The sequence below is a fragment of the Desulfocastanea catecholica genome, from assembly GCF_054657295.1.
In genome coordinates this window covers 1-115,343 of record NZ_BAAHYZ010000001.1, presented here as the reverse complement: position 1 = coordinate 115,343, position 115,343 = coordinate 1, and the positions used below count along the sequence as shown (strand labels likewise).

The 115,343-nt window shown below is 51.2% G+C and carries 101 protein-coding genes and 1 pseudogene (1 of these 102 running past the window's edge); 61 read left to right on the top strand and 41 right to left on the bottom strand.

Translation table 11 applies throughout. The features are described from left to right. The 3 genes in view from gcvPB to lipA are tightly spaced (at most 5 nt apart) and all read left to right on the top strand, a layout consistent with a single transcriptional unit that may run on beyond the window. Positions 1-323, top strand: partial view of an aminomethyl-transferring glycine dehydrogenase subunit GcvPB gene (gcvPB, locus tag ACYQ8U_RS00510; protein WP_459943542.1) — the final stretch only. It extends 1,135 nt beyond the left edge of the window; only the last 323 of its 1,458 coding nucleotides appear in the window; its start codon lies off the left edge, out of view; it ends in the stop codon at positions 321-323. A gap of 5 nt (positions 324-328) precedes the next feature. After that, the gene (gene lipB / locus ACYQ8U_RS00505; RefSeq protein WP_459943541.1) at positions 329-1,084 is read left to right on the top strand and encodes a lipoyl(octanoyl) transferase LipB; all 756 of its coding nucleotides are present in this window, start codon (positions 329-331) and stop codon (positions 1,082-1,084) included. Beyond that, complete coding sequence (gene lipA, locus ACYQ8U_RS00500) at positions 1,005-1,898, top strand: lipoyl synthase (protein WP_459943540.1); 894 nt, start codon at positions 1,005-1,007, stop codon at positions 1,896-1,898. Before lipB ends, lipA begins: the two co-directional genes overlap by 80 nt. A gap of 48 nt (positions 1,899-1,946) precedes the next feature. On the opposite strand, the gene ACYQ8U_RS00495 is transcribed toward lipA, so the two are convergent. The 6 genes from ACYQ8U_RS00495 to bamA form a co-directional block, all read right to left on the bottom strand. Further along, complete coding sequence (locus ACYQ8U_RS00495; protein WP_459943539.1) at positions 1,947-2,516, bottom strand: YajG family lipoprotein; 570 nt, start codon at positions 2,514-2,516, stop codon at positions 1,947-1,949. Positions 2,517-2,839: 323 nt separating this feature from the next. Then, positions 2,840-3,532, bottom strand: coding sequence for a Fic family protein (locus ACYQ8U_RS00490; RefSeq protein ID WP_459943538.1), 693 nt, complete (start codon positions 3,530-3,532; stop codon positions 2,840-2,842). Between the two features lie 367 nt (positions 3,533-3,899). After that, on the bottom strand, positions 3,900-4,352 hold the full coding sequence (locus tag ACYQ8U_RS00485) for an RT0821/Lpp0805 family surface protein (RefSeq protein WP_459943537.1): 453 nt from the start codon (positions 4,350-4,352) through the stop codon (positions 3,900-3,902). A gap of 139 nt (positions 4,353-4,491) precedes the next feature. Next, entirely contained in the window at positions 4,492-5,199 is a 708-nt protein-coding gene (gene yrfG / locus ACYQ8U_RS00480; RefSeq protein WP_459943536.1) for a GMP/IMP nucleotidase, read from the bottom strand. Then, positions 5,165-8,719, bottom strand: coding sequence for a transcription-repair coupling factor (gene mfd / locus ACYQ8U_RS00475; protein ID WP_459943535.1), 3,555 nt, complete (start codon positions 8,717-8,719; stop codon positions 5,165-5,167). The genes yrfG and mfd overlap by 35 nt, the downstream gene beginning before the upstream one ends. A 223-nt stretch (positions 8,720-8,942) precedes the next feature. Beyond that, entirely contained in the window at positions 8,943-11,633 is a 2,691-nt protein-coding gene (gene bamA, locus ACYQ8U_RS00470; protein WP_459943534.1) for an outer membrane protein assembly factor BamA, read from the bottom strand. A 286-nt stretch (positions 11,634-11,919) separates the two neighbouring features. Here bamA and ACYQ8U_RS00465 point away from each other — a divergent pair, with 286 nt between their 5' ends. Continuing rightward, complete coding sequence (locus tag ACYQ8U_RS00465) at positions 11,920-12,672, top strand: ComFC family protein (RefSeq protein ID WP_459943533.1); 753 nt, start codon at positions 11,920-11,922, stop codon at positions 12,670-12,672. Between the two features lie 552 nt (positions 12,673-13,224). Continuing rightward, entirely contained in the window at positions 13,225-14,562 is a 1,338-nt protein-coding gene (dnaA, locus tag ACYQ8U_RS00460; RefSeq protein ID WP_459943532.1) for a chromosomal replication initiator protein DnaA, read from the top strand. A gap of 5 nt (positions 14,563-14,567) precedes the next feature. Here dnaA and hemG read toward each other — a convergent pair whose 3' ends face one another. Both hemG and ACYQ8U_RS00450 read right to left on the bottom strand, forming a co-directional pair. Beyond that, on the bottom strand, positions 14,568-15,971 hold the full coding sequence (hemG, locus tag ACYQ8U_RS00455) for a protoporphyrinogen oxidase (protein ID WP_459943531.1): 1,404 nt from the start codon (positions 15,969-15,971) through the stop codon (positions 14,568-14,570). After that, positions 15,968-16,651 (bottom strand): metallophosphoesterase family protein, encoded by a 684-nt coding sequence (locus tag ACYQ8U_RS00450; RefSeq protein ID WP_459943530.1) that lies wholly within the window; start codon positions 16,649-16,651, stop codon positions 15,968-15,970. Before ACYQ8U_RS00450 ends, hemG begins: the two co-directional genes overlap by 4 nt. Before the next feature lie 235 nt (positions 16,652-16,886). On the opposite strand from ACYQ8U_RS00450, the gene htpG reads away from it, so the two are divergent. The 4 genes from htpG to ACYQ8U_RS00430 all read left to right on the top strand — a co-directional run bounded on the left by htpG (position 16,887) and on the right by ACYQ8U_RS00430 (position 20,592). After that, a complete protein-coding gene (gene htpG / locus ACYQ8U_RS00445) occupies positions 16,887-18,767 on the top strand; it encodes a molecular chaperone HtpG (RefSeq protein ID WP_459943529.1) in 1,881 nt (626 codons plus the stop codon). A gap of 193 nt (positions 18,768-18,960) precedes the next feature. Then, a complete protein-coding gene (locus tag ACYQ8U_RS00440; RefSeq protein ID WP_459943528.1) occupies positions 18,961-19,347 on the top strand; it encodes a hypothetical protein in 387 nt (128 codons plus the stop codon). Beyond that, a complete protein-coding gene (locus ACYQ8U_RS00435) occupies positions 19,347-19,991 on the top strand; it encodes a protein-L-isoaspartate(D-aspartate) O-methyltransferase (protein WP_459943769.1) in 645 nt (214 codons plus the stop codon). The genes ACYQ8U_RS00440 and ACYQ8U_RS00435 overlap by 1 nt, the downstream gene beginning before the upstream one ends. Continuing rightward, a complete protein-coding gene (locus ACYQ8U_RS00430) occupies positions 19,975-20,592 on the top strand; it encodes a YqaA family protein (RefSeq protein ID WP_459943527.1) in 618 nt (205 codons plus the stop codon). The genes ACYQ8U_RS00435 and ACYQ8U_RS00430 overlap by 17 nt, the downstream gene beginning before the upstream one ends. Positions 20,593-20,628: 36 nt before the next feature. Here the strand turns inward: ACYQ8U_RS00430 and yaaA are convergent, their stop codons facing one another. After that, positions 20,629-21,396, bottom strand: a complete 768-nt coding sequence (gene yaaA, locus ACYQ8U_RS00425; RefSeq protein ID WP_459943526.1) for a peroxide stress protein YaaA — start codon at positions 21,394-21,396, stop codon at positions 20,629-20,631. 132 nt (positions 21,397-21,528) lie between these two features. On the opposite strand from yaaA, the gene ACYQ8U_RS00420 reads away from it, so the two are divergent. After that, positions 21,529-21,957, top strand: a complete 429-nt coding sequence (locus tag ACYQ8U_RS00420; RefSeq protein ID WP_459943525.1) for a hypothetical protein — start codon at positions 21,529-21,531, stop codon at positions 21,955-21,957. 75 nt (positions 21,958-22,032) lie between these two features. On the opposite strand, the gene ACYQ8U_RS00415 is transcribed toward ACYQ8U_RS00420, so the two are convergent. Both ACYQ8U_RS00415 and ACYQ8U_RS00410 read right to left on the bottom strand, forming a co-directional pair. Continuing rightward, positions 22,033-23,415, bottom strand: coding sequence for a PFL family protein (locus ACYQ8U_RS00415; RefSeq protein WP_459943524.1), 1,383 nt, complete (start codon positions 23,413-23,415; stop codon positions 22,033-22,035). 61 nt (positions 23,416-23,476) lie between these two features. Beyond that, positions 23,477-24,037 carry a glycine cleavage system transcriptional repressor gene (locus ACYQ8U_RS00410; RefSeq protein WP_459943523.1) on the bottom strand — a complete coding sequence of 187 codons (561 nt, stop codon included), beginning with the start codon at positions 24,035-24,037 and terminating at the stop codon, positions 23,477-23,479. Between the two features lie 398 nt (positions 24,038-24,435). On the opposite strand from ACYQ8U_RS00410, the gene ACYQ8U_RS00405 reads away from it, so the two are divergent. From ACYQ8U_RS00405 to ACYQ8U_RS00370, 8 genes are all read left to right on the top strand, one after another. After that, the gene (locus ACYQ8U_RS00405) at positions 24,436-25,455 is read left to right on the top strand and encodes a 3'-5' exoribonuclease YhaM family protein (RefSeq protein WP_459943522.1); all 1,020 of its coding nucleotides are present in this window, start codon (positions 24,436-24,438) and stop codon (positions 25,453-25,455) included. Positions 25,456-25,464: 9 nt separating this feature from the next. After that, on the top strand, positions 25,465-26,463 hold the full coding sequence (holB, locus tag ACYQ8U_RS00400; protein WP_459943521.1) for a DNA polymerase III subunit delta': 999 nt from the start codon (positions 25,465-25,467) through the stop codon (positions 26,461-26,463). Between the two features lie 14 nt (positions 26,464-26,477). After that, positions 26,478-27,392 carry a PSP1 domain-containing protein gene (locus ACYQ8U_RS00395; RefSeq protein WP_459943520.1) on the top strand — a complete coding sequence of 305 codons (915 nt, stop codon included), beginning with the start codon at positions 26,478-26,480 and terminating at the stop codon, positions 27,390-27,392. Positions 27,393-27,397: 5 nt separating this feature from the next. Then, on the top strand, positions 27,398-29,362 hold the full coding sequence (gene metG / locus ACYQ8U_RS00390) for a methionine--tRNA ligase (RefSeq protein WP_459943519.1): 1,965 nt from the start codon (positions 27,398-27,400) through the stop codon (positions 29,360-29,362). A gap of 33 nt (positions 29,363-29,395) precedes the next feature. Continuing rightward, the gene (locus ACYQ8U_RS00385; protein WP_459943518.1) at positions 29,396-29,692 is read left to right on the top strand and encodes a YggT family protein; all 297 of its coding nucleotides are present in this window, start codon (positions 29,396-29,398) and stop codon (positions 29,690-29,692) included. Between the two features lie 53 nt (positions 29,693-29,745). Continuing rightward, entirely contained in the window at positions 29,746-30,618 is an 873-nt protein-coding gene (locus tag ACYQ8U_RS00380; RefSeq protein ID WP_459943517.1) for a DivIVA domain-containing protein, read from the top strand. A 38-nt stretch (positions 30,619-30,656) separates the two neighbouring features. Then, positions 30,657-30,968, top strand: coding sequence for a DUF167 domain-containing protein (locus ACYQ8U_RS00375; RefSeq protein WP_459943516.1), 312 nt, complete (start codon positions 30,657-30,659; stop codon positions 30,966-30,968). A 65-nt stretch (positions 30,969-31,033) separates the two neighbouring features. Then, positions 31,034-31,729: a triose-phosphate isomerase gene (locus tag ACYQ8U_RS00370; RefSeq protein WP_459943515.1), complete on the top strand. Its 696-nt coding sequence runs from the start codon at positions 31,034-31,036 to the stop codon at positions 31,727-31,729. Positions 31,730-31,765: 36 nt separating this feature from the next. On the opposite strand, the gene ACYQ8U_RS00365 is transcribed toward ACYQ8U_RS00370, so the two are convergent. From ACYQ8U_RS00365 to ACYQ8U_RS00355, 3 genes are all read right to left on the bottom strand, one after another. Then, positions 31,766-32,653 carry an HDOD domain-containing protein gene (locus ACYQ8U_RS00365; RefSeq protein WP_459943514.1) on the bottom strand — a complete coding sequence of 296 codons (888 nt, stop codon included), beginning with the start codon at positions 32,651-32,653 and terminating at the stop codon, positions 31,766-31,768. Continuing rightward, the gene (locus tag ACYQ8U_RS00360; protein WP_459943513.1) at positions 32,650-34,272 is read right to left on the bottom strand and encodes a bifunctional diguanylate cyclase/phosphohydrolase; all 1,623 of its coding nucleotides are present in this window, start codon (positions 34,270-34,272) and stop codon (positions 32,650-32,652) included. The genes ACYQ8U_RS00365 and ACYQ8U_RS00360 overlap by 4 nt, the downstream gene beginning before the upstream one ends. 250 nt (positions 34,273-34,522) lie before the next feature. Beyond that, the gene (locus tag ACYQ8U_RS00355) at positions 34,523-35,272 is read right to left on the bottom strand and encodes a hypothetical protein (RefSeq protein WP_459943512.1); all 750 of its coding nucleotides are present in this window, start codon (positions 35,270-35,272) and stop codon (positions 34,523-34,525) included. A 215-nt stretch (positions 35,273-35,487) separates the two neighbouring features. Between ACYQ8U_RS00355 and dnaG the strand changes: the two genes are divergently transcribed. The 8 genes from dnaG (at position 35,488) to ACYQ8U_RS00315 (ending at position 45,997) form a co-directional block, all read left to right on the top strand. Continuing rightward, positions 35,488-37,299, top strand: coding sequence for a DNA primase (dnaG, locus tag ACYQ8U_RS00350; protein WP_459943511.1), 1,812 nt, complete (start codon positions 35,488-35,490; stop codon positions 37,297-37,299). Positions 37,300-37,539: 240 nt separating this feature from the next. Beyond that, positions 37,540-39,171, top strand: a complete 1,632-nt coding sequence (locus ACYQ8U_RS00345) for a sigma-70 family RNA polymerase sigma factor (RefSeq protein WP_459943510.1) — start codon at positions 37,540-37,542, stop codon at positions 39,169-39,171. A gap of 194 nt (positions 39,172-39,365) precedes the next feature. After that, positions 39,366-40,472: a DNA-processing protein DprA gene (gene dprA, locus ACYQ8U_RS00340; protein WP_459943509.1), complete on the top strand. Its 1,107-nt coding sequence runs from the start codon at positions 39,366-39,368 to the stop codon at positions 40,470-40,472. 67 nt (positions 40,473-40,539) lie between these two features. Then, entirely contained in the window at positions 40,540-41,223 is a 684-nt protein-coding gene (gene rpe / locus ACYQ8U_RS00335) for a ribulose-phosphate 3-epimerase (RefSeq protein WP_459943508.1), read from the top strand. A 23-nt stretch (positions 41,224-41,246) separates the two neighbouring features. Beyond that, entirely contained in the window at positions 41,247-42,839 is a 1,593-nt protein-coding gene (locus ACYQ8U_RS00330) for a glucose-6-phosphate isomerase (protein WP_459943507.1), read from the top strand. 361 nt (positions 42,840-43,200) lie between these two features. Further along, entirely contained in the window at positions 43,201-44,481 is a 1,281-nt protein-coding gene (dsrA, locus tag ACYQ8U_RS00325; protein ID WP_459943506.1) for a dissimilatory-type sulfite reductase subunit alpha, read from the top strand. A gap of 57 nt (positions 44,482-44,538) precedes the next feature. Beyond that, positions 44,539-45,666: a dissimilatory-type sulfite reductase subunit beta gene (gene dsrB / locus ACYQ8U_RS00320; RefSeq protein WP_459943505.1), complete on the top strand. Its 1,128-nt coding sequence runs from the start codon at positions 44,539-44,541 to the stop codon at positions 45,664-45,666. A gap of 91 nt (positions 45,667-45,757) precedes the next feature. After that, positions 45,758-45,997 carry a dissimilatory sulfite reductase D family protein gene (locus tag ACYQ8U_RS00315; protein WP_459943504.1) on the top strand — a complete coding sequence of 80 codons (240 nt, stop codon included), beginning with the start codon at positions 45,758-45,760 and terminating at the stop codon, positions 45,995-45,997. 84 nt (positions 45,998-46,081) lie between these two features. Here ACYQ8U_RS00315 and ahcY read toward each other — a convergent pair whose 3' ends face one another. Next, entirely contained in the window at positions 46,082-47,380 is a 1,299-nt protein-coding gene (gene ahcY / locus ACYQ8U_RS00310; RefSeq protein ID WP_459943503.1) for an adenosylhomocysteinase, read from the bottom strand. Positions 47,381-47,438: 58 nt separating this feature from the next. Beyond that, a complete protein-coding gene (gene metK / locus ACYQ8U_RS00305; protein WP_459943502.1) occupies positions 47,439-48,605 on the bottom strand; it encodes a methionine adenosyltransferase in 1,167 nt (388 codons plus the stop codon). A gap of 367 nt (positions 48,606-48,972) precedes the next feature. On the opposite strand from metK, the gene ACYQ8U_RS00300 reads away from it, so the two are divergent. Continuing rightward, positions 48,973-49,944, top strand: a complete 972-nt coding sequence (locus tag ACYQ8U_RS00300; protein WP_459943501.1) for a KpsF/GutQ family sugar-phosphate isomerase — start codon at positions 48,973-48,975, stop codon at positions 49,942-49,944. A gap of 40 nt (positions 49,945-49,984) precedes the next feature. On the opposite strand, the gene ACYQ8U_RS00295 is transcribed toward ACYQ8U_RS00300, so the two are convergent. The 4 genes from ACYQ8U_RS00295 to secD all read right to left on the bottom strand — a co-directional run bounded on the left by ACYQ8U_RS00295 (position 49,985) and on the right by secD (position 56,794). Next, positions 49,985-52,498, bottom strand: a complete 2,514-nt coding sequence (locus ACYQ8U_RS00295; protein WP_459943500.1) for a ubiquitin-conjugating enzyme E2 — start codon at positions 52,496-52,498, stop codon at positions 49,985-49,987. A gap of 303 nt (positions 52,499-52,801) precedes the next feature. Continuing rightward, positions 52,802-53,434 (bottom strand): HAD family hydrolase, encoded by a 633-nt coding sequence (locus ACYQ8U_RS00290; protein ID WP_459943499.1) that lies wholly within the window; start codon positions 53,432-53,434, stop codon positions 52,802-52,804. A gap of 39 nt (positions 53,435-53,473) precedes the next feature. After that, complete coding sequence (locus ACYQ8U_RS00285) at positions 53,474-54,211, bottom strand: YkgJ family cysteine cluster protein (RefSeq protein ID WP_459943498.1); 738 nt, start codon at positions 54,209-54,211, stop codon at positions 53,474-53,476. A gap of 15 nt (positions 54,212-54,226) precedes the next feature. Further along, entirely contained in the window at positions 54,227-56,794 is a 2,568-nt protein-coding gene (gene secD / locus ACYQ8U_RS00280; protein ID WP_459943497.1) for a protein translocase subunit SecD, read from the bottom strand. A 383-nt stretch (positions 56,795-57,177) separates the two neighbouring features. Here secD and ACYQ8U_RS00275 point away from each other — a divergent pair, with 383 nt between their 5' ends. After that, complete coding sequence (locus ACYQ8U_RS00275; protein WP_459943496.1) at positions 57,178-57,624, top strand: NIL domain-containing protein; 447 nt, start codon at positions 57,178-57,180, stop codon at positions 57,622-57,624. A 61-nt stretch (positions 57,625-57,685) separates the two neighbouring features. Here ACYQ8U_RS00275 and ACYQ8U_RS00270 read toward each other — a convergent pair whose 3' ends face one another. The 3 genes from ACYQ8U_RS00270 to trxA all read right to left on the bottom strand — a co-directional run bounded on the left by ACYQ8U_RS00270 (position 57,686) and on the right by trxA (position 60,003). Further along, positions 57,686-58,516 (bottom strand): outer membrane protein assembly factor BamD, encoded by an 831-nt coding sequence (locus ACYQ8U_RS00270; RefSeq protein WP_459943495.1) that lies wholly within the window; start codon positions 58,514-58,516, stop codon positions 57,686-57,688. Further along, positions 58,513-59,463 carry a thioredoxin-disulfide reductase gene (trxB, locus tag ACYQ8U_RS00265; protein WP_459943494.1) on the bottom strand — a complete coding sequence of 317 codons (951 nt, stop codon included), beginning with the start codon at positions 59,461-59,463 and terminating at the stop codon, positions 58,513-58,515. The genes ACYQ8U_RS00270 and trxB overlap by 4 nt, the downstream gene beginning before the upstream one ends. A gap of 213 nt (positions 59,464-59,676) precedes the next feature. Then, positions 59,677-60,003: a thioredoxin gene (trxA, locus tag ACYQ8U_RS00260; protein WP_459943493.1), complete on the bottom strand. Its 327-nt coding sequence runs from the start codon at positions 60,001-60,003 to the stop codon at positions 59,677-59,679. A 322-nt stretch (positions 60,004-60,325) separates the two neighbouring features. Between trxA and hemL the strand changes: the two genes are divergently transcribed. The 7 genes from hemL (at position 60,326) to rimO (ending at position 65,709) form a co-directional block, all read left to right on the top strand. Next, on the top strand, positions 60,326-61,618 hold the full coding sequence (gene hemL / locus ACYQ8U_RS00255; protein ID WP_459943492.1) for a glutamate-1-semialdehyde 2,1-aminomutase: 1,293 nt from the start codon (positions 60,326-60,328) through the stop codon (positions 61,616-61,618). Between the two features lie 58 nt (positions 61,619-61,676). Then, complete coding sequence (locus tag ACYQ8U_RS00250) at positions 61,677-61,988, top strand: AtpZ/AtpI family protein (RefSeq protein ID WP_459943491.1); 312 nt, start codon at positions 61,677-61,679, stop codon at positions 61,986-61,988. 8 nt (positions 61,989-61,996) lie between these two features. Next, positions 61,997-62,419 carry an ATP synthase subunit I gene (locus tag ACYQ8U_RS00245; RefSeq protein WP_459943490.1) on the top strand — a complete coding sequence of 141 codons (423 nt, stop codon included), beginning with the start codon at positions 61,997-61,999 and terminating at the stop codon, positions 62,417-62,419. Positions 62,420-62,427: 8 nt separating this feature from the next. Continuing rightward, a complete protein-coding gene (gene atpB / locus ACYQ8U_RS00240; protein WP_459943489.1) occupies positions 62,428-63,150 on the top strand; it encodes a F0F1 ATP synthase subunit A in 723 nt (240 codons plus the stop codon). A 118-nt stretch (positions 63,151-63,268) separates the two neighbouring features. Continuing rightward, positions 63,269-63,520, top strand: a complete 252-nt coding sequence (gene atpE, locus ACYQ8U_RS00235) for an ATP synthase F0 subunit C (RefSeq protein WP_459943488.1) — start codon at positions 63,269-63,271, stop codon at positions 63,518-63,520. A 111-nt stretch (positions 63,521-63,631) separates the two neighbouring features. Beyond that, entirely contained in the window at positions 63,632-64,375 is a 744-nt protein-coding gene (locus ACYQ8U_RS00230; protein ID WP_459943487.1) for a nucleoside phosphorylase, read from the top strand. Further along, entirely contained in the window at positions 64,375-65,709 is a 1,335-nt protein-coding gene (gene rimO, locus ACYQ8U_RS00225) for a 30S ribosomal protein S12 methylthiotransferase RimO (RefSeq protein WP_459943486.1), read from the top strand. The genes ACYQ8U_RS00230 and rimO overlap by 1 nt, the downstream gene beginning before the upstream one ends. A gap of 117 nt (positions 65,710-65,826) precedes the next feature. On the opposite strand, the gene ACYQ8U_RS00220 is transcribed toward rimO, so the two are convergent. The 5 genes from ACYQ8U_RS00220 to ACYQ8U_RS00200 form a co-directional block, all read right to left on the bottom strand. Further along, positions 65,827-66,108, bottom strand: a complete 282-nt coding sequence (locus tag ACYQ8U_RS00220) for an HU family DNA-binding protein (protein ID WP_459943485.1) — start codon at positions 66,106-66,108, stop codon at positions 65,827-65,829. Between the two features lie 225 nt (positions 66,109-66,333). Continuing rightward, positions 66,334-67,050, bottom strand: a complete 717-nt coding sequence (locus tag ACYQ8U_RS00215; protein ID WP_459943484.1) for a pseudouridine synthase — start codon at positions 67,048-67,050, stop codon at positions 66,334-66,336. Further along, positions 67,047-68,825, bottom strand: coding sequence for a UbiD family decarboxylase (locus ACYQ8U_RS00210; protein WP_459943483.1), 1,779 nt, complete (start codon positions 68,823-68,825; stop codon positions 67,047-67,049). The genes ACYQ8U_RS00215 and ACYQ8U_RS00210 overlap by 4 nt, the downstream gene beginning before the upstream one ends. A gap of 3 nt (positions 68,826-68,828) precedes the next feature. Further along, positions 68,829-69,077, bottom strand: coding sequence for a hypothetical protein (locus tag ACYQ8U_RS00205; protein ID WP_459943482.1), 249 nt, complete (start codon positions 69,075-69,077; stop codon positions 68,829-68,831). A 31-nt stretch (positions 69,078-69,108) separates the two neighbouring features. Next, positions 69,109-69,516, bottom strand: coding sequence for a secondary thiamine-phosphate synthase enzyme YjbQ (locus ACYQ8U_RS00200; RefSeq protein WP_459943481.1), 408 nt, complete (start codon positions 69,514-69,516; stop codon positions 69,109-69,111). A 246-nt stretch (positions 69,517-69,762) separates the two neighbouring features. On the opposite strand from ACYQ8U_RS00200, the gene ACYQ8U_RS00195 reads away from it, so the two are divergent. From ACYQ8U_RS00195 to ACYQ8U_RS00180, 4 genes are all read left to right on the top strand, one after another. After that, positions 69,763-71,388, top strand: coding sequence for a glycogen synthase (locus tag ACYQ8U_RS00195; RefSeq protein ID WP_459943480.1), 1,626 nt, complete (start codon positions 69,763-69,765; stop codon positions 71,386-71,388). Between the two features lie 24 nt (positions 71,389-71,412). Then, a complete protein-coding gene (gene gap / locus ACYQ8U_RS00190; RefSeq protein ID WP_459943479.1) occupies positions 71,413-72,417 on the top strand; it encodes a type I glyceraldehyde-3-phosphate dehydrogenase in 1,005 nt (334 codons plus the stop codon). 264 nt (positions 72,418-72,681) lie between these two features. After that, complete coding sequence (locus ACYQ8U_RS00185) at positions 72,682-76,959, top strand: PEP/pyruvate-binding domain-containing protein (protein WP_459943478.1); 4,278 nt, start codon at positions 72,682-72,684, stop codon at positions 76,957-76,959. Between the two features lie 221 nt (positions 76,960-77,180). After that, entirely contained in the window at positions 77,181-77,414 is a 234-nt protein-coding gene (locus ACYQ8U_RS00180; RefSeq protein ID WP_459943477.1) for a hypothetical protein, read from the top strand. Positions 77,415-77,429: 15 nt separating this feature from the next. Here the strand turns inward: ACYQ8U_RS00180 and ACYQ8U_RS00175 are convergent, their stop codons facing one another. Both ACYQ8U_RS00175 and ACYQ8U_RS00170 read right to left on the bottom strand, forming a co-directional pair. After that, a complete protein-coding gene (locus ACYQ8U_RS00175; RefSeq protein WP_459943476.1) occupies positions 77,430-77,642 on the bottom strand; it encodes a YgaP family membrane protein in 213 nt (70 codons plus the stop codon). A 52-nt stretch (positions 77,643-77,694) separates the two neighbouring features. Continuing rightward, positions 77,695-77,982: an ArsR/SmtB family transcription factor gene (locus tag ACYQ8U_RS00170; RefSeq protein WP_459943475.1), complete on the bottom strand. Its 288-nt coding sequence runs from the start codon at positions 77,980-77,982 to the stop codon at positions 77,695-77,697. Between the two features lie 280 nt (positions 77,983-78,262). Here ACYQ8U_RS00170 and ACYQ8U_RS00165 point away from each other — a divergent pair, with 280 nt between their 5' ends. From ACYQ8U_RS00165 to ACYQ8U_RS00125, 9 genes are all read left to right on the top strand, one after another. Then, positions 78,263-78,832: an isochorismatase family protein gene (locus ACYQ8U_RS00165; protein WP_459943474.1), complete on the top strand. Its 570-nt coding sequence runs from the start codon at positions 78,263-78,265 to the stop codon at positions 78,830-78,832. Positions 78,833-78,912: 80 nt separating this feature from the next. Continuing rightward, a complete protein-coding gene (alaS, locus tag ACYQ8U_RS00160; protein ID WP_459943473.1) occupies positions 78,913-81,561 on the top strand; it encodes an alanine--tRNA ligase in 2,649 nt (882 codons plus the stop codon). Positions 81,562-81,912: 351 nt separating this feature from the next. Then, the gene (locus ACYQ8U_RS00155) at positions 81,913-82,338 is read left to right on the top strand and encodes a F0F1 ATP synthase subunit B (RefSeq protein ID WP_459943472.1); all 426 of its coding nucleotides are present in this window, start codon (positions 81,913-81,915) and stop codon (positions 82,336-82,338) included. Between the two features lie 2 nt (positions 82,339-82,340). Next, the gene (locus ACYQ8U_RS00150; protein ID WP_459943471.1) at positions 82,341-83,012 is read left to right on the top strand and encodes a F0F1 ATP synthase subunit B; all 672 of its coding nucleotides are present in this window, start codon (positions 82,341-82,343) and stop codon (positions 83,010-83,012) included. Next, on the top strand, positions 83,009-83,554 hold the full coding sequence (locus ACYQ8U_RS00145) for a F0F1 ATP synthase subunit delta (RefSeq protein ID WP_459943470.1): 546 nt from the start codon (positions 83,009-83,011) through the stop codon (positions 83,552-83,554). The genes ACYQ8U_RS00150 and ACYQ8U_RS00145 overlap by 4 nt, the downstream gene beginning before the upstream one ends. Beyond that, positions 83,555-85,078, top strand: coding sequence for a F0F1 ATP synthase subunit alpha (gene atpA / locus ACYQ8U_RS00140; protein WP_459943469.1), 1,524 nt, complete (start codon positions 83,555-83,557; stop codon positions 85,076-85,078). It begins immediately after the preceding gene. Positions 85,079-85,096: 18 nt separating this feature from the next. After that, positions 85,097-85,966 (top strand): ATP synthase F1 subunit gamma, encoded by an 870-nt coding sequence (gene atpG / locus ACYQ8U_RS00135; protein ID WP_459943468.1) that lies wholly within the window; start codon positions 85,097-85,099, stop codon positions 85,964-85,966. A 49-nt stretch (positions 85,967-86,015) separates the two neighbouring features. After that, positions 86,016-87,431, top strand: a complete 1,416-nt coding sequence (atpD, locus tag ACYQ8U_RS00130; protein WP_459943467.1) for a F0F1 ATP synthase subunit beta — start codon at positions 86,016-86,018, stop codon at positions 87,429-87,431. A 53-nt stretch (positions 87,432-87,484) separates the two neighbouring features. Then, positions 87,485-87,895, top strand: coding sequence for a F0F1 ATP synthase subunit epsilon (locus ACYQ8U_RS00125; RefSeq protein WP_459943466.1), 411 nt, complete (start codon positions 87,485-87,487; stop codon positions 87,893-87,895). 56 nt (positions 87,896-87,951) lie between these two features. Here the strand turns inward: ACYQ8U_RS00125 and ACYQ8U_RS00120 are convergent, their stop codons facing one another. The 4 genes from ACYQ8U_RS00120 to ACYQ8U_RS00105 form a co-directional block, all read right to left on the bottom strand. Next, on the bottom strand, positions 87,952-89,805 hold the full coding sequence (locus ACYQ8U_RS00120) for an N-acetylmuramoyl-L-alanine amidase (protein ID WP_459943465.1): 1,854 nt from the start codon (positions 89,803-89,805) through the stop codon (positions 87,952-87,954). A gap of 164 nt (positions 89,806-89,969) precedes the next feature. Continuing rightward, a complete protein-coding gene (gene mutS, locus ACYQ8U_RS00115; RefSeq protein ID WP_459943464.1) occupies positions 89,970-92,621 on the bottom strand; it encodes a DNA mismatch repair protein MutS in 2,652 nt (883 codons plus the stop codon). 5 nt (positions 92,622-92,626) lie between these two features. Continuing rightward, on the bottom strand, positions 92,627-93,130 hold the full coding sequence (locus ACYQ8U_RS00110) for an HIT family protein (RefSeq protein WP_459943463.1): 504 nt from the start codon (positions 93,128-93,130) through the stop codon (positions 92,627-92,629). After that, positions 93,127-93,624, bottom strand: coding sequence for a metallophosphoesterase family protein (locus ACYQ8U_RS00105; RefSeq protein WP_459943462.1), 498 nt, complete (start codon positions 93,622-93,624; stop codon positions 93,127-93,129). The genes ACYQ8U_RS00110 and ACYQ8U_RS00105 overlap by 4 nt, the downstream gene beginning before the upstream one ends. A 247-nt stretch (positions 93,625-93,871) precedes the next feature. On the opposite strand from ACYQ8U_RS00105, the gene efp reads away from it, so the two are divergent. From efp to ACYQ8U_RS00080, 5 genes and pseudogenes are all read left to right on the top strand, one after another. After that, positions 93,872-94,435 (top strand): elongation factor P, encoded by a 564-nt coding sequence (gene efp, locus ACYQ8U_RS00100; RefSeq protein WP_459943461.1) that lies wholly within the window; start codon positions 93,872-93,874, stop codon positions 94,433-94,435. A gap of 6 nt (positions 94,436-94,441) precedes the next feature. Further along, positions 94,442-95,362, top strand: a complete 921-nt coding sequence (gene epmA, locus ACYQ8U_RS00095; RefSeq protein WP_459943460.1) for an EF-P lysine aminoacylase EpmA — start codon at positions 94,442-94,444, stop codon at positions 95,360-95,362. Positions 95,363-95,518: 156 nt separating this feature from the next. Next, positions 95,519-95,791 (top strand): annotated as a pseudogene (locus ACYQ8U_RS00090) (Wzz/FepE/Etk N-terminal domain-containing protein); the annotation flags it as partial. Positions 95,792-95,947: 156 nt separating this feature from the next. After that, the gene (locus tag ACYQ8U_RS00085; protein ID WP_459943779.1) at positions 95,948-97,129 is read left to right on the top strand and encodes a hypothetical protein; all 1,182 of its coding nucleotides are present in this window, start codon (positions 95,948-95,950) and stop codon (positions 97,127-97,129) included. A 52-nt stretch (positions 97,130-97,181) separates the two neighbouring features. Then, positions 97,182-98,087, top strand: coding sequence for a polysaccharide biosynthesis tyrosine autokinase (locus tag ACYQ8U_RS00080; RefSeq protein ID WP_459943459.1), 906 nt, complete (start codon positions 97,182-97,184; stop codon positions 98,085-98,087). Positions 98,088-98,124: 37 nt separating this feature from the next. Here ACYQ8U_RS00080 and ACYQ8U_RS00075 read toward each other — a convergent pair whose 3' ends face one another. The 3 genes from ACYQ8U_RS00075 to ACYQ8U_RS00065 all read right to left on the bottom strand — a co-directional run bounded on the left by ACYQ8U_RS00075 (position 98,125) and on the right by ACYQ8U_RS00065 (position 103,758). Then, the gene (locus ACYQ8U_RS00075; RefSeq protein ID WP_459943458.1) at positions 98,125-99,942 is read right to left on the bottom strand and encodes a YgiQ family radical SAM protein; all 1,818 of its coding nucleotides are present in this window, start codon (positions 99,940-99,942) and stop codon (positions 98,125-98,127) included. Positions 99,943-99,963: 21 nt separating this feature from the next. After that, on the bottom strand, positions 99,964-101,388 hold the full coding sequence (gene nhaD, locus ACYQ8U_RS00070; RefSeq protein ID WP_459943457.1) for a sodium:proton antiporter NhaD: 1,425 nt from the start codon (positions 101,386-101,388) through the stop codon (positions 99,964-99,966). Positions 101,389-101,601: 213 nt separating this feature from the next. Next, positions 101,602-103,758, bottom strand: a complete 2,157-nt coding sequence (locus tag ACYQ8U_RS00065; protein ID WP_459943456.1) for a SulP family inorganic anion transporter — start codon at positions 103,756-103,758, stop codon at positions 101,602-101,604. 326 nt (positions 103,759-104,084) lie between these two features. Between ACYQ8U_RS00065 and ACYQ8U_RS00060 the strand changes: the two genes are divergently transcribed. Further along, entirely contained in the window at positions 104,085-104,750 is a 666-nt protein-coding gene (locus tag ACYQ8U_RS00060) for a response regulator (RefSeq protein WP_459943455.1), read from the top strand. Between the two features lie 165 nt (positions 104,751-104,915). Further along, a complete protein-coding gene (locus tag ACYQ8U_RS00055; protein WP_459943454.1) occupies positions 104,916-105,239 on the top strand; it encodes an HU family DNA-binding protein in 324 nt (107 codons plus the stop codon). Positions 105,240-105,256: 17 nt separating this feature from the next. Here ACYQ8U_RS00055 and lgt read toward each other — a convergent pair whose 3' ends face one another. The 4 genes from lgt to ACYQ8U_RS00035 form a co-directional block, all read right to left on the bottom strand. Next, positions 105,257-106,060: a prolipoprotein diacylglyceryl transferase gene (gene lgt / locus ACYQ8U_RS00050; protein ID WP_459943453.1), complete on the bottom strand. Its 804-nt coding sequence runs from the start codon at positions 106,058-106,060 to the stop codon at positions 105,257-105,259. Positions 106,061-106,217: 157 nt separating this feature from the next. Further along, positions 106,218-108,113: a tRNA uridine-5-carboxymethylaminomethyl(34) synthesis enzyme MnmG gene (gene mnmG, locus ACYQ8U_RS00045; RefSeq protein WP_459943452.1), complete on the bottom strand. Its 1,896-nt coding sequence runs from the start codon at positions 108,111-108,113 to the stop codon at positions 106,218-106,220. A 241-nt stretch (positions 108,114-108,354) separates the two neighbouring features. Then, positions 108,355-108,885, bottom strand: coding sequence for an REP-associated tyrosine transposase (locus ACYQ8U_RS00040; RefSeq protein ID WP_459943451.1), 531 nt, complete (start codon positions 108,883-108,885; stop codon positions 108,355-108,357). A 312-nt stretch (positions 108,886-109,197) separates the two neighbouring features. After that, positions 109,198-110,028: a class I SAM-dependent methyltransferase gene (locus tag ACYQ8U_RS00035; RefSeq protein WP_459943450.1), complete on the bottom strand. Its 831-nt coding sequence runs from the start codon at positions 110,026-110,028 to the stop codon at positions 109,198-109,200. Between the two features lie 338 nt (positions 110,029-110,366). Between ACYQ8U_RS00035 and rpmH the strand changes: the two genes are divergently transcribed. The 6 genes from rpmH to mnmE all read left to right on the top strand — a co-directional run bounded on the left by rpmH (position 110,367) and on the right by mnmE (position 115,237). After that, positions 110,367-110,504 (top strand): 50S ribosomal protein L34, encoded by a 138-nt coding sequence (rpmH, locus tag ACYQ8U_RS00030; protein WP_459943449.1) that lies wholly within the window; start codon positions 110,367-110,369, stop codon positions 110,502-110,504. A 20-nt stretch (positions 110,505-110,524) separates the two neighbouring features. After that, positions 110,525-110,863, top strand: coding sequence for a ribonuclease P protein component (gene rnpA / locus ACYQ8U_RS00025; protein WP_459943448.1), 339 nt, complete (start codon positions 110,525-110,527; stop codon positions 110,861-110,863). Between the two features lies 1 nt (position 110,864). Beyond that, positions 110,865-111,092, top strand: a complete 228-nt coding sequence (gene yidD, locus ACYQ8U_RS00020; protein ID WP_459943447.1) for a membrane protein insertion efficiency factor YidD — start codon at positions 110,865-110,867, stop codon at positions 111,090-111,092. Positions 111,093-111,163: 71 nt separating this feature from the next. Further along, positions 111,164-112,852 carry a membrane protein insertase YidC gene (gene yidC / locus ACYQ8U_RS00015; RefSeq protein WP_459943446.1) on the top strand — a complete coding sequence of 563 codons (1,689 nt, stop codon included), beginning with the start codon at positions 111,164-111,166 and terminating at the stop codon, positions 112,850-112,852. Between the two features lie 65 nt (positions 112,853-112,917). Beyond that, a complete protein-coding gene (locus ACYQ8U_RS00010; RefSeq protein ID WP_459943445.1) occupies positions 112,918-113,832 on the top strand; it encodes a Jag family protein in 915 nt (304 codons plus the stop codon). A gap of 7 nt (positions 113,833-113,839) precedes the next feature. Beyond that, positions 113,840-115,237 (top strand): tRNA uridine-5-carboxymethylaminomethyl(34) synthesis GTPase MnmE, encoded by a 1,398-nt coding sequence (gene mnmE, locus ACYQ8U_RS00005; RefSeq protein ID WP_459943444.1) that lies wholly within the window; start codon positions 113,840-113,842, stop codon positions 115,235-115,237. Positions 115,238-115,343 lie beyond the last annotated feature (106 nt).

Sequence of the window (115,343 nt, the reverse complement as noted above, 5' to 3'; positions counted from 1 at the left end):
GGCCGTGTATGCACGAATGTGTCTTCTCCGACGCCCTGCAGCAGGAAGATAAAATAACCACGCTGGATATGGCCAAGCGGCTTATCGATCACGGTTATCATCCGCCGACCATCTATTTCCCTCTGGTGGTGCACGGAGCGATCATGATCGAGCCCACCGAGACCGAATGCAAGGAGGATATCGATCAGTTTATCGACACGGTGAAGCTGGTGGTGCAGGAAGCGAAAGAAAACCCGGAACTGCTGCGACAGGCGCCGGTGATAGCCAAGATGCGCCGACTGGATGAAACCCAGGCGGCCCGCAACCCTTGTCTCTGCGGCTAATGGTCATGCCTGTACCAACGGCGGCGCGCATGGTCGATCTCGGTCTGGTCGACTATGCAGCGGCCTATGGTCTGCAGCTTGATCTGGTTGAAAGGCGCAGGCGTGGTACGGTTGCCGACGATGTCTTTCTGGTGATCGAACATCCCGGCACCTTTACCCTCGGCAGGCGCGGCGGACGCGAAAATCTCATGGTCTCCGAACAGTTTCTCCAGGAAAAAAACATCCCCCTGGTGCATATTGAGCGCGGCGGCGATATTACCTATCATGGCTGGGGACAGCTGGTTATCTATCCCATTGTGCATCTGCGCCAGGCCGGGCTGACGGTTTCCGACTATGTCTTTTGTCTCGAAGAGATCATGATCGGTCTGGCCGCCGCCTGTGGGGTGGCGGCAGGGCGTGACTCGCGTAACCACGGCGTCTGGGCGGGTGACAAAAAGCTCGGCAGCGTCGGTATCGCCGTACGGCATGGGGTGGCCTTTCATGGGCTGGCGCTGAATGTCAATATCTCCCTTGAACCGTTCACCTGGGTCAATCCCTGCGGGCTGACCGGGGTGCGGATGACCAGTCTCAGTTGTGAAAGCGGCCGGGAGATTAGTCTTGGCGAAGTCAAAAACCACCTGCCTGGTTTGCTCAAGCAGGTCTTTGCCCGTGAATTTGTAGCAATAAAAAGGAATCATGGTGATGTCAGCATCGATAAACAAGATAACGATGGCCAAACCGAAGTGGCTCAGGCGTCGTTTACCGACCGGCCCGGAATATGAAAAAATCCGTCAGCTGCTGAAAAGCCACGATCTGACCACCGTCTGTCAAGAAGCCAAGTGTCCGAATCAGTTTGAATGTTACGGCAAAGGGACGGCGACCTTCATGATCCTTGGCGAGCGCTGTACCCGTAACTGCCGCTTCTGTGCCGTCGGCCACCAGCCGGACAGCCTGCCCGATCCCGAGGAACCGGAACGCGTCGCCGAGGCGGTGGTCCTTCTCAGCCTGCGTTATGCGGTGGTCACCTCGGTGACCCGGGACGATCTCGCCGACGGCGGGGCGTCTCTTTTTGCCGCAACCATTCAGGCCATTCGCCGGCGCAGCCCAAAAACCCTGGTGGAAGTACTCATCCCCGACCTGCAGGGTGATCGGCCGGCCTTACAGGTCCTTCTTCATGCCGCACCGGATGTCCTCAACCATAATATCGAGACGGTTGCCGCCCTCTACCCTAAGGTGCGCCCTCAGGCCGTATACCGACGTTCCCTGGAACTTTTGCATCGGGCCAAAGAAATGCATCCCGAGATTCCGACCAAGTCGGGCATCATGCTCGGCTTTGGCGAAAGCCATGCCGAGCTCCTGCAGACCTGGCAGGATTTATTGGCCGCGGGTGTCGATATTCTCACCATGGGCCAGTACCTGCAGCCAAGCGTCGAGCATCTGCCGGTACAGCGCTTTGTGCCGCCGGAGGAATTTACCGAGCTGGAGACGGAGGCGCTGGCGCTGGGCTTTGCCGGCGTGGCTTCCGGCCCCTTTGTCCGGTCCAGCTATCAGGCGGAAAAACTCTATCGCCAGGCGCTCAGGCGGATGCAGCGTTGAGCGGTCCCCCCACTAGCCCCTGTTTATCGGCGGCAGGCTTTCCCTGTGTTATATTTTACGGATGGCGTTGCGTATTTCCGTATCTTGCAGAATCTGATTGACGATATCGATCAGCTGGCCGTTCAACAGTTTCTCCAGGTCTTTGACAGGAGGGCGGGTGGCTGAATCACGGTTGGCTTGCCTGGAATAAGTCTTGGTGAGGGTTATTTCACTGTTTCTTATAGTCAGGGCAAGACGGCTCTTGGCTGTACTGGTGTACAGGACATTGGGTCGGGTTACCGTGGCGACAAGCTCATTAATATCGAGCTGTATGTAGACCGGGGCATCGCTCTGAAACGATAGGCCCTGTTGCTGAAGGCCATCGGCCAGCCTCTCGGCGACCAGGACATGCGGTGCCACTTTGTTTGGTATCTTTATCTGAGGTTTGCCCTTAATTTGGTAAATGACCACGGCACTGTCTTTACGGGCATCATGTCCCTTGAGTGCGGCAGAGTGAGAATCGCCGTAAATCCCCATCGGTTGACTTCTCGGCGGCACCTTGAGGTTGGTGGTAAGCGGGTATTGCGCAGCGCATCCGGTGAGGAGGATGGTCAGGGCGAGAAGAAAGATGTTTTTCACTGTAAACTCCTGTTTGATTGAAAGGGTGATGAGGGACAGTAAGTAGCAATATGACCGGTATTTTCATCGGTGTCCGGTCTGGGTCAAATATACTCCCCCGACGATAAAGACTCCAGCAAAGAGCTGCCGGGCGGTAAAAGATTCTCCCAGAGAATGACTGCCAGAAGCAGGGCAAAACCCGCCATGCTCACGTTCCTGCTACGGAATAATGAGACCATATTGATTGTCGAAAAAAAATGGCAAGGGGTTAAGGAAAGTTACTGCGGATTAAAAAACGATGATGACGTTTGGGTTTGGCGGTGGCCTGTCGTGGCCCGCCAACCTTATTCTTCTTTCATGATTTTAATAATTCGTTCATCCAGGCATGAGCGTAAAAAAGTATTCATTGGTTGTTGTATACCTGTCTGATAAAAAGTGAGCATCAGTTGATTAAATTCCAACTGTCTCTTTGCGGACAGATTAATGGCTGGATATCCGTGATTGAGCAAAATTCCATTCATAATAAAACGACCCATACGTTTATTGACGTCATAAAAAAATTGGCATCTGGCCATTGTCAGAAAGTAATGGATCGCCCGATCATAAATATCAATTATTTTTGCAGCATCATCGACCATTTTTTCGAAAAATTCCGGCAATACATCTGCCGATGGCGGCATATAATCCGTGCCGACGATGGTAACTCCACCGGTTCTGAATTTTCCCCATTCCAACGCCTCTTCTTTAGCGGCGATTCGATGAAGGCTACAGACTTGTTCCATGGAAATATCAAATTGATTGTTTTCTACCAATTTAAAGATACTTTTCCATGTATTAGCTTGGTTCAAGACTATTTGTTGATCTGAGATTTTATGTCCGCCAACAGTAATTCCTTCTAATAGGGTTTGCACCTCGGGCAGAGTAAAGTGAATGCCTTCTAAATTTACAGCATCGCATACCAATTCTGCCAATTGACGTTTGGCAAGCATCATGGCTTTAGGTTTATTGGGGGGCATATTCCACAAAGTGTCTGTCATGATTTTCCTGGTTTTAAAAGTACATTTCGAACGGGAAGTCTTAGAGAAATCTGCTGGACCTACAGTTAACACTTTTCAAGCCGATGCCTGCTGCGCTTTACCTTAGAGGAATTTACCGACTAAATTTGCCATGATAACCAGGAAACCAAAAAAACAGCCGATTTTCAGAATTTTAACATGCCTGTCACTTAAATCGTGCCATCTTTTTGGTTTGTATAAGCCGGATGACAAAGCGAGAAATATAAGTGCCAATAGGGTGTAGGCGACTATAATGCCCATTTTTCTGTTATCTCCTGCATATCCCGTCCCCGCTGGATGATCAACATTGCCCAACCGGTGCCGGTTAGGAGGTCGTCATGCCGTGAAGTTAATTTTGTAATTCCCATTGACCGGCACTGTTGCGACAGGCGGTGGTATAGGTTTTTTCCGTTCTGCCGTCGATGGTCGCCAGAATTTCCGCTTGGCGGCAGTAGGTTTGCGGCTGCTGCGGCGGGGTGTACGCCGGCTGTGGCACGACCTGGTAATAGTTGCCGTTGTCGGGGTTTTGCCATGTGGTTGCCTGGCCGGATGGTCCATATTCGTAGGCCTGATTCAGTTGTTGCCGGTCAAATTTATCCATCTCGTTACCGACTATATAGCCAAGCAGCGTGCCCACCGCCGCGCCGATCAGAGTTGCTTCGGTATTGCTGCCGATGGCCTGGCCGATGAGCGCCCCGCTTGCGCCACCTACCGCCATACCCTGTTGGCCCTTGCTGTAATTGGCACAGGAGCTGAGGCTGATGGTGATGAGCGGCAGCAAAAATAAAATGAAATTTTTCATGTTTCGTTCTCCCTTGTGGTGTGATTTTGACTGCCTACCAGGCAGCCGATCGTTGTTTTATCCGCCATGTGTAATGGTATGCATCTTCAGGAATCATTGCAATTTGCCGAGCAGCTCGGTTGCGGTCTCTTTCTCTCTTTTAAAACAGCAGTTCAGCAAAGGTGGCTATTGACTGATACCGGCTGGAAAATTTCACCGGAAGCCGGGAACTGGGCTTGGCGATATGGACCAGATGGCGTATGCCGGAGATTCTGGCCGAATGCAGCACCTTTTCGGTATCGTCGACAAAAAGCGTCCGCTCTTTCTCATAGGGTAACAGTTGCTGCAGTCTGTCCCAGAATTCCGGCTGTTCTTTGGCGAGTCCAACCTCCTGGGAGCAGATCATCCGTGCAAACCACTGTTCGAGACCTACCTCGGCCATTTTTATCTGCAGCGTCTTGGGGTGGGCGTTGGTGATCAGATAGATTTTTTTGCCGATTCTCTGCATGTATTCGAAATAATCGATAATATGCGGGTGAAGTTGGATCAGGTGGCTGATCTCCTTCTTTAAGGAGACAATGTCCAGACCCAGACGGTCCGACCAGTAATCCAGATCGGTCCACTGCAGGGTGTTTTCCACGCTTTGATAGGTGGTCAGCAGCAGCTGCCTGGCTGCGGCGATATCGACCTGGTTTTTCTCGGCGTAGTTCTCCGGGACAAAATGCTCCCAGAAATAGTCGTCGTAATATTTATCGAGGAGCGTGCCGTCCATATCAAGAAAGACGCAGTCGATCCGCTGCCAGGAAAAGTCGATGGGAATCTGTTGCGGTACTTCAGGCGGTTGTTTGAACCAGTGCGGTGAGTTCATGAAGAGTCGCGGTGATTGTGTCGAAGACATGTTCCATGGAAGACAGGCGGCCGCCGATAACCAGGCGACTGTCCGGAGTCAGTTTCGGGGCAATGTGGTTTTTTCTGCCGCTGTTTTTCTGCAGATAGTGCAGCAGCATGTTCGGAGTCAGCGGGGTATCGCCCTGAAAGGTAAAAACGAGACTGTCCCGGCCCTGTTCCAGTTTACTGATGCGCAGGGCGGCGAGGTCTTTTTTCAGACGAATGATGCGCAACAGAGTGACCGTCTCCACCGGCAGCGGTCCGTAACGGTCGACGAGCTCATCCTCCAGATCGAGCTGCATTTCCGCCGGGGCGGTGTTCAGGGCGGCCATTCTTTTATAGGTGATATAGCGCTGGCTGATATCGGGTATATACCTTTCCGGGATATAGGCGGACAGCTGCAGGTTGACCTCCGGGTCAACATCATCGGTGCTGCTGTCCTGCTCCGTCCTTATCGCCTGGGCCTTCAGGTCGGCCACCGTTTTCTGCAGCAGATCAAGATAGAGCTCGTAACCGATGGCGGCGATATTACCGCTCTGGGAGACCCCGAGAAGATTGCCGCCGCCGCGTATCTGCAGATCACTCATCGCCAGCTTGAAGCCGCCGCCCAATTCGTTGCAGTCCATGAGGGCGCGGAGTCTATCCCGCGAATCCTTGCTGAGGCTGTCCAGCGAGGGGACCAGCAGGTAGGCGAACGATTGCGTGCTGGAGCGGCCGACCCGGCCGCGCAGCTGATAGATTTCCGCCAGACCGAGCATGTCGGCCCGGTTGATGACAATGGTATTGGCCGAGGGGATGTCCAGCCCGGACTCAATGATGGTCGTGCTGACCAGGACGTTGATCTTTTTCTGGACGAAGGAGACCATGATCTCTTCGAGTTCCTTGCCGGCCATCTGGCCATGGGCCACGGCTATCTTCGCCTCGGGGACCAGCTTTTGAATGAGGGCGGCCATCTGGTGGATTGATTTGACCCGGTTGTGCACGAAAAAGATCTGTCCGCCCCGCCGCAGTTCCTTGTTGATGGCCTCCTTGATGACCAGCTCATCGTAGCGGGCGACAAAGGTCTTCACCGGTTGGCGATGTTCCGGCGGGGTGGAAATGACCGACAGATCGCGAATGGACAACAGCGACATCTGCAGGGTGCGCGGGATCGGCGTGGCGGTGAGGGTGAGGATATCCACCTCGGCGCGCATTTTTTTCAGCTTTTCCTTGTGGGCGACCCCGAAGCGGTGTTCTTCGTCAATGACCAGCAGACCGAGATTGTGAAAGGTGACATCCTTGGAGAGCAGGCGGTGCGTGCCGATAACGATATCCACCCGGCCGCTGTGCAGATCTTTCAGAATGGCCCGCTGCTCGGCAGTGCTGCGGAACCGGTTCAGGCAGCCGATGGTGACTGGAAAACCCTGCAGCCGCTCGGCAAAGGTCTTGGCGTGCTGTTCGGCGAGCACGGTGGTCGGTACTAAGATGGCCACCTGGTAGCCGTCCTCGACCACCTTGAAGGCCGCCCGTACGGCCACCTCCGTCTTGCCGTAGCCGACATCGCCGCAGACCAGTCGGTCCATGGGCCGGTCACTGGTCAGATCCTGGATGACATCGTTGATCGATTTTTCCTGTCCGGGCGTCTCGTCAAAGGCAAAGGATTCTTCCAGCTCATGGAACATCTGTCCGGGCGGGGAAAAGCGCCTCCCTTCTCTGATTTCTCTTTTCGCGTAGATATCAAGCAGTTCCTGGGCGACCTTCCATACCTCTTCCTTCACCTTGGCCTTGGTCGTCTTCCAATTCTGCGTGCCGAGTTTATCGATTTTCGGTTGGCGGTCGGACAGCCCCTGGTATTTGCTGATCAGGTTGAGCCGGTCAACCGGCAGATAGAGCTTGTCGCCGTCGCGATACTCGATGAGCACGAAGTCGTTGATCACTGATTGAAATTCGATGGTGCTCAGCCCCCGATACGCACCCAGGCCATGATCGCGGTGGACGACAATGTCGCCGTCACTCAGCTCGCTGAAACGAAGCGGTTCGCCCTGCTGTTTCTTTTTCGCCTTTCCGCCCAGTCGCATCTCGCCGAACAGTTCACTCTCGGACAAGAGATGCATCTTGTCTTCCACGAGGGAAAACCCGGCTGATAAAGGGTGGTCGCAGAGGTAGAGTGTCTCGGCATCGAGTGTGCTGTGCAGCTGCTCGAGGTCAAGCGGCGACGGTAGAAATTCGATCTGATGATTATGTTTGCCGAGGAGCTCGGCCAGGTTTTTGGTATGACGCGAGGAGCGGCAGCAGGCGATCACCGTTTCACCGGTTTTCCGCCACTGAAAAATCTGTTCGGACAGGGGCGAGAGGAGGCCCGTTTTCGTCCTTTTCAGGGAAATATCCTGTTTCAGGAGCTGATGATTGCTGGAAGAAACGCTGAGCAGACGTTCATTGCCGCGGGGAAAATCGCTGACCAGCAGTTGCCTGAAGCCGTCAAGCTGGCGTTCCAGTTCTTCTCTGCCGACAAAAAGTTGCTCGGGCGGCAGGGCAGGAGCGGCCGTGTCCGTGGCGGTCTGGTAATTGGAAAAAATACGCTCGTAGGTGAGGTCCCTGCTCTGCCGGATGCTTTCCGGGTCGAGGAGCAGCACCACGGTGTCGCTGGGCAGGAAATCAAGCACCGAGGAGCTGGGCGGGCTCTGGTCGTGGAAAAACAGCGGCAGGAAAAATTCCATGCCGGCAAATCGCCGTCCGCTGTTCGTCAGTTCCATGAGGCGAGCGGTTTCTTCGCTGTTCCAATTGTATGTCTCACCCTGCTGGGCAAAAAGTTTTGTCAGTTTTTTACGGCTCGCATCCGAGCTGTAGTCAAAGAGCAGATCGGTGACCGGCAGCAGTGTCGCCTCGCTGATGTCTCCGGTGGAACGTTGGGTAAACGGATCAAAGGAGCGCAGGGATTCGATGGTGTCGCCGAAAAAATCGAGTCGGATCGGACCTTCATGCAGCAGGCCGGCTTCTATGGTGAACGGCGGCGGATAAATATCAATGATGCCGCCCCTGACTGAAAAATCCCCGACCGACTGGACCAGGGCAACCTTGTCATAGCCGAGGTAGGCGAGCTTTTGCAGGAGGTCGTCCTGGTCGCAATCCTCTCCGGCCATGAGGTACTCGGCAACACTGGTGAGCAGTTTCGCCGGCATGATGCGGCGCAGCAGTGCCTCGATCGAGGTGACCATGATGCCGCCTGCGCCCTGTTTTAAGCGATAGAGTGTTGAGAGCCTGGCGGCAGTAGTCCGCTGGTCCGGCGACAGCGGGGTATAGGGCGGAATTTCGTGACCGGGGTAGGGGAGAACCTGCTGGTCGGTAAAAAGGTGCAGATCCTGGTCAAAAATTGACAGTAAATGCTCGTCCGGAACAATGCAGCAACAGCTGTGCTGCTTGGCCACGGCTGCCGCAAGCCATGCCGGGCTTGCTCCGCGGAGTCCGGATACGGTAATGCTCCCCGGGTCGTGCAAGAGCGATGTAAGGGTATCGTGTATCATGAAAAAAAGGTAATCGTGCACCGGTATACATCAAGAGACTGCATAACCCGGATCTGGAACCGTTTATCCAGTGCTCCAGGTTCGTTCAGGCAGGCCGCCGAGCTATAGTATGCTCTGTGAGGTGGCCTGATCGGGCGAAAATGGGGTGCTGGTGAACGGTTACCAAAAAAGTGCCGGTTATGGTGACATAACCGGCAGAAAAAAAAGTATTGGCGGCAAAAAATCAGAAAGTGCCGCCTACGCTGAAATCCCACACCGCGTCGTCTTCATCGTCGAGCGGATCAAGATTGAATCCCCAGACAACGCTGAGCGGGCCCATCGGTGAGAGCCATTGTATGCCGAGGCCGACGGCATTTTTGATATTGTCGTTGACCTCGCCCCAGTTCTCGTCATCGTCCATTACCTGGCCGGCATCATAGAAGACCAGACCGTGCAGACCCTGGGTTTCCATCAGGGGGAAAATAAGCTCGACATTGGTATACCACATCTTGTCGCCACCGATCCGCTCGCCGGTGATCGGATCAATCGGGCTGATCTTGCCGTACTCAAAGCCACGCACGGAGTTGAGGCCACCGAGATAAAAACGTTCATAAACCGGCAGCTTATCGTCTTCGTTTTCAAAGACTTGGCCGGCTGATCCCTCGACATGAAACACGGTTTTCAAGGGCATGGGGAAATACCAGCCGGAAGAGCCTTCCACCTTGGTAAACTGGGCGTCACCGCCTAGTGGGCCGCCGGCATATTTGACACTGAGCACATTCCTGGAACCCTTCGATGCGCCGTAGAGTCTGTTCCGGGTGTCGCGGACGAGGGACATCTTGACGGCGCTGGTAATATGCAGATCCACGGACTCCTGGATAATATACGAGGCATTCTCCGACACATCGGTCAGATCGGTGTCGGTATAGCTGTAGTTGCCGAAGACCTTCCATTTGCCGAATATCGGATAGCCGATACGGATACCACCGCCCACGGACTCCTTGGTGTAGTCATCGTATTCACGTTCGGTACTGAACAGGTCCAGTCCCCAGGAAAGGGCGGAATCATAGAGATGGGGATTGGTGTATCCCAGATTGTATCTCGAGCTTGAGCTGCTGATATTGGCGCTGAGCGACAGGGTGTCACCCCGGCCGAGGAAGTTGTTCTCGGAAATCTGTCCCATCAGAATGAGATTGTCCGCTGAACTGAAACCGGCACCGATACTGAAGTTTCCGGTACTCTTCTCCTTGACCTCGACAATGACGTTCATGCGGTCGGGGTTGAGCGACGGTTCAGGGATGATGTTCACCTCTTCAAAATAGGTCAGCCGCTGCAGGGCCTGAGTGGACTCGCGCAAGGCCTTCGAGTCGAAGACCCCGCCCTCGGCGATAAGCAGTTCCCGCCGGATGACGTTGTCACGGGTACGGCTGTTCCCCCTGATGCTTATCCGTTCGATATAGACCAGATTGTTCTTGCGGATATCAAAGGTAACATCCATGTGATCCCCGGCCGGGGTCTTTTTGACAATCGGCCTGATGTCGGCAAAAGCAAAACCGGCCTCGGAGTAGTAGTCGGTCAATTTGAGGATATCGTCTCGAATGGCCTGTCTGCTGAGATATTCTTCATCCTGGATGGTCAGCAGCTTCATCATCTCGTCTTTTCCTTGCAGCAGATCGCCGGTAAAATCGACTGTTCCGAGTTTAAACCGGGTGCCTTCTTCGACGATGAATTTGACGTAGAGCCATTCTTCTTCCTGTTTTATTTCCGGTTCGCCGATTTTCGCTTCAAGAAAACCCTGGTCATTATAGTAGGTGACAATCCGCGCGGCGTCCTGCTGGACCATATTCATATCGAGCAGACCGCCTTCTGTCAGCCATGACAAAAACCATTTTTCACTTGTTTCGATCTGATCAAGGAGTTCATCGTCATCAAAGGTGGTGTTCCCCTCAACGCTTATCTCCTTAATGTACATCTTTACCCCTTCATCGATGTTGAACTCAACAACGGCTCCCTGATCGTTGGGGTAAGAGATTTTCGAGATAACCTTGCTGTTATAAAATCCTTTCGTCTTATAAAGCTGACGGATGGCTTCTTCGGCGACAGTGATCTTGGCCGGGTTGAGAATAAAATGTTCCTTGATGTTTGCCGCCCCTTTGACATCCTCTTCTTTTACTTCATCCATTCCGGTAAAAATAACCGATTTTATCACCGGTTTCTCAACGACCCGGAAGATGACTTTTTTTCCTTTTGGCGTATCACTGACGTCAATCTGCACATCGTTGAAATAGCCCATGGAATAAATTTCTTTCAGATCCTTTCTGAGGGTCGCCTGGTCGTACGCATCCCCTACTTTCGTGGTTATCTTTCGCAGGATTGCCCCGGAATCTATCCGCTTGTTGCCCTCTGGAGCTAGAGAAGCGATGCGGAATTCCTTCTCGGTATATCGCGTTATTTCAAAGACAATAGTGTCGAAGGCTGCCCGCAGGCCATCAGGGGAGTCGACTGTTTGATAATAGTAGGTTGGATTGCCGGGCGAGAGAAGATCAAAAAGTTTAATATCCACGCTGATCTGGCTGCCGATCTGGGTAAGCGTACCGGTGACGAGATTATAGGAATCGGTCTTTGCCGCTATCTCCTGCATTACCTTGACCGGCGGCGGCCAGCTCCCCTGGTAGTTGGCCAGTTTCTCCGCCTCACTGCGCGAAAGAAAGAAAATGTCCGTTTGGCCGAGGGCTCCTTGCAGGTCGCGGTCCGCTTTTTCCTGCAGACTGCGCATTTCGCCGGGACTTTTAATGCTCAAAGGGAGAAAACTGGTCTTGGCATTTCCTGCCTGGACAGGAGAGGCGGCAAGCAGGAGAAAAAACGACAATGCCAGACAGAAAATCGGTGCAAGCTTTGCCTCTGTGTGAAAAAAAATCTTGCTGAATATCGTCATACAAACCTTCCTGTTAATGAAATCACAGACAGACGGAGGGGCAAAACCTGCCTTCTCCATTATGCGCTGTTACCCTTTGATGAGCCGACATGATGAAAAGCGACAGCATTATGCCATGTTTCCTCTTAATTGCAAAGGATCCAAACGAGTAGAGGGGAAAAATATGGGAATTGCCGGGTAAAGTACACTGTCAATGCGTGCCGAAGTCTCTTGTTGGTACTCGAGGCGGAATTCTTTCTGGGGGGATGTGCAGAATGGCAAAAGTAATACAGGCAGAGGAGGTAATATGGTGCTGTCCCGTATAATAAAAAGCTGCATGGATATCGTATTTCCACGAGGTTGCACGGTCTGCGGCGCGCGGCTGTCCCATGATGAACAGGGAAGTTTTTGTCCTGGATGTTATCCAGGACTTCGGCGGCTGGTACCTCCTTTATGCCGAATCTGTGGCATTGAGGTAGGTGGCGCAGATGGCTGCAGTCCCCTTTGCGGTGAATGTTTGAAAAGTCCTCCGCCCTACTCGAGCGCCAGGTCGGTGGTGCGCTACGAAAGGGAAGTGCAACAGCTGGTGCATAAATTAAAGTATAGCAGCGACCTGTCGGTTCTGCCGGGTATATCCGAGCTGATCGGCCGCTACGATATGGCGGAATTTGCCGATGTCGATTGGATCGTTGTCGTGCCGCTGCATCTTAAGCGGCTGCGCCGGAGGGGGTTCAATCAGGCGGCTGTTCTGGCCGGGCTGTTTTTTGCAGACAGGCGGAATCTTATCAAGGCGGACTGGCTGGTAAGAACCAGAAATACCGTGCCGCAGACTAAACTTGGCCGGACTGCCCGCCGGAGAAATTTACGAGGTGCGTTTGACGCACGGGCGACGAGCTATTTTCATGGTGCAGTGGTGTGTCTGGTCGACGATGTTTTCACCACCGGTACAACGGTGCAGGAGTGCAGCCAGGTGATCCTGCAAGAGGGCGCAGTCGAAGTCAAGGTGCTTACCTTTGCAAGGGTCAATGTTCCACACCGTGGCAGACCCTGGTCGTGGTAAAAAAAATTAAACTCTTCGAAAAAAAAGTGTCTCAGCTGAAACCCGCGATATGACTAAGCTGCAACACGGTGACATTTGAAAAATAGAGATATTGTGAGTAATATATAAAAAAATTGAGATATATCGAGTTAACTATTTTTGTGTAACTGTTGATAACTTTGTGGATAAGCATCTAAGGGTGCTAGATGTCGCAAAAAAAGAGGACCGGAATGGAAGGCTCGCAAACCGTGGACCTTGCGCTCTTTGAAATAGTAAATTCTTATGAAATCAATATTTTGTTGGTAGTGTGGAGAACTCGGGAAAGTCGTCTGAAAATATCTGAAAATCGTCTTTGACGGAAAAAAAGAAGTAGAGTTTATTCCGTGCCATAAACTTCACATCGGGTGATTCGCATTCGATGTTTCTACTAAATGCTTTGTAAAAGCTGAAAGTTGCTTGATTTTAGGTATGCTAATTGCCACAGAGTGATTGTCTGGGGCATTGTTCCGGCTGGGTGAACGAAGTTTTGTTCGTCAATAATTTATTGTGTCACGAAGGGTGAAGGATTCTTTTATGGTCTGGTCGAAAATTAAAGAAAGTCTAAAAGAGACTCTTGCGGATAATGTTTTTCAACTCTGGATAGAGCCACTCCAGTTTGAGCGATTGCAGGGAGATAAATTCTACCTGTCGGGACCGGATAGATATTTCAGCGCCTATGTTAAACAGAACTTTTCATCGGTGATTGAAGACAAATTACAGGAAAATGGTCTCCTCGCAACGCAGATTGTTTTTTGTGAAAAAAAACGAAATGATGCACCCGTTTTTTCGACAAAAAAAAGTGCGCCGGCAACCCAGATGCGGCTGCCGAGTGTTCCTGTCAACACTTCAAAATTCCGCGCCCTGCATCCGCGTTATACCTTTGATGAGTTTCTGGTCGGCGACTGCAATATTCTTGCCGAGTCCGCCTGCCGGTCAATGGTCGCCGAGGATGGGCTGGTTGGCCCTTGCCTCTATATCAATAGTGGCACCGGCCTGGGCAAAAGTCATCTGACCCATGCCGTGGCCCATAAGGTATATAGCGAATCGCCGATGACCAGGCTGTACTACCTGACCGCCAAACAGTTCGCGGCGGAGATGATTCGCGGCATCCAGACGAAGACCATGGATGATTTCAAGCGCAAATACCAGGAAAATTGTGATATCCTCCTGGTCGAGGATATCCATTCTCTGACCGGCAAGAAAAAAACCCAGGAGGAGCTCAATGATATTCTCGATATCCTGATTAAATCGGGCAAGAGAATTATCCTGACCTCTAATAGCACTCCTGGCGATTTGGTCGGTATCGATAATGAATTTCGCTCGAGGATGACCTCCGGGCTGGTCACCACCATGAAAGCTCCGGATGTCGAGACCCGCTACCGGATTGTCGAAAAGAAGGCCCTGCAGCAGCAGCTCTTTCTCGACGAAGAACTGGTCGGCTATCTGGCCAATCATATTCGTGGTGATGTCCGGAAAATCGAATCAGCGCTCATTGCCGTTCGCGCCAGAGCGCGACTGACCGGCGGCCAGGTGGACATGGATATTGTCCGGGAAGTGGTGGCCTCGATCATCGGCGTGAACCAGATACTTACCGCGGCGATGATCGGCGAGCTGGTCAGCGGCCAGTTCAAGGTAAGCGTCAAGGACCTGCAGTCAAAGTCGAGAAAAAAGGCCGTTACTACCCCACGGCAGATTGCCATGTACCTGGCCCGCAAGTACACCGAGGAATCCCTGGTCGACATAGGAAAAACCTTCAACCGTGATCATTCAACGGTGCTGCACTCCATCAAGGTCGTCTCTACCAAGCTGGTCCGGGACACTTCGGTCAATGCGCAGCTGGAGATTTTGAGCAATAAGGTCAAGCAGCTCTAGACACTTTAAAAATAGACGCCCTTGAGGTCCGCTCCCTGCTGGGTGCCGGTCGATGCGGCAAGAACCGCCTCGGCGGCGCGGCTGGCGCATTTCATCATGTCGTTCAGGCCAATACCTTCCCAGCCGAAACCGACAATCTGCAGTCCGGGATGGGTCGCCAGGAAATTTTCCCGCCACGCCAGGAGGCGCGGATAGTTTTTCTCCAGTTGCGGAATCCCGCCGCTGGACCGCAGAACGGTGGTATAGGCTGGCTCTCCTCTCAGGTGGAGGATTTGCCGTACGTCGGCCAGGGCCTTTTGCGTCAGGGTCTGGTCGTCGAGTGCCAGGCGCTCGGGATGCCTTCTGCCGCCGATCAGGGTTTCAAAGAGCACATGACCTTTGGGGGCGCGGCCGGGGAACATGTTCGAGGAAAAGAGCGAGCCGAGGGTGAATCGTTGTTCGCATTCCGGCGTCAGGTAGCCAAAACCGGGCGGGAGTCTGGTGTCATCGGTAAAACCGAAGACAACGCTGACGATCCAGGTCTCGGGGATGGATTTTTCCGGCAGGCTCGGGTCGAGGCGGTCAAGAAGGTGCAGTGCACCATTGGCCGGCAGGGCAAAAACCACATTTTTTGCCTGGAACACCCCCTTGGACGTGTGCACCTGCCAGCCACCGTTGTCGGCGTCAACGGTGGTGACGGTGGTGTGCAGATGGAGATCCTGACCAGGTGTCAGGATTTCGGTGAGCCGTTCAGGTAATCGCTGCATGCCCGAGGGAAAACTGGTCATCGCCGGCATGGTGAAGGCGGCTTTTTCCTTTCTCTGTCGTTTTTTCTGCCACATCCTGGCCACAAGGCCGCGCAGTACCGAACCGTATTCTTTTTCCAGCGCCCGTACCCCGGGCATGACGCTGTCGATGGTCAGCCGGTTGACATCCCCGGCATAGGTCCCGGTGTAGACGGCGTCGAGAAAAGGGAGCAGCGCCGGACCAAAACGATGGTTGACCCACTTGGCCACCGTTGGTTCCCCGTCCAGCGGCGGTTGCCACAATTCCGCCAGAACCCGCAATTTGGCCGACCATGGAATGAGCGGGGCTCTGACAATCCTGCCGGGGGTCTGCGGGATGAGGTTGAGTTTGCCGTTCAGGTAGACATATCGGACGAAATCGATCAGCGGCGCTTTAACGCATTCGTGGTCGAGTCCGGTTTCCGCCAGGATCTGTTGACTCTCGGTACAGTTGTCTAAAAAACCATGCGGGCCGATTTCACTGATATAGCCCCGCTCATGGTGTGTGCGAATGACACCACCGGTTTGGCCGCTTTTTTCCAGGATGCAAAAACGGTGGTTGGGCTGGTGCAGTCGCAATTTATGGGCGACGGTGAGGCCAGAGAGACCGCCGCCTAATATAATAGTTTGATATTGCCTGTTCATTGAAGAGTTATTTCGAGTTGAGATTGACTGACAGTGATAGTTACCCAGCCGCCTTGTCTGAGCATCCCGTGGTTATAGACAGGCGTGTTGCAAATCGCGTCACGCCCTTTTGCTTCATGGATATGACCGGTAATACAGAGATCCGGCTGATAGTGCTCAATGGCCGCGCGGATGGCTTTCGAGCCGACGTGTTTGCCGCTGTGTAATGTGTCGACCGCGGTATTAAAGGGTGGCACATGGGAAATGAGGATGAGCGGAATTTTTCGTTTATGCAGGGGCTGGGCCAGGGCGATGTATTCCTGGCCCTGGCGAAATGCCCTGGCGGCCAGGGCGGCAAGCTCTTTTTCCGGGAATTCCGACGGGGTGCGAAAGGGCGTAAAGTTCGAGCCGCCGACTCCGACCAGGCATACCTCTCCCCGGACCAGCCTGGCCTGTCCGTGCAGGTTGATGTCCAGCTGCTCCAGATACTCGTTGACCTCGCCCTTATCGAGGTTGCCGAATTGGCCGAGCACGTGTGGATTGATTCTGAGGATGTCATCAAGAACGGTTTTCGTCTCTTTGGCACCGCCGTAATTTGTCAGGTCGCCACTGAGGAGCACCAGGTCGGCCTCTTTGATGCCGGGTATTCTCTCGACCTCGGCGGTGGCCATATGTATATCCCCGAAGGCGATTATTTTCATAGGGTTTTACCCGGTGCAAAGGGCGGGCAACCAGGGGTTGCAGGCTCTTGACAGTTTATCATCGATGCTTACCATTTTGGCCGACTTTCTCTAAATAATCAATGGAAAGGGAAATGGATTTTTCTCTCTCCAGCCCCGATAAACGGGATGAGTACCTGCACAAAACACTGTTCTGCCAAAAAGCGCGGAAGAGTCATGCGCAGGTACCCACGTACTACATTATGTGAGGTAAAACATGACAAGTGAAAAAGCAACCTATGAATTCAAGGCGGAAACGAAGAAACTTCTCGATATTGTGATCAACTCCCTCTATACCGAACGGGATGTTTTTGTCCGGGAGTTGATTTCGAACGCGGCTGATGCCCTGGAGAAATTTCGCCACGCCAGCATTACCGAGACAGAGGTCTTTGATGGTCATATGCCGCTGGAAATTACCATCGAGCTCGATGAAGAAAAGAATACCCTGACCATTACCGATACCGGCATAGGCATGACGAAAGGTGAACTGGAGCACAATCTGGGGACGATTGCCCATTCCGGTTCGAACACCTACCTGGCTGAACTTGTCGAGGCAGCCAAAAAAGATGTCAGCCTTATCGGCCAGTTCGGCGTAGGCTTCTACTCGGCGTTTATGGCCGGCAAGACGGTCCGGGTACAGACCAGGTCCTGGGACAAGAGTGAAGGGCATGAATGGATGTCCGACGGCACCGGTTCCTTTACCATAACCGAGATGAGCGGGCTCCACCGCGGTACAAAAGTCATTGTCGAACTGAAAGACGATGCCAAGGACTATGCCCAGAAATGGAAAATCAACTCGATCATTAAGCAGTATTCGTCCTTTGTCTCCTTTCCCATCAAGATCGATGGCGAGACCATCAATACCGTCCAGGCGCTCTGGACGAAAAACAAAAACGATGTCAGTGACGAAGAATATAACGAATTTTATAAATTTATCGGTAATGCGGCAACCGATCCGATGTACCGCCTGCATTTTTCCGCCGACGCCCCTCTGGCCATCAATGCGCTGCTCTTTGTTCCGGCGGAAAATTTTGAGGTTTTTGGCTTCGGCAAGGTCGATCCCGGCGTCAATCTCTATTGCCAGCGCATTCTTATTGATCAGCATTCGAAGAATATTCTGCCCGATTGGCTGCGTTTTCTCAAAGGCGTGGTCGACAGTGAAGACCTGCCGCTGAATATCTCCAGGCAGGCCCTGCAGGACAATGCCCTGGTCGCCAAACTACGTCGGGTGATCACCAAGCGGTTTTTGAAGTATCTTGATGAAGAGGCCACCCGGGAGCCGGAAAAATATCAGAAATTCTGGTCGACCTTCGGCATCTATATCAAGGAAGGGGTAACCTCCGATTATGAATACCAGAAAGAGCTTGGCCGGCTGCTGCGCTTTGAGTCGTCGAAATCCGCCGACGGCACCCCCATTGCCCTGGCCGATTATCTCCTGCGCATGAATCCGGATCAGGAGGAGATCTATTATATCAACGGCCCGAACCGGGCAGCGATCGAAGCCGGACCGTATGTGGAGATGTTTACCAAAAAGGATATCGAAATTCTCTATACCATGGAACCGATCGATGACTTCGTCCTTAGTCATCTCGGCGAGTTCGACGGGAAAAAACTGGTGTCCGCCGACAGCGCCGATCTCTCGCTGAGCAAGGACGAGGAAGAGACAAAGGAAGAAAAGGGTGTCGAGGAGAGTGATCGGCTGGATAAGGACGCCCTGGACGAACTGACCAAATGGATGCAGAAGGTGCTCGACAAGACCGTCTCGGAAGTGGTGGTCTCCAAACGACTGGTTGATGCCCCGGCGATGATCGTCAATCCGGGTGGCCACATGACCTCGACCATGGAGCGCATTCTGTCTGCCGGCAGGAAAGAACACGGCATCCCCGGCATGGAGGGTTCGAAGAAAAAACTGGAGATCAATGCCAAGAATCCGCTTATCGTCAAACTGGCCGAGCTGCATACAAAAGACGACCTCTTCGCTGGTGAGGTGGCCAAGCAGATTCATGATAATGCCATGATCCAGGCGGGTCTTGTCGTCGATCCCCTGGAAATGGTCGAGAGGAACTACAGGATCCTCAACCGCGTTGTCGAGAGCTGATCCCGACCCGTCTCCCACCTCTGCTCCATGCCGGTTGTGTTCGGCATGGAGCACTCCTGTCTGCCCAAACCTCCTTTTCTACGGTGAAAAATCCTCTTATTTCCCGTCCACCGGGGTTAATCGTTGAAAAATAAATAGTCACAGGCTATAGAGTTGTTGATGTTTAACAATAATCTGCTCTTTGGAGAATTGTATGGTTTTGCGAACAAATTTTTTCCTGCTGCTCCTTGCTCTTGTGGCTATTTCCGGTTGTTACACCACGCCGGTTCGTCATCTCGCCGCCGATGTCGCCCTGCTGAAGGTTGGCGAGTCGACCGAAGAAGATGTCTTGATCTTTCTTGGCCCCCCCGATGAACAGCGGGAGGTGGCTGCGGGCGTGGAAGAGTGGCTGTACAATGACAAGCACATGACCCTTTTAGAAAAGGCCCCCCTTGTCGGTAAACGCCTGGGGTCCCCGGAATACCGGCAGGTTGTCGTAACGATAAAGAACAAGATCGTCACCGAGGTTGTCTATTCCTCCTCGGATGCGGACGATCTCGGCTGGGCGGATGATTTTTCCTGGCAAGAGAATAAAGAGTGATGGATCAGTACCGGACCGGGCGGGAGCGAATGGTTGTGGAACAGCTTCGGCGCCGTGATATTATTGACGAAGGTCTTCTTGCCGTCATGGCCGAGGTGCCGCGGCACTGTTTCGTTGATGACGCGATGCGCGGCCGGGCCTACGGCGATCATCCTTTACCGATCGGCGCCGGGCAGACCATTTCGCAGCCCTATATCGTCGCCTTTATGACCCAGGCGCTTCATTTGACCGGCAAGGAAAAGGTCCTTGAGATTGGTACCGGCAGCGGATACCAGGCCGCGATCCTCTGCCGTCTGTGCGGCCAGGTGTATACGGTGGAGCGGATCAACTCGCTTCTGGCCGGGGCCAGGAAGATCTTTGATCAGCTGCGCTACTATAATATCAGGTCGAAACTGGACGACGGGACCATTGGCTGGCCGGAAAATGGACCCTATGATGCCATTATTGTCACCGCCGGCGGTCCGGAGATCCCCGAGCCGTTGATCGAACAGCTCGCTGATCCAGGCCGCTTGATTATCCCGGTCGGCACGCAGCATGTGCAGGAGCTGCAGCTGCTTGAAAAAAAAGAAGGGCAGGTCGAGGTGACCACCCTGGCCAGTGTCCGTTTTGTCGACTTGGTGGGAGAACATGGCTGGAGTAAGTGAAACGATGGTTGCGCCGGGGGTTATTCGCCGCCTTTATGATCAGTGCATGGAGTGGATCAGCGGACGGCATGGGGAGTGGGTGCTGTTCCTCATCGCCTTTGTCGAATCGTCGTTTTTCCCCATCCCTCCCGATGTCTTTCTTATTGCCATGTGTGTGGCGCGTCCCGCCAGGTCTTTTCGCTATGCAATGCTCTGTTCCGTCGGATCGGTTCTTGGCGGCGGGCTCGGCTATGGCCTTGGTTACTGGTTTATGGACGGTATCGGTATGTCCATTATCGACTGGTACGGCCTGTCGGAAAGATATGGTCTGGTGCAGCAATATTTCAAGGCGTATGATGTCTGGATAGTCGGCACGGCCGGATTTACGCCCATCCCCTACAAGCTCTTTACCATCACCGCTGGTTTTGTCCAGTCGAACTTTTTTACCTTTATGCTCGTCTCGCTGCTCGCCCGTTCCGCCCGGTTTTTCCTCGTTGCCGGGCTTATCTGGCGATTTGGCCCGCAGATCAAGCGGTTTATTGACCGCTACTTCAATATCCTGTCCATCAGTTTTGTCGTCTTGTTGATCGGCGGTTTTGTGCTGATAAAAACCATCCTCTGAGTGAAAAGAGCGGTCATAAAAAATCCGACAGACTCCTTAGACACTTTTGACGAAAAACCACTTGGTCGCGCTTGAATTCTCTCGACTGAAACTGTAGCCGTCGTCTCGGAATTCCTGCAGACCGGCCGCCGTATCGATATGGTTGGTAATGGCAAAATCGATCATCATCCCCCGGGCTCTCTTGGCGTGAATGGCAATCGTGCGCAGTCGGCCTTGGTGTTTCTGCTGAAAAGTGACATGCACCATCTGCGCCTGTAGTTGCCTCTCGTCAACGACCTTGGCATATTCCTTGGAGGCAAGATTGACCAGCACCCTGTCAGCGCTTTCTGCAAAGGCCTCGTTTATGCTGGCGGTAATTTTTTCCCGCCAGAACTGATAGAGGGTATCGACTCCTGCAACGGACAAAGAACAGCCCATTTCCAGCCGGTACGGCTGCATCAGATCAAGTGGCCTGAGGAGGCCATAGAGACCGGAGAGGATAAAGAGATGCTCTTGGGCATAGCGTAATTGCTCCGGGCTGTAGTCAGCCGCCTGTATGGCGCTGTAGGCATCTCCCTGAAAGGTAAAAAGCGCCTGTTTGGCATTGTCCGGGGAGAAGGGGAGGGTGAAAGTGTGGATGCGCTGGTAGGTCGATTCGGTCAGCCGTTCGCTGGTCCGCATCAGCCGGGAGAGTTCGTCCCGGTCGAGCAGCTTGAGCCGGTCGATGAGGATTTTTGCCTTGTCCAGCAGCAGGGGCTGGGTGTATTGAGCATATATTCGTCCGTTACATTGCTGGGTCTTGGAGGGAGCGGTGATTATCTGCATGAATTTTCCTGGAAGAGAAGCTGAAATTACTTAAAAAATGTTCGTTCTTGCGGTAAAGTTTACACTTTCTATGATACTACATAAATGATGGTTTGAAGTGCAAATTTGTCATATTGACAATGGAGGAAAGAAATGGATGCTGCACAGACTGCTGCACAGGAAATCGAATCTTTTCTTAACAGTTGGCCGGGTGAGGTCCAGCCGATGCGTGACTGGTTCGAGAGATTTTACCGGGAATTGGCCTCGGTTGAGGGCGTGACGTTGACCTTTGCCGCACGGCCGGGGGTGAGCTATTCGATGCGACCGGTGCATAAGAAGCAGAAGGACAAGGCTCTCTTCGCCATCGTTGATGTCATTGATGACGAGCCGAGCGAGAGATGGCTGTCGGTATGTTTTTACGAGGACATGATCACCGACCCCGCCGGGCGCGGGGAGGTCATTCCCGGCGGTCTGTCCGGCCAGGACGGCTACTGTTTTGACATGTATGAAAATGATGAGGAACTGGCCGCTTACCTGCTTGATCGTTTACACGAGGCCGCCGCAGCTGCGGCCGGCGGCTGAGATCATAGAATCCACACCGCCCGATTACGGCAAGAACTGGTGCTTGGGCGGTGGCTTATTATCCGTTTACCGGGGTCAGTTTTTAAAACTGTGGATCGGCGCCGGCATTCTGCCGCCCCAGGCGATGAACCGGCTCGACTTGCCGATGTTTCGAATCGGCATAATCGGGCTTGCCCCGAAAAGGCCGCCGAAACTGACAGAGTCACCTACTTCCTTGCCGGGCACCGGGATGAGGCGTGCGGCGGTGGTCTTGGAGTTGATCAGGCCGAGAGCCATCTCGTCGGCAATGATTGCCGAGATGGTATCGGCATCAACCGACCCGGGAATGGCGATCATATCCAGTCCGACGGAACAGACGCAGGTCATCGCCTCAAGTTTTTCCAGACAGAGCGACCCGTCACCCACCGCTTCGGCGAGCATGGCGTCTTCCATCACCGGGATAAAAGCGCCGCTCAGGCCGCCCACCGTTTTACTGGCAAAGATGCCGCCTTTTTTTACCGCGTCGTTGAGCATGGCGAGAATGGCCGTAGTGCCGGGGGCGCCGATGGCATCCACCCCGAGAATCTTGAAGATTTCGCCGACGCTGTCGCCGATAGTCGGCGTCGGGGCCAGGGAGAGATCAACTACGCCGAAGTCAATGCCCAGCGATTGAGAGACGACGCGGCCGATAAGCTCGCCGCAGCGGGTAACCCGGAAGGTGGTCTGTTTGATTTCCTCGGCCAGTTCGTCGAGCTGCAGGCTGCCCGGCTCCGGATGTTTCTCGATAAGCCGCTCCAGGGCCCGGGCAATGACCCCTGGTCCACTGACACCGACGTTGAGGACGGCATCCGCTTCTTCCACGCCATGAATGGCGCCGGCCATGAACGGATTGTCGCCGGGCTGATTGCAGAAAACGACAAATTTTGCCGCCCCGAAGCCGCCCTGATCGGCAGTCCTTGCCGCCAGCTCTTTAATGGTGTGACCCATCATTGCCAGGGCGTCCATATTGATGCCTTTCTGGGTGGTACCGATATTTATCGAGGAACAGACCTTTTCGGTCTGGGCCAGGGCCTCCGGGATCGAGGCGATAAATTCCCGGTCGGTTTTGGTCATCCCTTTTTCCACCTGGGCGGAGAAGCCACCGAGGATATCAACGCCGACCGCTGTTGCCGCCTGATCGAGGGTTCTGGCGATCCGGACAAAATCATCGCGAAGAAAGCCGGCCCCGACAAAGGCTATAGGGGTTACGGCAATACGCTTATTGACGATGGGAATACCATATTTTTTACTTATTGTATCGCAGGTCGCCACGAAATTACCGGCATAGCCGACTATTTTCTCGTGTATTTTCTGGCACGTCTGTTCGACATCACCCCCTCGACAATCGAGAAGACTGATGCCCATGGTCACCGTACGGACATCGAGATTTTCTTTTTGAATCATCTCGACGGTGGCAAGAATCTGGTCGGAACGTAGCATGGTCGTTGTTTCTCCTGTCCCGTAACAATGGGTGATGCGGGAATAAAATGATCGGCTTTCCTCAGTGCAGGGTTACTTCGTTGGTTACCTGAAAAATGTCATTATGTTGCATCATGATGGTCAGACCACTTTGCTGTGAGTATTCTTCAAGCTCCTGCTGCAGGGTGTCAAGCGACGAGATGCAGTGTTTCAGATCCAGCTGCAGGGCCATGGTGTACTGGTCGTTTTTCAGGGTGGTGGCCAGGTCAAAGATGTTGATATTGTGGTTGTAACAGAACAGGCTGATGCCGTGGACAATGCCGGTCTTGTTCGGCCCCTGCACGGTGAGAATATAGGTCTCTTCCGGTGGGCCGGTAATTTCTTCCTGCTGCTCGGCAGTGAGCTCCTTGATCGACACTTCAAATTTGCAGCTGGTTTTGATATGGGAAATGGCGGCAAGGAGATCTTCTTTGGTCACTTCCGGGGAAAAGGAAGCACTGAGAATCATCGTCAGATAGCCACAGAGAACCGTCTGGTTTAAATCGGCAACATCGCCGCCGAGTTGGTAGATCGCCCCGGTAATGTCGGCAATTATTCCCGGTCTGTCCTTGGACATCACAGAAATGATCATCTGTTTCCTCATTCTCTTTACTCCTGGTTGCAGGCGGGGAGTCCCTGAAATACTTTTCAACTTTTTTAAAAGAATTTCGTCGAGGTCCTTCCACCGACTTATTGTTTCTCCCTCTCGGGGGGAGTTTTTATGGTGACAGCAGCTTTTTAAGCTGCTGCCTGTGCCCAGCGAAATCTGCCATTATTGCACTGATTATAAAAATCAGCAAGCAGGAAAATCGCATTTTCCAGGCAGTGACCGGGTGTTTTGCCGCCTTTGCCGTGAATTTATGAGTATTTTGGGGGTATTCCTTGTATACTTCAGCCTTTTTATGATTTTATGACTGGATGGAAAACATGTGAGGCCGGCGAGATGGACAGAAGACCGGACCAAGGCCTGGGGGAATACTGTACCGAGTATGGGAAGAGATGATGGAAAAAAAATTATTTGTCGATAAACTGAAAGAAGGTGACCGGTTTGAAGACCTCTTTCTCATTAAAAACGTTAAACTTGGTGAGACCCGGGCAGGCAAGCCGTATCTGATATTGACCGTCATGGACAAGAGCGGCGAAGTGTCCGGGCCGGTCTGGGAAAATGTCCCGGCGCTGCAGGAAATTTGTCTGCCTGGAACAGTGGTACGGCTGACGGGGATGGTGCAGTCGTATCGTGATTCCCTGCAGCTGCGTATCGACGGGGTCAGCCGGGTTGCCGAGGTGGAGGTCGACCTGGGCCACTTCTATCCATCCTCGCCGAGAAACATCCAGGAGATGGCCGATGAGCTCCAGGCCATTGTCCTCGGGGTGAGCAATCCCTTTTTTAAAAAATTGCTCAACCATTTTTTTAAAAAAGGCGACTGGTGGTCGTGCTTCCAGGAGGCGCCTGCCGCCAAAGGCATCCACCACGCTTATATCGGTGGCCTGCTCGAACATTCCCTGTCGGTGGCCGGAATTGCTGATTTTCTGGCGAAACACTATGCCGGGGTTGACCGGTCGCTGCTTATCACCGGCGCCCTGCTGCATGATATCGGTAAACTCGAAGAGCTGAAGATGGAAGGGGGGATCGTCGAATATACCGTGCGCGGCAGGCTGAAAGGGCATCTGGTTATCGGCAGTGAAATGGTGGCGCAGGCCGCCGGAAAAATTGATAATTTTCCTGAGGAGCTGCTCGAGCAGCTGCAGCATCTCATTCTCAGTCATCATGGCCGGCAGGAATTTGGTTCTCCCACCGTGCCGATGACCGTCGAGGCGTTCATGCTCAGTTTTCTTGATGACCTCGATGCCAAAATGAATATTACCGAACAGTTGAGAAGGAAAATGGACAAAAAAGAACGAAGCTGGACCGATTACCAGCGCAGCCTTGAACGCTACCTCTATCTCGGTGGCTTTGGCGAAAAAGGGCAGGACGACGACACCGCTCCGCCGGCCAACAGCCGGCAGCCTTCTCTTTTTTAACTGACGGGCATGACGGCTCCTCCTTTTCTCTGTTTCACCCAGCTCCTTGGCCAGGATAAAGCCAAGCGGATGCTCAGCCGCTCTCTTGCCGCCGGTCGAGTGCCGCATGCCTATATCTTTAAGGGGCCGGAAGGGGTCGGCAAAAGGCTGTTTGCCAGGGGCGTTGCCGCTGCGGTCAACTGTCGGGATAAAGAACGGATCGGGGCCTGCGGCGTCTGTTCCTCCTGTAAAAAATTTCGTTCGATGACTCACCCTGACTTTCAGGTGGTCAGTCCGGAAAAAGGGGTGATCAAAATTGATCAGATCCGGCGACTGACGAGGGAACTCAGCTATCCGCCCTATGAATCGGCGATGCGCGTCGTGGTGCTCGAGGATGTCCAGACCATGCGCCGTGAGGCGGCCAACAGTCTGCTGAAGACCCTGGAAGAACCGCCGGAAAACAACCTGCTTATCCTGACCGCCGAAACTTCTCAGGAGATTCTGGCGACCCTGATCTCAAGGTGCCAGGTTGTCCCGTTTAGCCGATTGAGTGTTGATGATACGGTGACCATCCTTGTGCAGCAGGGGGTTGAACGCGAAGCTGCCCGGCTTCTGGCGCGGCTTTCCGAGGGGAGTCCAGGCAAGGCCCTGCTGTTTCACCAAACGGAAATGATCGGTCTGTGGCGAAAACTGGTGTCGTTTTTATCGAATAAAGCGATAGATCCCGATCGCGATGTAGGAGAACTCTTGCAATTAGCGGAAAATATGGCAAGTCTGAAAGAAGACCTTCCATCTCTTCTGGGGCTGCTTAAAATCTGGTTGAGGGATCTTCTTTTGGCGGGCGCCGAAGACGGGGCCGAGGCCAGGAATGGGAACATTTCCGGAAAGGTTTGGGATTCCAGTGAACTTTTTGTTAAATTACAGGCTATTGACCGGGCAGAGAAAGAACTTGCCCGTAACTGTAATCGAAACCTCGTCTGTGAGGTTCTTTTGTTCAAGTTGCAGTGCTATAACGAGCTGAAGCACTAAAGGATATATGCTCTATGTCAGGCAGTGAAAACGAAATTTTTGTCGATGAAGCGGCTGTGCCGGAACCGGTGCACGAACCGATATATTATAGGTTTCAGTTTCGCCAGGGCGGGCAGCAGTTTACCGGTGCCGGCCCCTTTCCCGGGCTTATCGTCGGCACCGTGGTGATGGTCAAGACGGATCATGGTCTTGAGCCTGCGCGTATAGCCGGCTATTCGCCGATATGCGGATGCCACGGACCGAAGGGGCAGGCAAATTATGAAATTGAACGGGTGGCCCAGGGAGTTGAGCTGGAAAAATTCGTCAACCTGGCGGAAACGGAAGAAGTTGCTTTTAAGGTGTGCCGTTCCTTGATAGAAAAACATAGTCTTGGCATGCATCTCGTCAGGGTGGAACGTTTTTTCAACGGCAGCAAAATGATTTTTTATTTTACCGCCGACAGCAGGGTCGATTTCAGGATGCTGGTAAAAGACCTCGTCCAGGAGTTTCGCACCAGAGTGGAAATGCGTCAGGTCGGGGTGCGGCATGAAACGAAAATGATCGGTGGTATCGGCACCTGCGGGCGTGAGCTGTGCTGCTCCTCGTATATTAAAAATTTTGAATCGGTGTCCATTAAAATGGCCAAGGAGCAGGATCTGCCGCTCAATCCGACGAAAATATCCGGGGTGTGCAATCGTCTGCTCTGCTGTTTGACCTATGAGTACGAAACCTATAAAAAACAACGCAAGAACATGCCCAAGGCGGGCAAAAAGATCAAGGTCGATGGCGAACAGTATCTGGTTAAACGACAGATGCCGCTGCAGGATGCGGTCATTGCCGAAAACAGCGCCGGCGACGATGTCGTGCTGAAAAAAGACCAGTGGGAGTTGTCGCAACCTTTAAAAAAAGACAATCCCGAGAAGAAAAGAGAAAAGAAAAGAGGGAAGTAGTTAATATGACAACCTATATTACCACACCGATATATTATGTGAATGCCCAGCCCCATCTCGGGCATGCCTATACGACAATAGTTGCCGATACCTACAGTCGCTTCAGGCGGCTGTGTGGCGAGAAGGTGCGCTTCCAGACCGGCACCGACGAGCACGGGGATAAGATTGTCAAGGCGGCGGAAAATGACCATGTCCCGCCACAGGACTATGTTGACAGGATAAGCGCTCTCTTTCGCGATACCTGGCCACTGCTGCAGGTAGAACCGGATCATTTCATTCGAACGACGGACGCTCGGCATATCGCGGTGGTGCAGAGGATTCTCCAGCAGGTCTACGACAGCGGTGATATCTATTTTGATGAGTATACCGGTCTCTACTGCCAGGGCTGTGAGCGCTATCTTACCGACAAGGAGCTGGTCGACGGCAACTGCCCTGATCACCAGAAACCGCCCGAGGAAATTGCCGAACAGAACTATTTTTTTCGCATGTCCCGCTATCAGCAGCAGCTCATCGATCATATCCATACCCATCCGGAATTTATTACCCCGGAACGATACCGCAATGAAGTCCTGTCGTTTTTGAGTGAGCCGCTGGAAGATCTGTGTATTTCCCGGCCGAAGTCCCGGCTTACCTGGGGCATCGAGCTGCCCTTTGATGAAAAATTCGTCACCTATGTATGGTTTGATGCCTTGATCAACTATCTCACCGGCATAGGCTATCCGGACGGTCCGCAGTTTACCGAGTTTTGGTCGGTGGCGGAACATGTCATTGCCAAGGATATTCTCAAACCCCATGCTATCTACTGGCCGACCATGTTGCTGGCGATGGGCGTGCCGCTGTATAAGAAGCTGCATGTGCACGGCTACTGGAATATCGATGACACGAAAATGTCCAAGAGTATCGGCAACGTCGTCCGGCCAAAGGAGTTGGTGCAGGAATATGGCGTGGATACCATACGATATTTTGTCCTGCGAGAGATGTCTTTTGGCCTGGACTCGTCATTCAGCTCCGAGGCAATTGTCGCCCGGCAGAATGCCGATCTGGCCAATGATCTGGGCAACCTGTTCAGCCGGGCAACGGCCATGGTGCGCAAATATCGACAGGGAAAGGTCCCGGCACCGGCACAATTCACCGAGACGGACCGGGAACTGGTCGCTGGTGCAGAGACTATGCTCCGGGACTACCGGCAGCTGATGGCCGAGTTTCTTTTTCATCGCGGTCTGCAGGCTGTCTGGGAATTTGTCGGTATGGCCAACAGATATATCGTCACCAATGAACCGTGGACCCTGGCCAAGGACCCGCAGAATGCGGCAAGACTGGATACTGTTCTGTATAACATCCTTGAGTGTCTGCGCCTGCTCACGCTGGTGTTGCAGCCGGTGATGCCCGGCGCTGCCGGCAGGATGGCCACCAGTCTCGGCCTGGCCGCAGATGATGAACGGATATGTTCGCTGGAGCAGGGCGGCCAGTGGAATATGCTTTCTCCCGGTACCGAACTGCAGGCGATCGATAACCTTTTTCCACGTCTGGATGACGGCGGCAAAGAGGTAAAAAAGGATGCCGCTAAAGATGCCGCTGCCCACCTGAAGAAGGAAAAAAATGAACCGCTGGCGGTAGCCGGAGAGAAGCTGCTGCTCAATCTGCTGCCCTACGAGCATTTCCAGCAGCTTGATCTGCGCGTGGCGGAGATTGTCGGCGTCGAGCCGATCAAAAAATCAAAAAAGTTACTGAAACTGACGGTGCATGCTCCGGAAGAAAGGACAATTGTCGCCGGCATAGCCGAGTATTATACGGCTGAGGAACTGATCGGCAAACAGGTGCTTATTGTCGCCAATCTGCAGCCGGTCAAAATAATGGGCGTCAGCTCCCAGGGCATGGTTTTAGCTGCCAGAACAGAAGAAAATGGACAGGAACGGCTGGTTCTTTCCGCGGTGAGTGCTCCGGTCGCCCCAGGCAGTAAAGTTGCCTGACAGAAAATGAGAAAATGAGAAAAGGAGAGGCGTATGTTTGTGGTAAATAATTTTATGATGGCGATTGCCCAGCTGCTCGATTTTGTCCTGACCGCCTATATGTGGATCATTATCGGGCGGGCGGTGATCTCATGGGTGAATGCCGATCCGCACAACCCGATCGTTAGGTTTTTGTACGAGGCAACGGAACCGGTACTGAGCCGTATTCGCCGATATTTACCGATAAGCTTTGGCGGAATAGATTTTTCGCCAATGATCCTCATCATCGGCATAATGTTTCTGCAGAGTTTTGTGGTCCAGACCTTGAAGCAAATTGCCATGGGAATTTGACATACGGATCTTTCCTGCCATGACCACTATTATATTTCACTAGGGAGCTGGACATGCTGACACCGCAATCTATTAAGGACCAGGAATTCCAGACGAAGTTCAGAGGCTATGAACCGATCGAGGTAAGAGCCTACCTGGAACTGCTCGCTGAAGATTTCTTTGAATTGACCGAGCAGAATCGTCTGCAGGCGGAAGAAATCGAATCTCTTCTTGCCGAACAGGAAGCTTTGCAGAGAAGCAGGGATAGTCTTGCCGCTGAAGTGAAGATAAGTCAAGAGAACGTCGAGGGCATTCAAGAAGAAATTCAGGACGGCTATAAACAGAAAGACCAGGAAATAGCCGAGCTGACTGAAAAACTGACAGCCGTATCGGCATCGCTTGCCGATCTGGAAGAGCAGAATGCGGCGTATCGTGAAAAAATAGCAGCAATGGAGACACAACTTGCCGCCGGGCCGGGGGCAGGGCTCCAGGATCAGATAGAGATTGAAAAACTTCGCGGCCGCATCGAGCTGCTCGAGGAACAGAACAGGGAGCTGAAACAGGAAGGGATGGATTTTAAAACCACCATCCTTACCGCGCAGAAATTTGCCGACGAGCTGCGCCGGAACAGCCAGGAGGATGCCGAGAAAATCATGGACGAGGCTCGGGCGGAAATTGACAGATTCCGCATGGAGGCGGAGGCGGAACTCGCCCGGCTGCCGCTGGAAATAGAAGAATTGCACCAGCAGAAAATCAAGGTACGCAAAGATCTGGAGACGACCCTGTATACCTATCTTGAAGCGCTTGAGGCCCTCGATACCCCTTCGGTTACGGCGAACAACGACAAAAAGGATGATCTTGCCGATCTTTTTCAAAGTATCCAGCTGCCGGACGATGAAAGTGTTGAGCAGGTTGATATCGACCGGATCAACATGGATCCCACCTGACGTGTTTCCGCTCGGCCGTCAGAGAAGTTGCGCCTGATATGTCCTATGTCTCGACTTTATCCGACGGCACGGTATTGCTCAGCCTGCACGTCCAGCCGAAGGCGTCTAAGAGCAGAGTCGTCGGTCTGCATGACGGTTGCCTGAAGGTTGCCGTGGCCGCTCCTCCGGTCGAGGGCAGAGCCAATAAAGAAGTGGTGAAGCTTATGGCCGGAATTCTGGGCATTGCCGTGCGGCATGTGACGGTAAAAACCGGTACCCTGTCCAGGAAAAAACTGCTTGCCATCAAAGCCTTGCCTGAAGCGGAAGTCCGCGCGGTGATTGAAAAAACATTGCAGGAATGTCAAAAATAATTTGATCTTCGTACTGTTTATCGGTAATTCAGCACCGGTCGGTTCCGGCTGGAGGGAGAAAAAATATGGTACGCTATGTCATCGGTAACTGGAAGAGCCATAAATCAAGTGATGAAGGACGTCGGTGGTTTGACAGATTTGCCGCCATCTATCGGCCGCAGCCGGGTGTCCAGGTCATCGTTGCGCCGTCCATGGTCAGCCTGGAAAGCATTGCGCTGCATCTCAAAGGACTGGCACTCGACAATGTTTTCCTCGCTGCCCAGGACATTTCACCCTTTCCCAAAGGCAGTTACACCGGCGCGGTAGCCGCGGATCTGGTGAAAAAACTCGCCGCTTACGCGATCATCGGTCATTCCGAGCGTCGCCGGTATTTTCATGAAACCAGTCAGGATGTGGTGAATAAGGTGACCGAGGCTGCCGACAGCGGCCTTGGGCCCATAGTCTGTGTCGATAGTTCCAACGCCCATGCCCAGCTCGCGGCTCTTGCCGATGTCGAGTGTGACCACCTGCTGGTCGCTTATACTCCCGTTGATGCCCTGAATTTCAATATCCCCGAATCACCGGAAAAGGTGGCGGAAACGGTCCTGCAGCTCCGGCAGATGTTTCCCGCCTATCCGGTTGTCTATGGCGGCGCGATTTTTCCCGGCAATGTGCAGGGTTATCTGCAGCTCTCCGCGCTTTCAGGTGTTTTTGTCGGCTCGTCGAGCCTGGAGCCTGAACCGTTCGCCGATATCTGCGCACAGGCGGCCTTGTCTGCATAAAGAATCCGCGAGCGGAAAATTTCCCGTTTACCAGGGTTATGATGAGAAGGCACTGAGTATTTCCTGATTTTTTTCCCGTTGTAGCTGCAAAAGATCAAACCAGTGGCCAAAATTTTCCGTCCTCCAGGTGAGGTTGTTCTCCTGCCAGAGGGCTGAGGTCTCCGGGAGGAAATCGACAAAAATTTTCTCCACGTCACAACTTTCGATACAATCCGAATGGCAGTACATGAGAGACAGGATATCGGCTACCTGGACGATGAGAGGATATTCCTTAAAATGTGGCGCCTTTTCTGGAGAGTGGTGATAGCCGATGGCCATGGCCAGTTTTTCCGGCAGGAGCCATTTTTTGGCGAGCTGCAGCCCGACCATGTCGTGGCTGGTGGCAAATTTGGTGTTTTCTTCGACTAAATCATCGGCATTGCCTGGATTGGACAGTTCCCGCAGGATCGGATAATCGTTTGGGAAAGCCATGAGCATGGCCAGCTTGCCAATATCGTGAATAAGTCCGGAGATGAACAGTTCACTGGGCGGGAGATGCAGGTGTTCGCCGATAATTTTTGCGGCCAGTCCGCAGGTGAAGGCGTGTTCCCAGAAGAGACTGATAGTGTTTCGGTTTTCTTTACTGAGCTTTGGAAAGGAAGAGAAAATGGCTTTGCCGATGACAATGTTTCTGATCTCTTCAAAGCCCAGCACAACCACTGCCCGTTCCATGGTGCTCACTCCACGCGGAATGCCAAAAAAAGCTGAATTAGCAACTTTTAAGATGGTGCTGCACATCGTCTGATCCGGCAGAATGACCCGCATAAGTTCGTTGGCGCTGCTCTCCGGATTGGCTGTGACGACCATAACCTCTGCAACAATTGCCGGCAAGGCGGGGAGGGATTCTATCTGGCTGTTTATGGCGCTAAGATATGGATGTGTCATGATATCAAATTGGGAAAAATGTTGACAAGGTCCTGCTGGGTTTGATCGAGAAAATCGGCATCTAATTGCAACAGGGTGTTCTTCTTGATTACCGCCAGGATCTGCAGCACAAGATAGGGATCAAACTGTTTGCCCGCCTCTTTTTTCAACTCCTCGATAATCTCCGTCGGCGTAAGTTTTCTCCGATAGGGGCGTTCGGAGTTCATCGCTGCCAGCGAGTCGACAATATTGAAAATCCGTGATCCAAGAGAAATTTCCTCGCCTTTCAGACCTAAGGGATAGCCTGTGCCGTCGTATCGTTCATTGTGGCCAAGCAGAACATTTCGTTCTTCGGTAAAATAGTCAAACATATCGGTCAGTTCGTCTAACTTAAACGGCAAATCCTCGATAATTTTCTGTTCCTTGCGGGTCAATCGTTCCGGTTTGGACAGGAGGTCATGGTGCAGAAGGAAACGGAAGCTGTTGTAGAGAGTGATCGAATTTTGAAAGGTCCGGGTATGTTGTTCCGGCAAACCGAGTTGCTGGCCAAGCAAGGCGACGTAGTGAGAAACTTTGTCGATATGCGACTGGTGTGCCGAACCGGCAATATTATTGGCCAGCAGCTGCAAAGAGGCAAGGGCCGAGGTTTTTGTCTTTTCAAAAATGCGCTGCAGATTTTCCCGCAAACAGGCGAGAGAATTTTCCAGGGAGATTTCTTGTGGATCATGGTGCGGGGTGTACACCTGCAGCCTGTTTCTGCCTTCGGCTTTGGCGGTAAACAGTGCTGTCTCGGCCATGCAGATAAAGGCGTTGTCATTGTCCGGCAGATGATCCTGCAAAGAGGCAATGCCGACCGAGACGGTCAGGGATGTAGTGGTCTTTCCATCGGTAAATGGTTTTTCCGCACAGGCCTTGCGTATTTTTTCGGCTGTTCTGCAGGCCTGCTGCAGGTCTGCCCCCGGCAGCAAAACGACAAAATCTTCGCCGCAGAATCGGTAGCAGGTGGCCTCTTTGTCGATCGTCAGGGTGAGTCGCGCAGCGAGTTCATTGAGAATGGCGTCGCCGAATTCCAGTCCCGAGGTCTTGTTGATGGAATTGAAATAATCTATGTTTAAAAGCAGCAATGACAGGTCGCGGTGTTCCGCCTGGGCAATTCTTAGAATCTGCGTCAGGCGGTTGGTAAAGTGGCGCCGGTTGAACAATCCGGTCAGGCCGTCACGGGTGGTGAGAAGATTGAGTTGCCGACTGAGGGTCGTCCTGTGCGCATAGTGTTCGGCACTGATCTTTTGCACTTGCGAGAGAAGGGCTATTCTGTGCAGGAAAATTGATATGGCAGAAGGAAGAGGAAGATAATCTATTACTCTGGTTGCGCCAAAATTTTCTATGACCTCCGGGATGCAATCGCCCTCACCGAGATAAAGAATCGGGGTATATTCAGGCAGATAATCGTCTTCTAGAAGAGAGAGGATGTGCTCCGGGCCGCCGCCGGTAACGACAAGCACGCAGCTCTGCAGTTCTCCTGCTGCAGGCAGGGTACCGGGGAAAAAACAAAGGACATGGGCTGTCTTCTCCTCGATCAGCCGCCTGATGGTATCGCTTTTGCTGAGGTCCGAGGCCGTTAGGTAGTTTTTCTCTGTCATAAGGTGTCAAATCGTCTGCTCTTTCGATTATAACTGACGAGAGCATGACGGCTGGTCTGTTGAAATTGGAGTATAATTGAAAAGTATATAAGTGCAGGGACTTGAATTGCAATACTTATAACCAAATATTAAAATTCATCGCATATATATTATGTCTGGATTTACGCCTTATATGTCGTTTATCCTCTTTAACTATCAACATATATTTCTATGTAGGGTATGTCGGTTCCCGGCCGGGGGGAGATACCGTTTAAAACGGACGTCTCCTCGGTTCGGAATGGTCAAAAAGAGGAAAGGCCTGTTCGAGTAATCCGTCCAGGGTAGCCTTTGCTTGCTGTAAGGGTGGTGGTTGAACCAGGGAATGCATCCTGCTGGTGACAGGGGGCGGCGGTTGTATGCGCAGCTCCTGATCCATATCCCGACCGGCGAGGGTCGCTCTGTCCGCCTGGAGGATTCCGCTATGGAAACCACCTGGATTGTCGATTTCGCGAAGAAAATTGAGGATACCTGAAAGATCATTTTTCCGATAAAAGCTGTCAATTTCTCTGCAGATCTCCTCATGCTCTTCTTCAAGTTGGATAACAATATCCCGGTAAGCAGCGATCTTGTCGGCGAGTGAAGAATAGATAGTGTAGACGAGATTCCGATATCGTCTTCTGCGGGTTAAGCCTTTACCTTTCAGGCCGGCAAAGAGCATCTGCCACTGCGAAGGACATAGTGGATTGACAGTGCTGCAGGCCATGGAACAGGCCATTGTGGACGTTAATGTGTCAGGCAGGCCGGTGAGATCAATAAAGGATCGAAACAGGTCGTCTTTTCTCAGAAGGCAGTGCATCCGTTCTACCTCGGCAATAATTTCGGCAGTTTTTTCCTTGCCTGCAGTCTGCAGTTTTTCCAGGTAGTCGTTCGATTCTATTTCAAGCCGTTTACGAAAACCAAAGTAACGATCGGCGATATCTTTTTTAATCTCAAACGTCAGTGCTTTGGTAAAATCTTCCATGCCATGCCGCCTTGCAGAGTTGGAAAGGTGAGCGAACCCAGGTAACCGGGCCACGGGTAAACCAATGGCGGCCCATGAGAATGCGTAGTATAGTATGGAAGCTAAGAAGAAGCACCTCTCTTTTTATTGTCTTGGCCGACTCTTTTACAACACACGCATTTTCAGCGGGAAATATATGGAGCAGAGTCCCTGTAGCAAAGGGGCTGGGATGGAATATGGTTACTGGTGAGTCACGGGATGCCATTACGGCACGGATAAAAGAACAGGCCGATATCGTCCAGATTATCGGCGAGTGTGTCGATTTGAAAAAGAGTGGCACACGATTCCTTGGCCTGTGTCCTTTCCATGGCGAAAAGACCCCCTCTTTTTCCGTGCACGGCGGACAGCAGTTCTTTCATTGTTTTGGTTGCGGCGAATCGGGTGATGTCTTTAATTTTATGATGAAATACCATAACCTTGATTTTCCCGAAGCGGTAAAGACACTGGCAAACAGGTATCACATTGAGTTGCCGGAACGCCGACGTTCTCAAGAAGAAGAAATACTCGCGCAAAAAAGACAGCTGCTTTTTGCGGTGAATGAAAAAGCGGCAACGCTTTATAGTCACTATCTGCGCGAGTCGACCGGGGCGAAAGCCGCAACGGCTTATCTGCACAAAAGAGGTGTGACCGGGGATATCCTGGCAAAATTTCGCATTGGCTATGCGCCGGCAGTGGAGGTCGAAGGATGGAATTATCTCGGAGGACAATGTACCGGTGCTGAATTACCGGCGGCGATAGAGGCTGGACTGCTCGTGGAAAAGGAAAAAGGCGGCACCTATGATCGCTTTCGTGACCGTATTGTCTTCCCCATCTCCGATATAAGCGGCCGCGTCTGTGGTTTTGGCGGCAGAATTGTCGGTGAGGGACAACCGAAATATCTCAATTCGCCGGAGAGCCCGGTCTTCAATAAAAGCAAACTGCTGCTTGGACTGTACCAGCAAAAAGAAGATATCCGGCAAAAGAATGAAGCGGTTCTGGTCGAAGGCAATTTCGATCTTATCTCTCTTGTCGCCGGCGGATGCACGAATGTCGTGGCCCCTCTGGGCACGGCCTTGACCCGGGAACAGCTCAGGCTGCTCAAACGGTTTACCGAACGGGTGACGCTTCTCTTTGACGGTGATGCGGCAGGCGCCAAGGCCGCTGCGCGAGCGGTGCCCTTTTTCCTGGCCGAACAGCTTGCCGGCCGGGTGGCACTGCTGCCTGACGGGCATGATCCGGATACCTTTATTCGGCAAAAGGGGCTGGCCGAATTACAGCAGCTCCTTCTGCAGGCGGAGTCATTGCCTGAGTTTTATCTCAAACGATTGATTGAGGAATATGGCCTGACCCTCGATGGAAAACGCCGGATTGTCGAGGAGCTGCAGCCACTGATCAAGGCGGCGGTTTCTCCCTTGCAGCGTTCGGTCTTCGTCGCCCATTTTGCCGAAAAACTCGGTATGCCCATGGAACAGCTCAATGGGCATCTCGATTTCTCACCGGACAGTCACCCGGTTTCCCCAACCCCGCCTGTGCCGAAGGGCAGAGTGGAACGAATCACTCCTCTGTCAATGTCGCAGAGGCAACTGGTGGAGTTCATGGTTCTCCAGCCGAAATTCTTTACTCGCCTGGAGGAAGGCGGTATACGGGAATGTCTTGCCGGGGGAGTCGGCGAGATTCTGTTTCTGCAGCTCAAGGGTTTGCTGGCCAAAAATCCGGATGCGGAACCGGAAGAGCTGTTGACTGTCCTGTCGGAAGGTGTCGAACGAACTCTGGTTGCCGATCTCCTGGTGCGGGCGGCGAATTGCACCGAGGCGAGGGACGAAGATGGTTCTCAGGCCGAATTTTCCGATCTGTTTGACTATCTCGAAAAATACCATCTGAAAAAGAGTTCCGAGGAATTGATGGTGCGAATGCAGCGCGCGCAGCAGGATGGTGATTTTGGACTGTTGCAGGAGCTTATGGTGCAGAAAATCGCCATTACCAGAAAACTCCACGGGGAGCAGATTTGATCCGCTTTCCAACGATTTAATATGGCGGTGATGATGAATTCACCGTGTGATTGATGAATTTTCTTGACAAATTCGTCGGTTTCGTTTGATTGGAGAATGTGTCTGAAATGTTAGTGGTTGTAATATCAGAATAATTGGCAGATAGTTAAACAAAGCTGATGCGCATATAAACCCTTGTAGCGGGTATGCCATATTTTGATACAAGGAGCGGTGCGTGACACGGCAGGGAGTGAAGACGAAATGAGCAGAGATACTGATGAGGCAATGATGGACTATGGCATGGACAAAGATTCCCCTTCTTACAACCTCAATGAAGATTCTGTTGAACAGGTTGTTTCTTCTGAAGATTTCTCCGATATGAACTATGACCGGCGAAGTGGCCGGCAAGAGCGCCGTAACAGTCCGTTTGCTGACCGAAGAAAACAGGACAGGCGCAGGGCGTCGCGCCATACGGAAGATTCGGATAAGGCTGCCAGATCGCAAACCTATATTGATCCGATGAACATCTACCTCCGGGAAATGGGTACCCTTACCCTGCTGAGCCACGAGGAAGAGTTGAAGCTGGCCAGGTTGATGGAGGAGGGAAAACGGCGGGTACAGGATGTCGTCCTGAAAACCCCTCTGGCCATACCGGTACTTCTTGAGGTTGTCAAAGGACTGGACAGCAACAATGATAAAATCTGTCAGATTATTTCCGGAATAACAGAAAATACGCCGAGCGTCATAAAAAAAGAGAGTAAGCAGTTCCTGCAGCATGTTGCCCGGGCTGTCGAACTCAACAAAGAACGGCAAGAGCTGTTGGCGCAGTATCTGAAGCTCAATGCTCAAACCGTCGAGGCCGAAAACAAACTGGCGGAAATTGAAAAAATTGGTGCAGCGATTGCCGGACTTTTTGCCGAACAAAGCATTTGTTCCGAATGTATCAAGGCGATAGCCGTCGGACTCGAGGAACTCTCCAAACGGTTTAGAAAAGTTTTTGTCGAGGTTATGGGCGAGCATGTCGTCAAGGCTGCCGGCTCTGCCGTCGAGGTGGCGCCGGAGATAATTGCCCAGCAGGTGAATCGACAAATGCTCGAAGAATCGGGTGTTGATGAGCGACAGTTGCGACTTATTCTTCAGGAAGTGGATACCGGCTGGGAACAGTATAAACTTGGCAAGGAGGGGCTGGTGCGGGCGAATCTTCGCCTGGTTATTTCCGTATCGAAAAAATTTGTCAATCGTGGCCTGCAGTTTTCCGACCTGATCCAGGAAGGCAATATTGGCCTGATGAAGGCCGTTGAAAAATTTGATCATCATCGAGGGTACAAATTCAGTACCTATGCCACATGGTGGATCAGGCAGGCTATCACCCGGGGCATTGCCGATCAGGGAAGAACCATCCGCCTGCCGGTGCATATGATTGAAACGATCAATCGCCTGCTGCGGGTATCGAAGGATTTTATGCTCGAGGAACATCGGGAGCCGACGCCCGAGGAGATGGCCGAACAGCTGGGGACCGATGTGGCCAAGGTGAAATCGGCACTGAAAATTGCCAAGGACGCCATTTCGCTCGACACCCCTGTCGGCGATGACGGGGAGACTTTTTTAGGTGATTTTATCGAGGATAAAGAGAAACTGGGACCGGATGAAATATCCATGGTGGCAAGCCTCAGAGAGTGTCTCAACCAGGTCATGTCGTCGCTTTCCCCGCGTGAAGCCAAGGTCTTGAAAATGCGCTATGGTATAGATGTCGACTGTGATCATACCCTGGAAGAGGTGGGGCAATGTTTTGCGGTGACCAGAGAGCGCATTCGACAGATTGAGGCGCAGGCCATAATGAAACTGAAACATCCGTCCCGCGTCGAAGAACTGCGCGTGTTTATGACCGACTGAGGCATATTTTCTAGGTCATGTGGGGCGAGGTTATTTTTTTCTCACTGCGTCAATGGCTGTTCTGAGCTTTTTTTGACCAGGTGAGCTGACCCGTCCATTCCAGTTGTTTCCTACATACTTTTGGCATCGGTAGTGCAATCAATGTCGGTTTCCTGCCGCAGCGGCAGTTTTTTTTCTACAATCCGGAGGCGTTGATGGCTTCAACCCTCGACTGGATAAATCTGAGTCTCGTTCCTGGCCTGGGACTGAGCGGGTATTGGCGTCTCATCGAGCATTTTCAGAGCCCGGCGGCAGTTTTCCGTGCCTCTGAAAAAGAGCTGCGCCAGGTCGAAGGGATCAGGGAGCGTCAGGTATCCGGGCTTTTTTCTGCAACAAACAGACACAACCTGGGTGAACAGCAACTGGAGGGCCTGGCAATCCTCGGAGGAGTCGCCCTTTCCTTTGAGGACGAGGGGTACCCGCCTCTGCTGCGTCAGCTTGTCGACCCGCCCCCGGTCCTCTACATCCTTGGCCGAAGTGAAGCTCTCGTTGATCCGGCGGTTGCCATTGTCGGCTCCCGCGCTGCCACCAGCTATGGTCGAAGGACCGCCTTTAATTTAGGGCGAAATCTGGCAGGCTTGGCGGTGACGGTAATTTCCGGCCTGGCTCTGGGCATAGATACCGAATCCCATCGAGGTGCTTTGGCGGGGCAGGGGACCACCGTCGCCGTACTTGGCTGCGGCCTCGACGTAGTCTACCCCCGGCAGAACCAGTCGCTTTATCGACAGATTGCTCAACGCGGTGCCCTGGTCAGCGAATACCCCCTTGGTACCCGGCCTGAAGGTTTTCGATTTCCTGCAAGAAACCGTATTATAGCCGGCCTCAGCCAGGGTGTTATCGTCGTTGAGGCGGCAAAACGATCGGGCTCCCTCATTACCGCGCAGATGGCCCTGGATCTTGGACGGGAAGTATTCGCCGTTCCCGGACAGGTCGATTCCTGTAAAAGTGAAGGCACGCACTGGCTGTTGCAGCAAGGGGCAAAACTGGTGCAGCGGGTGGAAGACATTGTCATTGAACTGGATTTGTCATGCAGCAAGGGCCACGAACAAATAGATATTGCCGCCGACCAAGACCATGTTGATATCGAACCTGATGCGTTATCATTACTTGCCTGCATCGAACCCTACCCGCTGTTACGCGAGGTTCTGCTCGAGAAATCCGGGCTCTCCCCGGCCAGGGTGAGTGAGTTGCTGTTGTTGCTCGAGCTGGATGGACTGATTGAAATGCTCCCTGGAGACCAGGTGAGAAAAATTTCCGGGTAAGATCATCTGATCAGCCCGGTTTTCCTTAACAATATTGCCAAAAAACCGATAGCTGCAAAGGAGAAACATGAGCAGGAAAATCCAGATAGCGCCGTCAATTCTGTCCGCTGATTTTGGTCGACTGGGCGAAGAGATAGGCGCTGTCGACAGCGCCGGCTGTGATGTCATTCACATAGATGTCATGGATGGCCATTTTGTGCCGAACATTACCATCGGTCCTCTCGTTGTCGAGGCCGCCCGGGCGGCGACCAGCAAAGAACTGGACGTGCATCTGATGATCAGCGATGCCGACAGATATGTTGACGCCTTTGCCGCTGCCGGAGCCGATTGGATTACTGTCCATGTGGAGGCGTGTGACCATCTGCATCGTACCGTGTCGAGAATAAAGCAGCTGGGTAAAAAAGCCGGGGTGGTGCTTAATCCGGCGACCTCGCTGGCAACCCTCGATTACATTCTTGCCGAGGTCGATCTGGTCATGCTGATGTCGGTCAATCCGGGCTTTGGCGGTCAATCATTTATTCCTGCAACACTTGCCAAGATCCGCCGGCTCAGGCAACGCATCGATGCCCTGGATCTTACAGTGGCAATTGAGATCGACGGCGGCATAACTGTCAATACCATCGGCGACGTTGCCGAAGCCGGGGCGAATATCTTTGTTGCCGGCTCGGCGATATACGGCAGCAAGGATTATGCGCAGACGATAACTGCTTTGAAGGAAAACGCCGAGGCGGGTGCTGCACGGTACAGATAACTTAGGTGAGAGGAGAGAGACCAATGGCAGCTGTTTTTACATCCCTGACGGAAACCAGGGCGTATCAGAAACTTATCCTGCTGGCAAAAAAACCCTACGATCTCACCGGCGAACAAGCCCTGCAGGCCGACAATCGCCTGGCACGCTACGTGTGCCGGACCGAACTGCTTGATCTGCATTACGCCACGGAAAGGGTGGATGACCAGGTGCTGGACCTGCTGCAGGAACTGGCGGATGAGCTGCGGCTGGTTGAACAGTTCCAGATGATGCGGCGGGGGGCGGTGCTGAACCGGATTGACGGCTTTGCCAGTGAAAATCGACAGGTGCTGCATACCGCCTGTCGGGATCTTTTTTCTGCGGAGCCGGCTGAACCAAAAGCCACCGGTCAGGCTAAAAAAGAACTGGCGAAGCTGCGGACTTTTTTAGAAAAAATTGATAGCGGAGAACTGTGTAATCAGTTGGGGGAGCGTTTCGACACCCTTATTCATGTCGGTATTGGCGGCTCGGACCTTGGGCCTCGATGCATGTTTGAAGCCCTTCGGGCCTACGAGCTGCCCGGAAGGCAGGTGCATTTTATCGCCAATGTCGATCCCGATGACGGTGCGCGGGTGTTGTCCGGGGTAGACCTGACCAAGACCCTGATCTGTATCGTCTCAAAGAGCGGCACCACCCTGGAAACCCTGACCAATGAAAGACTTGTCTGCCGGGCTCTGGTGGAAGCCGGCCTTGAACCGGCAAAACACTGCATTGCCGTGACCGGGGAAAAGAGTCCCCTCGATGATCCGACCAGGTATCTCGAATCTTTTTACATGCACGATTATATCGGTGGCCGATACAGCTCAACGTCGATGGTGGGTGCGGTCATGCTTGGTTTTGCTCTGGGCATCGACCAGGTCATGGACTTTCTCCATGGGGCTTCGGACATTGATCGGCTTGCCGAAGAAAAAGATGTCCGGCGGAACATGCCGCTGCTGTTGGCCCTGATCGGCGTATGGAATCATAATTTTTTAGGCTATCCAACGCTTGCCGTTCTGCCGTATAGTCAGGCCCTGCATCGCTTTCCGGCGCATCTGCAGCAGTGTGACATGGAGAGTAACGGCAAGTCAATTGATCGGCAGGGCAGACCGGTGACCAGCCAGACCGGGCCGATAATCTGGGGCGAACCCGGAACAAATGGGCAGCATGCCTTTTACCAGCTGCTGCACCAGGGGACAGAGATCGTGCCGGCTGAATTCATCGGCTTTAAGCAGTCGCAGATGGCCATTGACCTGCTCGTCCAGAAATCCACGTCACAGCAGAAGCTGCTCGCCAATCTGCTGGCCCAGGTGGTTGCCATGGCCACGGGACAATCCTCCGATAATCCTAATAGGAATTTCCCCGGCAATCGGCCTTCCTGTCTGTTGCTCGCCGACCAACTGACGCCTCGGGTGATGGGTGGGCTCCTTGCCGCCTACGAGGCAAAAATTGTTTTTCAGGGTTTTATCTGGAATATTAATTCCTTTGATCAGGAAGGTGTGCAATTGGGTAAGGTTCTCGCCACCAGGTTCCTGCAGGCGCTGGTTGATCGCTCAGCGTCCGACAAAACCCTTGAAGGTGCTTTCCTGAACCAGTTGTAAGAAAAGGGGGAGCGGGGATATTTCTCAACTGAATGGCTGTTCAGTTGCCGACGGGAAATCTATTGGATTTTTGTTGACAAAATCGCGTAGCAAAGATATTCTCACACCCTGAATGAGAATTCATAATCACACTTTGTCGTTATGCTTTATGCGTTGAATCCGCCAGGGAAGTGGTTAAGTACAATAATTCTAGATGATAAATCGAAAGTCGGTAAGAGTGTCTTAGCGATTGTTATCTTAGTAAGCGCACCCCGTATAAGGAGGGATTGTAAAGAACCCCTTTGTGCGGGGTTAGATTTTCTGTTCAGAGTATGAGTATGGTTAGGGTCGAAGTATAAACAGTAATTTAAAGGAGGAAATCATGGCAAAGCATGAGACGCCCTTGTTGGACCAATTGGAGAGTGGCCCGTGGCCAAGCTTCGTGACCGACTTGAAGCGCCAGGCCGAGAAAAAGCCTGAGTGTTGGGATATTCTAGGCATCCTGGAGTTGTCCTATAAAGATAGGATCACCCACTGGAAGCATGGCGGTATCGTCGGTGTTTTCGGGTATGGTGGCGGTATTGTCGGACGATATGCCGATGTACCGAAGCTGTTCCCTGGAGTTGAGCATTTTCACACCATTCGTGTTGCCCAGCCGTCATCGAAGTATTATTCCACCTCAAATCTTCGTCAATTGATGGATCTGTGGGAAAAATACGGTTCCGGTATGACCAACTTTCACGGTTCAACCGGTGATATCATTCTCCTCGGTACCCGTACTGAGAACCTCGAGCCTTTTTTCTGGGATCTGACCCATGATATGGGCCAGGATCTTGGTGGTTCCGGTTCGAACCTGCGTACTCCGGCCAACTGTGTCGGTGAGTCCCGCTGTGAATGGTCTTGCTATGACACAGAAGAAGCCTGTTATCATCTGACCATGCATTATCAGGATGAGATTCATCGCCCGGCATTTCCTTACAAGTTCAAATTCAAGTTTTCCGGTTGTCCAAACGACTGTGTTGCCGCCATTGCCCGTTCCGATATATCCGTTATCGGTACCTGGAGAGATGATATTCGTATCGACCAGGCTGCCGTGAAAGAATATGTTGCCGGTAATTATCCGTCGAACGGCGGGGCGCATTCCGGTAGAGACTGGGGTAAATTTGATCTTCAGAAAGAAGTCATTGATATCTGTCCAACCGAGTGTATGTGGATGGAAGGCGATGAACTGAAAATCGATAATTCAGAATGTACCCGCTGCATGCATTGTATCAATGTCATGCCCCGAGCCCTGCGTCCAGGTCTTGACAAAGGTGCGACGATCTGTGTCGGTGCAAAAGCGCCAATCCTTGATGGTGCACAGTTTTCTACCCTCATCGTTCCCTTCATGAAAGTTTCCAAAGACAATGAATTCGAAGAACTCGTCGAGTTCATCGAGACAGTTTGGGACTGGTGGATGGAAGTCGGTAAGAACCGTGAGCGTGTTGGTGAGACCATGCAGCGTGTTGGCCTGCCGACCTTCCTGCAGGTTATGGGTGTTGACCCAATTCCGCAGCATGTTAAAGAGCCTCGTTCTAATCCATATGTGTTCTGGAAAGAGGAAGAAGTTGAAGGTGGCTTTGAGCGCGATGTTGTTGAATTCCGTGCTAAACACGCAGCCTAATTACTGCTGTTTTAATTTGAGCTAACAATTCATATTAAATATAAGGAGATTTACACCATGGGTTATGATCCGACTAAACCAATGGAAGGCCGTATTTCAGATCTTGGTCCCCCCAACTACGAACAGTTTTTCCCACCGGTCATTAAAGCGAACAAGGGTAAATGGTTGTGGCACGAAATTATTCAGCCCGGCGTATTGATGCACAAATCCGAAACGGGTGACGAGGTCTATACCGTCCGTTGCGGTACCTGTCGTCTCGTTTCTGTTGAGTATATTCGTGAAATATGTGATATCGCCGACAAGCATTGCGACGGTTTCCTGCGTTTTACCACCCGTAACAACGTCGAGTTCATGGTCGATTCTAAAGAAAAAGTTCAGCCTCTACTCGACACCCTCGCCAGCATGGGTAACAGGTTTCCTGTTGGTGGAACCGGTGCTGGTGTGACCAATATCGTTCACACTCAAGGTTGGGTGCACTGTCATACCCCGGCAACCGATGCCTCCGGTGTGGTCAAAGCGGTTATGGATGAACTGTTCGAGTACTTCACTTCCATGACACTGCCGGCGCAGGTACGTATTGCTCTGGCCTGTTGTCTGAATATGTGTGGTGCTGTTCATGCGTCTGATATCGCCATCCTTGGTATTCACCGTAAGCCACCGATGATTGATCACAGCCGTATCAGTGGTGTCTGTGAATTGCCCTTGGCGATTGCCTCTTGTCCTCTGGGTGCTGTGAAGCCCGCCAAAGCCGAGGTTGATGGCAAAGAGATCAAAACCGTCAAGGTAAACGTTGAGCGTTGTATGTTCTGTGGTAACTGTTACACCATGTGTCCTGCAATGCCTTTGGCCGATCCGGAAGGTGACGGTATAGCTATCCTGGTAGGTGGCAAGGTCTCCAACCGGATCAGTGCACCGAAGTTCTCCAAGCTGGTTATTCCGTTCCTGCCGAATACCACCCCACGCTGGCCTGAAACCGTTCAGGCGGTCAAGCAGATTCTCGAAGCATATGCCAAAGACGCGAAGAAGTACGAGCGTGTTGGTGAGTGGGCGGAGAGAATTGGCTGGGAGAAATTCTTTGAGAAATGTGACATTCCGTTTACTATGAAGAGCATCGACGATTACCGTCTTGCTTATGACACCTGGCGCACTACTACACAGTTCAAGTACACCAGCCATATCAAATAGTAAGGCTAGAGTAGTGTTTGATGATCAGGTGGTTGCAATACCCCTGATCATTTGATGCTTTCTGCTACAACACTATATTAGGAGTATAATTATGGCACTAAGTACAGAAGAGCTAAAAAAAGCCATCGAAGAAAAAGCTACTAAGTCTCCCAAACCACAGCTGTACATTAAGGATTTCTATGCATGTGATCCTGATTCAAAGCCGCGGGTTATCAAGAATGTAGCCAACGAGATGGTACGGGAAGGAAAATTGATGTTCTGGTCTTCCGGATCAACGACCATGTATGCAATTCCAGGTCGAATCCAGGATGAGGAACACGAAAAAGAATAGCTTTTCCTGAGGTTGTTTAGTTGTTCAAAGGGCACGAGAAATATATTTCTCGTGCCCTTTTTTAGTTCCTGCTTTACACCGCCATCAATATCTGTAGTAGTCGGGTTTGTATGGTCCTTCTATCTTGACACCGATGTAGTCGGCCTGTTCTTTATTCAGTTTGGTCAGGTGTGCGCCTATCTTTTCCAGATGCAGGCGAGCTACCATCTCATCGAGGGATTTTGGCAGAAAATAGACCTTGTTTTCATACTTTTCTGAATTCTGCCAAAGTTCGATCTGCGCCAGGATTTGATTGGTAAAAGAATTACTCATGACAAAACTAGGGTGGCCGGTGGCACAGCCGAGATTGACCAATCGTCCTTCGGCGAGCACAATAATTCGCTTACCATCCGGAAAAATGACATGGTCGACCTGCGGTTTGATGTTTTCCCATTCAAGCTCTCGGATGCCGGCTATATCTATTTCCGAATCAAAGTGCCCAATGTTGCACACTATCGCCTGGTCCGGCATTTTTTCCATATGCTGTCGGCTGATGACGCGCAGGTTACCGGTGCAGGTGACGAAAATATTACCGATAGCGGCAACTTCATCCATGGTTACCACGCGGTATCCTTCCATGGCGGCCTGCAATGCGCATATCGGATCGATCTCGGTAATGTAGACAGTCGCCCCCATACCCCGGAGGGCTTGGGCGCATCCCTTGCCCACATCGCCGTAGCCGATTACCACGGCGTTTTTGCCGGCGATCATGACGTCAGTCGCACGTTTTATGCCGTCTATCAGCGATTCCCGGCAGCCATAAAGGTTGTCGAATTTTGACTTGGTGACGGAGTCGTTGACATTAAAGGCCGGACAGGCGAGACTGCCTTCAGCCGCCATCTCATTGAGTCGATGGACCCCAGTCGTCGTTTCTTCGCTGATACCGCGAATATTGGCCAGTTCCTTGGGATATTTCTGATGCAGAACCAAGGTCAGGTCGCCGCCATCGTCGAGGACCATGTTAGGATACCAGCCGTCCGGGCCAAAAATAGTCTGGTCTATACACCACCAGAACTCCTCTTCCGTCTCACCTTTCCAGGCAAATGTCGGGATACCTGCAGCGGCCATGGCTGCGGCAGCGTGATCCTGGGTAGAAAAGATATTGCAGCTGGACCAGCGTACCTCCGCGCCAAGGGCAACGAGAGTCTCCATGAGTACCGCGGTCTGGATGGTCATATGCAGGCAACCGGCGACGTGCGCCCCTTTCAGAGGGGCCTGGTCCTGGTATTTTTCGCGAAGTGCCATGAGACCTGGCATTTCCGTTTCGGCAATGGCAATTTCTTTGCGGCCCCATGCTGCCAGGCTCATGTCGGCAACTTTGTAATCTTTAAAGGTTTCAGTCATTTCTCTGTTCCAGGTAGAATTGTAATATTTTTATATAGAACGGGACAGCGACAAGGGATCAGCGAAGATTGGCGGCATCACGAAGCAGATCAGCCTTATCGGTTTTTTCCCAGGTAAAATTTTCGAGCTCCCGGCCAAAATGACCATAGGCAGCGGTCTGCAGATAAATAGGCCGCAGCAGATTAAGCTGTTGCACGATGGCTTTCGGCCTGAGATCGAAGTGTTCGATAATAAGCCTTTTGATTTCTTTATCGGAGATTTTACCGGTACCGAAACTGTTGACATTTATTGATACCGGTTGAGAAATGCCGATGGCATAGGCCACCTGAACTTCAAATTCGTCAGCAATGCCGGCGGCGACGATGTTTTTGGCGACGTAGCGACCGTAATAGGAACTGGAGCGGTCTACTTTGGAAGGATCCTTGCCGGAAAAGGCGCCTCCGCCGTGTGATCCCTTGCCGCCATAAGTGTCGACGATGATTTTTCGACCGGTGACGCCGCAGTCGCCGACCGGCCCTCCGATGACAAACCGGCCGGTTGGATTGATAAAAAACTTAGTGTTTGCATCCATCATCTCCGCAGGCAGCACATGTTTGATAATCACTTCCATGACCCCCTCTTGCAGATCTTTGTAACTGACCGAGGTATCATGCTGGGTGGAGAGGACCACCGCGTCAATTCTTTTCGGTACATTGTCAACGTACTCTATGGTTACCTGGCTCTTGGCATCGGGCCTGAGCCAGGGCAGGATGTTGGCTTTTCGCGCCTCAGCCTGTCGTTTGGTCAGCATGTGGGCAAAGGTGATGGGCATCGGCATAAGGACATCAGTGTCGTGGCAGGCGTAGCCGAACATCAATCCCTGGTCGCCGGCCCCCTGGTCGAGGTCGAGGCCGGAGCCTTCGTTGACCCCCTGGGCAATATCCGGGGATTGTTTGTCGATGGACGTTAAGACCGCACAGGATTGCCAGTCAAAACCCATGTCGGATGAATTATAACCGATTTCCTTGATAGTCTGCCGGACAACTTCGGGCATATCCACCCACGCGGAAGTGGTTATTTCCCCGGCGATAATGGCCATACCGGTGGTAACCAGGGTTTCGCAGGCCACCCTTGCCGCGGGGTCTTGTTCGAGTATTGAATCGAGAATAGCATCTGAAATTTGATCCGCCACCTTGTCAGGATGGCCTTCGGATACCGATTCCGAGGTAAAGAGATAGTCTGACATAAAAACTCCAAAAGAGAGAATTGAAACAGTTTCTTGGAAGAAAAGACAGCTGTTAAATACAGCTGCAGAAAAACTTGTTATTTTACACCATGTGCAGATAAATGCGAGAAAAAGCAGAGGTACAGGGAAAAGAAAAATTAATAATCACAGATGTGCATCACTTTTGTGCCATGGTGTATGGCCGGGAGGGCATCGCTTGAAGGGTGGAAGAGCACATGGCGATCGATGGTTGTTGCCTGGTTGTAAAAAAATGATTACCCTTTGCCGTCTATTGGTGGATGTAAGGAGATTCGTACTAAAAAGGCAAGGTGTTTGCTCTATTTTGTCGGCAGATTATCAGTGATTTTTTATGAGGGGATGTGGCAGGATGTCTATTGAGGCAGCAAAAGAAGTTTTAAGAATTGAAGAACAGGGGCTGGCTGCAGTACGAGAGCGAATAGGTGAGGAATTTGTCCAGGCAGTAGAGGCCGTTTTGTCCTGCCCTGGGCGGCTGGTGATAACCGGAATAGGCAAATCCGGCATTATCGGGCAGAAGATATCGGCAACCTTGAACAGTACTGGTACACCATCGTTTTTTCTCCATCCGGTTGAGGCGATGCATGGGGACCTGGGCATGGTCATGGCTGGAGATGTTATTTTGGCTATCTCCTATTCAGGAGAGACTGCTGAGCTCAATGGATTGCTGGTCAGTTTAAAGGAACGAGGCAACAAAATAGTGGCCATGACCGGTGGGAGTAATTCCTCGCTGGCTATGGCGGCTGATATTGTCCTGGATATCAGAGTGCCCAAAGAGGCATGTCCCCTGGGGTTGGCACCGACAGCGAGTACTACGGCGACATTGGCCATGGGGGATGCCCTCTCCGTTGTTCTGCTCAATCGAAAGAAATTTCAGGCTAAAGACTTTCGGCTGAATCACCCCGGAGGTAGCCTTGGGCAAAGGCTCAAGGTAAAGGTTACCGAAGTCATGCTGTCCGGCGGGGATATTCCCGTCGTCGCGCCGGAAGATTCTGCCGCGGATGCAATTCGGGTACTCAATGAGAAGAATAACGGCGCCGTGCTGGTTGTTGGTCTGGACAATACGGTACTGGGGATCATCACCGATGGTGATGTTCGCCGTGCCGTGGTCAATCTGCAGGGTTTTTCTGCTCTCACTGCGGCGCAGTTAATGACCGGTAATCCAATCTGCATCGACGGGGAGCGACTGGCCGCCGATGCCTTGAGTATCATGCAGCAGCATGAAATAACCGCACTGCCTATCGTTGATGGAGTGAAAAAGCTTGTCGGCTTACTTCATCTGCATAATTTACTAGGTAAGGGTGAGTTTCGCTTCCTCGTCTAGAGAATATGGCTGGCGAGTTCAGATTTGTCTTCACCGGCGGTTAACTTTCGGAAAAGAGGCTCCATTTACTTGTTTTTATATCGTAGGCGTAAAACATAACCAGGGTCAGTGGCCGACCTCCGCCGGTTTCCGTGCATTGCATGCGAAAAATTAATTTTGATTTGGTCTTTTTTGTATTGCTGATAACCGGGCTGCTAAGGTTTTCCGGGATGACCGACGAATAGTTGGCAACGAAAAGTGATTGGAAATTGTTTTTCAGGTATTTTGCCTTTTCCGTCAAAAATATTTTCTCATCAAGTGCTCGTATGGCGGTGCTGATTTCCGCAGCTGTTTTGTTAAATTCTTCTTCTGTCCGCAAAGAGTTGCCGATAATTTTCTCTAGAATCTGCTGATACGTCTGCTTTGCCTGCCCGAACTCATTGTTGTCAATTTGACTTTGCGCGATTTGACGATCTCGGATGATAGACGCCTGAAGAATAATTCTGGCCAGTTTCAGGATGTTGATGTCCGTTTCCGCTGTACCGGACATACTTCGGCTTTCGCTCAGGAGGGTGCTTGCCTGGGAGTATGCGGCAATGGCATCGTTCCAGGAACCCGAGGCAAAGGCCTTATTGCCTTTGTTAATGGTGGTATAGAGTTCTGCCCGTTTCATATTATTTCGAATGGCGTCTATCGATTCAGGCGACAGGGCGGCCTTCTGTCCTTGGTTCAGTGCTAGATTGTAGGCAGTTATGGCGCTGAGCCAGTCTGCGCCGGTAAAAGACAGGTCGCCCTGCTCCTTAAGATGGGCAAATTGACTCTTGAGCAACGCCTCCTGCAGTAGTGTGGAATACCGCTGACGATCGGCCTCCGGAAGAGACATGAGAACTTTCTGGGCCTGGAATAGTTTTTCGATGGCGTCTTCCCAATGACTGTCGCGCATTGAAGTTTGCCCGGGGTCGTAGGACATTCTGAATTCGGCCATGAGGCGTTTATACTGCATGTCTTCGATAACAGGGCGCTCAAGGTAGGCGCTGTTCTCGCTTTGCGTGAGAAGGGTTGTGAACAGCTGCTCGGCAGCCGGCCATTTTTCGTCCTGGAAAAGTGTATTCGCTTCAATCAATTGTTGTTGGAGTGTCAGGAGTGTTTTTGCTTCATCTTCTGGGATATATTTGCCGTTATAAAGGATATTGCCGGTCAGGCCCTGGGTCATCTTTTCCGCTTGTAAGGTCTGCTGGAGAGACGTGACTAGCTGTTGTGTTTCGTCCTGGTGGATAAAATTTGTCTGTTCAGCCAATTGTAAGGCGTAGGTGCATAAGCGTTTGGCGTCGTTGAATTGATTGTCAGCCAGAGCTGCGGTACATTCTTCCGAGGTGCGCTTTGCCTCGCTCAGCGTAGTATTTGTGGAAAACCAGAAATACCAGCTGGATCCCATGGCGATGGCCAAGATGCCAAGGAACAGCACCAAGAAGATTTTATTTGTATTGTTCTTTTTTGCAAGAATGACACCCTGCCGGTTATTTTTTGCAGATGTCGCCCGCCTGGCAGTTTTTGCAGTGGCCTTGTTATGCGGCGGTACCGGGGCTCTGTCGGCAACCGGTGCTTCGACAGATGCATAAGGATCAAAAAAATCCGCAAAACTTTCTTCAGCGTGCATATCAGCTTCAAGAGCCAGGGACTGTTTTGTTCGATGTATAGCTGCATCTATAGCTGGAAAATCGGCGACAATCGTCGCAATCTGCTGGTATTTCTCAAAAGCAATCCGGACCGCACCTTTCTTCTCGAATTTTTTAGCATCACGATGCAGTTTTTCGACCAGTTCAATTTTATCCCTGGCCCTGAGGCACATATTTTTCAGGGTATCTGAAGAATGATCGCCGTTCTCGCCGTTCTTCAACAAGGTATAATATTTTTTCTGCCGATCGAGCCGGGTGAAGAGTTGAAGATCAAGATCGCTGGCAGAATCTCCCTCCGGAAAAGAGGTGTTGAGAACAATCTCTTCGTCTTGTTCCCCAGTTTCCAAGGTAAGAAAGTTGAACTCGGTATTTAAATCATCTTCATCAAGGGTATCGACAGGGTGAATGTGGCTGCCGTCGGCGGAAGACTGCGAGTCATTGTCGATTTGCCAGGTTATCCGCGCAAGAGGAAATTTTGCCGAATTATTCTGGTACCATACAGCCGCATCTTCATTAATGGCGTTGGTTGTTGAATAGAATTCGCCATTGATCATTTGACCGATATGGATGATAAGATCGGCGAGGGCACGATCCTGTCCCCAGAAATCCCCCAGGCAAATCGTGGCAGGAGCAAAGTCCGGATGGAAGATGTCACCTTTCGGCCGGCAATTCGGTGGAACATGTGGAAAACCAAACGGGATGCCCAGTTCGATCTTATGCCCGATCGCCTCGACGATCGTCCCCTCGCCGGTTGTGCACAACCCGGTGAGCCTGTAGACAATTTTGTACTTATCGGGGGGCGATCCCTTGGTCGGTGTGATGGAGATCACTGGATGATAAAGGAAAAATTCCCTTACCTGCTGATAAATTTCGTCTAACTGGATAGGTGACGCAGGCATTGGTATTTATTGTCTGAGTTATTAAATTAATTACCATTTTTGTTAGTATAGCAAGTTATTTGAGCAATACCAAAAAAAAGTTCGACATGGGTGAGATTTGTCCTGGAAAGAGGAGGGAGTGGATTCCGGCAGGTCATATGCATCAAGGCAGAACGGGGTATTGTCTCTGCATCAGCCGGACGTGAAGGTACGGGTTGCCCCTTTTGGGATGGATGAAGTATTCAAGCCATTTAAGGCGAACTGGCCAAAGAGAGGGCGTTCTTTAACCGCAGTAGCCGACAAAACAAGCCAGAAAAAGTACAATTACGGCCGAGTCCGCTGAAAGGGTGGCAGGCTGAGAATCTCAAGAAAGCTGCGGACGTGATAGTCAGCCTTAAGGGTGGGGCTTTTGAATGCAATCAGCGCAACCCCGCAGCTTTTGGCGTGTTGCTCGTCAACTATCGAATCACCGATGTACACCGCTTCCTTCGCTTGGCAGCTGTAGAATTCCAGAATCTCAAGAAGTCCATCCGGAGCGGGTTTTGGTCGTCTGGCCGTTGCCGCCGTTACCACCTTGCCGAAATACGCCTGGAGTTTATAGCGTTCGAGCAGGGGGAGCATGGTGTTTGTCCGGTTGGTTGAGATGGCCAGATGGTAGCTCCTGCTGGTGATGTCGAGAAAGTCGACCAGATCTCTTTCGATTTGCATATGCTGCAAAAAGGGTTCGTATCCGCACTGCTCCTTGAAGGCATAAATTTCTTCAAGCGTTGGCTGGGCATAATGACGGAAGATATGCTCTATCGCATCGGCCACGTTGCTCATGTGCACATAATCCTCTTCACTCTGACTCATCGGTGCAAAGCCGAAATGGGCCAGCAGGTAGTTGTAATACATGCAGTTGGCTTTTTTAGAATCAAACATGACTCCGTCACAGTCGAATACAATGAGTTTCAGCATGGGGTCGCTCTTTAAGAGATGGTGAAAAAAACCGGAAGGTCAAAACGGGGCAAAGAGCTGCCGGCTCAGCCAGTCAACAGCAAAGAGCAACAGCGCCTCATCCTGCAGCAGACCATTTTTCTCAGTTGGCGTCAGAGCGACTGCGTCGAGCTGGTCGTTCTGCACTACGTCTCTGAAGCTATCGATATTATAGAGCGCCAGGACAAAAAGATCGATCTGTTTCGCCGAAGGGATAAAACCCTTGCGTATCGAGTCATGTTGCAGGATTGCCCCGACGGCGTCGTTGAAACGGTTGTATGTCAGAAGCTCCTGGTCCCTGCAGTACATCAGGGCATTTTGGCTGATCGGCTCCTGAAAGCCCAGGCAGTGATCTTCTTTCATGAGGACAAAATGTTCCGCCATGGTGCCGTTTTCTTGACGCATGACCGCCCGGCCAAGCGGGTAGGCCCGGCAGGCGGCCGGTCGATGCCCGTAGACGCTGCAGCCCTGTCTGGTAACGAAGACACAGCTTGCTCTGCCATCGTCGACCATAGTCAGATAAAATCGGGGAAAAGGCTCCCCCGGATCCTGTTCCATGATGATATGGCTCTCGAGCAGCTGCCCGGAAGTAAGGCCGGTGGCCCTTCGCAACCGCAGCACATCATAGGGGGTGAGGGCGAGCTCGAGCATGCGGCAGCAGTCGGTGAAACACTTGATATCCTTATGGCAGGAAAAAGTAAAAGTGTCCTGACTATCAAGCCGGGTGACGTGTGGTGGTAAATGAGCTCCTTGTGGCATCTCCGGTCCTTTTTTCTACGCCGTTTGTTTTCCCCATAGCGTGAGAATCGGGCTGGCTATGAAGATGGAGGAGTAGGTACCAATAACTATACCGGCCAGCAGCGCAAAGGCGAAATCGTGGATGACCGATCCGCCCAGCAGATACAGAGCGATCAGGACGAAACCGGTAGTCAGCCCGGTGATGATGGTTCGACTGATAACCTGGTTGATACTGTCGTTGATCACACCCGTCAGGGCATGGTCTTCTGATTTATGCATATTCTCTCTGATTCGATCGAATACAACCACTGTGTCGTTGAGGGAATAGCCAGCCAGGGTGAGCAAGGCGGTAACGAGGAGCAGGGTGACCTCAAGATTCATCAGCCAGCATATCCCGAGGACGACCATGACATCATGAAAGGTAGCCGTGGCTGCTGCCAGACCAAAACGAATGTCGAAGCGAATCGCCAGGTAAATAATAACCCCGGCGAGGGATATGAAAATGGCCTGTATCGCCTTGTTGCGGAGCACTGAACTGACCGATGAGCCGATTTCCGACTGGCTCTCCAGACCGAATTGTTTTTCGGGGAGTTCGGTGGAGAGGATATCGCTGACCTTCTCCCCGAGGTTGGCCACGACGGCTTCCGACTTTTTAATCTTGACGATGAGCCGGTGTTCGTTTTCCACCTCCTGCAGGTCAATATCCTGCATGTCGCTTCTGCTGAAAGCGTCCCTCACCTCGCCCATGGTAAAATCCTGGCTTGCTTTATACTGCAGGAGCGAGCCGCCGGAAAAATCCACCCCCATATTGGCATGGCCGCGGACAATCTGAATAAGAGCAACAAAACCAATAAGCACCATGACTGCAGAAAATGCAAAGGTGAAGTTCTTGATTTTCATGTAATCGAGATTGGGTTTTTTGGTCAATTGCATAAAATTGAGCCGCTTCATCGGTCGTACAGCGTTTATCGTATCAAACACCAGTCGGGAAAAGAACAGGGCGGCAAAAAGGTTAAAAATGATACCAAGAGTTAAGGTGATGGCAAAACCCTTGATCGGCCCGGTGCCGAACATGAACAGGGCCAGGGAGGTGATCAGGGTTGTTACCTGCGAGTCGACGATGGTGGAAAAGGCATTGCCGAATCCGCCGTCAATACTCGATCGGACCGATTTTCCAAGAGCATACTCTTCGCGCATCCTCTCAAAAATAAGGACATTGGCGTCCACCGCCATACCGATAGACAGGATGATACCGGCAATACCCGGCAGGGTCAGGGTGGCGTTGAGAATGGCCAGACCGGAAAACAGCAGGAGGATATTGAGCATCAGGGCGGTATTGGCAATAAGTCCGGACAGCCGATAATAGATGAGCATAAAGGCCAGAACGATGATGGCCCCGAAGGCACCGGAAGAGAGCCCCTTGTTGATGGAATCCTGGCCAAGAGTCGCCCCGACGGTCATGTTCTGGACTATATCGACGGGTGCAGGCAGAGCACCGACTCTGAGGACGATGGCCAGGTCAGCCGCCTCCTCGTGGGTAAAACTGCCGCTGATCTGGGCTGAGCCTCCGAGGATACGTTCGCGGATGACCGGTGCGGAGCGAACAACATCGTCTAAGACAATGGCCATCCTTTTGCCGACATTTTTTTCGGTTATGTTTGCAAAAACCTTCCCGCCTCTGCCGGTCATGTCGAGGCTGACATACGGTTCATTGAAATTACCACCGATCCGTACCTGCGCATCTTTAATCATGTCGCCGGTCATAAGGATTTTGTTCTCAAGCAGGAGAGGGATGAGCGTCTCTTGTTTCGTCTGTTTATCGACATCTTTTTCAAAGTACAGGGAGGTGTTGTCCGGCAGGCTGCTCTGCAGCGCCCGGTTCAGCTTGCTCATACTCTCGCCATCCTGCCATTGCTTTGCCGCACGGGCCTGGGCAACCAGTTCCTGGAGATTGAGACCAGCTGTCTCGGCAACAATTCTGAACTCCAGCTGGGCGGTATCGCCCAGGAGTTTCAAGGCGCGTTCAGGGTCTTTCACGCCGGGGAGCTGAATGACAATTTCATCTTCACCCTGGCGGATAATAACGGGTTCCGCGACGCCGAACTGATCGATTCGGTTACGGAGAATCTCCAGTGACTGCTCTACTGAGTGGGTTTTGATATATTGAATCTTTTCAGGTTTCAGGGTCAGAAAGATACGCGGGAAACTGCCTTCTTTGGCTTCGACCCTGGCGTCGATGTCCGGGAAGTCTTCACTGACAAGATTTTTCACCTTGTCCACGGCATTGGTGTTCGGCAGAGTGAAGATAATGGTGTCAGGAGATGGTGAGGGACTCCTGACTGCGCTGATAGACTCTTCGGTGAGGGTATCCTTGAGATCGTTGGCCGCCAGTTCCAGGGAGTTTTCTTCAGCCTTTGGCAAGTTCACTTTCAAAACGAGATGCATGCCGCCCTGGAGGTCAAGACCCAGACGCAGTCCTTCCGGGGCCATGTAGGTTTTCCACCAGCTGGGGGTATCCTTGTAAAAGGAGGGCACAACGGTAATAAAGGAGATGAAAATGATCGATATAAGAAAAGCAAGTTTTACTTTAAGTGCAGTATTCATGATATCCTTGATTATTTCTGTAAAGTGAACCCTGTTCGTCTGCTGTATGAAGAGAAATGTCAAACCTTGCGATTATACTCCAATGCCTGAATCTTGCAAGGTTCAGTGCAGGATAATTCGCAGCTGAGGGACTGTTTTTTCGAATCTGTGGACTGGAGCGTATTTCCCCGCCGGGGGACACAGGAAGATTGTCTGGGGTAAAGAAAAAGATCCTTGCGATTATTCAGGGCAGAAAGTAAATTTTCCGTTCTGCATGTGTACCAGTAGACACGGTATGGTCTTTCGTGCTTTCCGCGCGGGTCACGCAGAAAAATTTCCGCTTTCAGGTGGGAAAACAAATATTCAGCTAAGCAGCACTTCATTTTTAACGGAGATGGAAAAAGGTGTATACCCAGATTTATATATTGCGATTCCCTAAGGAAACCAGTGACCAACCCTTCATTTACCGGCTGGTGAAAGAATATGATATAGAATTCAATATTCTTAAAGCGGATATTCTTTTGCAGCGTGAGGGGCTGATGATCATTGAACTGAAAGGAACCAGCAAGACGAATGTGAAAGCCGGGCTCGACTATTTAAGAAACCTCGGTGTGAAGATTGAGCGCATGGCCGCAAGAATCCGCCGGGATGAAGAAAACTGTTTTCAGTGCGGAGCCTGTACCGGTGTCTGTCCCTCCGGCGCCCTCTTTGTTTCGCGTCCGGATATGTCGATCGTCTTCGATGCGGAAAAATGTACCGGCTGTAGCCTTTGTGTGCCCATTTGCCCGGTCCGGGCAATGGAAGTCTCGTTGGATGATAACTGGATATTTTCCGATAAATATATGGTGTAGCAGGGACAGATTGTGCAGTTCGCCGGAAAGAAATTATCTGCCGAACTGCAGGCGTGTTCTGTTAATATTGCGCTGGTTCCGCCGTGCTGTCTTCCTCGTCACTCTGCCCGAAGATTGTCCAGTCCGGGAGACTGAGCTTGGGAAACCATGCCGTCAGACGAGACCTCGGAGGATTTCCTGCTTCAATACGCGTCAGGAGTTCCTGGGCCTTTGCGGCTATAGCCGTTTCCGGATACATTGCCAGTAAATATTTCAGGCGAATGGTCGCCTGGTCATATTTTGCCGTTCGAACATAGTATTCGACAACAAAATATTCATGGTTGGCCAGAAACTCGGTTGCCGCACTTATTCGTGCTTTAGCTTCATTGGTATAGGGAGAGTCCGGATAAGCTGTCAGTAACTGTTGAAATAATTCAATTGATTTGATCGCTCCGGCGGTATCTCTATCAATCCGGTCAATCTGCTTATAATTGCACATCGCCTTCTGAAACATGACGTAGGGCATGCTCTCATTGGTCGGATGACGATTTTCAAACTCTTCATACAGCAGTAAGGCTTCCGTGTAACGTTCAAGATGGTAGTTGCAGTCCGCCGCCTTGAGTTCAGCGAGAGTCGCTTCAGGACTAAAAGGGTAACGGTTGAGGATATCCTCAAAAAATTCAATGGCGGTAAAGTATTTCCCAACGCTGTAGTCATCCATACCTTTCAACAGCAGGTCCCGCGCCGGCAGGTTCAGGTCGACGTCGCCTATTTCATTGCCTTCTTCATCGATTGATGTGAAGTTGAATGCTTTTTTCAGGTCACCGCATCCACTGCACATCAGGAGCACGACAAGAACCGCTGGAAGGAACGACCGATGGGAAGAAAAATATTTTTTAGGCTGCTTCATCATGAATGTATGAGTTTGGATTCTTTGAGGTTTTGTAAGAATTTTTCCGCCGCCAAAACCGCTACGGCGCCTTCACCGGCGGCGTTGACAATCTGCCGGACCTCTTTGCTGCAGATATCGCCGGCAGCCATGATTCCGGGGAGAGCTGTCTGCGATTCTTTGTTGATGGGGATAAATCCCCATTTATCCGCCTGCAGCTGTTGCAGCGGCAGGCCGGCATTATTGGGAGTGACACCGATGAGGATAAAAACACCCTGCACAGCCAGCGTGGACGTTGTGCCATCCCTGGCCAAAAGCTTGAGGTGTTCGACTTCTTTTTCGCCTTCGATAGCGGTTACAGTGGTATTCCAGATGAACTCAATTTTTGGGTTGGCAAAGGCTACTTCCTGGATGATCTTCGTGGCGCGGAGTTCTTCCCGTCGGTGAATGACGCTTACCTTGCTGGCGAATTTCGTCAGGTATTCAGCCTCCTGAATGGCGGTATTACCGCCGCCGATAACGGCGACATGCATGTTGCGGTAGAAGGGGGCATCGCACGTGCCGCAATAGGAAACCCCCTTGCCGCGCAGCTTCATTTCTCCAGGAATATTGAGGGTATTGGCTCTGGCGCCATTGCATAATATCAGGGTATCACAGCTGACCTGTCCGCCATCCTCGAGATGAAGAATGGTAGGTGCGCCGTCGTTTGGTTCTACTCTTGTCACCGAAGCCAGTTCAATATTCAGATCGAATCTCTTGGCATGCGCGGTCATTTTTTCCACAAGATCAAAACCGGTTAATCCCTCGGGAAAACCTGGATAATTGTCAACCCAGTCGGTGAGGAGAACTTGTCCACCCGGAGCCCCTTTTTCAATGAGCACATGGTCGAGTCGGGCTCTGGCTGCATACAGGCCGGCAGACAACCCCGCCGGACCGCCGCCTAATATAACAAGTTCATAGTGATCTTTCATTGCGGTGAGTATGGAAGAAAAATGATAAAAAAGGCTGTCTTTCTTGTAAAATTGAGATGATCGGACAAGAAAGACAGCCTAACCCCGGTAAAACGGCAAATAAGCCGGCATAAGTGCCTTGGTCGTATCTTCAAGTATTTAATATTAAAAATACTCTCCGGTTTATTGTTTTTACTAACAGGCTTCCAGGAATAAGGCACCAATAAACTTTGTTTAATTGGCTTTGTCAATGAGAGCAACGAGTTGTGCTTTGCCTACTGACCCGGTAATCTGGTCGACAACCTGGCCATTTTTAAAGAGGATCAGTGTTGGAATAGCCCGAATGCCGAACTTGCCCGGAGTAGCCGGGTTGTCGTCTACATTCATTTTGGCAATGGTCACCTTGCCGTCGTATTCAACCGCAAGGTCTTCAATTACCGGCCCGATGGCTTTACATGGTCCACACCACGGAGCCCAGAAATCGACCAGGGTCGGTTGCTCTGATTTAATCACGGCATCAAACTCCGCATCGGTTAATTGCTGGACTTTTTCACTCGCCATTATTTTCTCCTTTACTAATGAGATTAATTTACGTCTGAATGTTTAGATAAAAGGGATCCCTCTTCCGGGGACACATCTCCGGCTACTTTACCTTTTGCTCCAAGGGCTGACAAGTACAAAAATACTCACCCCAGCAAGCAGGATTTTTACATTGCGCATCAACAAACAAAAATCAAGGGTCTGAATCTTTGGCAGAAAAAACTTGACCGTGCTATATTGGGTGCCCATTAAAACAACAACAGCGGGGCAGGTTGACAGCTATGCTTCAGCGTACGCTTGTAAGCAGCACAAGTGTTTTTTATCATAAATAAAGGAGTTACACATGCGATATACAGCCTCGGCGAAACTTTTTGAGCAGGCGAAAAAATTCATTCCCGGAGGGGTGAACAGTCCGGTGCGGGCCTGCCGCTCGGTGGGATGCGACCCGATATTCATTACCAAAGCGACCGGTGCGACTCTTACCGATGCCGACGGCAATGAATATGTCGACTTTGTCAGCTCCTGGGGGCCGATGATCGCCGGCCATGCCCACCCCGATATCATCGGTGCCGTGCAGCAAGCCGCTGCCTTGGGTACGAGTTACGGCGCACCGACGCCGCTGGAAATTGATCTGGCCTCCATGGTGGTCGAAGCCGTGCCCTCGATAGAAAAGGTCAGGTTTGTCAATTCGGGAACCGAAGCAACAATGAGTGCTGTTCGACTTGCCAGGGGGTATACCGGTAAGAAAGTCATTGTCAAGTTTGACGGCTGTTATCATGGCCATGCCGACTCATTTCTGGTCAAAGCCGGTTCCGGCATCATCACTCTCGGCATCCCGGGCAGTCCGGGGGTACCTGATGAAATAGTCAAAAATACCATCTCGATCCCCTATAACGATCTGCATGTTCTTGAGAAAACCTTGCGCGATGAAGGGCTGGAGATCGCCTGTGTTATCGTTGAACCTGTGGCGGGCAACATGGGCTGTGTACCACCTGCACCCGGTTTTCTCGAAAAACTGCGCACGCTCACCAGCGAACTCGGCATTGTCCTTATCTTTGATGAGGTCATCACCGGTTTCAGGCTCAGTTACGGCAGTGCCCAGCAATTTTATAACATATCTCCGGATCTGACCTGCCTGGGCAAGATTATCGGTGGCGGCCTGCCGGTCGGCGCCTACGGCGGCAAAGCGGAAATCATGAATTGTGTGGCTCCGGATGGTCCTGTGTACCAGGCAGGGACGCTCTCGGGTAACCCTCTGGCGATGGCTGCCGGAATAGCGACACTGAACCTCTTGCAAAAGCCGGGTTTTTACCAGCAGCTCGAAGAAAAAGCGGCGGGGTATGCCGGACAGCTGGAAGATATCGCTTCTTCCGTCGGGGTTGACGTACGGCTCAATCGTGTCGGCAGTATGATGACCGGATTTTTTACCTCAGAACCGGTGACTGATTTTCAGTCCGCCATGAAAGCGGATGCCGACAGATATGCACAACATTACCGGCAAATGCTGGCCGGAGGAATATACCTTGCACCCTCGCAGTTTGAAACAGCTTTTATTTCAGCAGCTCAGACGAAAGAGGACCTTGAAAAGGCACTGAAAATGACTGAATGGTCATTCAAAAAATTGCTCGAAAAGTGAAAAAATATTGACTTTGCCATGGAGTCATGATACCAAACTCGTTTATATTGTAATGTAATTGCAGGCGCAGAAAAAGTGGGTGGACAAAATGTCGGATGTAAAGAAGGAATTTGTTCAACTGCTGGCGAATTACGGCCATATCGGATTCACTTTTGTTGCGGCTATTGTCATCGGTATGGGTGGCGGCATCTACCTTGATCAGAAAGTTTTTGATGGCCGCACTACACCGTGGTTTACTTTTATCGGTCTGGCCTTTGGCATCGCCGCCGGCTACAAAGCATTGTTTGAAGTCATCTGGCGGGATAAGAAGGCTGAAGAAAAGAAGGCTGAGGATAAAAAGGCGCAGGAAAAGAAGGACCACGAAGGCTAGAGGGTTGTGTGACAGAGAACGTGTTGTCCCTGCAGAAAATGCAGGTAATCAGTTGCATCGTACTGGCTGTTATGACGTTAGCTTCAGCGGTGCTGGTTTCTCTGTGGTTTGCCTGGTCGGTATTTGCCGGGGGGCTTGTTTCGATCGCCAGCTTCTGGGTTTCGAATAAAGATGTGATGAGGTTGATTCATTCCGTCACCTCGATTGCATCCCCTGAAGACCGAAAGGCCCAGGCCCAGCAGGGGCAAAAGGGATATTTGCTTAAATTCTGGTTACGTATTGTACTTATAGGTATTGTGCTGCTTTTCTTGATCAAGAGCAAAACAGTCAATATCTTTGGCTTGATTTTAGGGTTGTCAACGGTAGTGATTGCGATCACATTCATCTCATTGCATGTGGCGGGGCACTATTTCTTCAGAGGGAGGAGGTAAAAGGAATTATGGAACATCCGATACTATTTATTTCAATCATCCTTGAAAAACTGGGACTTCCTGTCCCGCACGGTCCAGTTGGTCATACGTTTCTCGAGCAGCTGTGTGCGCCATATATGACCTACACCTGGTTGGTCATGGCGTTTCTTTTCCTTGTCTCGAGGCTGACTCTTGGCAATCTGGAAATGATTCCCGGTAAAGGACAGAATTTCTGGGAATTGGTCATCGGTGGGATGGATGATTTTTTTACCGATAATATGGGCAGGGAGATGGCCGATAAATTCTTTCCGATGATTGCCACGTTTGCCCTGTACATCGCAGTTGCCAATCTTATCGGGCTCATTCCCGGCTTTATGTCTCCGACCTCAAGTCTTAACACGACCTTGGCCTTGACGTTGATTGTCTGGTTCAGCCATCACCTCATCGGGTTTCGTGAGCACGGTCTGCACTACTACAAACACTTTATGGGCCCGGTCTGGTGGCTGGTACCTCTCCTGCTGCCGATTGAGATAATCAGTAACCTGGCGCGTCTCCTCTCGCTGTCGATCCGTCTTTTTGGAAATATCATGGCCAAGGAAACCCTGCTGGCCATCCTGTTTATGCTTGCCGGTGGATTTTTCGCTCCGCTGCCGATTATGATACTCGGTGTTCTCGTCTCGGTAGTCCAGGCGATGGTTTTTGTCCTCCTGACCGTTGTTTATTTCTCGCAGGCAAAAGAACATGCACATTAAAAGATGATTTTTTACTCCAGAAATTTTCTGGGGAAAATGATCTTCATTTATATCAAATTTTGAGTAGGACAAGTAATAAAGAAGAAGGCCAACAACTAAACTTTTTAAGGAGAAAACAATGGAAGGAAATCTTCAATTAGCGTTGATCTGCATCGGTGCCGCACTTTCAATCGGTCTGGCTGGTCTGGGAGCAGGTATTGGTATCGGTTCTGTTGGTAACGGTGCATGTCAGGGACTTGCAAGAAACCCCGAAGTACAGCCCAAGCTGATGGTGTTCATGATTCTTGGTATGGCACTTGCCGAGTCTGTTGCTATTTATGGACTGGTTATTTCTTTGATTCTTCTCTATGCTAACCCCCTGTTGGGATAAGAATTTTAAAGAACATAACGATTGAATGATGATCGTTGAAACGGGCTGCAGAGACTTCTGCAGCCCGTTTCCTATTTTAATGCGTCTTAATAAGAAAGCTGGAGATTGCAGGTGGTTGTTGATTCCATTGAACATATTGTCATTCATCCGCGCAGGCATAAAAAAGAGAAACTCCTTCCGGAAAACGGTCTTCTGCTAGTCAATCCCTCGGAGGCTTCCGAGTGTCTTCGTCGATTAAAGCTCGGCGGCGGAGAACAACGCTTTCTCTTCAACTCCGACATGGTCGTGGCCGGGGATCCGCCCTATTTTGCCGCAGGACCGGCTATTGGGGCGCCTATGGCTGCCCTCACCCTGGAAAAATTGATTGCTCTTGAGGCAAGAAGGGTTATTCTTTTCGGCTGGTGCGGTGCGATATCACCAACCTTGCAGGTCGGTGATATCGTTGTACCCGGCAAGGCTCTCTCCGGGGAAGGAACGTCCGGATATTACAGTCCGGATAACACGGCGGCACCTGATGCGGATCTCTCTGCACAGATTGTAAAGGTTTTTGCTGACCGCGACCTTGCCGTCCACCGCGGCTGTGTCTGGTCGACCGATGCAGTGTACCGCGAAGACAGGCGGCTCCTGAATAAGCTCTGCCAGGAAAGTGGGGTAGTCGGTGTTGACATGGAATTTTCCGCTCTTTGTGCCGTAGCCGCCTTTCGGAAAATTGAATTTGCCGCCGTCCTTACCGTATCCGATGAACTTTGGGGTGATTCCTGGCGACCTGGTTTTTCAAAAAGAAATTTTATGGTACAAAAACAAGCTGCACTGCAGGTGCTGCTTCAACATCTTGCACGTTTTGGGAATAAATAATGGCCTCTTTTCATCTCATCAGTCTTGGTTGTGCCAAAAATTTGGTCGATTCAGAGGTTATGCTTGGTTCCATGGTTGCAGCCGGCTGGGAACTGGTAGATAGTCCTGATGACGCCGAGCTCCTCCTCCTGAATACCTGCGGCTTTATCCAGCCGGCGGTGGAAGAGGCCATAGCGGAAATTTTTGAGCTGGTCGAGATCAAGGAGCGGTCACCGGAAAAAAAGATTGTCGTCGTTGGCTGTCTTGTCCAGCGCTATAAGGAAAGTCTCCTTGAAGAGCTGCCGGAGGTCGACCTTTTTCTTGGTACGGAAGGTGCGGCTGATATTGCCGATTATGTCGCGAAGATGAGCAATGGCGAGCTGCAGGATCGGGTCGTCTTGCCGGACAGATTCCTTATGTCGAGCAGGACGCCGCGTATTATCTCCACGCCTGTCTACCGGGCGTGGTTGAAGATCACCGAAGGCTGTGACAACAGGTGCTCCTATTGTATGATTCCGGCTATTCGAGGCCGGTTGCGCAGCCGGACTATTGATGATCTCACCCGTGAAGCGGTGCAGCTTGAGAAATATGGCGTTAAGGAACTCTCTCTCATTGCCCAGGACAGTACCGCCTATGGCAATGACCTGGCCCAGGGAGACAATCTTGTCCGCTTGATGGGCCAGCTGCTGCAGCGAACATCTGTGCCGTGGCTGCGTATGCTTTATCTCTATCCTACCGGCATAAGCGACGCACTCCTGCAGTTGATGGCGGACAATCCCCGGATAGTGCCGTATCTCGATATTCCGCTGCAGCATGTCAGCGATAAAATCCTTCGCTCGATGAACCGGCGTTATAGTGCAGAACAGCTTTTCGCTACTGTTCATCGAATCAGAACCGTTCTGCCCGATATAGCGCTTCGGACCACTTTTCTTGTCGGTTTTCCAGGAGAAACGGAAGAGGATTTTTTAGAGATTGAAACATTTTTGCGAAAGGTGCAGTTCGATCATGTCGGCGTCTTTCCTTATGCCAATGAGGAAGGCTGTCCCTCTGAGAAATTTGGCGATCAACTGCCGGAGGCGGAGAAGCTGCGGCGACGTGACTACCTTCTTGATGTCCAGTCGGAGTTGTCCGAGGCAATTCAGAAAAAATACATCGGCAGGGTCGAACCGGTTTTGGTTGAAGGATTGAGCAGGGAGACTGATCTGTTGCTCGAAGGGAGAACAAGGTATCAGGCACCGGAAGTTGACGGCTGTGTCTATATCAATGCCGGCGTCGCCAGCCCGGGAGATATCGTACCCGTACATATCACCGAGGCCCAGGTATATGATTTGATAGGCGAGATTGTTGAACGGTAGAGGCAGGGACCTGAAATGTCCGGGCAACGTCATTTACATACGCACGTCCCGGCACAAGGGTCAAGTTACCGGGCCTTGCGGGCGTAATCAGGCTTCTAGCGGGCAGGCTGCTTCGGGCTATTTACCGTTGTTCACTTTTTCTCGCAGTTCTTTACCGACCTTGAAAAAAGGGAGCCTTTTCGGTTTAACCTGAATTTTCTTTCCGGTTTTTGGGTTTCTGCCTTCGTAAGAATCGTATTTTTTTATAACAAAGCTGCCAAAGCCTCGAATTTCAATGCTTTCCCCTCTGGCCAGGGCTTCGGTCATCGTTTCAATAACAGTATTGGTTATTGCCGCGGCCTCCCGATGAGGTACATTTATATCCTGTGCCAATGCCTCGATGAGTTCTGATTTATTCATACGTGTGACTCCTGTCTTCGGAAAGCAAGTTAAAGTTTTTTTTCACCTGCATTTGTCGAATAATTTATGAAGAGTAGATGAGGCTCACATCTGTGGCTGGAAGCCAGACAAGCAAAAAAACATAAGAATTCAATCTGTTACATGGGCTTAATGGGTTCCGGATATTGCTTCATGCCCCTAACTATTTAGATTTAATCAGCTATTTGGCGATTTGTAAAGAAAATTCTATAAAAAGATCTTATTTAATTCTGAAGGGTTAAGTTGTCTATAGTCCCCGAGTGCCATCCGGCCAAGAGAGAGTTTGCCGTAGGCGGTACGCTTAAGATGGAGGACAGGATGACCGATGAAGGCAAACATTTTCTTTACCTGTCGCTTCCTGCCCTCGTGGATAATAATCCGCATGAGGCAGTTTCTGCCCGCATGGGCGACAACGGAGACCGTAGCCGGCGAGGTCATTTTATCTTCCAGAAAAATGCCTCGTTCAAGAAGCGCAATTTTGTCCTTTTGCGGGCAGCCTTTGACCAGGGCCTCATACGTTTTGTCGATGCCGTGACTGGGATGTTGGATTTTCTGGGCGAAATCTCCATCATTGGTGAGGATCAGGGCTCCTTCGGTATCCAGATCCAATCTGCCGACCGGAAAAAGCCGGGCCTTGCTCGTTTTAATAAGAGAGGTAACAATTGGTCTGCCCTGGGGGTCGGAGAGGGTGGTTACGTAGCCTTTCGGCTTGTTGAGCAGGTAATAGACCAGCTGTTCCTTTGCCTCGACCACTTTGCCATCGAAGGTGACGCGGTTCTTGCCGGGAAGCACCTGGGTACCCATCTCCTTGACGATCACCCCGTCCACGGCAATCCGCCCCGCGGCGATGAGCTCCTCGGCCTTGCGTCTCGAGGCAATGCCGCACTGGGCGATATATTTCTGCAGGCGCAGGGGAGTGCTCATCGCCACTCAGCAGGAATAATTTTTGCGAACTTGCTGTCCACCAGTTCTTTTGTCGCCGTATCGACTTCGAGAATATCCGTATACCAGGGTTTCATGCGGCAATCTATGCTGATGGGTGGCTGCAGGCCGACGTGGAAACGGTTGACCGAGGCGGCGCGGGCGTGAATATCCGCCGCCGGTTCGAAGCGGGTGAACATTGACCAGAGGAAGTCCTGCATGGACGAAGTAGTTTCATGGCAATTATCGACGAGCACGATAACCGGCCATTGCTCAAGTGCCTCGCTTTCACAGAGCAGCTTGGCCAGGTCGGGACTTTCCCGGTAAGGCGTTCCCTGGACGACCAGGGTGCCGGGCAGAAACACCTTTGGGTGGGTACAACCGGAGGGCAGCGTTGCGGAAAAGGTTCGCGGCAGCTCACGTTTTTTCTCTTTGCCGAGTCCCATGAGCATGGCTTTGGAGCCCTTGTTGACTGAAGGTCCGGTATAATCCAGGGTGTCCTGCGAGACATTGGCAAAAACGAACAGGTCCTGCTGCCAGTGCACCCTCTCAAGGACGTGAACCCACAATTGCCCAAAATCAGTGATATCTATATCGCCGTCGGTGATAAGGAGAAATTTCGTCAGGGAAAGCTGCCCTTCACCGAGAATGCGCAGCCCGCAGGCAAAGGCCTCGCGCGGGTATCTGTTGGCAACTTTTGCCGCGGCCAGACAGTGAAAACCGGTTTCGCCAAAGGTTTTCAGTTCTTGCACCCCTTTCATGACCAGGGGAAAGAGGGGAGACAGCAGATCCTGCAGGAAATCACCGATAAAAAAATCCTCCTGCCTCGGACGGCCGACCACCGTGGCCGGATAGATAGCCTTGTGTCGATGATAGAGGTGACTGACTTGAAACACCGGATAATCGTGCTGCAGGGAATCATAGCCATAATGGTCGCCAAAGGGGCCTTCCGGGTGGCGCAGGTGCGGCGGCACCTGGCCCTTGATGGCAAATTCGGCGTTGGCCACCAGCCGATGCCCGCCTAAGGGGTCGTCGGTCATCCGCAGTTTGTCGCCGATGAGCAGGGAGGTCAGCATTAATTCTGGCAGATCCTCGGGGAGTGGCGCAATGGCCGAGAGCATCAGTGCCGGAGGGCCGCCGATGTAGAGGGTCAATGGCAGGGCGCGGTTCTGTTTCTCCGCCGCAAAATAATGATAGCCGCCCCCCTTGTGGATCTGCCAGTGGATGCCGGTGGTCACCTCGTCATGTCTCTGGATACGGTACATGCCGAGATTATGTCCCTTGCCGTCCGGATGTTCGGTATAGACCAGCGGCAGGGTGACAAAAGGGCCGCCGTCGCTGTGCCAGGATGTCAGCATGGGCAGAGAGCTCAGTCGTGCCGGCTTCTGCAGGTTTTCAAGTATCGGGCCGTTTTTCACGGTTTTTAAACCAATTTTCAGGCCATCGAGGATAAGGCCGCGGCTCTCCCAGATCTTGCCGAGCGACAGCGGCATGATCGATTCGGCAAGACGGACGATGTCGCGGACAAATTGCTGCGGTTTATGGCCAAAGGCCAGCTCGAGTCTTTTGCTGGTGCCGAAGAGATTGGTGGTGACCGGAAAGTCCGAGCCCTTTACCCGGGTGAACAGCAGGGCAGGTCCTCCTGCGGCAATGATGCGCCGGTGGATCTCGGCGATTTCCAGGGCGGGGTCGACCTCCTCGTCAATCACCAGGAGTTGGTGCTCTTTCTTTAATACGTCCAGGTAACTGCGCAGATCGTCCAGTTTTGTTGTGCCCACCGCTTACTCCTTGTCATCGTGGCGATGGTGCGTATCGCCAAGAAAGAGGCCATGGTATTCGTTCTCGCTGAGATGGCTGCGCAACAGGTCCATGAAATAATCGACGAATCGAATAATTTCTTCACTGGAGAGCCGTGAGGCCAGTACTTTGGCCAAATCCTCCTGGCCGCCGAGCTGGAGAAAGGTAACAAGCGATTGTCGATCAAGTTCCTCGGTCAGGCCGAAGCATATTTTTGATGGATCTAATTTCATAGTGTTTATCTACATGGGGGAAAGAGGGCGATTATGTGTGGTCGGGGATAATTTTCCAGCGTATGGAACGACTCCGCGGACCGTCAAATTCACAGAAAAAGACTTTTTGCCAGGTGCCGAGCTGCAGTTTGCCGTGGTCGATATGGATGGTCAGCGAACTGCCGGTGATGAGGGCCATGAGGTGCGAAGGGGAGTTGCCTTCCGCATGCTGATAGTTCAGGTTGCGGGGCACGATATGGCGCAGGCCTTGTATGATATCTCGACAAACATCGGGGTCTGCGCCTTCATTGATGGTGAGACCGGCGGTGGTGTGCGGATTAAAAAGGAACAGTATACCTGAAGAAATCGGCTGCCTGCTGAGCAGCCTGTCCAGCTCTGCGGTGATGTTGACAAGCTCCATCTGCGCAGTAGTGGTAATATGTAAGGTGCCGCCGGCCATAGTTTATCCTGTCGTATGTATCCCTTGCCAAGGGAGATGCGTTTTTTACCATATGCTCAAGGGATCATTATAGGTTCTTTTTCCCTGTCGGTCAATCTTTGCCGGGGAGCATCTTTCCTTCGACAATCGCTCGACCGGCAGACTTGACATCGGTCCTTTTGCGAATACTATAGATAAATTGTATGGGCCGTATGCGATGGTCAGACAGATGCTGAAACGAAAAAAATAACAGAACATGAGAAAAAAGTGGCCAGACAAGACGAGCAGATAAAAAATATCTGGATGCTCAGCAGGGAGTACGGAAATATTGCCGGTGCCGGTGGCGTCAAGGATGTCGCCTGTCAGTTGGCTGAAGCCCTGGCCCGTTGGACGGGCCGTTCGGTCCATGTGGTGCTGCCCCTGTATGGCTTTCTCGACGTTCAGGTTCTCGGGTTTCAGCCGTTAGAGGATTTTTTGTGCCGGGATAGAATGCTCCAGCTGCAGATCGACATGCATCGTCCCGATAGTTTCGTCGACGAAAATGTCTCCTATTTTTATCAAAAAATAAACAGGGTGCACGTCTATCTAGTTGCTGCTGAGCGATTTCATGACAAGTCCGATGTGTATACCTATACGGAAAAGGATCAAAGCCGGCTGCCCTGGCAGAAGAAATCGATGGGCCATCATGACTATTTTGCCATGAATATTCTGCACCAGAAAGCGACGCTTGAACTGATCATCAGCCTCGGTGAGAGACCCGATGTCATTCATTGCCACGATGGGCACACGGCAATACTGCCGGCACTGATCCGGGAAAATCCCGGATACCGCAGTTATTTCCGCGGAACAGGCTGCCTGGTGACCATCCATAATGCCGGTTACGGCTACCATCAGGAAATTGCCGATATCCCCTATGCCCAGTCCATTACCGGCTTGTCGAGTCAGGTGATCGACACCAATCAGCTTGATCGTAAATTCGATCCACTGCTGGTTGCCGGCCACTATGCGGTTGTGAATACAGTCAGTGAAAACTATGCAAAAGAACTGCAGGAAACCGACAGTGATGCGCTGACCGGCTGGCTCGGGCATGAGTTGAAAAAAAGAAACGTCATCCTCGAGGGGGTGACCAACGGCATTGAACCGGATTTTTTCTCCTCCTCGGTCATTGCCGGTGGCGATCCCGCCCTGTTATTTGATCCGGGAAACAGTGCCGATGATCTTGTGGGGAAGGTACACTGTAAGGCAGCTCTGCTGGCCGAGATTGCCGAAGGTGGCGCATTGCCAGGAGTGCAGCGCTTCGGCACCTTGCGCAACCGCGTGGAGGATCCTCTCTTTACCTTTATTGGACGTCTCAGTGAGCAGAAAGGGATTGATACGCTGATGGAGGTGGTGGAGGTCCTGCTCGAAAAAGAAATGCACATCCAGATGCTTCTTCTCGGCAATGGCAGTGCGGCCTTCGAGTCACGATTGATTGCCCTGTGCAGAGATAAACGGTTACGCGGCAGGATGTGCTTTTTGCAAGGTTTCAGCCCGGAACTGGCCAACAGGATCTATGCTGCCGGGGATTTTTTTATTGTGCCGTCAAAATACGAGCCCTGTGGACTGACTGATTTTATTGCGCAACTTTTCGGCAATATTCCAGTGGTCCACCATGTTGGCGGTTTAGTGAAGATAAGAGACGGGATCACGGGCATTGCCTATCAGGGAGATAGTCCTGATGAGCTGCTCCTGGCTCTGCAGAGGGCCCTGGCGCTCTTTGCCGACGAGCCCGCCAGGCGCAGGATGCAGCAACAGGCGGTTGAAGAGATCCGGCAACATTACACCTGGTCGAAGGTTATGCAAAAATATCTGCAATTGTACCGGGAAGCGAAAAGAACGCAGATCTGCCGGTAAAATATTATTTAAAGGAGATGAGCTATGACGGTAAAGATAGGTATAAATGGTTTTGGTCGGATCGGCAGAAATATTTTCCGGGCGTTAAGTAAAGATAAAGCTTTTTCTGATGTTGAAGTTGTCGCCATCAATGATTTGACCGACAATGCAATCCTGGCCCACCTGTTGAAATATGATTCGGTTATGGGAATCTATGAAAAAGAAGTCTGGAGTAGCGAAAAAGGTATCGTGGTTGATGGCCGGGAAATTGCTGTCTCCAGCCACCGCAATCCTGCCGATATTCCCTGGGGTGCCCTGGGTGTCGAATACGTCGCGGAATGTACCGGAATTTTTCGTGATAGCGAATCCGCCCAGGGCCACCTCGATGGCGGTGCCGCGAAGGTGGTTATTTCCGCCCCGGCGAAAGGCAATGTGAAAACCTTTGTTATGGGGGTGAACGAGGATGAATATGACGCGACAATCCACCATGTCGTCTCCAATGCCTCCTGTACCACCAACTGTCTGGCCCCGTTTGCCAAGGTTATCCTCGATAAATTTGGGATAAAGCGCGGTCTTATGACCACCATTCACGCCTATACCGGAGACCAGCGCCTGCTTGACTTTCCCCATTCCGATCCACGTCGGGCGAGGGCTGCCGCCCTGTCGATGATTCCCACTAAAACCGGAGCCGCCGCCGCTGTTTCCCTGGTTATCCCGGAGTTGAAGGGCAAATTCGACGGTCTCGCCGTTCGGGTGCCCACCCCGACGGTTTCTCTGGTTGATGCGGTGATGGAAGTGGAAAAAGAAACGACCGTCGATGAGGTAAACCGGGCCCTGAAAGAGGCGACCAACAGATATCTCGGCTATACCGATTTACCGCTCGTCTCCATCGATTTCCAGGGCGACCCCCGTTCTTCAGTCATTGATGCCCAGTCAACCAAGGTCATCGGCTCGACGGTAAAGGTGATGAGCTGGTACGATAACGAATGGGGGTATTCCAACAGGATGATCGATCTTATTCTGCACATGGAGGCCAATAAGGCAATCTGACGCAGCGCTTTGCCATATCATGCCCCGGGCATTCGGTGCTGGTCAACGTTTACCTGAAAGCGTCTTTGGAGTTGTCTTCAAAGGCGCTTTTTTTTTAACGCTTGCCATGACGAGCAGGTATTCATTATACTCCGAAGCTTGGATTATAAATGAAAAACAGAGGTTTTTGCCGGATAAACGACAGGATTGTCCTGGGTCGGTAAACCGTAAGCGCTGAGGCAAAACCATCGTTGTCAATATCAGAAAGAGTCGAAAGAGACGGATATGCAAAAGAAAGAGAGCAGTGCGGCAATTGAGTCCGATGCGCTGAAGGCAAATTTGCTGGAGACCGCCGGACATGTTGACATTGAGCGGGAGCTCCTTGTTCTGCTTGAGGTCGTTGACCAATTCAAGGGTTTGCATGCAACACTGGAAAAATTACTTTATGAAGTCTGTCATCCTTTTCGAAATTGGAAAATCATTCTGCCGCAGTTGCGCAGTTTTGTTCTGAAAAACTTCAATCATTATATAACCCATGAAAAGGGACCGGAAGCCTTCCGGCTTTTTTCCCGCCTTTTTATGGAGGCGCTGAAAGATACCAAACGGGATCCTGCACTCCTTTCCCAGGCCGTCGGGGCAATAATGGTCTGGCTCGATAAGCTGGTCCATGCCTTGAGCCGTGAAGATCTGCAACGGTTTGCGCCGGAGTTGAATGCGCTCTTTGAGCAGCTGAGGTCGCTTGACAAAAGGGATCGGGTAATCATGATGCAGATTGTCCACGGACAGCATCCGTTAAATAAAATTGTCAAAGGACTGCTGGAGATAACCGACCAGGATGAGCAACATTTTGATTTTCTCCCTGCGGCCAGGCTGTTGCAGATAATTCTCCGCCGCTGCTATGATTACTGGCTGCAGGAGGATGACCCTCTCACCTGGTTTCTCGATCGCTGTGCCATTCCGGTGACCGATTTCCATTCTTCCCAGCTGTTTCACACCATCTCCCACGAAGTGATGCAGGAACACCTGGCCTTGCTGCAGACACTGCCCCTGGAGCAGGAGCCCATGGGGAGCTTGAAGAGAATGCTCGAATTGCCGGACCATATCGATCTTGTCAAATATTATCGGGACATGCCGAATAAACTCGTCGAGGCGGAAGAAGTCTTCCTGCGGCTGGAGCAGAAAGGCAGGACCTTTCTGCATTATTTTAACGAGAACAGGAAATTACTTTTTCTCTTCAAGATCATGGATACGAAGGGCCTGTATCTTATCCATGAGGAAACGCTGCGGGAGATTAACCGCAGTCTGGTGCAGTTGATCAGGGAGCAGAGTTTCGAGGAGATTGAAGAGTTCCTGCTGACTACTTTTGAGCTGCTCAAGGCCAACGTCCGCAAATATCCGCACACCTCTCTTCAGTGTATCCAGGTCCTTGGTGCCGAGGTCTTTGATCGTGGCAATAGCCGGATGGTCGAGGCGTTTCTCTGGGGGGTGGTGCGTTTTGGTTTTCAACATGCCAGTGTCGTTGGTGTCGATGAAAACTGGCAGCCCCTGGCCAATCCTGCCCATCTGGCCAATATCAGAGTGTGGCTGCATCTGATTATGCGTGAACCCAAATGGTGTTCGACGCTTTTTTCCGCCCTGATCATTCATCTCAAGCTTTCTGGGACCTGTATAAAAGACACCGATTTGTTCCAGCGGGATATTACCCAGTTACTCAACCATCCGATCGAGCCGATCTATAACCTGACCAAACAGTTCGCCAAACTGATGCCGGTTTTTTTTAATGAAATCGGCTCGGAAGGTGAGTTGCGTGATGTTTCCACGGAACTTGACGAAATCCATAAGCGAAAAGATGTTTTGATTCATTTCTTACGCAAGCAGGGGCATGTGGAAAGCTCGAATCTCATCGTTGATTTTATCCAGGCTATCATTCTCTTCTGGAAAACACGGAATAAAATGCTGCTCATTCCCTATATCCCCGAGGATGTCTACAGCCAGGTGCAGACGCAGGGCGAGTTTATTGATGATCAGTTCGTCCTCAGTGAGAGGTTCTGGCAGGAGATGGGCATAGATCGGGTCGAAGGTATCCTGTCACAGAACAATAGCCGGATTAGTGGTTTTCTCGACAAGCAGAAAGATCTGCCCGCCCATGAGGTCAGGCGGTTTGCCTTGCTGGTTCGGATGTACAAGCTCCTGCATAAAAAATATAATCTGGGCTTTCTGCAGTTGCATTCGGAAATCAGCCGGGCGGTCCATGATGGCTTTCCGGAGATGGAGCTCCTTCTCTCCGGTCTTGATCACTCCGACACGGAGACCTGTCTTGAGGCCCTGCTGACCGCCCTTGAAGGACTGCAGGAGATAATCCTGTCGGAAGAAACCTTCGAAGCCCAGGAAGACATTTATTATAAACGGCATATCGCCGTCGATATTCCTTCCGTCTACGGCCGCTACAAAGAACGTAAATTTGACGCCCTCAGTCTCACCTTTCGTCTGGAGAATCTGGCCAACCTCTATCTGGAGAAGCTGCCGGAAACGGTCAATCTTTCCATTATCACCCAGGCCACCTTTTATAATATCGTCCGCTGTATCAAACTTTTCCTGCGGGCGCTGGTCATCGACGGCATCACCTCCCGCCGGCTGGTTACCTATCTGGCGCTGCTCGAAAATTCGCTGAAAGTGCGGCGTTTTTCCTATACGCAGTATCTGGATATTTTTCGCGGCATGTCCGAGGGCGTCAAAGATATAATTTATGCCTTCTATACGAACATTCATCAGAATAATCTGTCGATTATCATCCCGCAGATTGGTCGGGAAAATATCCTTGAGAAGTTCAGCACTCTCTACGACGAAGCGGAAACAGGCACTACGGTGCAGAGGTTGTCCGAGGTTTTTTTGCGCGAACTCATCTCTTCCACCTTCGGCTTGCAGCATCTGGACAATTTCATTCTGCGTATCCTGCAGACCCTGGAAAACCAGAAAGATCTGCTCGATCAGGAAAAACTCGATCTGTTGATGACTTATAACCCGGAACGGGCGCTGTCTCTTTTACATAGGCCCAATCCTTTTACCAACAATCTTATCCACCTGGGCAATAAAGGATATAATCTGGCCACGCTGACCAGGGACGGCAAAAGGGTTCCCCCGGCCTTTGTCATCACCACCGAAATTTTTCGCTGCCGGGATATTGTTTTTGGCTATACCCGGACCCGGGAAGAATTTATGCAGAAAGTACGCCACGCCCTCACCGAGATCGAGCTGTTGACCGGCAAGACCTTTGGCTCCCCGGAATCCCCCTTGCTGTTGTCGGTACGAAGCGGCGGAGCTATTTCCATGCCGGGAATGATGGCCACTGTGCATAATGTCGGTTTTAATGAAGAAATGATCAACGAGTTTATTGCCAATAATGGCAATGCCTATCTTGCCTGGGACAACTATCGACGGTTTTTGCAGTCATGGGCGATGATTTCCGGCATCGGCCGGGAAGATTTCCAGACGCTGATGAATACTGCCAAGGCCAAATATAATGTCACTCTGAAACGACATTTTTCATCGGAACAGATGAAGGAGCTTGCCCTTTCCTACCAACGGCTGATCAGGCAACGGGGACATGGTATTCCCGATGATCCCTGGCTGCAGTTGATGAATGCCATCCAGCTGGTCCTCGATTCCTGGGAAACCCAGAAGGCCGTTGAGTACCGGAAAATCATGGATGTGTCGGATTCCTGGGGCACGGCAGTGATTGTTCAGGCGATGGTGTTTGGCAACAAGAGTGGCAACGCCGGGGCCGGCGTTGTCTTTACCGCTCATCCCTATCGCAAGGTGCAGCGGGTGGCGCTCTGGGGAGATTACGCCTATGGCGATCAGGGGGAGGATATCGTTTCCGGTCTGGTTTCCAGCTGTGCCGTTTCCGTTGAACAGGCCAAACTTGATGGTCGATCGGTGGATGAGACGATGGAGGTGCGCTTTCCGAAAATCTATATGAAATTACTGGAAATATCCAGGGAGCTCGTTTATGACAAGCGCTGGAATCCCCAGGAAATCGAGTTTACATTCGAGGGACCGGAACCCGATGAACTTTACCTCCTGCAGACGCGGGATATGATTACCATCAAGAAAAAAGAGCATCTGAATGTCTTTGTCGAAAGTGCGGAGCTGGCAACCGCCCACCTTGGTAAAGGCGTTGGTGTTTCTGGATCGGCCCTGTCCGGCAGGGCGGTTTTCACGGAAGAAAATATCCGTGAACTGAGAAAATCCGACCCCGGCACTCCGCTCATTCTCATCAGACAGGACACTGTGCCGGAGGATATCAAGGTGGTCAGTGAGGCCGACGGTCTGCTTACCTCTCGCGGCGGACAAACCTCCCATGCCTCGGTTGTCGCGGTCCGGCTTGAGAAGACCTGTGTCGTCGGATGCAGCAGCTTGAAGGTGTACGAGTCGGAACAATATTGTGAAATTGCCGGAGTACGTATCGGTTTTGGCGACCCGGTGTCGATCGATGGGCGAAACGGCCAGGTCTTGAACGGCATGCACCCCATTGTTGAAGAATATCATATCCTGCCGATATAGTATGCGTCAGTAGTTACTGGAGTGCATTTTTTTTAATGCGTTTCTGCCTCTGGAAAGTACAATAGGCAAAGAAGCTTAGCATATATAGAAAAACAGCAGATGCGGTAAAACATCAATGATGTTCGCAAAGCAAGACACCAAAGGTCGGCGAGAGAGTCTAGAAACACCACACGGTACCTTGAGATGAACTGGTTCCATGGAACCAAAGCGGGGGTGAATATATGTCGGAAAAAAAATATAAAAAAGGGCCAAAGCTGTTTTCTCTGGCCAGAAAAAGAGCTCTTATTCTTGATATCCCACAGGAAAAAGGAGTGAAACTTGCGGAACTTATTTGCAGGATTCAGGAAAAAGAAGGCAACACGCCCTGTTTTCGTAAAAGAGAGCATTGCCGGGAGACAGCCTGCTGCTGGCAGGCTTCCTGTGGTGCGAGAATGGAAGACAAGGAAAGCGAATAAAGCGGAGGTAATCAGTTACCGACGATTTTCCGGAATGCCAAGCTTTTTTAAAAGGAACTGTAAAGGACAGAATTTGGAAAATCCGAACTGAAACAGGTTAAGGCCGACAAAAGCGGTAAAAAAGAGCCAGCAGCTGCTGTGAAAAATCGGGCTTGCCTCAACCCCTAAAGAGAGGCTGAGTAGAATAAAAAATCCGGCTATAACGTGTATCCAGTCTGCAATGATCATGGTAATGTATCCTGTTTATTGTCAGGAAGAAAAATGACAATCATTTCCTGTATTAGAAATTTGGGCAAAAGAGTACCCGCATCTTCTGGATAAGTTCCAGGATACGTTTGTCGGTAATCTTGTTGAAAATGAAATTGGCATCTTTGCGGTAATCGATGATCCCCTGACCACGCAGGATATTCAGATGCTGGGAGACGTTCGCATTGGTGGTCTTGACCTGCTCCCTGATCTCGCCCACTGAAAGTTCCTTGTCCTGGAGTAAGCAGAGAATTTTTAAGCGTATGGGGTGAGACATCGATTTGAGTAACTTTGACATTGCCTCTATTTGTTCGTCTTGCATCTTCTCTCCCTATGGAAGTATTTCATTTTTTAGTTTAATAGTTGCGCCGAATTTGTAAAGGTATTTTCCTTTAAGACGCTTTTTTAAAATTTTGATCCAGATGGACGGTCCGAGGAGGAACCTTGTCGGATGTTGCAACAATACCGCCCAAGACTGTAGTCATGCAATATATTTTTTTGCGCCGATGTAAGGATACACTTGAATCTCACAGGAGAAACGAGTTTATTGGAAACGATTGAAGCAACAGGTGGTGTTAACAGGGGTTAACAGGGAGAAAATTATGAAAAAGAGATTGCTGAATCCGGAAAATGTCTGTCTGCAGATTGTTGATGTGCAGCAGAGTCTCATGGCTAAGATCAAGGGAGCGGAGAAGGTCATCGAAACCATTGCGCTGATGATCAACTGTGCGAAAATCTTTGGCCTGCCGATTGTCGCCAATACCCAGTACAAAAAGGGGTTGGGACCCTACGTGGCGGGTGTCGAATCGCTGCTTGAAGATATTTCAACAATAGACAAGACGGAATTCAATGCAGCAGCCAACATCGAAACAGCGTCGTTTCTTGATGGACTGGCCAACGAGGTGGACACCATTATACTTGTCGGTGTCGAGACGCACATCTGCATCTATCAGACGGCCATGGGTCTTTTGGCGAAAGGCCTGGGCGTCTGGGTTGTTACCGATGGGGTGTCGTCGAGAAATATGGAGGATCATCAGGTCGGACTCCTGAGACTGCAGAGTATGGGCGTCTGTCTCGGATCCTCGGAAATGTTGATTTATGAACTGCTTGGCAAGGCAGGGAGCCCTATGTTCAAAAAAATACTGCCATTTATTATTGCGCGGGATAAATAGGCCGGATTCGACAGATAAACGTCACATTAACCAGATGTGATCAGCAGAATATTCAATTCAATGCGTGGCACCGGAAAGTTATGAAAGGAAATGAAATTCGCAGCCGATTTTTAAACTATTTTAAAAATCTGGGGCACACGGTTGTCGACAGTTCTTCACTCGTACCCAAAGATGACCCCACCCTTCTTTTTGTCAATGCGGGAATGGTACAGTTCAAAACTGTCTTCATGGGTGAGGAAACTAGAGACTACGTGCGGGCTGTTACCAGTCAGCGCTGCGTCAGGGCGGGAGGCAAACACAATGACCTGGAAAATGTCGGCTATACCGCCAGGCACCACACCTTTTTTGAAATGCTCGGGAATTTCTCCTTTGGCGATTATTTTAAGGAGGACGCGATACGCTACGCCTGGGATTTTCTTACGGTTGAGCTTGGGTTGAATCCGCAAGACCTCTGGGTTTCGATCTTTGATGATGATGATGATGCCCAGAACCTCTGGGAGAAGGTTGAAGATCTGCCCAAAGGACGAATCGTCAGAATGGGCGAAAAGGATAATTTCTGGGCTATGGGCGATACCGGCCCATGCGGACCCTGTTCCGAAATTCATATAGATCAGGGGGAGGCCGCCGGGTGTGGGCGAGCGGACTGTGCTTTAGGCTGCGACTGCGACAGGTTTCTCGAGTTGTGGAACCTGGTGTTCATGCAGTTCAATCGTTCCGAGGATGGTACCCTGACCCCCTTACCCAAACCAAGTATTGACACCGGCATGGGACTGGAACGGGTGGCCGCAGTTCTGCAGGGTAAATTCAACAATTATGATTCAGATCTTTTCACGCCGATCATTGCCACCATTGAGAAACTCTCCGGTAAAAAATATAGAGTACATAAGCAGGATGACACGGCTATGCGGGTCATCGCCGATCACGCCCGGGCGACGACCTTTCTTGTCGCCGACGGTGTACTGCCGTCCAATGAAGGACGGGGCTATGTCCTGCGCCGGATCATGCGACGAGCAGTTCGTTACGGCAAGTATCTTGGCCTGGAAAAAACTTTTATGGAGGAGGTCACAGCAACGGTCATCGATGAAATGATCGCTGCATATCCGCATCTGGCTGATGCGACCTCTTTGCTCGCCAAGGTTGTCAACAATGAAGAGGAGCGATTCCGGGAGACCCTCGAAAACGGTCTCGCTTTACTCGATGAGGAAATTGCCCGCCTTGCCCGCGAAAAATTACCGACCCTTCCTGGCAGTTTTATCTTCAAACTCTATGACACCTTTGGCTTTCCCTTTGACATCGTGAGAGATATCGCGATGGAAAGAGGCCTTGGCTTCGATGAGGCCGGCTTTGTCAGCGAGATGGAGAACCAGCGACAGAAATCAAGACATTCGCGCAAGGGTGAAGGGGTGCGGCTGCTTGGCGAAGGGGTGAAAAGTCTGGCGGCAGAAGGCAAAACAGCAGAATTCGTCGGCTATGATGAATCATCGGTGCGTACCAGAGTTGCCGGTCTGCTCAATATGGCCGGGGAGCGAGTCGGCGTGCTTCGCGCAGGCGAGCGTGGTCAATTATTTGTCGAAAAAACACCTTTTTATGCGGAGTCGGGCGGCCAGGTCGGGGATTGTGGGGAGGTCCTCTGGACCAATGGCCGGGCGACAGTGAGCGCCACCTCGGTTGAGGGGGAGAAGATAATCCTGCATACGATCACCATAGAGGAAGGGGAGTTGGCAAAAGAGTGCGAGGTGACCCTGTCTGTTGCAGGACATCGGCGCCAGGCCGTTGCCGCGCATCATTCGTCGACCCATCTTCTGCAGGCGGCCTTGCGTCAGGTTCTTGGCGATCATGTCAAGCAGGCGGGTTCTTTGGTCGGTCCGGAACGACTGCGTTTTGATTTCACCCATTTTTCACCGCTGTCGCCCGAGGAAATTGAAGCTGTCGAATATCTGGTGAACGAGAAAATATGGCGAAATTCCCCGGTTACAACGCAGCTGCTCAGCAAGGAAGAGGCCATTAAAGGCGGGGCTACCGCACTTTTTGGAGAAAAGTATGACGAGAACGTTCGTGTCGTGTCCATGGCCGATTTCAGCAAGGAACTGTGTGGCGGGACCCATGTCCAGGCTACGGGAGAGATCGGCGTGTTTAAGATTCAGTCCGAGGGCGGTATCGCCTCCGGCGTGAGACGCATCGAGGCCGTGGCCGGACGAGCGGCTTTTGCCGAGATACAAGCCGTGTATCGACGTGAACGTCGGCTCGGTGGCCTGCTGAGTACGGGAAGTCCCGAAGAAATTGTCGGTAAGGTTGAAGCCCTGCTGAAAAATTTGAAGTCCGTGGAGAAGCAGGTTGCCGATTTATCCAGACAACTGGCAAGCTCCGACCTGGACGCTGTTTTTGATAACGCCGTCACTATAGACGGCATCAAGGTGATCAGCGCGCAAATACCACTCGATAGTCCCCAGACGCTCCGGGAGGTCGGCGATAAAGTGCGGGAAAATCTGGCCTCCGGCATCGCGGTTCTCGGTGGCACCATTAACGGGAAGGCGGCTCTTCTGGCCATTGTCAGCAGTGATTTAACCTCAAGGATCAAGGCTGGAGATCTTGTCAACAAAGTCGCCAAAATAGTCGGCGGGAAAGGTGGTGGACGGCCGGATATGGCCCAGGCCGGAGGACCAATGGTTGACAAGATAAATGAGGCGATAAAAGCGGTACCAGAGGCGGTGAAAAATTTATTGGCGTAGAAAAAAACTATCACTGCCTTACCTGAAATTCCAGCAAAAAAATAATGCTGTGGATGGATAAAGATGTGTCCTTTTTGGATCTGCAAGCCTTTCCACTTGACGGAGGACGAAATTTATAAATTAGTTGACAGCCCGCCATATTTACAGTAAGAATTTTTTGCTGGAGTGAATGGTCGTTCATTTTATTTATGGCAGTTTTAGCGTTTGAGCAATTATTCCATGAAGGCACTAACTCCCCCTTTATCGGGCTGAGACCATAATTTTGTTGATATACATTACTGCGGTCATCATCCATTGTGTCAATGGATGTTAATTTTTTTTCGTTATCTTAGTTAAGCAGGAGCTACTAACATGATTACGACAGATATCACTTTGTTCATTCAGGTTGTTAACATGATTGTACTCATGTTTCTCCTCAACGGGGTCCTCTACAAGCCTATACGGAAGATTCTGCGGGAGAGATCTGGGAAACTACTCGGAATGCAAGAGGAAATCTTGAAATTCGAGAAAAATGCAAAACTTCGGCAGGAAGAAGTTGATGCAAAGATGGCGCAGGCTTCCGGCAGGGCCAAAGCTGCATTGGATTCAGCGCGGGCTGAAGCACAAACGGCCGGTGATGAGAAGCTCGCGGCAATCAAGGCGGAGGCCGAAGCGGCAAAGGAGTCCAAGCTTGCCGAACTTAAGGCTGAAATCGGCAGCGCAAGAACCACTCTGCAAGCCGATTTGTCAGGTTTTGCAACCGATATGGCCAGTAAAATTCTGGGGAGGAGTCTTTGATAATGAATAGAGTGAAACATATTGCGAGTTTGGCAAGCCTGCTGACAGTAACACTTTGGTTCGCCCTCTCTTTTGGTCTGGTATACGCCTCAGAGCCGACTGCGCATGCACCGGCGGCCGATCAAGCGGTGACGGCTGAGAATGGCCACGGTGCTGAGGCCGGTGCGCATGCAGTTCCCAACAGTCTTTCGGCAGCCAAGATAAAAGATCTCGGCTGGCGAGTTGTCAACTTCATTGCCCTGATGATCATTTTGGTGAAATTCGGTGCCAAACCCATCGGAGCCGGTCTGTCTTCGCGTCGCAAGAAGATTAAAGATGAGATCGAGACATTGGAAATGAAGCGGATTGAGGCGGAAAATTCCTACAATGCATTTCAGGCAAAACTGGCCACGGTAGAATCAGAAATAGACAAGGTCGTTGAACGGGCAATCGCTCAAGCGGAAGTCGAGAAGATAAAAATACTTGAAAAGGCTGAGCAGGGCGCAGCCGATTTAATGCGATCGGCAGAGATGGCCGTCCAGAATCAAGTAACTGAAGCCCGTCGGACCCTGAAAAATGAAGTTGCCGAGCAGGCAGCCATTCTTGCTGAAGAGATCATCGTGAAGAATCTCACTGTGGATGACCAGGTGAAGATCATTGAAACTTATTTAGATAAAGTGGGGGCCGTACAGTGAAACAGACAATCCTCGCAAAAAGATACGCCAAGGCAATTTTTACCGTAGGGCAGGAACAGAAAAAATACGAAGCGTATAATGATGTTCTTCAGGGACTCGCCGGGTTGTATGCTACGCATCCGGAGGTTATTGACGCTCTGACGAATCCCCTCTATCCAATGGATGTCAAGGAAAAAGTGATGAAGGGGATAGTTGGCTCCATGAAAGTTGACAAGATCATGGGCAACTTTCTCAACCTTCTGGTGCAAAAAAAACGTGCCGCAATATTGCCGGAAATAGCTACTGCCTATCAGACCATGGTTGATGAAGCAAAAAACATCAGTCATGGCAATGTTATTTCAGCAATCGAACTGAGTGATCAGTTAAAAGGAAATGTGCAGAAGATTTTAGAAAAGTTAACTGGCAAGAAAGTAGAACTCACAACCAGTGTCGATCCATCCATTATCGGTGGCATTATTGCCCAGGTTGGTGATCTGGTTTTGGACGGGAGTATAAAAACCCAGCTTGCAGGTTTAAAAGATTCCATTAAGGGGAGAGAATAGATGCAGATTAAAGCCGCAGAAATTAGTCAGATTATCAAAGACCAGATTGGGGCCTACGAGACCAGTGTAGATCTGAACGAGACTGGTACCGTTATCTCCGTGGGCGATGGTATCGCCCGTGTCTATGGCGTACAGAACTGTATGGCCATGGAGCTGTTGGAATTCCCCGGTGGAATCATGGGCCTTGCTCTGAACCTTGAAGCTGACAACGTAGGTTGTGCTGTTCTGGGTAACGTAACCAATATTAAAGAAGGCGACATTGTCAAGCGGACCGGTAAAATTGCCGAGGTACCGGTAGGACCTGCCATGGCAGGTCGTGTTGTTGACGGAATCGGTGCACCTATCGATGGGCTTGGGCCAATCAACTCCGAGTTTTCCTCCAAAATCGAGGTACTGGCTCCTGGTGTTATCGCCCGAAAAGGTGTACATGAACCCTGTTACACCGGCGCAAAGGCCGTTGATGCCATGACGCCTGTTGGTAGAGGCCAGCGTGAACTGGTTATCGGTGATCGCCAGATCGGCAAAACCGCCCTCTGTGTTGATGCTATTATTGCCCAGAAAAATACCGACGTTCATTGTATTTATGTTGCGGTTGGTCAAAAGAAATCAACCGTCGCCCTGGTTGTCGAGGCTCTCAGAAAGCATGGCGCAATGGAGTACACCACCGTTGTTTCCGCCTGTGCGTCCGATCCGGCACCAATGCAGTATATCGCCCCGTTTGCCGGCTGTTCCATGGGCGAATACTACCGAGATAACGGCATGCACGCCCTTATCATTTATGATGATCTGTCGAAGCAGGCTGTTGCGTACCGCGAACTGTCCCTGCTGCTCAGACGCCCACCGGGTCGTGAGGCATATCCCGGTGATATTTTCTTTAACCACTCCCGTCTGCTCGAACGTTCTTCCAAGGTAAATGATGAACTTGGCGCAGGGTCACTGACCGCTCTGCCGATCATCGAGACCCAGGCCGGCGACGTTTCCGCCTTCATCCCGACCAACGTTATCTCCATTACCGATGGGCAGGTGTATCTCGAACCTAACCTCTTTTTCTCCGGCGTGCGACCTGCCATTAACGTTGGTCTTTCCGTTTCGCGCGTTGGTGGTTCGGCCCAGGTTAAGGCAATGAAACAGGTTGCCGGTACCCTTCGACTGGATCTGGCACAGTATCGTGAATTGGCAGCTTTCGCCGCTTTTGGTTCAGATCTCGATGCCGGTACCCAGGCCAAGCTGACCCGGGGCGAACGACTTGTTGAAATCCTCAAACAGCCGCAGTATCAGCCGCTGCCGATGGAAAAACAGGTAGTTATTCTCTATTCAGGTTCAAACGGCTATCTTGATAAACTCCCTGTAGATACCTTGGCTGATTATGAAAAAGAACTGTACAGCTATATTGAATCCAACGAGCCGAGCATTTTCACCGATTTAGTTCAAGAGAAGCAGTTTACCGACGCAATCAAGGAGAAACTGAACAAGGTACTGACCAGCTTTGGTGATACTTTCAAGGCGACTAAAGGTCTTAACTAAGCACGCAAAGGTCAAAATATGGCGACTCTCAAGGAAGTAAAAACCAAGATCTCGGGCGTGAAAAAGACGGCACAGATCACCAAAGCCATGAATATGGTGGCTGCGGCGAAACTGCGCGGCGCCCAGGAAAAAATGGAGGACTTCAGACCTTACACGTCAAAATTCAATGATGCGATGTCCAATCTGTCCGGAGGAGCAAATACCAATGCCTTCCCTCTGATGGAAAACCGTGACGTTAAATCGGTGGAATTGGTTATTGTCACCTCTGACCGTGGACTGTGTGGATCCTTTAATGCCAATATCATCAAACTTGCTTTAAAAAAGATCGACGAATACGAGGCAGCAGGCAAAAAAGTTTCCCTGGTCTGTGTCGGCAAAAAAGGCTATCAGCTTTTAAGGAAAACCGGCAAGGTCAGGAAAAGTTACAATGATACCATGGGCAATTTCCAGATGTTTAATGCCAGAGAAATTGCCACTGACGTGGCCGATAATTTCTTGAACGGCACCACGGATAAAGTGGAAATATTGTACAATGAGTTCATCTCGGTTGCTCGCCAGGTTCCAACAGTGGGTTCATTTCTCCCTGTTCAACCGATCGAGGCTGCAGAGGGCACGGAGAAAAAAATCTCCGGCGATTATATTTATGAGCCTTCCAGCGAAGAAATCATGGATGTCCTCCAGCCGCTGTACCTCAATGTTCTTGTATATCATACCATGCTTGAGGTAGGAGCAGGTGAACATGCCGCGCGCATGACAGCAATGGATAACGCGACCAATGCATGTAAGGATATCGTGAAGAACCTGACCGTCGTTTACAACAAAGCTCGACAGGCTGCGGTAACAAGTGAGCTGATGGACATCGTTGGCGGTGCAGAAGCCCTGAAATAATAATTTATCATCTTGATAATCAAAGACTTTAGAGGAGGGGTAAAGCCCAATGAGTGAACAAAAAATAGGAAAAATCACACAGGTTATCGGCCCTGTAGTAGACGTTGAGTTTGAGCCTGGCAAACTGCCGGCCATTTTGAATGCCTGTTTTGTAACCAATCCCGGCATTAATGATGTAGAAGACAATCTGGTCATCGAGGTTGCGCAGCACCTCGGCGACAATGCCTGTCGATGTATCGCCATGGACCAGACCGATGGTCTGGTACGCGGCATGCAAGTGAGAGATAGCGGATTACCGATTACCATTCCGGTTGGTCCCGCCTCGCTTGGTCGTATCATGAATGTTGTTGGTCGGCCGGTTGATGGATTGGGTCCGATTTCATCGGATAAGTCCCTGCCGATCCACCGTGATGCCCCCGCCTTTACCGAATTGGATACCGAGGTACGCGTTCTCGCTACCGGAATCAAGGTTATCGATCTCTTGGTACCTTTCCCACTTGGCGGCAAGATGGGCTTGTTCGGCGGCGCCGGATGTGGCAAGACGGTTATCATGATGGAAATGGTTAACAATATCGCCATGCATCACGGTGGTATTTCGGTTTTCTGCGGCGTTGGCGAGCGTACCCGTGAAGGGAACGACCTGTACCATGAAATGAAGGATTCCGGTGTTTTGCCCAAGGCCGCACTCGTTTACGGTCAGATGACCGAACCTCCCGGAGCCCGTGCCCGTGTCGCTTTGACCGGTCTGACCGCGGCAGAATATTTTCGTGACGAAGAGGGCCAGGACGTGCTGCTCTTCGTCGATAACATCTTCCGTTTCACCCAGGCCGGTTCCGAGGTTTCGGCTCTTCTTGGTCGTATTCCTTCCGCTGTTGGGTATCAGCCGACACTGGCAACGGATCTCGGTGCCCTGCAGGAACGTATTACTTCAACGAACAAAGGATCAATCACCGCCGTGCAGTGTGTTTATGTACCTGCGGATGACTTGACGGATCCTGCCCCGGCAACGACCTTTGCCCACCTTGATGGAACTGTTGTTCTTTCGCGGCAGATTTCTGAGCTGGGTATTTATCCGGCTGTTGATCCACTGGACTCAACCTCCAGGATTCTCGATCCCAATGTTATCGGTGAAGAACATTACCAGGTAGCTCGTGGTGTTCAGGTCAGTCTGCAGAAATATAAAGATCTGCAGGATATTATCGCCATTCTTGGTATGGACGAGCTGTCCGAGGAAGATCAGCAGCTTGTTTCTCGCGCCAGAAAAATCCAGAGATATCTCTCTCAGCCCTTCACCGTCGCTGAGGTTTTCACCGGTATGCCGGGCAAGTTTGTCAAGGTTGCCGATACTGTTCAAGGTTTTAAAGAGATTCTCGAAGGCAAGCATGACGATCTGAATGAGAACTCTTTTTATATGGTTGGGTCTATCGACGAGGCAGTGGCCAAGGACGCTAAGTCAAAGGCTTAAGTTCCTTCGAGACAACGATCCAAATAATTTAATTTGCGCAAGAGGACAATTCGATGGGACAACAGATCAGACTTGAAGTCGTTACTCCAAGTGGCTTGAAGGTTAACGAAGATGTGGATATCGTTAATGCTCCAGGTGTCGGTGGTGACTTCGGTGTACTTGCTAACCATGCCCCCTTTCTGTCGACAATCAAAATTGGTACTCTGACCTATGAGAACGGCAAAAAAAGAGAATCCCTCATGGTAAGTGGGGGATTTTGTGAGGTCTCAAATAATAAGATCACCTTTCTCGTTGAGAGTGCCGAAGTCGGCAGTGAAATTGATGTTGAGAGGGCAATGAGAGCGAAAGAAAGAGCTGAAAAGCGACTCGCTCAGGCTGCCCAGCAGACAGAAAATTTCAACCGGAGAAGAGCGGAAATTGCTCTGCAGCGCGCACTTGCCCGTTTGAAAGTGGCTAAGCGTTAACTGCTATCAAAATTAGAACCAAAAAAGGGCCACTCTCTTTGGAGAGTGGCCCTTTTTTATTGCGGCAATTCATTCAATGAGAGTTGTGCGGTCGTGTCGTTGACATAAGCCCGTATACCGGAGGAAATTTCCTGGGTGAGCATGTGGACAAAATCAGAATTCTGTAAATTCTCCACGTCTTTTTCATTACTGATGAAAGCGATTTCAATCAAGATAGCCGGCATTGCCGCGCCAATCAAAACATAAAAAGGCGCCTGTTTGACCCCAAGATTTTTGATATCGGCAAAGCCGTTGTTCTCGGCTTTGCTGAGAATGGAATTGTGCACCTGCTGCGCCAGGCGGGACGATTCGCTGATCTTAGAATTTTTCATTATGTCGGAAAGAATGTTCTGCAGGTCGCTCATCTGATGCGTCGAGGTGGCATTCTCTCTGGCCGCAACACGCATAGCCTCGGCATTGGTGCTGAGATTTAGGTAGTAGGTTTCCAGGCCGCGTACTTTTGCCGATGGATGAGCATTGATATGCAGCGATACAAAAAGATCGGCATTTTGTGTATTGGCAATGGCTGTACGTTCTTCGAGAGAAATAAAAACATCCTGGTTCCTGGTGAGCAGCACCTCACAATGCAGCTCTTTTTCCAGTATCGGCACAAGCTTTTGGGCAATATCAAGGACTATATCTTTTTCCTTCATACCAAAGGCCATGGCCCCAGGGTCTTTCCCGCCGTGCCCGGGATCAATGACAATTTTTTTGACACCCAGCCCTAACTGCTGGGCCAGGGTGAGAAACATTGTATTGCTCGGGGAAGAGGCGGTGGCAGGGGGAACATCACTTTTTTCATCTTTGCTCCTTGCTGGTTGGGCAAAGGAAATTTTTTTGGGGTCCCGTAAGAGGACAATCGCCGTTTCTTTTTCGCTTTTCAGGGGGTGCTTAATTTTTTTCAGGCTACTGAGAAGTGGCACTGGAGGCGAGACGCCGGCTATTTTTTCTTTACCCTGTACATCAATGACTACCCTGAATGGGTCGGGGAGATTGTAAATCTTGTAATTGTCGATGGACTCAATGTCCAGAACGACTCGAACCGTATCAGGGCTGAACTGTCCGGTGCGGATTCTTCGCAAAAGCCCATCCTCAATCGGCACAGGAGAACGATATTGGGGTTCGATATAACTTTTTTTGAAATCGATATAGAGCCTTCTCGGGGTGTTGTTCGTTTCTTCAAGTAACACTTCTTGATAGTTGACCGGGTCAGAAGCCATGATGACAACACGGGTATAGTTGTCAGAGGACCAGTATTTCACCGGCAGGACATAACTGAGGGTGTTCTTGCCATTCTCGGCGGTGGAAACCATTATTTTCGGCAATGGTATATCATGCTCTTTAGACAGAACCTTCAACAGATTTTCCGCCATGGGATGCATGTCCCCATCGGGATAATCGGAGACTATTTTGCCGAGAAAAACGGCCGCCTTTTTCGGACTGTTCTGCTTGTCGAGAGCTATTTGTGCGAGGGAAAAAAAACCATCATCGGTCAAACGATGGTGGGGGAAAAGTCGGGTAATGTCGTGAAAATAAGATATCGATTCTTGCAGATCAGCAATTTTTTTAAAGCGATCGAACATATCCCCATAGACACGACCCAGCATGAAAAGACAGGCGGGCGCCAGATCAGATTTTGAATTGGAAAGATATATTTGACGAAAATTTCTGGTAACCTTCAACCAGTTTTCTCTGGCGGCGGAGAGTTTTGTGTTTGTCTGCAGTTGGTTATAATAAAACTTAGCTTCATCATAACGTTTGCTGATCGATGATAGTTCCTCGGACCCGTTGCCGATGGCCGGAAGATGAAGCGGAGAGAGTAGTATCTGTAAAAATACCACAACGTAGATAAAAAGAGTCCTGCTGCGCATGGTAAATGGAAAACCCTATCCCTCGTATGGTATCGTATGGAAAGAATTGACAACGAAATACGCATCAATTTCGCGGAAGTAAATGCAGTATACTCAAAACCGCCAACCATGGCAAAGTAAATAATGGTGCAGTTCTCCGAGGGCGCCGAGCGGTAATTTGGTTATCAGTTTTTCAGCATATCCTTTAAGGCATACAGGCTGGTTAATGCATCGAGTGGGGCACATTGATCGAGGTTGATTTCCTGTAAATAGTCTCTGATCGGATCGGCCGGCGGTGCAAAAAGGGAAAGTTGATCCGGATGTTTTTTTGATTTGGATGATTTTTTATGCTGCACGAGAAGATCGGTGCTTCGACCAAATTTGCCGCATTCGATCTCCCGTAATATTTCTTTGGCCCGCTCGACGACACTCTCCGGAACGCCGGCCAGCCCGGCAACCTGGATACCGTAGCTTCTGCTCGTCCCACCTTTGACCAGTTTATGCAGGAAGATGATATTGTTCTGCCATTCTCGAACGGCGATTGAATAGTTTTTCACCCGTTGGTTGGTCTTTGCCAGCTCGGTCAATTCATGGTAGTGGGTGGCAAAAAGGGTTTTTACCCCTTTACCCTTTTTTTGCACCAGATCTTCGGCTACTGCCCAGGCAATGGATAAACCATCGTAGGTCGAGGTACCCCGGCCGATTTCGTCAAGAATGACCAGACTTTTTTCCGTGGCATTGTTGAGAATGTTGGCGGTTTCGCTCATTTCCACCATAAACGTCGACTGGCCGCGGCGCAGATCGTCCATGGCCCCGACCCTGGTAAAGATTCGATCGACGATACCGATCATCGCTCTTTGTGCCGGGACATAGCAGCCCATCTGGGCCATGAGGACAATGAGTGCGGTCTGGCGTAATACGGTGGACTTGCCGGCCATGTTCGGACCGGTGATGATGAGAACTTCATCGCTGGTCTGGTCGAGATGGACATCATTGGGCACAAATTTTCCTGTCGGCAGGGTTCTTTCAATGACCGGATGACGGCCTTCAACAATGAGAATTTCGTCGCCGTCGTTCATCTCCGGTCGACGATAATTGAATTTATGGGCAATCTCGCTATTGGCGGCGAGAAAATCAATCTGGGCCAGCAGGTGGGCGGTTTTCAGCAGCCGACTGCTGTTGGCTGCAAGCCGGGATCGAATGTCCAGGAAGAGCTGGTATTCGAGCTCGATTCTTCTCTCCTCGGCACCAAGCACTTTATTCTCAAACTCTTTCAGTTCCGGGGTAATAAAGCGTTCAGCATTGACCAGGGTCTGCTTCCTGATATAGCTGTCCGGAACCTTGTCGGCCTGCAATTTGCTCACTTCTATAAAATAACCGAAGACCTTGTTGAAACCTATTTTCAGTTTGCCGATCCCGGTTGCTGCTCGTTCCTTGTTTTCAAGATTCAGGATGAGCTGCTTGCCGTCACGCAGGATATGAATCAGTTCGTCCAGTTGATCGTTGTAGCCGCTTTTGATCAGATGTCCGTCGCGCAGGGTGACTGGGGCCTCGTCATGGACCGATTTATCCAGTAATTCATGGAGGTCAGTAAGCGTGTCGAATTGCTGTCGAATATCGATGAGTTTTCGAGTGTTACACTGCTCGAGGAGGGTGTGAATGGCGGGCAGGGAGGCGAGCGACTTTTTCATGGCCAGCATATCCCTGCCGTTACCCGAACCGAGTATCATGCGGCTATTGAGTCGTTCGAGGTCATACACCTGGTCGAGCAGGGTGCGTAATTCTTTGCGTGCCGTACTGTTATTGAAAAAGAACGTAACCGCGTCCAGTCGGTCGATGATGCGATTTTTGTCCTGCAGGGGAAAAAGCAGGTTATGCTTGAGGAGCCTCGCACCCATCGGCGTGCAGGTATGATCGAGTATGGACAGCAGCGAACCCTGCCGTTGTCCCCCGACGATGGTCTGCGTCAGTTCCAGATTTCGCCTGGAGGAGTCATCAATATGCAGGATGGCGTCGGTGTCGAGAGGTGACAATTTCTCGATGTGATCAATGGCGGTTTTCTGCGTCTCCCGGATATAGTCAAGTAAGGTGCCGGCGGCGGTTATGCCGCAGGTAAATCTGCTGCAGCCGAAGCCATCCAGGGTGACGACGCCGAAATGGTCAAAGAGCAGTTCTTCTGCCGCTTCCGGGTGATATGCCGCGCTGTCACGTTCGGTGATGCAGACGCCGGGGAGTAAGGCGCTGACATGCGCAAGGAGGGAACTGAGCGTCTGCCGTTCGTGCACGGATATCAGCAGCTCCGACGGCATGAGGCGGGTCAGCTGGTCGAGAATGACCTCGCCGCCGTCGCTTTTATCCGGATATTCGCCAACGAGAAATGCACCGGTACTGACATCGAGAAAACTTGCGCCATACAATCGTTGACCGCCGCTTTCTTTGACCACCAGCGAGCAGATGTAATTATTACTTTTATCGTCGAGAAGCAGGTCGTCGGAAATTACCCCCGGAGAAATGACGCGGAGGACTTCTCTTTTGACAATACCTTTGGCCTCCGCCGGATTTTCCGTCTGCTCGCAGATTGCCACCCGACGCCCGGCCTTAATCAATTTGGCCAGATAGGTTGGCGCGGCGTGGTAGGGTATACCGCACATCGGCACCTGGACGGCGTCGCTCTTTTTGTTTCGTGAGGTGAGGGTGATGCCGAGTATTTTTGCCGCGACGATGGCGTCGTCAAAAAACATCTCATAAAAATCGCCCATGCGATAGAAAAGTATCGTGTCTTCATGCTGCCCTTTTATCTCGAGGTACTGTTGCAGCATGGGTGTCAGTTGCGTCATTGTGGTTAATCGTTGTGTTGATGAAGAGCAGAAAAAGAAGGTAACAGTCTGTCATAGGTGGCTGCGATGTGTTCCGGAATAGTTCTGATCTCCGCTATCACGCTGATAAAATTGTGATCGCCTTCCCATCGTGGAACGATGTGAAAGTGCAGATGATCGGCGATACCGGCTCCGGCGGTTGCGCCAATATTGCAGCCGATATTGAACCCGTCCGGCTTGAGTTGATTTTTTACAATGGTTGTGGCGTTCTTGACCATTTCCATGAGAGCACAATTTTCCGCCGTTGTCAGCTCGGTGATGCACGCTTTATGGCGCACAGGTGCGACCAGCAGATGACCGTTGGTGTACGGAAACCGGTTGAGCAGTACAACCACCCTGCAATCTCGATAGAGGAGCAGCGCCTCTTTGTCGGCCTTGCCGTCGCCAGCAGGTTCAAAGAGACAGCCGTCGGGCTGCGGTAAATTGCCGAGAACATGTTCGATACGCCACGGGGTCCAGAGCGTTTTCATAACTGGTTCATCACGGTATGAATGGAAGCACTCAGACCGTTGGCGTCGATGGTCAGCAGGGCATAGGTACCGGCGGCGCCATGCCGGCCGGTACCTGAAAAACTCCCAGGATTAATCAGCAGGGTGCTGCCGAATCTGCGGCAGACCGGCTCATGGGTGTGGCCGAAGATAATGCAGTCGGCCGCGGGAAACTTTTCAAAGACCCTTTCTTCAATATTGTGCCGTGGTCCGGCGCCATGGGTGATGCCGATGGAGTATCCCCCTAGCACCAGGTGCTTTGACTCCGGCAATACCTGCCTGGTGTCCCTGTTGCACATATTACCACAGACCGCATGAACATCCTTGCCCTTGAAAGCTTGCAGGATGGCAATATCGATCAGATCCCCGGCATGAATGATCGTATCGCATTGAGCGAAGGCCGCTGCGCATTGCTTCATAAAGGGTTCACTGTTGGCCGGGAGGTGGGTATCGGAAAGAATACCTACACGAATCATTGTTGCGTCTCCTTGTTATCTTCATGTTGATCAACCATTATACTCGGCGCTTCGATGTCCGCATTGAAAAAATCTCATTTTTAACAGTTGCAGAATAAATCTAAAGACAGGTATATTGTCATGTTCTAGACAGTGCGCCGTTGATTTTTAAGAAACCGGCACCCAATAGTGCCCGGAGAGGGCGACGCGGGAGAGCAATTTTTATCCGGCCCTCTCCTTTGACAATAAGATTACATGGAGAAGTTTGATGCTTAGTGCCTCTGATTTAAGAAAAGGTCTAAAAGTACAGATAGATGGAAGTCCTTATATAGTAACTGATTTTGAGTTTTCAAAACCTGGCAAGGGACAGGCACTCTATCGAACAAAAATGAGAAATATGATCTCTGGCAATCAACTGGTCAAGACATATCGTTCCAACGATAAATTTGAAAAAGCCGAGCTTGATGAAAAAAAGATGCAGTTTCTCTATAGCCAGGGTGAAGAATACCACTTTATGGATACGGAAAACTACGAACAGCTCTTTCTGACCAAGGACCAACTTGGTGAAAACATCAATTTTCTCATCGATAATATGGAAGTCGAGGTGCTGTTTTATGACAGCCAACCGATTGACGTAACCCTGCCGATCTTCGTCAATCTGGAAGTAACCCGGGCAGATCCCTGGGCCAAAGGCGATACTTCGGGCAACGATACAAAGCCGGTCACCGTGCAGACCGGTTATGAGCTGCAGGTTCCGCCTTTTGTTGAAGAAGGCGACAGGATTCAGATCGATACGCGAACCGGGCAGTATGTCACCCGGGTAAAAGAGTAACTTCGCATGCTCGACAGTCACGGGCTGCACCTGCGTGCAGCCTTTTTTCGTTGTATCAGGTCGTTTTTTCATCAACAGGGTTTTCTCGAGGTCGATACCCCCCTCCGCCAGCCGGTATATCTTCCGGAAAGCAATATAGTGCCGCTCGCATCTGAACAAGAGTATCTGCAGACTTCCCCCGAACTGTGCATGAAACGATTGCTGGCCGCCGGAAACAGCAAAATAATGCAAATCTGTTCCTGCTTCCGCAAGGAAGAACGGGGACGACTGCATCAGGAAGAATTTCAGATGCTCGAGTGGTATCGAACCGGGGCTGATTATCACCAGCTGATGCGCGATTGTGAGGCACTGTTACAATTTCTCATGGACAACCTGTCGGTGCGGCAGCTGCCTGGTGGTGGCGCGGGGCAGCATTTGTTTTCCGGCGTTACCCTGGCTGCCAGGTGGCGACGGATGACGGTTGCCGAGGCATTTTCCCGATACAGTCCCATTCCGCTGCAGCAGGCCCTTAATGAAGATCGGTTTGATGAAATCCTGGTCGAGTGCATTGAACCGCATCTGGGCAATGGTGCACCTGAATTCTTGTATGACTATCCGGTGGAGCTGGGATCGCTGGCGAGAAAACACCGGGACAACCCCGCGGTCGTCGAACGGTTTGAGCTGTATCTGCATGGGGTGGAGCTGGCCAACGGTTTTTCAGAACTCACCGATGCCGAGGAGCAACGAGCACGGTTCGTTGATGAAATAGCAACTATCAAAAAAAGCACCGGCCGCAAGGTAACCATGCCCGAGCGGTTTCTTATCGATCTTCGGCAATTAGACACCGCCGCCGGAATTGCCATGGGGCTTGATCGGCTGTTCATGATTGCCATCAACCGCCAACACATCACCGAGGCCGTCACCTTTTCGCCGGAGGATTTTTTGTAAAATGAGCACAAGCTTTTCGGCGGAGTGATGGAAGGAATTATGTGTGTTATCGTCATGATGTTAAAAAAAGCTATCTTTTTTGCTCCGGAAAATGATACATTGAAAATATTCTGCTCACCACTTTAAATTTCACATAATTCATCAAACGAATTTCCCATGGATAAAAAACAACGCCAATTGGTAAACAAATATCTTGATCTGTTTTTTCGACAAAAGATATTCATAATCGTCCTCTTGCTCTTGAGTCTGCCTATCGGTCTGGGAGTGTATCTTCGTACTCCGAAGGTATACGAATCTTCAAGCCTGATCAGTTATCAGCAGCAGAAGGTAAACCCCAACAAACTATCACCGGATTTTCAGTCAAATATTCGTGATATTATCAATACTATTACCCAAATCGTTATCAGCCGGACCAATCTGGAAACGATCATTAACGAATTGGACCTCTACCCCGAGGAACGTGAAAAGCTGCCGATAGAGGATGTTATCGAAATATTCAAGAGAAAAATTGTGATAACGCCATCGAATCGTGGAAATGTTTTCACAATATCCTATTCCGGTAGTGAGCCGGCAAAAGTTGTCAGGGTGACCAATACAATTGCCGCAAAATTTATTGAAGAGGTTCTGAAATATCGCCAGGAAAGAGCAACTGACACTTCCTCGTATACCAATCAGGAATTGCAGACGGCCAAAAAAGTCATGGATGCACAAGAAAATGCCATGCGAGATTATAAACTGAAAAATTATAATGAAATGCCCGGCAACCAACAGGTAAATATGGCCAGGTTGAACTCGCTTCAAGGGCAATACCAGGGGAAGCAGGAGAGTATTCAAGATCTGGAAAGAACGCTGGTACTCATTCAAGATCAAATAAACAACTTGAAAATATTGGCGCAACGTTCTGCTCGATATGCCACAGATGGAGATGCGGGCAATTCTGGTGGGCCTGATGCCTATCAGCGTCTGGCTCAATTGCATTCGACTTTGGATGGATTGTTGTTGAAGTATACCGAAAAACATCCGGAGATTGTAAGGGTTCGTAAACTTATCGCTAAACTGGAGGTAGAAGTACAAAGCAAAGGCACTGCTGGAAATCCTTCATCTGTAGCGTCCCGGCCAACATCGGCTGGAACTTTGACAGGGCAGCGAGCACAGATACAAGATGCAACTTATGTGCAGACATTGCTGCAGCTTGAGGCAAGACGAAATGATATTCAAAGAAATATTGAAGATATCGCCAGCGAAAAAGACCAGCTGAGAGAAAAAATTGAGCAATATGAACAATGGGTGGCGGCTGCTCCGGTAAGAGAAGCGGAATGGTCTTCCCTGACTCGGGAATATGATCAGCTGAAAAAGCATTACGACAATCTTGTGTCCCAGAACCTTGCCGCACAATCAATGCTCAATCTCGAAGAGCAGCAGAAAGGCAGTCAATTCAAAATCGAAGATCCCGGTCGATATCCAGGAAAGCCGATTAAACCAAATTTCCTCATGATTATGGGCATGAGTGTCATGATAGGACTTGGGCTGGGAATCGGCGGGGTATTGGTATTAGATGTATTTGACGCGTCGTTTCGCGATCCGGAAACACTCGAAGCAAGCCTTGGGGTACCACTGCTTATCACCATTCCGTATATTGAGACCGAGGCTGAAGTGAAGAAAAACAAATGGCTAACGACTCTCAAGACGATCCTGCTTTTGTCAGGAAGCGGGCTCGTTGTTGCGCTGTTTGCTCTGGTGTGGGTTCGAGGATATATCGTTTTATAGTAATGCACATCTTTGCTACATAAAAAATCACAAGCTGGAGTAAAAAGAGAAGATGGGAAAGACCTCCAAAGCGTTGGGCAAAGCAGGTTACAGCCTGGATGGGCAGCCACAGTCCGCGCCAGAGATACGAACAGTCGAAGTGGAAAGCTCTATTGTAGAAACGGAAGAAATAATTACGGAAGACAGCTTCGCCAGGGATAAAGTGATTTCGTTGCGGGGGCCCCAGCCCGCAACGGTACCTTCACCTGTTTGGGACGAGCGGCTGACCAAGGTCGTTGGTTTTACCAATAGAACCGCCGAGTCATTTCGTGTCCTGCGATCAAAAATATTGCTGCCGCAGGATGGTACACCTCCACCTAGAACCATCATGGTCACTTCTGCTCTTCCCCGCGAGGGAAAAACTTTTGTCTCGGCTAATCTTGGGATTGCCCTTGCTCAAGGGTTGGATCAATATGCACTCGTGGTGGACTGTGATCTTCGGGCCCCTTCTCTGGCTCCACTCTTCGGCATCTCATCGGAACGAGGACTCGCCGGATATTTGCAGGACGGTACTGATCTTGCCGCTCTTCTCCAGAAAACTTCTATGGAAAAGTTGTCGATTCTTCCCAGTGGTACACCTCCAGTTAATCCGGCCGAGCTTCTTGGTTCTTCGCGTATGCAAAACCTTGTGGAGGAACTGGCGACCCGCTATCCGGACAGGTATGTAATTTTTGATACCCCTCCCCTGGAGGTCGCCTCCGAGTCACAGGTACTCTCTCAGGCCGTTGACGGGGTGGTGATTGTGGTCAGGCAGGGGGAGTCTGACAAATCCCTGATAGAAAAATTCATCTCGGATATCGGCAAGGATAAAATTATCGGGGTGATCTTCAATGGGCATAAAAGCAACTTCATTTCAACCAGATTGGTCAACAAAAGCCACTATTATTACGGTAACTATTATAATAAAAAAACCGAGTAGGGCAGGGATATAAGCTGCCTTCATCCTTGCAGGCGGGTTATTTTTTCTTTCTCGGTCCGAGTCGTTGGGTCCCGGCATTTTTCCGCAGCAGAGATCTCTCCAGAATTCGTCGCTGCAGCTGCCTGTCCGCCTGTTTGCGTGGCACAATGAGTGGTTCCTTTGATCCCGGCTTCAGGCCGGTGACATACATAGCCGTGGAGAGAGTGCCCGGGGTAGGGGTAAAATCCTGCGGTTTCCGTATCTGCAGTCCCAGCTTCTGCATATCCTGTGCAAGTTTTTCTGCATGCTGTGGTGTCGATCCCGGGTGAGCGGTGATGACATACGGTGTGAATTCAATATTTCTTTTGCCCATTTCCTTGCCTATCCTGCGGCATTCGGCGATGAATTTTTGCAGCAGCGCATGGGGTTCCTTGTGCATGAGACGGAGCAATTCGTCGTCGGTATGCTCAGGGGCGATCTTCAACGCCCCCGGGGTATGGGCCTGGAGAATTTTTTTCAGCAGCCTCGGCGTACGCAGGAGGAGCTCCATGCGCAGGCCGGAGGAGATAAACACTTTCTTCACTCCGTCAATAGCGGCGATGTCGTCGAGCAGATGGAGAAAAAGATCTTCGTCTATCTTCAGATGTGCACAGATAGTCGGATAAAGACAGTCGCGTTTTTTGCAGGATCCTATGGCGCAGTGTGTGCCGTAGAGGTTGGCAGTCGGTCCACCAAGGTCGCTGATGGTGCCGGTAAAATCGTTCATTTGCGAGATATGCCGGCATTCTTTTTCGATCGATTCTCTGCTGCGTGAGACGATGGCCGGACCCTGGTGCCTGGTAATGGCACAGAAGGAGCAGTTTCCCGAACAGCCGCGAACGATGGTCACTGAATCTCTGATCATCTGATAGGCCGGGATCTGTTCGTAGTGCGGATGCGGGCGTCTGGTGTAGGGCAGGCTATACAGTGCATCGAGTTCGTCTGGCGAGAGAGGTTGCGGCGCCGGGTGCTGCACGACCCAGTGGCTTTGTTGCCGTTGCAGAATAATGCGGCCGGAAGAGGCACGTGAGTGCTCGTCTATTTCCGTTTCGGCGAGAAGAAAGTTCTGATTGTGTTTTTGAATTTTATCCCAGGAGGGCAGCACGAGAAATTTTTGTGCGCGTGTAAGTTCTGCCTCGGAACAACCTGCTGGAAATTGCTCGGGGAACTGCTCCTGCAGCTCCTTGTCGGTCAGCCTCTGGCAGGTTCCGGCAATAAAAGAAAGCGGCCGCTTTTCGGCGCATCGCCTGGCTATTTCAACGATCGCTTTTTCTCCCATGCCATAGACGAGCAGATCTGCTTTCGCGTCGGTCAGAAAGGAAGAGCGAAGTTTCTCCTGCTTAAAGTCATAGTGGACAAATCGCCGGAGCGAGGCCTCGATGCCGCCAAGGACGATCGGGATATCGCGAAAGGCTGATCGGGCGAGGCTGGTATAGATCAGACAGGCCCGGTCAGGTCGTCTCCTCGCTGTCTTAAGCCGCTCGGCTCCCCGCCAGGGGTTGCCGAGCGGTGAATAGGCATCGGTATCGCGGACCTTGCCGTTGCCGCTGTAATTGGCGACAATAGAGTCAAGGTTGCCGGCGGTAATACCGCAAAACAGCCTTGGGGGAGGAAAGTTTTTGAAATCTTCGGCCGTGTCATATCGCGGCTGTGAGAGTATCGCCACCCGGAACCCGTGGCTTTCCAGCAGCCTGCCGATAAGCGCCACGCCAAAGGAAGGATGGTCGATATAGGCATCGCCGGTGATGAGCAGGATATCGAGGTGGGACCAGCCCCGCTGCCTGCACTCCTCCCAGGATATTGGTAGAGGAGGAGCGCAGCTGGAGGATAATATCATGACAGTTCTTGTGGATACATCTTACATCATTTTGGCATTGATAACAAGGTGGCAGAAGATCGATGCCGCATAGCCGAGGGCGATTGCCGGGGTCCATTTCAAATGGGCATTGAAGGTATACACCCCCCTCGCTGCACCCATCAGCGCCACGCCGGCCGCGGAACCGATCGACAACAGGCTGCCGCCGACTCCGGCCGTCAGGGTGACCAGCAGCCATTGTCCATGGGACATGTCCGGCTGCATGGTGAGTACGGCAAACATCACCGGGATGTTATCAACGATAGCTGACAGCACGCCGACAATGACGTTGGCCGTGGTTGCCCCCAGACCCAGATAGAGAAATTTGGAAATGGAGGCGAGATAGCCGAACTGGGAAAGCCCTCCGACGCAAAGAATAACCCCGTAAAAAAACAGCAGGGTATCCCACTCTGCCCTGGCCACCTTTTTGAAAATATCGAAAGGATCCGGAATGGCATGATAGGTTTGATGCGCCAGCGGGTTATCGTCAATATCATAATTCCGGTGTTCTTTTTTCTTTAAATAATACGAGAAGAAACCAAGATAGCCAAGACCAAGCATCATGCCTGCTGCCGGGGGAAGGTGCAGGAAATTATGAAAGGAAACCGCCGTCGTTATGGTTAGCAGAAAGAGGAGAATGATCCGCCTGGCGCCAAGTTTCATTACATAGTGATCCTTGCCCGGTTGGGGTGTTTTTTTGCTGATGGCAAAATTCATAAAAATGGCCGGTACCAGCCAGTTGACCAGAGAGGGGATGAAGATGTGAAAAAACTCGGTGAACTGGACAATGCCTTTTTGCCAGACCATCAGGGTGGTGATGTCGCCGAAAGGTGAGAATGCCCCGCCGGCATTGGCACCAATGACAATGTTGATGCAGGCCACCGCGACAAATTTTTTGTCACTGCCGCCGACCGCCATGGCCACCGCCCCCATCAGCAGCGCGGTGGTCAGATTATCCGCCACCGGCGAGATGCAAAAAGCCAGCAGGCCGGTTACCCAGAACACGGTCCGCAGGGAGAATCCGCGGGTGACCAGCCAGGAGCGCAAGGCCTGAAAGACGTTGCGTTCGTCCATGGCATTGATGTAGGTCATGGCCACAAGGAGAAAGAGGAACAATTCCGCGTATTCGAGAAGATTATGGCGAATGGCTTCTTCCGCCGCATGCGTGTTGCCGGCGTTACTGAAGGTAATGGCAACAAGAACCCAGATAATTCCGGCTGCGAGCAGGACCGGCTTGGATTTTCTTAAATGAAGATGCTCTTCGAGAATCACCAGGGAATAAGCGGAGACAAAAAGCAACACCGAGAGTATACCGAAAAAGGATCCGGTGAGTCCCGCAGTATCAACCGCCGCACCTGCACCGGCACTGGCAAATGCCAGCGTGCCGCAGGCAAGAGTAACACAGAACAGCAAGAGCAGTTTCTTCATTAGTTATTTCCTGGTTAATATTGGCACAATGTTCATCAGAAATGGGGGTAAAGACAAGCGAGGATTATACCAGCCCGACAAGACCATCGCAAGAAGAGTCCCGTAGTTCTGGAAAATACCGATGCTGCAGTAAAGCAGGAGAAATCCTCCGGCCAGGTAGCTGAAAAAGCGAACCTGGCTGGAGGACGAAGGTCGGTTGATTTTACTTAGCCATCACTCTTTGATCGGGATGTATTTTGTCAGGGGGCAGTTATCGCAACCGGCCGCCGGAAGATCGGTTCCTTTATGGATTTGATCAATCAGGGCGGCAACGGCGGCTTTACTGTCGGCATACATATGCTGCTTGCCGATTGTCTCGATCAGTCCTGTCCGTTCCATCACGTTCAGCACCTGCCCCTTGACACCGCACATGGCAAAACCGAGCTTGGCACTCCTTACCCGCTTGCACAGCATCTCCAGCGCTTCTTCGCCGGATGCGTCCATATCGTTTATTCCCCGGGCATCGAGAAGAATATAACGAAGGTCGGGTTGCTCGGAGCGGAATTTAGCGACCTGCTCATCAAGATAACTGGCGTTGGCAAAAAAGAGCGCGCCGTCGAAACGGACGACGGAAATATGACGACAGCCCTTCAGACGATAGTGTTCGGCACTTGTCAGGACGTTTTCTTCATTCATCGACAGCCTTGCCACGACAGGTCGCATCGACTTGTAGAGAAAGACGGTCATTGAAAGGGCAACACCAACCATGATTCCCTTGTCGAGATGCGGTGCAAAGTACAGGGTCACTAGAAAACTGAGGATGGATATGGCTCCATCATACCATTGGGCTTTCCAGGAATGAACAAACCCTTTGATGTTGACCAGTCCGATAACCGCCATCATGATGACTGCGGCCAGTACGGCCTGGGGCAGATGGTAGAGCAACGGCGTAAAAAAGAGCAGGGTAATGACAACCATCACCGAGGTCACCACCGAGGAGATGCCGGACACTGCGCCGGACTGGAGGTTTACCGCCGAGCGGGAAAAAGAACCGGAAACCGCATAACTCGAACCGATTGAACCAAAAATGTTGGCCAGTCCCTGGCCGATAAGCTCCTGGTTTGGATCAAGTTTCTGACCAGTCTTGGCGGCCATGGCTTTGGCGATGGCGATAGCCTCCATAAAGCCGAGAAGAGAAATGATAACGGCCGTGGGAAGAAGTTTCATGAAGGACTTCACGTCAAGCTCCGGGATGGTAAATTGGGGCAGACCCTCAGGGATCTGACCAACCACTGCGCCTCCCCCCATGACGAGAAGCTCCTCCGGTTTGAGCGGAGAATTGCCGACTTTCAATCGCCAGGTATTTCCATCAGTCACCACCCCTTCAGGAATTATATTATTGGGGTAAAGGTGCAGTACATCGTTCTCTTTAACGCCGGCAAATTGCAGGGAGCGCAGCTCGGCTCGCAGCAGATAGCTGTGATGTTTGGCTTCGGCTATTTTAAGACCAAGGAGCTCTGCCTGGCTTTGCAGTTCTATCAGCTCAATGCTCTTGCCATGGCCATTCGGTAACTTTTGCAGCTCTTCTTCTATGCGTAAGCCCAGGGCTGTTCTTTCTTCTCCCAGGACACTGCTCTCAGTGGCTGAGCGATTGAATTCAATGATTTTTTCCGCGGCAGCAGGGCTATGGATGGCGGAAATATCAACCCTGGCGTCATTATTGTAGCCGGTAAAATAGGAAATAAGGGTAGCGATGGCCACGGCAACAAGCACGTTGGGGATACGCGGGTTGATTTTCTTCAGTACCGCCATAACGACTACCGCACAGACGCCATAGAGCAGCGTTGGCAAATGGGTATAGTCCATTGCCGCCTGGGCAACCCGAACCATCGTTTCATAATGATGTCCGGCACTGTCCACGGACACACCAAAGAATTTGGAGAACTGGGAGGAGGCGATAATAATGGCGGCGGCGTTGGTGAAACCGTTGACCACAGGATGTGAAAGAAAATTGACCACGAGGCCTAAACGCAGAACGCCGAGGGAAAACTGGAAAATACCTACGGTCAGGGCCAGGGCGATAGAATAAGCAATGAATTGCGTTGACCCGGCGGTAGCCAGCGGTTCAAGGGATGCGGCGGACATGAGCGAAACGACGGCGACAGGGCCGGTGGCCAGCTGCCGGCTGGAACCGAAGAGGGCCGCGACCATGGGCGGGAGAAAAGCTGCATACAAACCGTAGTATGCCGGTAATCCGGCAAGCTGGGCGTAGGCCATCGACTGGGGAATGAGCACGAGGGCGACAGTGAGACCGGCAAGGAAATCAATTTTGAACTTGCCGGTGTCGTAATCTTTAAACCAGGCAATAAATGGAAAAATCTTTAAAATCATCGTTCAGCTCCTTTAAAATATAATTTAATCTGGGGGCGCCATACCAATGAACGATGGCGCCGCATTCATTGGTATGGCGTCCCCAGATTTAAGATCAAGATTGCCTGTCTTTTCAGAACAGCTAATCAAAGCGCTCTTGCAGAGAAAGTCAAGAAAAATGAGAAAAACCCAGAGGAGCTATGCACAAAACAGCTGTGAAATTGCATTTTTACAAAGAGTATGGTTTAACAGAGGACTTAACATTTATTGCAATACCAATTCTTGATAAGAAAATGCTACTGGCAATAATCGATGGCTCGGAGGGATGAGTGACAGGAAATGAGGAAATGAAATCTGCAAAGGATTGTTTTTGCATATTGCTCGCTGATGACCATGTGTTAATTCGTTATGGCATAAAAAATATCATTACCATGAATGACAAACTCCGGGTGGTCGGCGAAGTGAGCAGTGGCGAGGAGATTATGGATTCTCTTGCCGACTCGGAAGTTGATCTGATAATTCTCGATATTTCCATGCCGGGTATCGGCGGGATAGCAGCGGCAAAACTGGTCAAGAGCAAATATCCCTGGATCAAAATACTCATGCTGACCATGCATAAAAACAAACAGTACTTTTATAATGCCATGGCGGCCGGAGCCGATGGATATCTTATGAAGGATGATTCGGATCAGGAGCTGCTCATTGCCATCGACAAGGTGTTATCCGGTAAAATTTATATATCTCCTCATATGGTCGATGATTTCGCCGATGATGTGATCAGCATGTATCGCACAGAAAAGAAAAGTCCTTTTCAGAAATTGACCAAACGAGAAAAAGAAGTTCTGCAGCTGGTCGTTCAGGGCTATACCAGTAAAAAGATGGCCGAACAGTTAAAACTGAGTCAACGGACCATTGATCATCATCGCTCTAACCTGCTCCGTAAATTCAACAGAAAAAACAGTATAGACCTGGTGAATTATGCCGTTCGCAATGGCTTTGCCTCCGGGGATTAGTACCGAAGCCTATCGGTAATATACCGTGGCACCATTGCCTAACTGCCTATAATTTATCGTTAAATTATTTTCTGATTTTTTACACTAGGTATAAATACCTAGTGTAAAAACAGTATTTCTGACAATTGTTTTTTCTGCTGTACCGACTATTAAGAGACATTTGTTATGCTCATCTTAAGTGGTATTTATTTCTTCAGCGGAAAGGGTCAGAGAAAAATGAATAAGGGTGAACTTGTTGCAACAATCGCCGAAGTTGCAGGCATGACCAAGGTCCGGGCCGAAATGGCCCTCAATAAGGTGCTTGCCAACCTCTCCGATGCCATGGAAAAAGGCGACAGGGTGACGCTGTCGGGGTTTGGCTCCTTTACGGTAGTTGAAAGGGCTGAACAGAAGGGGCGAAATCCCCAGACCGGGCAGGCTATCGTTATTCCCGCCCACAATGTCGTCAAATTTAAGCCTGGAAAAGATTTGTGCAGCAGGGTGAGGTGATTTTGCCGTATCGGGTATCAGGAGGTGCTGCCTAGGCGTACTTTCCAGACAACTAAACCACAAATCACCATCAATGCACTGAGAAGCTGCCCCATAGTCACGAGATTAAAGAGGTACCCGAGCTGCTGGTCGGGTTCCCGGAAATTCTCCACAACAATTCTCAGGCAGCCGTAGCCAACGAGAAAAAGAGCAATGATGCTGCCATGCGGCCAGTAGCGGTTCCTTGTCCATGGCTTTTTGCGTACCGACCAGAGAAGGATAAACAGGACAACACCCTCAAGAAACGACTCATACAGCTGGGAAGGGTGTCGGGGGGAGGGGCCGCCACCGGGGAAGACCATGCCCCAGGGCAGGTCGGTTGCTCGACCGTAGAGTTCGCCGTTGATAAAATTGCCGATTCTTCCGAGACCAAGACCGATGGGCAGAGTCGCCGCGTAGATATCGGCGGTTTTCCAGAAATCGATATTCTTTTTCCGGCAATATATCCATCCGCCGAGCAAGAGAGCGAGGCAGGCGCCATGAAAAGACATGCCGCCGGTCCAGGTAGCGGGGATTTCCAGCGGATGGGCGAGATAGTAGGAGAAATTGTAAAAAAAGACATAGCCTAATCTCCCGCCAACTACCACCATGAGGATGAGCACCAGATTGAGATTTTCAAAGTGGTCGGCCAGTGGCTGGTATTGGTATTCACGAATCTGCCTGCGTACCAAGGCGTAGCTCGCAAGAAATCCGAGGACGTACATAAGCCCGTACCAGCGCACATGCAGGGGACCGAGACTGAATATAATCGGATCGATTTCCGGAAAGGTCAGGGACATCATTTTTGGTCAGTCTCCAAGGAGGTTGTCCGAGAATAGGCATTTTTTCTCAGATCAAGGCATTTCAGAAAAATAAGCACAGCCATATACATAATATTGCGAGCATTATTTTTCTGAAATAACGCGGGGCTGGGGGAAAAGGGCATTCTCGGGCGGCCTCCTAGTGCTGTCGCTGATTTTTCTTCAAATGCACCTGCAGCACGGAAATAGCCGCCGGGGTTATACCTGAAATGCGCGAGGCCTGGCCAAGTGACAGCGGCTGGATTCTCGTCAGTTTTTCCACCACCTCGTTGGAAAGCCCGGAGAGAGAGCGATAGTCCATATCCTGCGGCAACAGCACCGACTCCATTTTTTTAAAGCGGGCAACCTGTTCGTTCTGGCGATCAATATATCCTTTAAATTTCACCTGCAATTCAATCTCTTCCTTTACCGGACTGGCTTTGAGATTGTCGATCACCTCACGTTCCTTGTCGGCCAGCGGCAGAGAGGAAAAGGAGTCTATAGACAGCTCCGGACGACGCAGCAGGTCGGAGAGGGTGCATTTTTGTTTGAGATGGCTGCTGTTCAGCGTTGTGAGCGCTTCATTCATCAACGGGCTCGTTTTGATGGAAACTTTTTCCAGGGAATCGATGCCTGCTTGGATCCATTGCTGCTTCTGCAAAAATCTCGCATGGGCCTCTTCTTCAACCAGACCAAGCTGGTAACCGATTGCCGCCAGGCGGCTGTCGGCGTTGTCTTCGCGCAGCAGCAGTCGGTACTCGGCCCGGGAGGTGAACAGCCGGTAAGGTTCTTTGGTACCGCAGGTAACCAGGTCATCGATCAATACGCCGATATAGGCCTGGGAGCGGTCGAGGATCAAAGGTGCCTCGCCGCGGCTGTAACGCACCGCGTTAATGCCGGCGATAAGGCCCTGGGCCGCCGCCTCTTCGTAACCTGAGGTGCCGTTGATCTGTCCGGCAAAAAAGAGTCCCCGCAGCTGTTTGGTCTCCAACGATGGATGCAGGCCAAGCGGGTCGATGTAATCGTATTCGATGGCATATCCGGGGCGGATGATTTTCGCCTTCTCAAGTCCTTTGATAGAATTGATCATGGCCGTCTGGGTGGCCAGGGGCAGGCTGGTCGGCACGCCGTTTGGGTAGACCTCGACGGTATCAAGCCCTTCCGGTTCGAGAAAAATCTGATGCCGGTCTTTTTCCGGAAAACGCATGACCTTATCTTCAATAGACGGGCAGTACCTGGCCCCGATACCTTTAATAATCCCGGCATACATCGGTGACTGCCCTATTCCCTGACGGATTATTGCATGAGTATTTTCGTTGGTGTAGGTGATGTAGCAGGGCAGCTGGGGCAGGGTGTAGCCACCCTTGGCCGCGTAGGAAAAATGGGCCGGCGGGGTATCGCTGTGCTGGATTTCCAGGTCGGCATAGTTGATGGTGTTCGAATCAAGACGGGGAACTGTGCCGGTCTTCATGCGGCCGACGGCAAAGCCTTGTTCCTTGAACCAGGCGGCAAGCCCTTTGGAAGGGGCGTCGCCGAGGCGTCCGGCCGGAAAATTTTTCATGCCGATATGCACGAGGCCGTTCAGAAAAGTACCGGTGGCGACCACCACTGCCCTGGTGCGGATATGCTCGTCAAGTGACGTGCATATCCCGCTGATTCGGCCTTCATCTACCAGAAGACCGGAAACTACGGTCTGTTTGACGGTCAGGTTCGGCTGGTTTTCAATTATCGACTTCATGCGCAGCCGATAGAGCAGTCGATCGGCCTGTGCCCGTGATGAACGTACCGCAGGGCCTTTGCTGGTATTCAGGCGGCGGAATTGGATAGACGTGGCATCGATATTCCTGGCCATTTCCCCACCCAGGGCGTCGATCTCCCGGACAAGATGGCCCTTGGCCAGGCCGCCGATGGCCGGATTGCAGGACATTGCCCCGATGGTATCGGCATTGATGACCGTCAGCAGCGTTTTACAGCCCATTCTTGCCGCGGCAAGGGCTGCCTCACAACCGGCGTGGCCGGCGCCGATAACGACTATGTCAAATTCTTCGTTGTTCATGGATTCCTTTCTTCCGACGCTGGAGCGCGGGGTTGAACATCAACGCTGGAGCGTCGGGTTGGGTTCCCACGCTGGAGCATGGGAACCAGGAGGAGGGGCCAGCTCCAAAGTTTCGCGTAACCTCTGGTTCCTACGCTGAAGCATGGGGACCAGGAAGGAGGGGCCAGTTCCAAAGTTTCGCGTAACCTCTGGTTCCCATGCTCCAGCGTGGGAACCTGCTCGAGACGCTCCAGCGTCCAAATCACCAAGCATCAATGTCAATCAACCCATCCAAGCCCAAATAATGCCCAGCGCTCGAATAACGCCAATGCTCAGCCAGACTGACATACCCCCTTTTCACAGGATTAGCATGAAGATAGTCTAACTTCTGCCGCATCATCACCTCACTGAACACCAGTTCAGGATGAACGCCCTCCTGCCAGAACTGATATTCGCGGTCGATTTTGTGCGCTCGCCGGGCGAAACGCAACTGATCTAATAATCGATCAGCACGCTGTGCGTGCAAAAAATCGATTATGCGCCGTGCCGTGAACGACTTGAAACTGCTGACACATTTATTTAAATCCTGCGCCTGGGCAATAAAATGTAAATGATTTTCCAAGATAACATAGCCATACAACCGCAAACCGGCATGTTCGCGCTGATGACGCCAGCAATCCAGCAGGATCTGTACGATCTCGGGACGCGTAAAAACTGAGAGCCATTCTACTACGGTACACGTCATAAAGTGTGGCTTATCCGGTTCGGTTATGGTGTAACGGCTTCTGCCCATGCTGTCTTTGCTGCGGTTAATGTTTGGACGCTGGAGCGTCCTGTTCAGTTCCCACGCCGGAGCGTAGGAACCAGAGAGGTTTCGTTACTAATTTCCTTGTTCCTGCGGTGGGGCATCAACGCTGGAGCGTCGGGTTGTGTTCCCACGCTGGAGCATGGGAACCAAGAGGAGTGGCTAACTCCCAAACTTTGTGCAACTTCTGGTTCCTACGGCACAGCATGGGAACCAGCAGGAGGGCCCACCTCCCAGGTTTCGTGCTACCTCTGGTTCCCATGCTCCAGCGTGGGAACCTCCCTGAGACGCTCGAGTGTATTAATCCTTAGCCCACCAGATCAAGGCCCACAGCGGCGGCGAATCCCGGCGGATCGTCACCCTGTCTCCCTCCGCATGAATAATTTTCCCGGTTAAATATTTCTCCAGCAGCAGCGTCTCAGCCGGGGTGATATCACTGAACATCCAGCTGTAAGATTTCATCGCCTCGGCCATCGAAGGATAGGGGACATCTCGCTCAAGCTTGAGAATGGTGACGTTCGGGTAGATGCCCATGCTGTAAAGGGTGTTAAGCGTGTAAATATAATCAGGGCCTGGGGAAAAAGACCGGCCCAGTGCGGTAAAGGCCCCTGCCTCAAATGGCGTGGAGCCAATTCTGTCGGTAAGAAAAACATACCTCGTCGCATAGCTGTCTATTTTACCAAGAGCGGCGGGAAGGTCCTTGACCCCCATTGCCCGGGAGGCGATGGCAATGTCGTGCGGCTGCAGCCCTTTTTCCTGCCAGTCATCTTCCCAGGCACATTGCACGGTCCGGATATTGTCAATCTGTTCTTCACGGGCGATCTCTTTCAGGGTGTCGAGCATCCCTAAGGAAAAATCGATGGCGGTAACCGAGTGTACCCTCCTGGCCAGTGGAATCGCGAGAGTGCCGGGGCCTGAGCCGATATCCAGAACGGTGAAGGAGGGGTCGAGGATCATATGCGAGAGGACCAGATCAATATAGGCGGCACTCTTGTTTCGCCCGGCGAAGGACCGGGCCTTTTTGTCCCACTCGTCCGGACCTTTTTCCTGCCAGCCTTTTTGGGCCAGGGCATTGGCTCGAAGTGTCGTCCAGTCAATATCACTATATATTTTCGGTGTACCATTCGTCATGGAAGCGCCTCTGTAGATGTAAAAGCCGATGACAAAGCAGATTCGGTGCTGGTGAACGTTGATAAGTTTACAATGGCGAGAGAATAGCATAGCCGATGGCCTTCTGCAATATATGGGTGATCTGGAAGAACAAAAATAATTGACACCGGCCAGTTAATGTGGTTAATATTTCCGTTTTGTTATTTATAACCTCGTAGATGGTTTCATTGCTGTTGCTGCAATGCGGTCTTTTCGAGGAACAGTTGGGAATTACAACATAAAGAGAAGGATTTCCGACTCTCTGAAGCTAAAAAGGTCCCATGGTCTGACCATGGGATTTACCGATGAGGAAGTAAAGAATGAGCAAGCGAACTTTTCAACCAAGCATTTTAAAACGTAAACGCACCCACGGATTTCGTGAAAGAATGAGCACCCGTGGCGGTAGAGCAGTCATAAGAGCACGAAGAGCAAAAGGCCGCAGAAGGCTTTCGGCATAACTTTGGCCGGACTGCGACTTTTGAAAAGCTCCCTGCTGCGTAAAGGATGGGAGTTTGACAAGGTTTACAGCAGTGGCAGGCGTTTGCACGGGGCTGGTTTCACCCTGATCTGTCGGCCGAATGCAACAGATGCCAGCCGGCTGGGTATAAGTGTCCATCGAAAGATTCGTGGCGCAGTGAAGAGAAATCGTCTTAAACGGATCATCCGGGAGTCGTTCCGACTTGGGCGAAAACAGTATCCTGCCGGAGCAGATATTGTTTTTGCCGTTCGTCCAGGCTTTTCCTGTGCACATCCAAGCGACATCTGCGCGGCGGTTACACCTCTCACGAGTAATTTTACTTGTTGTCATGGCGTATGAGATGGAGATAAGTAAAGTTCCCAAGATTATTTTTATCGGATTCGTGAGAGGCTACCAGTATCTTATCTCCCCTTTCCTGCCACCGAGCTGTCGTTTTATTCCCACCTGTTCCACGTACACGATTCAGGCAATAGAAAAATATGGGGTTACCCGGGGTTCCTTTATGGGGTTATGCCGCATTCTTCGCTGTCACCCTTTCTCCCGAGGTGGACATGACCCGGTACGATGAACGGGCCACCCTTCGGTCACTTTTGATAACTGACATAACCTTCCGGTTTTGACATAAATTACGGACAGTTCATGGACACATACAGAGCCTTTCTGGCGATCATTATCTCCTTCGTCATTCTTCTTGGGTACCAGTATTTTTTCGTCGGTTTCGACCAGCCGGTGGCTGTGAACGAAACGACGGAGCAGTCGACTGGGCAAGCCGCCCAGCCTGCATCGGCACAGCAGCCGGCCGCACCGGCGACGGCTCCAGCGGCGACAGCGGTTGCCCCGGTTCCGGTGGTCACCTATGACCGAACGCCGAAAGACATTCTCATCGACACCGATCTGTATACCGCCACCCTGTCGGAAGACGGCGGAACGATTACCAGTTTTGTCCTGAAAAAACACAAAGAAAGCCACGACAAGGAGTCGCCCGGCATGCAGCTGGTGAAAACCACGGCAGCCGAGGGTTTTCCCCTGGAATTTTCCTGGGGGAGCGCGGTCGGTACGCGGGTTTTGTATGACAGTAATCTGCCAGGTCTCACCTTGTCGGCGGATAAAAGCACCGCCGAGCTGCGCATGACCGCGGATGCCGGCCATGGGTTGCAGGTCGAGCGGGTTTATACCTTTGATAACAATACGTACTTGATTGATCTCTCGGTCACGGTCAAAAATCTCTCCGATAATCTTCTCCAGGGCATGCCGCAGCTCGGTTTGGTCAATACCCGTTTTGAAGGCGTCGCCAGTCCGGCCGACCGATTCCTCTTTGGCGGCCCGGCAGCGTTTGTCAACGGGGCATTGGAAGAAGTTGGCGCCGATGACTTTGAGAATGGGCCGAAGACTCTGCAGGGCGCGATAGACTGGGCTGGGTATGAAGGCAATTACTTCCTCTGTGCCCTGGTGCCCAAAGACGGTGCGGGTGCATCATTTACCATGCAGGGTACCGATATGCTCGCCCGGACCCAGCTTGCCGGTCCCCTGGATACCTTGCAGCCGCGGACGGAAAAGACCTACGCCTACCACGTCTATTACGGCCCGAAAAAATTAACCATGCTGAAGAGTATCGGTTATAACCTCGATAAATCGGTTAATTTCGGTTGGTTTGATATCATTGCCAAACCGACGCTCTGGCTGTTGAACATGTTTTATTCCTTCTGCCGCAACTATGGTATCTCCATTATTCTCGTGACCATCCTCTTCAAGGCGGTTTTCTGGCCAATTTCCCAGAAGGGGTTGAAATCGATGAAGAATATGCAGAAATTGCAGCCGAAGATGGTGAAAATAAAGGAAAAATATAAAAGCGATCCAACACGGATGAACCAGGAGGTGATGAGTCTGTATAAGACCTACAAAGTCAACCCTCTTGGCGGCTGTCTGCCGATGGTGCTGCAGATTCCGGTATTTTTTGCACTGTACAAGGTGCTTCTGCAGAGTATCGAGTTACGTCATGCGCCGTTTATGTTGTGGATCACCGATCTGTCCGCCCCCGATCGTCTGTGGATTGGTTTCGATATACCCTATCTCGGTGGCTTGCCGGTTTTGACCTTGCTCATGGGGGCATCGATGTTTTTACAGCAGAAGCTGTCACCGACCACTGCTGACCCAATGCAAGCCAAAATCATGATGTTTTTACCGGTGGTTTTCACATTCATGTTTCTTAATTTTGCCTCGGGACTGGTGTTATATTGGTTCATCAATAACCTGCTTTCCATCCTTCAACAGGTGCTTATTAATCGCGAGAGCAAGAAACCAGCCACTACACCACCAGCCACTACCTGAGGAAAATGGTGAGGAGCATGGTTGAAGTTTGGAATGGTTGAGATATATTTGAAGAAGGAAAGGTAATGTCTGTAGACAAAAAAGATTTTTATGGAAAAGAGGTTGCCGCCGCTATCAAGGATGCATGCGACACTCTGCGGGTTCCCCAGGAAAAACTTGAGATCGAGGTCGTCGCAACCGGTACCAGCGGCATATTTGGGCTGATACGCAAGAAAGCGCATATCCGGGTATCGATCAAGCCGGATATCGAAGAGACCGTGGCCGAGGTCTTTGAGGTAGATAGCCTTGTCGCACCTGAGCCGGAACCCGTCGTTGTCGTCAAAGAAAAGAACAGAGCCGAACCTGCGCATGAAGAAATAAACCTGGTTGACACCGAGCATGAGTCGGTCGATGACGAGGACGATGAAGATGAGGAGCAGACGGACAGGGAAACAGGCACCGAAGTCAGCCCCGAGAGTCTGGAAATCATCAAAACGGAACTTCTCCAGCTGGTCGAATTGATGGGCTTCCCGTCTACGCTTGAGGTCGAAACGGCTGGGTCGTCCGTAGCCTGCACGCTGCGTGGCGAGTTTGAAGAATCTTTAACCGGGCCGGATGGTAAGGTTCTCGATAGTCTGCAGTATCTTCTGCGCAAAATTGTCAGCCGAAAAGTACCTGAACGGTTGAGGATTTCCATTAATGTCGGTGATTTCCGGGAAAAACGGCTTGAAGAATTAAAAGTCAAAGCGGTTGAAATGGCGGCGCAGGTCAAGGAAGACGGCAAAACCCAGGTGCTGCCGGCCCTCAATCCCTCCGAGAGAAGAGTTATTCATATGATTCTTCAGGAAGACAAAGATATCCGCAGCCGTTCCGTCGGCGATGGACTCTTTAAAAAAATCCTTATCTATAAACCCGGTAAAGGAAATCGACCCGGTGGCCGCAAGCGCCCTTCCGGCAAGGGTCGGCAGAATAAGTCCGGACCGAAAAAGGGCAGCGAGTAATGTGGTAATGAACACAACCCACCAACCAGAAACCATTGCCGCCATATCCACCCCGCCGGGTGCCGGCGGCATCGGCATAATCCGCATGAGCGGCGAACGCGCCCTGCCTCTACTCAAAGCTGTTTTTCAACCGAAACATCCCTCCTGCCCCTACACCAGTCACAAGCTTTATTACGGACATATCCGGCATCCGGACCAGGAAAAGATACTCGATGAAGTGCTGGCCGTCTATATGGCTGCACCGCACACCTATACCCGGGAAGATGTGGTTGAAGTGCACTGTCACGGCAGTTTTCTCGTGCTGCAGAATGTCCTTGAGCTGATTCTGGCCATGGGGGCGACACTTGCCGCGCCCGGTGAATTTACCAAGCGGGCCTTTCTCAACGGGCGGATCGATCTGACCCAGGCGGAAGCGGTGATTGACGTTCTTTCCGCTAAAACCAGAAAGGGGGTTGATCTGGCTCAGGAACAGCTCTCCGGTGCCTTATACCGTAAAATCGATCCGATTCGCCGGAGTCTCGTGCAGATGCGTGCGGTCATAGAAGTGGCTATTGATTTCCCGGACGAGGACGTGGAAATAATCGATCACAGTGCCTTGATTGAGCAGCTAAAGCAGGAAGTGGCGGGACCGCTGAAGAAACTTCTGCATAATGCCGATCGAGGCAGACTCTACCGCGAGGGTATCTCGCTGGTCATCGCCGGACTGCCGAATGTCGGTAAATCCAGCCTGCTCAATACCATTCTCCAGGAAGAAAGGGCGCTGGTGACGGCCATTCCCGGCACCACCCGTGATTCCATTGAAGAGGTCATCGATATCCATGGCATGCCGGTGCGTATAATCGATACGGCGGGCATTCGTGATGATGCTGGGGAAGTAGAAGAACTGGGCATTCGTCGGGCGAGAGACCTGATCAATAAGGCCGACTTAATCCTATTCCTGCTTGATGGTTCCCGGCCGCTGACTGATGGCGATCGGGCACTCTACGCGCAGGTGAAACATAAACCGGTCCTGCCGGTCATCAACAAGATCGATCTCTGTGACAATTCGGTCTGCATGGTTCCGGATTTGTCATCGCTTGACGGTATCGGGCCATGCGTCCACATCAGCGCCAAAGAACAGACAGGTATTGAACAGCTCAAACAGGCAGTCTTTGTTGCGGTTACCTCCGGCAAGGAGCAGTGGGAAGAAGGCAGCTGTGCCCCTAATATCCGGCATAAACAGGCTCTTATTGGTGCAGTCGAAGCCTGTGAGCGGGTGGAAATTTCCCTGCAGGACGGGTTGACCAATGACCTTATCGCCGTCGATCTGCAGGAATGTCTCGATTATCTGGCAGACATTGTCGGTGAGACCACCACCGAAGATGTTCTTGACGTTATTTTCGAACAGTTCTGTCTTGGAAAGTAATTTGATTAAGTACAAGCGCGCTGGAGCGCAACACGAAGAGTGCCCACGCTGGAGCATGGGCACCAGAACTAATACAGTCGCCGAGGGGTGCTCCACGCTGGAGCAT

What these genes read in the sequence shown, in the direction of transcription:
- lipB (WP_459943541.1), top strand. Translation starts at nt 329, where the DNA reads ATGCCTGTACCAACGGCGGCGCGCATGGTCGATCTCGGTCTGGTCGAC.
- lipA (WP_459943540.1), top strand. Translation starts at nt 1,005, where the DNA reads ATGTCAGCATCGATAAACAAGATAACGATGGCCAAACCGAAGTGGCTC.
- ACYQ8U_RS00490 (WP_459943538.1), bottom strand. Translation starts at nt 3,532, where the DNA reads ATGACAGACACTTTGTGGAATATGCCCCCCAATAAACCTAAAGCCATG.
- ACYQ8U_RS00485 (WP_459943537.1), bottom strand. Translation starts at nt 4,352, where the DNA reads ATGAAAAATTTCATTTTATTTTTGCTGCCGCTCATCACCATCAGCCTC.
- yrfG (WP_459943536.1), bottom strand. Translation starts at nt 5,199, where the DNA reads ATGAACTCACCGCACTGGTTCAAACAACCGCCTGAAGTACCGCAACAG.
- mfd (WP_459943535.1), bottom strand. Translation starts at nt 8,719, where the DNA reads ATGATACACGATACCCTTACATCGCTCTTGCACGACCCGGGGAGCATT.
- bamA (WP_459943534.1), bottom strand. Translation starts at nt 11,633, where the DNA reads ATGACGATATTCAGCAAGATTTTTTTTCACACAGAGGCAAAGCTTGCA.
- ACYQ8U_RS00465 (WP_459943533.1), top strand. Translation starts at nt 11,920, where the DNA reads ATGGTGCTGTCCCGTATAATAAAAAGCTGCATGGATATCGTATTTCCA.
- dnaA (WP_459943532.1), top strand. Translation starts at nt 13,225, where the DNA reads ATGGTCTGGTCGAAAATTAAAGAAAGTCTAAAAGAGACTCTTGCGGAT.
- hemG (WP_459943531.1), bottom strand. Translation starts at nt 15,971, where the DNA reads ATGAACAGGCAATATCAAACTATTATATTAGGCGGCGGTCTCTCTGGC.
- ACYQ8U_RS00450 (WP_459943530.1), bottom strand. Translation starts at nt 16,651, where the DNA reads ATGAAAATAATCGCCTTCGGGGATATACATATGGCCACCGCCGAGGTC.
- htpG (WP_459943529.1), top strand. Translation starts at nt 16,887, where the DNA reads ATGACAAGTGAAAAAGCAACCTATGAATTCAAGGCGGAAACGAAGAAA.
- ACYQ8U_RS00440 (WP_459943528.1), top strand. Translation starts at nt 18,961, where the DNA reads ATGGTTTTGCGAACAAATTTTTTCCTGCTGCTCCTTGCTCTTGTGGCT.
- ACYQ8U_RS00435 (WP_459943769.1), top strand. Translation starts at nt 19,347, where the DNA reads ATGGATCAGTACCGGACCGGGCGGGAGCGAATGGTTGTGGAACAGCTT.
- ACYQ8U_RS00430 (WP_459943527.1), top strand. Translation starts at nt 19,975, where the DNA reads ATGGCTGGAGTAAGTGAAACGATGGTTGCGCCGGGGGTTATTCGCCGC.
- yaaA (WP_459943526.1), bottom strand. Translation starts at nt 21,396, where the DNA reads ATGCAGATAATCACCGCTCCCTCCAAGACCCAGCAATGTAACGGACGA.
- ACYQ8U_RS00420 (WP_459943525.1), top strand. Translation starts at nt 21,529, where the DNA reads ATGGATGCTGCACAGACTGCTGCACAGGAAATCGAATCTTTTCTTAAC.
- ACYQ8U_RS00415 (WP_459943524.1), bottom strand. Translation starts at nt 23,415, where the DNA reads ATGCTACGTTCCGACCAGATTCTTGCCACCGTCGAGATGATTCAAAAA.
- ACYQ8U_RS00410 (WP_459943523.1), bottom strand. Translation starts at nt 24,037, where the DNA reads ATGAGGAAACAGATGATCATTTCTGTGATGTCCAAGGACAGACCGGGA.
- ACYQ8U_RS00405 (WP_459943522.1), top strand. Translation starts at nt 24,436, where the DNA reads ATGGAAAAAAAATTATTTGTCGATAAACTGAAAGAAGGTGACCGGTTT.
- holB (WP_459943521.1), top strand. Translation starts at nt 25,465, where the DNA reads ATGACGGCTCCTCCTTTTCTCTGTTTCACCCAGCTCCTTGGCCAGGAT.
- ACYQ8U_RS00395 (WP_459943520.1), top strand. Translation starts at nt 26,478, where the DNA reads ATGTCAGGCAGTGAAAACGAAATTTTTGTCGATGAAGCGGCTGTGCCG.
- metG (WP_459943519.1), top strand. Translation starts at nt 27,398, where the DNA reads ATGACAACCTATATTACCACACCGATATATTATGTGAATGCCCAGCCC.
- ACYQ8U_RS00385 (WP_459943518.1), top strand. Translation starts at nt 29,396, where the DNA reads ATGTTTGTGGTAAATAATTTTATGATGGCGATTGCCCAGCTGCTCGAT.
- ACYQ8U_RS00380 (WP_459943517.1), top strand. Translation starts at nt 29,746, where the DNA reads ATGCTGACACCGCAATCTATTAAGGACCAGGAATTCCAGACGAAGTTC.
- ACYQ8U_RS00375 (WP_459943516.1), top strand. Translation starts at nt 30,657, where the DNA reads ATGTCCTATGTCTCGACTTTATCCGACGGCACGGTATTGCTCAGCCTG.
- ACYQ8U_RS00370 (WP_459943515.1), top strand. Translation starts at nt 31,034, where the DNA reads ATGGTACGCTATGTCATCGGTAACTGGAAGAGCCATAAATCAAGTGAT.
- ACYQ8U_RS00365 (WP_459943514.1), bottom strand. Translation starts at nt 32,653, where the DNA reads ATGACACATCCATATCTTAGCGCCATAAACAGCCAGATAGAATCCCTC.
- ACYQ8U_RS00360 (WP_459943513.1), bottom strand. Translation starts at nt 34,272, where the DNA reads ATGACAGAGAAAAACTACCTAACGGCCTCGGACCTCAGCAAAAGCGAT.
- ACYQ8U_RS00355 (WP_459943512.1), bottom strand. Translation starts at nt 35,272, where the DNA reads ATGGAAGATTTTACCAAAGCACTGACGTTTGAGATTAAAAAAGATATC.
- dnaG (WP_459943511.1), top strand. Translation starts at nt 35,488, where the DNA reads ATGGTTACTGGTGAGTCACGGGATGCCATTACGGCACGGATAAAAGAA.
- ACYQ8U_RS00345 (WP_459943510.1), top strand. Translation starts at nt 37,540, where the DNA reads ATGAGCAGAGATACTGATGAGGCAATGATGGACTATGGCATGGACAAA.
- dprA (WP_459943509.1), top strand. Translation starts at nt 39,366, where the DNA reads ATGGCTTCAACCCTCGACTGGATAAATCTGAGTCTCGTTCCTGGCCTG.
- rpe (WP_459943508.1), top strand. Translation starts at nt 40,540, where the DNA reads ATGAGCAGGAAAATCCAGATAGCGCCGTCAATTCTGTCCGCTGATTTT.
- ACYQ8U_RS00330 (WP_459943507.1), top strand. Translation starts at nt 41,247, where the DNA reads ATGGCAGCTGTTTTTACATCCCTGACGGAAACCAGGGCGTATCAGAAA.
- dsrA (WP_459943506.1), top strand. Translation starts at nt 43,201, where the DNA reads ATGGCAAAGCATGAGACGCCCTTGTTGGACCAATTGGAGAGTGGCCCG.
- dsrB (WP_459943505.1), top strand. Translation starts at nt 44,539, where the DNA reads ATGGGTTATGATCCGACTAAACCAATGGAAGGCCGTATTTCAGATCTT.
- ACYQ8U_RS00315 (WP_459943504.1), top strand. Translation starts at nt 45,758, where the DNA reads ATGGCACTAAGTACAGAAGAGCTAAAAAAAGCCATCGAAGAAAAAGCT.
- ahcY (WP_459943503.1), bottom strand. Translation starts at nt 47,380, where the DNA reads ATGACTGAAACCTTTAAAGATTACAAAGTTGCCGACATGAGCCTGGCA.
- metK (WP_459943502.1), bottom strand. Translation starts at nt 48,605, where the DNA reads ATGTCAGACTATCTCTTTACCTCGGAATCGGTATCCGAAGGCCATCCT.
- ACYQ8U_RS00300 (WP_459943501.1), top strand. Translation starts at nt 48,973, where the DNA reads ATGTCTATTGAGGCAGCAAAAGAAGTTTTAAGAATTGAAGAACAGGGG.
- ACYQ8U_RS00295 (WP_459943500.1), bottom strand. Translation starts at nt 52,498, where the DNA reads ATGCCTGCGTCACCTATCCAGTTAGACGAAATTTATCAGCAGGTAAGG.
- ACYQ8U_RS00290 (WP_459943499.1), bottom strand. Translation starts at nt 53,434, where the DNA reads ATGCTGAAACTCATTGTATTCGACTGTGACGGAGTCATGTTTGATTCT.
- ACYQ8U_RS00285 (WP_459943498.1), bottom strand. Translation starts at nt 54,211, where the DNA reads ATGCCACAAGGAGCTCATTTACCACCACACGTCACCCGGCTTGATAGT.
- secD (WP_459943497.1), bottom strand. Translation starts at nt 56,794, where the DNA reads ATGAATACTGCACTTAAAGTAAAACTTGCTTTTCTTATATCGATCATT.
- ACYQ8U_RS00270 (WP_459943495.1), bottom strand. Translation starts at nt 58,516, where the DNA reads ATGATGAAGCAGCCTAAAAAATATTTTTCTTCCCATCGGTCGTTCCTT.
- trxB (WP_459943494.1), bottom strand. Translation starts at nt 59,463, where the DNA reads ATGAAAGATCACTATGAACTTGTTATATTAGGCGGCGGTCCGGCGGGG.
- trxA (WP_459943493.1), bottom strand. Translation starts at nt 60,003, where the DNA reads ATGGCGAGTGAAAAAGTCCAGCAATTAACCGATGCGGAGTTTGATGCC.
- hemL (WP_459943492.1), top strand. Translation starts at nt 60,326, where the DNA reads ATGCGATATACAGCCTCGGCGAAACTTTTTGAGCAGGCGAAAAAATTC.
- atpB (WP_459943489.1), top strand. Translation starts at nt 62,428, where the DNA reads ATGGAACATCCGATACTATTTATTTCAATCATCCTTGAAAAACTGGGA.
- atpE (WP_459943488.1), top strand. Translation starts at nt 63,269, where the DNA reads ATGGAAGGAAATCTTCAATTAGCGTTGATCTGCATCGGTGCCGCACTT.
- rimO (WP_459943486.1), top strand. Translation starts at nt 64,375, where the DNA reads ATGGCCTCTTTTCATCTCATCAGTCTTGGTTGTGCCAAAAATTTGGTC.
- ACYQ8U_RS00220 (WP_459943485.1), bottom strand. Translation starts at nt 66,108, where the DNA reads ATGAATAAATCAGAACTCATCGAGGCATTGGCACAGGATATAAATGTA.
- ACYQ8U_RS00215 (WP_459943484.1), bottom strand. Translation starts at nt 67,050, where the DNA reads ATGAGCACTCCCCTGCGCCTGCAGAAATATATCGCCCAGTGCGGCATT.
- ACYQ8U_RS00205 (WP_459943482.1), bottom strand. Translation starts at nt 69,077, where the DNA reads ATGAAATTAGATCCATCAAAAATATGCTTCGGCCTGACCGAGGAACTT.
- ACYQ8U_RS00200 (WP_459943481.1), bottom strand. Translation starts at nt 69,516, where the DNA reads ATGGCCGGCGGCACCTTACATATTACCACTACTGCGCAGATGGAGCTT.
- gap (WP_459943479.1), top strand. Translation starts at nt 71,413, where the DNA reads ATGACGGTAAAGATAGGTATAAATGGTTTTGGTCGGATCGGCAGAAAT.
- ACYQ8U_RS00185 (WP_459943478.1), top strand. Translation starts at nt 72,682, where the DNA reads ATGCAAAAGAAAGAGAGCAGTGCGGCAATTGAGTCCGATGCGCTGAAG.
- ACYQ8U_RS00180 (WP_459943477.1), top strand. Translation starts at nt 77,181, where the DNA reads ATGTCGGAAAAAAAATATAAAAAAGGGCCAAAGCTGTTTTCTCTGGCC.
- ACYQ8U_RS00175 (WP_459943476.1), bottom strand. Translation starts at nt 77,642, where the DNA reads ATGATCATTGCAGACTGGATACACGTTATAGCCGGATTTTTTATTCTA.
- ACYQ8U_RS00170 (WP_459943475.1), bottom strand. Translation starts at nt 77,982, where the DNA reads ATGCAAGACGAACAAATAGAGGCAATGTCAAAGTTACTCAAATCGATG.
- ACYQ8U_RS00165 (WP_459943474.1), top strand. Translation starts at nt 78,263, where the DNA reads ATGAAAAAGAGATTGCTGAATCCGGAAAATGTCTGTCTGCAGATTGTT.
- alaS (WP_459943473.1), top strand. Translation starts at nt 78,913, where the DNA reads ATGAAAGGAAATGAAATTCGCAGCCGATTTTTAAACTATTTTAAAAAT.
- ACYQ8U_RS00155 (WP_459943472.1), top strand. Translation starts at nt 81,913, where the DNA reads ATGATTACGACAGATATCACTTTGTTCATTCAGGTTGTTAACATGATT.
- ACYQ8U_RS00150 (WP_459943471.1), top strand. Translation starts at nt 82,341, where the DNA reads ATGAATAGAGTGAAACATATTGCGAGTTTGGCAAGCCTGCTGACAGTA.
- atpA (WP_459943469.1), top strand. Translation starts at nt 83,555, where the DNA reads ATGCAGATTAAAGCCGCAGAAATTAGTCAGATTATCAAAGACCAGATT.
- atpG (WP_459943468.1), top strand. Translation starts at nt 85,097, where the DNA reads ATGGCGACTCTCAAGGAAGTAAAAACCAAGATCTCGGGCGTGAAAAAG.
- atpD (WP_459943467.1), top strand. Translation starts at nt 86,016, where the DNA reads ATGAGTGAACAAAAAATAGGAAAAATCACACAGGTTATCGGCCCTGTA.
- ACYQ8U_RS00125 (WP_459943466.1), top strand. Translation starts at nt 87,485, where the DNA reads ATGGGACAACAGATCAGACTTGAAGTCGTTACTCCAAGTGGCTTGAAG.
- ACYQ8U_RS00120 (WP_459943465.1), bottom strand. Translation starts at nt 89,805, where the DNA reads ATGCGCAGCAGGACTCTTTTTATCTACGTTGTGGTATTTTTACAGATA.
- mutS (WP_459943464.1), bottom strand. Translation starts at nt 92,621, where the DNA reads ATGACGCAACTGACACCCATGCTGCAACAGTACCTCGAGATAAAAGGG.
- ACYQ8U_RS00110 (WP_459943463.1), bottom strand. Translation starts at nt 93,130, where the DNA reads ATGAAAACGCTCTGGACCCCGTGGCGTATCGAACATGTTCTCGGCAAT.
- ACYQ8U_RS00105 (WP_459943462.1), bottom strand. Translation starts at nt 93,624, where the DNA reads ATGATTCGTGTAGGTATTCTTTCCGATACCCACCTCCCGGCCAACAGT.
- efp (WP_459943461.1), top strand. Translation starts at nt 93,872, where the DNA reads ATGCTTAGTGCCTCTGATTTAAGAAAAGGTCTAAAAGTACAGATAGAT.
- epmA (WP_459943460.1), top strand. Translation starts at nt 94,442, where the DNA reads ATGCTCGACAGTCACGGGCTGCACCTGCGTGCAGCCTTTTTTCGTTGT.
- ACYQ8U_RS00080 (WP_459943459.1), top strand. Translation starts at nt 97,182, where the DNA reads ATGGGAAAGACCTCCAAAGCGTTGGGCAAAGCAGGTTACAGCCTGGAT.
- ACYQ8U_RS00075 (WP_459943458.1), bottom strand. Translation starts at nt 99,942, where the DNA reads ATGATATTATCCTCCAGCTGCGCTCCTCCTCTACCAATATCCTGGGAG.
- nhaD (WP_459943457.1), bottom strand. Translation starts at nt 101,388, where the DNA reads ATGAAGAAACTGCTCTTGCTGTTCTGTGTTACTCTTGCCTGCGGCACG.
- ACYQ8U_RS00065 (WP_459943456.1), bottom strand. Translation starts at nt 103,758, where the DNA reads ATGATTTTAAAGATTTTTCCATTTATTGCCTGGTTTAAAGATTACGAC.
- ACYQ8U_RS00060 (WP_459943455.1), top strand. Translation starts at nt 104,085, where the DNA reads ATGAAATCTGCAAAGGATTGTTTTTGCATATTGCTCGCTGATGACCAT.
- ACYQ8U_RS00055 (WP_459943454.1), top strand. Translation starts at nt 104,916, where the DNA reads ATGCTCATCTTAAGTGGTATTTATTTCTTCAGCGGAAAGGGTCAGAGA.
- lgt (WP_459943453.1), bottom strand. Translation starts at nt 106,060, where the DNA reads ATGATGTCCCTGACCTTTCCGGAAATCGATCCGATTATATTCAGTCTC.
- mnmG (WP_459943452.1), bottom strand. Translation starts at nt 108,113, where the DNA reads ATGAACAACGAAGAATTTGACATAGTCGTTATCGGCGCCGGCCACGCC.
- ACYQ8U_RS00040 (WP_459943451.1), bottom strand. Translation starts at nt 108,885, where the DNA reads ATGGGCAGAAGCCGTTACACCATAACCGAACCGGATAAGCCACACTTT.
- ACYQ8U_RS00035 (WP_459943450.1), bottom strand. Translation starts at nt 110,028, where the DNA reads ATGACGAATGGTACACCGAAAATATATAGTGATATTGACTGGACGACA.
- rpmH (WP_459943449.1), top strand. Translation starts at nt 110,367, where the DNA reads ATGAGCAAGCGAACTTTTCAACCAAGCATTTTAAAACGTAAACGCACC.
- yidD (WP_459943447.1), top strand. Translation starts at nt 110,865, where the DNA reads ATGGAGATAAGTAAAGTTCCCAAGATTATTTTTATCGGATTCGTGAGA.
- yidC (WP_459943446.1), top strand. Translation starts at nt 111,164, where the DNA reads ATGGACACATACAGAGCCTTTCTGGCGATCATTATCTCCTTCGTCATT.
- ACYQ8U_RS00010 (WP_459943445.1), top strand. Translation starts at nt 112,918, where the DNA reads ATGTCTGTAGACAAAAAAGATTTTTATGGAAAAGAGGTTGCCGCCGCT.
- mnmE (WP_459943444.1), top strand. Translation starts at nt 113,840, where the DNA reads ATGAACACAACCCACCAACCAGAAACCATTGCCGCCATATCCACCCCG.